This is a genomic window from Micromonospora sp. NPDC049044 (genome assembly GCF_040649215.1).
GTDB lineage: Bacteria > Actinomycetota > Actinomycetes > Mycobacteriales > Micromonosporaceae > Micromonospora.
In genome coordinates, this window is record NZ_JBEZFA010000009.1 from 1 (window position 1) to 115033 (window position 115033).

Below are 115033 nucleotides of genomic sequence, written 5' to 3' on the forward strand. Positions count from 1 at the left end.
CCACCAGCCGGATACCTCATGCCTCCGGCCTACCGAAACCATCGACGCAGATCACGCAGACACGCCGACGACCGTCAGCCTTTCAACCTCTGTAGTCGGGACGCGACCAAACCTTTATAGAGCGATGATGTGTCGCGTATGGCAGAATTCCAAAGCCCGAGGAGTGGTGGGTCTACTGCATCCGGATACACATCTTACCGGGCCCAGAGACGGTCTTCTACGGGAAGCCTCGTACCGTCGTCTTCGTGTACATGCCGGATTTATCAACGCCGCAAACTGGGCGTTCGCGGACGCCACTCGTAGCACCGAATTTGGTTTGCACATTTATGGCAGCCGCGGGCCGGTCAAATTCCGGCACCTGAGTCGTCTGTATGCCGCCTCCGTACTGGCGGCCTCTCTGGAGCACGGCGGGGAAGGGGACGTGCCGTCACAGCGCCATCGGGGCAGGTGGGATAATCGGCCGCACCGCGCGCGGGTTATAGAGGTGAGCGAGGAGGTTTTAGCGTGGTGGCGACGGTTGCACGGGGGAAATGTTGAGCTGCAACTTCTGCAGACGCCGTTGCTCCAACCCGTGACCGTCGACGAGGAAAGTGCGATCTTCGCGCTCGCTAATTTTCAGCGCCGGTTGGTCGCTGGTTCGTGCAATATCAGCGGCGGGTACAACGAAGCTAACGCCAAGAGGGATGGTGTGCTGAGTTGGCGGCAGTCTGTACCGCAGCGCGCTTCCGAAATCGTTCTACAGGGTCCTCACTTTGGAATAGCAACACCCTTCGCTAAGGAACCCCGCGTGCCTTGCCGCGCCCGAAGCGATTGGGACCTGCTCGACCTGCGATCTCTACCTGCTTCATACCTTCCCAGAACAAATTATGCGCTTAGTGAAAGTGAGTCACGAAGCCGGAGCCTCCAGGACTCATGGAACGGGAAGAAGTACACTGACTATTACAGGATCGCTTGGCGACGGATGATTGCCTTCGATATCGAGCGCTCCTTGTTTGCGGCCCTCATTCCTCCAGGTCCGGCCCACGTCCATGCCGTTCACACGCTAGCGCTTGCCAACGACCGCCTCACTGCTCTTCAGGCTGGCTTCTGGGCATCGTTGCCCCTTGATTACCTTCTTCGGATATCGGGACGCGCTGATCTTGGTGGCATGGACGTTTCAATGATGCCGGCAGCGGAAGAAGCTCACCCTTTAGTAGCCCCTCTGCTCGTACGGATCTTGCGCCTGAATTGCCAAACTGATTCCTACGCTTCGCTTTGGTCGGGACTATTCGAGGTTGGTTGGGGTGATGAGCGTTGGGCCGTAGATTGGCCGAATCAGGCTCCGTTGGAGGGTGTCGGACCTAAATGGGTGTCTGAAATAACGCCGCTGCGTAGCGAATTCGAGCGACGGGCGGCTCTCGTAGAGATAGATGCTCTAGTTGCCGTATGGCTCAATCTTGGGATCGAGCAGCTGATAGCCATGCTGCGTGCGCGGTATCCAATACTAACCGAGCGCGAGGATTCCATATGGTTTGATGCACTTGGGCGGAAAATTGCAGCTGACCCTTACACTTTTGGTGTTGGGCAGGTCAAGGGGCAGTATGAGCGGCTGATGAAGCATTTGAGCGCTCCTGGTCAGACGGCAGTGCCCGATGGGTATGCTGCACCATTTTATAAGGCGGATCGGGAGAGCGAGTATCGGCAGGCGCATGCTGTTTTCAGCAAGCGGCTTAAGGATGCCATTGACGCGGGCTGGCAGCCGTCCTAGCCCACTTATCCCTCGTCCATCCCCGAGAACAAATTGCTCCGAGTAACAACCGGAAGCACCAGGCTGGATGGCATCTCGCGGTGGCTGACGCCCTGTTGCGCGGCCGTTCGGCGAGCCTGCACGGCGCGCAGACTTTCGTGACGATCGACGGCAGGTCGCCGCGCAGGGCGGCTGGTGATCGCGGACATCGACAAGATGACTGCGACGCCGGTCGGCCTCTACGTCCTCGTGGACGTGACCGACGGACGCCGGGACTTCTACGTCGTGCCTGGAGACTACCTGAGTGCCGGGGTGCACGAGCGGCACGAGGAGTTCATGGCGAGCGTCGGCGGGGTTTATCTGCGCAACCCGGACAGCTGGCATACAACGATCTACTCAGCGAACGTAGAGGCATGGCGGAACTCGTGGTCGTTGTTCGAGGACGTGACCCAGCCCGCGACTGGGGACGCGGGCTCCTGACTGACTGCGCGACGGGGGCGTCCGGCAGGTCCGCCGGCTGCGCTCCCGTCTGATGCGCGGCTCAATGCCCAGACTTGGTAACCCGGATGAAGCTGGTCCAGGCGGCAGGGGAGAAGGTGAGGGCTGGTCCCGCCGGGTCCTTGCTGTCGCGTACGGCGACGAGGCCGGGCAGGTTGTCGGCGACCTCCACGCAGTTGCCGTTGTTGTCGCCGCTACGGGTGCTCTTCCGCCACTTTGCACCGAGTAGTTCGTCAGCCATGGTGGGCCTCTTCCTTGATTTTGCCGATCATCCTTCTTGATTGTTCCTCATCAAGTGCGAGGTCGAGGAGGCTCGCCCAGACCTTCTCGTAGACCGCGAACTCGTCGGGCCTGTCGAGGTAAAGGGCCCCGGTCACCGACTCGCTGTAGACAACGGACTGATCTGGGACGACTCGGTTGACGAGCGGGAAATCGAGCATGACGAAGGCTCCCGCCAGTGCGCCGTAGTGGGCACCAGCGGACAGCGGCAGGACGCGGATCGACACGTTGGGTAGCTCGGCTCGCTCAAGAAGACGGTCCAGTTGCTCGGCCATGACCGAAGGGCCGCCGACGCGTCGAAGTAGGACGGCCTCTGACAGGACCCACTCCAGCCTCGGTGCCTTTGGGAGCCGGCGGATAAGGATCTCCTGTCGACGCCGGCGAACCTCCAGAACCTCTTCCAACTCGTCAGCCGGCATGTTTGGGCGGTTCTGGTAGACACCGCGCGTGTAGCCCGGGGTTTGTAGCAGCCCAGGGACCAGGGTGTCATCGTGCTCCCGGAGCCGCGATGCGGCGGATTCCAGGCCGACGTACAACTCGAACCAGTCGGGGACGGCGTCGCCGTACGAGTGCCACCAGCCCTTGGCCTTGGTCTCGGTGGCCAGGGCGGTGAGTGCGCCGGTCAGCTCGGGGGTCGCCCCGTACAGCTCGCACATGGCTTTGGCGTCCACGGAGCGGACCGGGCCAAGGCCGGTCTCGATGCGCCACAGCTTCTGCCGGCTGAACTGCATCGCCTCGGATGCGCCGTCCAGCGTCATCCGCGCTTCGGTGCGTAGGTCGCGCAGCGCTCGCCCGAGCTGCCGTCGTGGCACCGTCGATCCCATGTCGTCGGTCATCGGCTCCCGCCCTCTCCGTGTTGCATTTTGTTACATCCGGACGCCATCGCTGAAACGCGCAACTGTTGCCCCGAGAATCAACACCATTAGGCGCTGGCGTGCAGATCCAGTACGCCTCTGACCATACAAGACACCCCCGACAGGAGCCACGAATGTGCAATTCCCACGCGCTGTTTGTCGGTGTACTGTCGGGGGTGGATTGGTTTTGGGATAGGTTTTAGATTTCGTGGCGGATGCGGGCCCGGCCGGTTCCTCAATCGCGGCCCTACACGACCCGGACGACCAAGACCGTGCCATCCCGGCCGAACGAGTACACGCCGCCGTCGGCCGGCGGCTCAGCTCGTTGGCGGAAGAAGCTCGGTGCATCCCTCAGGTAGGCGCCGACCTGGCCCTCGGCCAGCTCGCGGTAGAGGCGGCTCTCCACGCCTCGGAACACCTCCAACACCCTGCCCCGTCCCAGGGGCGCGCGGTGCCGAGTGCCCTCCGCGGAGAGCCCGTTGGGTAGGGAGAACGTCGCGGCGCTGCTCGTTGCCCACGCCGGGTCCAGGGTGAACAGCGCAGGCTGGAGGGCGGGGTCCTCCATTCCGCGCTGACGCGGCGTGGCATAGCCACTGGCGGCGGCGTTGTTTCCGGCGAAGAGCAGGGCGGTGGCCGCCACGGCGCGGGTCAGGATCTGGGTGAACCAACCACGCTGCTGCTCGGGTATGTCGAAGACCTGAGGCGCTCCGGGCGGCAGTTCGTCGGGCAGGTCCGGCTCGGCAACGGCCTCATCGGCGGGGGAGAGCGCACCGGGAGGCCTCTGTCTCGCCTCGGGCTCTGGAGGGGTGGCAGTCCGTGAGCGCCAGAACTGGTCCTCGGGGGTGGTGCTCAACAGGCCGTCCAACTCGTCGTCATCACCGGACCACAACTCGTCATCCCCGGGAGGGTCGAGCACGTACGCGGTGATCCCGGCCTGAGTGAGGTGCGAGGCGACCATCAGCGACGGGGGGTGGCTTCCGCCCACCGTCAACGCCTCCACCTGCACGGCGGCCCGAGCGAGCTGTCCGTGGATGAAGTTCGGCGGCCCGTGGGTGCCCTTGCACTCCAGGATCACAATCTTCATCCGCCGGCGGGTCTTCGTGGCATGGTGGCCGAGCAGGATGTAGTCCGGCCGCTTCTTGGTGCGCGAGACGGACTCCACCGCGCCGCCGCCGTCCACGAAACCCGCCTTCAGCGCCACCTCCGCGTCGACCGCGTGGAACGTCCAACCCCGATACTGCCGGCGAAGCAGGTTTTTCGCGACGACAAGGGCCAGGCCGACGCCCAACTGCTCGGACTGGGTCACCTTGTGGTGGTAGACGACCTCGTTGGCATCTGGCGTCAGAGCGAGACGTCCCCCGTTTTTGGTAAGCGTGGCGCAGTAGCGGACGGCGGCCCAGTGTCGAGCCACCTGCGACAGCGGGGAGGCGGTGAGGAGGGTGGTGGCCACCCCCAGCTCGTGCAGCACCTGCGCGGGAGTGGTCCGCATCCCGCCCTTGCCGACGTCCACCGGGGTTAACTTCTTGTGGTGCCAGTACGCCTCGCGGGTCTTGGCGTGCGTCTCGGCGTAGCGGAGCACATCGTCGACGAGCTGATCGGAGGAGTTGAGCGCCAGCAGCGACTGGTAGCTCAGGGACCGCACGAGCGATTCAATCTCCACGCCCACCCCCGGTGCTGATGCACTGCGCGAGCCGAGCACTTAGCGTGATTGATTGACCCCATTGTGTCAATGCGAGGGAGGCTCGCTCTTATTCGGTGCCACCCGGCGTTGAAGCCGCGATGCGCTCCCGGATTGCGGCAGCGCGAGCGTCGTCGAAACCGGCCAGCAGGGAATGAGCTTCCCGCCACTGCTGTCCGGCCTCCTCGGGGCGGCCCGCCGCCGTCAGCGCGGCGGCCAAATGGTCCAGTGTCAGGGCGAGTTGCCAATCGTCGCCGAGCTGCCGGTGGACCGCCGCCGCCCGCAGGTGGAAGGCGATCGCCTCGTCCGCCTGCCCCAGCTCCCGGTACGCCTCACCGGCGCCATCGAGGGCCATCGCCTCGCGACTGCGGTCACCCAACTGGCGTTGGATTGTGGCCGCCCGGTGCACGGCCTCCAGCGCCTCCGCCTGCCGACCACAGGCGCGCAGCACCCGCGCGTACTCCACCAACCAGTGCCCCAGCCACAGCTGGCTCGCGCCCTCGGCGATGGCGATGGCTGACTCGATCGCGGTGCGCGCCTCTTCGACGCGGCCGAGTTCCCGCAGGGCCATGCTCAGGAAGAAGAGCGAGTTGCCCTCCTGCCCCCGGTCGTCAATCTCCCGCTGCACCACGAGTGCCTGCTCCAGCAGGGCTACCGCCTCGGTCAGCTCGCCCAGCTCGTAGTGAGTCTCGGCGAGGTTGCTGAGCAGTAGTGCCTGCCACCGCGGGTTGCCGAGCCGCTCGAAAATCGCCAGGCTCTCGCCGAAGCGGGTGAGTGATTCAGTGAGGTGACGGTGGCGCAGGCCCAGTAATCCGAGCGCATTGATCGACACTGCGGTGCCGTACTCGTCGCCGATTTTCTGCCGGATGGCCAACGCGGCCCGATGGTGTTCGGCGGCCTCGCCGAGCTGGCGGGCCTGGAAGTGGGCCTTGCCCAAGCTTTCCAGCGCTTCCGCCTCTCCGCGTCGGTCGCCGAGCGTGCGGGCCGCCGCCAGCCCGATCCGAGCCGTGGCGAACCAGCCTTCGAAGGCGTTCTGATGCATGAAGACGCTGCGCAGCAGCACCGCCAGCTGACAGGCGGTCCGCGGTAGGCCGGCGTCTTCCGCCACTCGTGTGGCGGAGACCAGGTTGTCCCGTTCGGTGTCGAACCAGGCGTCCGCCTCGGCGTTGGTCGCGAAGGCGAGCGGCGTGACGTCGGTCGGCCGATCCAACGGTACGGTCCGATAGAAGGGCAAAGTGCGGGCCAGTGCGGCGTCGGCGGTGTGCAGATACCAGTCCAGCCCACGGCGCAGTGCCATCTTCCGATCCTCTGCGCTTTCCAGGTGCCGGACCTGGTCGACCGCGTAGGCGCGCAGGAGGTCGTGGAGTTGGTAGCGCCCCGGAGCGCTCTGCTCCAGCAGGTGCGCGCCGACCAGAGCGTCGAGCGGCTGCCGTACCCGGGACACCGGCATGCCGGTCAACGCTGCGGCTGCTGGGGCGCTGAGGTCGGGGCCAGGGTGCAGCCCGATCAGCCGGAACAGTCGGGCGGCGTCCGTGTTCAGGGCGCGGTAGGACCAGGCGAACACCGCGCGTACCGCATCGGACTCCTCGTCTTCCTCGGCGGTGAGCGCGTCCCACAGGGCCGACTCGTCCCGTAGATCCTCGATGAGCTCGCCGAGGGGCATGAAAGGTCGGCTCGCTGCCCGTTCGGCGGCGATGCGCAGTGCGAGAGGCAGCCGAGCGCAGAGGCGGGCCAGCTCGCTCAGCTCCGTGGGGTCGTCGCCGCTGCGGTACGGCGAGGTGATGCCGCGCAGCAGGGAGATGGCGTCGTCCTCGGACAGCATGCGCAGAGTCAGCCGTCGACCGCCGTCGCGGGTGGCCAGCCCGGAGAGCATGTTCCGGCTGGTGACCACGACCAGGCAGTGGTCCGTGCCGGGCAGCAGCGGGCGCACCTGACGCGCGGTGGCGGCATTGTCCAACATCACCAGTACGCGCCGGCCGGCCAGGCGCGAACGGTACAGCGCCGCCCGTTCGTCCAGATCTATCGGCACCGCCGAGGGCGGAACGCCGAGGGCCCGCAGGAAGCGGTCGAGGATCTGATCCGGCTGCGCCGGCTCGCCCGGATCGTATCCGCGCAGGTTGGCGTAGAGCTGCCCGTCCGGAAACCTGCTCCGGACGCTGTGCGCCCAGCGCAGTGCGACAGAGGTCTTGCCGACGCCGGCCGTCCCGGTGATCACCGAGAGACTGACATCGACTCTCCGGTCCCCGTCGCCCAGCAGGCGGTTGAGCGCTTGTAGCTCCTCCACCCTGTTGACGAAACCGCGCACATCACCCGGAAGCTGTTGTGGCCGCTCCTGGGAATGTGCCTCGCCGTGGAAGTGCACACCGCCGTACACGTCGCGGGCTTGGACCAGTTCCGCCGGGCCGGACAGCGCGGACCGGTTCACCTGGGCGGGCCGCTGCCCGGCTTCGTCCGACCCGGCGCCTTCCATCTCTCACCCCTGGCGGGGAGGTCCCAAGGGCGCCACCACACGGGCGAAGAACTCGTCGAGCGGCTCACCGCCCTGGTAGAGCGACTCGATGAAGGATTGGCAGCTTGACACCACGTCAGGGTCGCGCCAGCGGCGGGCGGACGCCAGCACACCGTCGGCGTCGTAGACGGCCTCGTACATCACCTCGGTGCCGAGGGTGTAGATCTCGGGCACCTGGCCGCTCGACTCTGCTGCCGCCACCGCGTCCGCGCCGACCACACGAGTCAGACCGCCGTACTCGTGTCGTAGCCGAAGCACGTGTAGTTCCCACTGAAGGTAAGGCGTGAGGGGCTCTTCGACCACTCGTACCCGACGGGTGGCGAACCCGTTCTCGGTGATCCGCCGGTAGTAGCTCTGGAACTCGGGGCGGCGCGCGTCGAGGATCCGCAGTGAATCCTCCCACCGCCCGTCGGCGAACGCCTGCCAACCCTCGTCCCCGGGCTCCTTGAAGGTTTGCTGGCGTTCCAGCTTCCAGAAGCCCGAGTCGCCGGTCTGCCAGAATCGATCCTCAAAGTCCGCCCAGTAGTCTTCCAGGCTGAGTCGCTCGCCGGGATCCCCGCGGAACAGTTCATGCATCAGGTATGTCCACCTTCGCCGCGATCATTGTCGATCGGGGAATGATGATAAGCCGCTCACCCGGATCCACCGAGACACCAGCCGGAAGTCGTTCCTGGTACGTCTCGGTGAGGTCCTGCCCGATCACCGCGATGTCGCCGTTGCTCAACTCCCAGACGTCGGGGCAGCTGCCGTCGCCTGAGGTGTTGCCCAGCTCGTGCGAGGACTTACCCCAACGGCGGGTGAGTTCGGCGGTGGGGTCCGCTTCCCAGCGCTGTCCGCTCATGATGACCTCCGAGCCTTGGTGTTCGTGTGAGCACTCACGGTAACATCGGCTTGGCTGGATGGCTGTCGTCCGTTCCGTCTCCAGGAGCCGGGCGCAACGGGTGAGAGGCGGACGCATGACGGACCCGATCATGGTCACCGCGGCGACGACGCTGGTCGCGTGGGCGACCACCGAGTTGGCACAGAGCGGGCGGGCGGCGGTGTCCTCCCTGATCGGATTTCTACGCACCCGGTTTCAGCACGAGCCGGCGTCGCGTGCCGTCATCGAAGGTGCTCTGGAGCAGTCGACACCGGAGGCCGTGGGTCGCCTCGCCGAGCTGCTCGAAAGTGAGTCGCGTCGCGATGGGGCCTTCGGTGCCGAGCTCCGTGCGCGGTGGTCGCAGGTAGAGGTCACACTTGCCGAAGGTGCCGGCGGTGTCGAAAACTCGGTCTCCGGCGATGTGCACGGTTCGGTGGTGCAGGCGCGCGACGTCCACGGCGGCATCCATCTCGGCGACGGGTCAGCCCGACACTGAGCTCAGGAACACTTTGGCATCCCGCCGGACGCGGTCTACTTCGGGCGGGTCGAGGGCCGGGGGTCGACGACCCTCGGCCGGTCGCCATGGTCAATCCTCCGGACAAGGACGAGAGATTCGGCTGAATCCTGACCGGTGACACCGAGTTCGCCGACGAAGCCCTCGCGACTGGTGACGGACTAACGGGTGGTGACTCGCCGCTGGATCCGATCGACGATCGACGCCGTGCGGTAACCGGACAACTCGACCCGCAACACCTGTGCGAACTCCTGTCGCAACGCCGCGAGGTCAATCGGCCGCCCGGCGAGCTCCGCGCACAAATCGGCCAGCGGCCACGCGGCGTAATGTCCGTAGCGGACGGTGTAGACAGCCACCGAGCGCAAAGCGAAGGCGTCGGAGTAGTCCAGCAGCACGTATCCCAACAACTGATCGATATCGGCTCTCGTCAGCCCGGCGGCACGGCTGCCGTCCGGCCGGGCCCTTCCTTGGGTGGCCTTGAAGTCGACGAGCACGCCGCCGACGATGAGATCGGCGTCAGCGTTGAGGTCGATGCTGCCCTCGAACGTCGACCCAGTGCCAACGGGCCCGGACGGCAACCCTGGTAGGAGTTTCGTCGCTGCCAGGTCACGCATCGCGATCAGGTCGGCGACCTCGTCGGCGTTCGCCAGGGCCAGCAGGTCGGACGCCCGACTGTTCGGACCGAGCTGCATCAGACGCGATCCGTCTACCCGAGCCGCCCGGTACAGCTCGACCAGGAGAGCGAGCGCGTAGGACGTCCGTGCCCACCACTCGTCAGAGCGCTCTCTGAATCGGGCCGGGTGGATCGGCCCGGCGTGATTGCCGTCGTCATCGACCGCACCCAGGTCGTGCAGCAGTTCCAAACCAGCCGGTCCGCACGGCGCGCGCCCCGAACGCAGCCCGGCCACTGCGAACCTGACCGAAGGGGCCGGGTCGATCAGGAACCGCAACCACCAGTCGATAGCGGCGCCCTGCGTCCCGAGCGCAACCGTCGGGGACGGCAGCACCCGGGCCAGACCAACGGCCTCCCGGTAATCGGCCTGTACGTCGTGGTGGTGCGGGAACGTCGCGCGGAGCCAACGGGATACCGGGCTCTTGGCGTTCTTTACCTCATTGGTTAGCGCGGGCACGGCTACCACCTCGATTGCTGCGAAGGCAGGTCGACATATCGGAGAAGACGTCTGGCCTTTCGCTAGACAGTGAGGGTTTCGTCCTCCTCTTGCTCGGATAGATGGGTCTGCTCGTAGAACCACTGCAGGTGCTCTACGAGTACTGCGGCGGCGGCGCTGTCGGCGAGGACGGTCAGGGCGAAGCTGGGGCGCAGGTTGAGCTTCGCGGCGGCGATGCTCACGCCGGGAAGCTGGTTTAGTCGTTGCCGGAATTGCTCACGCAGCGTCACGTCGTCGAACGGCAAACGGCTGGCCAGGTGTTGGAAGACCACCTCGACTTTTCCGCTGGGGTAGAGCGTCAGGGGCCAGATGTCGCCGTCGCGGTGGCCACGCTCGCGGGCCATCAGGAAGCAGGACGTCTCCGCTCCACCGCCGTAGAGGAGCGTGCCGCCCATCTCGGTCCATCTGTCGAGCAGGGTCAGGGCGGCTCCGGCGACGACGACCTCCTGCAACACTCCGAGCTGCTCGGCGAAGCGGTCGGCACGGGACTGCCCGTCACCAGGTCGCGGCCGAGGCAGCCGTCGGGGCAGTTCGTCGGGGGCTAAGCCGCTCAGTTGCGCCAGCTCATCGAGGTCGATGCGCTGGGTCGGGTCCGCCCGACCCTGCTGGTCGAACAAGACCCCTTCGGCTTGTAGCGCCGCGATCGGGTCGTCCGTTCGTCCGTCGGGCCAACGGAATCCACCGGCCTTCGTTCCCTCGGCCTGCAACACCCGATGAGCATTAGTCACCGGGACGGCGCGCAGCCGGTTGCCGACTGGCTGGGGCGCGGTGCCGATCAAGGCGGCGAGGTCCCCGTAGGTTGTCCAGGATCCGGCCGGCATCGCGGCGAGCGCCGTTTCCATGAGGTCCCAGCGCACCTCAGACTGATCCGCCGTCGACCCAGCAGGACCCGGCCAAAGGTTGATGATCCGCTCGGCGAGGGCATCAGCGCGGGCATGAATCTGCGGCCGTCCCCAGCGTTCGCAGGTGATGATGTCCTGGGTGAGGCGGACACCGCTCTTGGCGAGGTCAACCCGCTTGACCGCGAACGGGCTGTTGCCCAACTCGGCGTTGTAACCGGTCAGGGTGAGGTTGCCCAAAGTATGTTTCAGGGCACCGTGTACCTCGACGACGTTCTCGTGGGGTTCGAGGTCCGCAGCGAGCATGCGCTGCCACTCTGGACCCATGCTTTGCGGCAGGACGTGCTCGATGGTCAGCTTCGCCGGGGAGACCGGCTCCTTGCTGTCGTACGACTCCTCCAGCCAGCGCAGCACCAGCGAACGCTGCGACGCCCGCCCGTTGGTGTAGAACGGTAGCGACCGGACCGCGTGACGTACGTCGGCGTCCGTCGCGTAGTACTTGCGCCCGTCTGACAGGTAGGCGTGTACAGCCTGGTCGACCGGCAGATCCTTGTTCATCTCGGTGACGATGGATACCAGGTTGCGGTTGATGTTGGCCGTGGCGCGGCCAATGAGCAGCCGCCGGACGAGGAAGCTCTCTACGTACCGCATCGCGGAGGCGACCTCTGCGCTGGTCGCGGTGCCCAGGCTGCGCCGTTCCAGCAGATGCAGCAGCAGCGGGTTGACGGTGCTGCTGCCCCAGAGGTGCAAACGTTCCAGCCGGAGACGTACGCCCGGGTCCTGCTCCTTGCTGGGATGCAGGATGATCTCCAGCAGCGTTCCCAGGTGACCAAATCGACGCACTTCGGCCTCGACGTCGTCCTCCGTGCTGAGCCGGTCGAGCCGCGCCTGCTGCCGCGCGTACGTGTCACCTTGCGTGATCCGCGGATCGCGCTGCACCAGATCTAGCCAGAACAAGTTCTCTAACTCGGTCGAGTTGAACCGCTTCTGTAACGGCAGCCAGTGCGCGTCGTAGACGGTCTTGCTGCGGTTCGACAGGCGCATGAACAGGTAGTTGCGCAGCAGATCGGCCTGGGTCAGCTTGAGGCCCGTGTTGTTCAGCGACTCGAAGATCCGGTAGACGTTGTCGTCGGCATGTGCAATGACCGAGACCAGCGCCAATCCGAAGATCACTGCCTTCTCGACCTGGTGCACCTGCGCCGCGACTGCCGGCTCCGCTAGCCGGGTTCGGAAGAACTCGTACGCGGCACCGACCGCGCCTCCACCAGCCTGCGCTGAGGAGTCCACGCAGGCCAGATACCCGTCGAGGTCGGCCTGTGTGGGGACGAGCTTCAACCGCCGCAAGGGCTCGTACTTGTTGATCAGATACTGGTCGTTGAGTCGGTCACGGTGCTCGTCCCCGTCGGTGGTCACGAGGTGATCCCGGATGGCGCAAAGCAGAATCGAGAGCGTCGTCAACCGCTGTTGGCCGTCGACCACCAGGAACTCGACGACACCGGCGGGACCGTTGTTGGGGCTGGGAGCCAGTACCAGCGAGCCAATGAAATGGGTCGTCTTCGGGTGTTCAGCGCGATCTTCGGTGAGCCGGAGAATGTCGTCCCACAGGCGTTCCAGATGGTGGTCCTGCCAGGAGTACGTTCGTTGATAGAGGGGCACCTGGTATTGCTTCGTACCTTCGAGCAGGCCTTGCAGAGTCGTTTGTGCCGCTGCAACCATCGGGAAGCCGTCACCTCATCCGTTCCGGACCCATTCCGGCCCGTGATCATAAGGCGGATCACAAAGAGCCGTACACCCTGACGTTGCTGTGCCCTTAAGTGGTAAGGGCCCTTGATCGCAACGTAAGTCGTGGTGGAAGCGGTGCTCGACGTCTGATCTGGCGGGGTGGCTGTCGCGAATCTGACTCTGCCTCCCGGGAGGCTGTCGAGCAGGTCAACCCCGGTAAGGGGTGCAGTAGCATGCGGCGGTGATCCGCTCATGAGGCCGACCATCGCCGCCGACACCCTGCGTCGGACCCTCACCCAGTACCTGACCACCACCTTTGGCTTGACCGAGGACGGCGTACGCCATGGCTTGGAGGCCTTCCTCTCTCATCCAGAGCAGGGCATCTTCCGCGGCCCGTACCTGCGGATCCGCACTCCCTTCCGCTCGGCGGAGGGCGACTGGCGGGCGGACCTCGACTGGGCTCCGGCGGATTTCACCCCTTACCTGCACCAGGCGAACGCGTTCGCCCGGCTGTCGACGAAGGGCAAATCGGCCGAGCCGACCCTGATCACCACCGGCACGGGTTCGGGTAAGACGGAGTCGTTCCTGATCCCGGTCCTCGACCACTGCCGCCGACAGAAGCAGCAGGGCAGGGCCGGGGTCAAGGCGATCCTGCTCTACCCGATGAACGCCCTCGCAACGGACCAGACGCAGCGCATCAACGAGTTGCTCTCCGATCCGGCACTCAGCCAGGTCACGGCCGGCCTCTATATCGGCGATGTCGCGGCCATCGAGTACGCGCACGTCTTCACCAAGCGGTCGGAGATGCGCCGCACGCCACCGGACATCCTGATCACCAACTACAAGATGCTGGATCTGCTGCTCCAGCGTGCCGACGACCTGCCGCTCTGGGAGGGCGCCGAGCCGGCGTACGTGGTGTTGGACGAGTTCCACACCTACGACGGCGCGCAGGGCACCGACGTGGCGATGCTGCTGCGCCGGCTCGCCGCGGCGCTGGACCTCGACGAGCCGGACCGGCCGCTCGGGCCGATCTGCCCGGTGGCCACCTCCGCTACGCTCGGTGAGGGCGGCGGCCGGGACGGTCGTACCGCGATCCGCGAGGTCGCCGAGCAGGTGTTCGGCATTGCCTTCGACACCGGGTCGCTGGTGGGGGAGGACCGCTACGAGGCTGGCGAGTTCGTCGCGAGCCAGGACTTCAGCCTGCCGCTGCCCAGCCCGGAGCAGTTGGCTGCCGTCGACGACCGTGATCCCGAGCTGATGATGGCCGAGGTCGCCGAGTTGGTCGTCGGTGAGCGCTGTCTCGACAACCCGACGAGACTCGGTGAACTGCTCCGCCAGCATCCGTTGACGAAGGCGGTGCTCGACTCGCTCCAGGCACGGCCCTGCACGCTCGACGAGATCATCGACGTGCTGCCCCGCAAGAACGCCACCGGCTGGGGCAGCGTGATGAAGACCCCGTCGGAGATCACCGCGAAGGCTCTCGCCCGGTTCGTCGGGCTGCTGTCCGTCGCGCAGAACCCGGAAGCTCCCGGCCGTCCGCTGCTCAACATCGAGACCCACCTCTGGGTGCGCGCCGTTTCCCGCCTGCTGCGTGGCACCTCCCACCAGGTTTCCTTCGGCTGGTACGGCGAAGCGCCGCGCGAGCTGGACCCGTACTCCACCGACGCCGACGTGGTCGTGGCGGACAACCGCTACCCACGGTTGCCGTCCATCTACTGCCGGCACTGCGGTCGCTCGGGCTGGATGGCGCTGTCGCCGGAGAAGGACCCGCAAGAGCTGGAGATCGACCCGGACAAGATCTACCGGGCCAGCGTCGGCCGGGACAAGCGCCGCGTCCGCGCGCTGATCGCCGCAACCGAGGACGAGGTACGCCAGCGCTCCCGTGGCCTGCTGGTCCTGGAGTACGGCCGTCGGGTCCGCCCGTTCGACGAGCAGCGCGACCGCACGCCCACCGACGACGCGATGGTCGTGCTCGGCGACGTGCTCGACATCGACGGCGCAGAGAAGGACCGCTGCCCGTCCTGCGAGCTGGACCACGGCATCCGCTTCCTCGGCGCGGGCCTGGCCACCCTCGCCTCGGTGGCGATCACGCAACTCTTCACCGGTGGGGAGCTCGACGCGGCGGAGAAGAAGACGCTGCTCTTCAACGACTCGGTCCAGGACGCCGCACACCGCGCCGGTTTCGTCGCCAACCGGTCCTACTCGTTCTCGCTGCGCTCCCTGCTCGCCGGTCGACTCACGGCCGGGGAGTCGATCGGGCTCGACGACCTCTTCATCAGGATGATCGAAGAGGCGGCCAAGCCGGAGATCCTCTCCACTGTCGTGCCGCCGGACCTGCACGACCAGCCCGGTGTCGACAGCCTGCTCGCCGGCGAGCACAACGGCAGCCGGGAAACCTGGGAGCTGATCAGCGAGCGACTCGTCTTCGCCACGGTGATGGAGACCGGCCTGCGTTCCCGCCAGGGCCGCACCCTGGAGTTGACACGTAGCGTCGCCGTCGAGGTGGCCCTCGACGATCCGGCGGGAGCCGCCGCGATCTGCCGGGACGTCCACCTCACCGGCCCCGCTCACCTCGCCGTAGCACCGCCGGACGACGCCCGCTACCTCGCCTTCCTCCGCGGCCTGTTGGAACGGCTGCGTGTCCGCGGCGCGGTGTTCCACGAGTGGCTGGTGCCGTACCTGAAGCGCGGTGGCACCCGGTGGCAGATCTGGGGTGGCCGGCCCGCCGGGATGCCCGCGTTCCCGAAGGGTCTGTCCGCGCCTGCATTCCTGCTCGCGACGCCGAAGTCCCGCTCGGAGTTCGACGTGATCACCGCGCGGGGCAACTGGTACCAGGACTGGACGTCACGCTGCCTCGGCCTCGACCCCGGTGACGCCGCCGGCTTCCTCAGCCGGCTGCTGCCGGCCCTCGCCGCCGCCGACGTGGTCGCCGTTGGCCAGACGGAGGACGGGAACACGGTGTACGGGCTGATGCCCGGCCACCTGCGGGTGACCCGGCTCGACGACGCGTCCGCCGTGACGGCCGGGGTCGGCTGCGACACCTGCCACTGGCAGCAGACCGAGCACCCCGACCGGGTTGCCGACTGGATCGGGCAGCCGTGCCGGCAGTACCGCTGCCGGGGCCGGCTCGAAGCCGCCCACGATGACACGGCTCCCGACGACTACTACCGGCGGCTCTACCTGGACAGCCCCGTGTTCCGGGTCGTCACCGGCGAACACACCGGGATGCTCACCCGTTTTCAGCGGGAGACGGTGGAGAAGGAGTTCCGCGACGGCGTGCGTTACACCGACCCGAACGTGCTCTCCTGCACGCCCACCTTGGAGATGGGTATCGACATCGGCGCCCTCTCCGCGGTGGTGCTGGCGTCGCTTCCGCACGGCCCGGCGAACTACGTCCAGCGAGCGGGCCGCGCCGGCCGCAAGAGCGGTAACGCACTGGTGTTGACTTTGGTCGGGAGGACCGAGCGGGATCGTTACTACCTGGCTGATCCGCGCGACATGATCGCTGGCCAGATCGTGCCACCAGGCTGCTTCCTCTCCGCGGTGGAGATCCTGCGTCGCCAGTACCTTGCCCACCTGATCGACCTGGCCGCCCGTGGTCGCCTCGCCGGGGTGCTGCCGATGCCGCGGCGGGCGCACGTGCTGTTCGGGCCGACCGGCTGGCTGACCGGTCTCGCCGAAGCTGGTCGCCGCGAAGCCGGTCGGCTGGTAGAGGACTTCCTGGTGTTGTTCGGGGACAAGGTCCTTCGCGCCGCCGCCGATCAACTGCGGGAGTTCGCAGCGGATGGCATCGTCCACCGGGTCAAGGAGGCCGAGGAGGTCTGGGACTCCCGATTGGCCGACCTGCGTCGCCGGATGCAGGAACTCGCCACCGCCCGAGGCACGCTGGTGCCCAGCGACCCGGACCACGCACGCGAGATCAAGATGTTGAAGGCGGAGGAAGGTGCGGTTCGTCGCCGGCTGCGTGAGGTCAGCGCGGCGGCAGCCCACGGCACCATGGTCGAGTTCGGTCTGCTGCCGAACTACGCGCTCATCGACAGCCGGACCGACCTCGAAGCCACCCTGACCTGGGAGGACAACGTAGACGGCGACCGCCGGTTCCACAGCGAGCTGCGCGAGTACGCCCGCCCCGCCCGCCAGGCGCTTGTCGAGATAGCTCCGGGCAACAGTTACTACGTGCGGGGCTACAAGCACGAGATCTCGGGGCTCGACGTCGGTCCGGCGGACCGGCCGGCGTACGAGCAGTGGCGGATCTGCGCCCAGTGCGGCTATGTCCGCACCCACCTCGCCAAGGAGGACACCAGCGCCTGCCCGCGCTGCGCGGACCAGGGCATCGCCGACCACGGCCGGCTGTTCCAGGTCCTCCAACCCACTCGGGTGCTCAGCCGCGACAAGCGCGACGACGCCCGCATCCGCGACGACAGCGACGACCGGGACCGGCGTTTCTACGCCACCAGCATCGCCGTCGACGTGGACCCGGCCAAGGTCGATTCATCCTGGCGGCACGCTCACGACACATTCGGTGTCGACTACAGCCGGCACGCGATGATCCGTCACTTCAACCTCGGCGCGCAACGCTACGACCGGGCGGCGGAACTCTTCGCGGGCGAAGAGGTGCGAATCAACCGGTTCCACACCTGCACCTCCTGCGGCGGGACCACGGTTGACGGCGTCCCCGCAGTGGCGCAGCAACTCGCCGCGGAGGCATCCGGGTCGACAGTCATGAAGGGCGCCGAGCACCACCGGCCCTGGTGCCCGTACCGGCGTTCACCGGCCGCCCCGGACACCCATGTCGATCTGATCCTCGCCCATGAGCTGGAGACCGAGGCGCTGCGCATTCTGATCCCGGCCGCGACGGCTGTGGTGCAGGAGCGCATCGCGTCGTTCGCCGCCGCGATCCGCCTCGGCATCGCCGCACAGTATGGCGGCGACCCCGCGCACCTGCAGGCCGTGTCGGCCACGATGCCGGACGGGCAGAGCGACGGCACGCGCAACTTCGTGGTCGTCTTCGACACCCAGCCGCAAGGCACTGGCTATCTGCACCGCCTCGCCAAGCCGGAAGAGTTCCGCGCAGTCTTGGAGTTGGCGCGGCAGCGGATTGCCGAGTGTGTCTGTCGGAACGAAGGCAGGGAGGTGTGTCACCGTTGCCTCCTGCGCCATGCGCGTAACGAGCACTTCGCCCTGATGCGCCGCGACGAGGCGCTGGGGATGCTGCACAAGCTCCTCGACAACTGGGATGTCGAAGAGGGCACCCGCACCGATGAGATCTCGCTGATCCACCAGGTGGAGAGCGAGTTGGAGATGCGGTTCCTCACCAAGCTGCTGGCGCTTGGCGAAACACCCGACTCGGGCCTGCGGATCGACCCGCGTACCGATCACGACGGTGCCCGCATCGCCGACCTCCGCTTCGTCCGGGACAATGGCCAGAGCGTCACCCACTGGCAGATGAAGCTGCAGAACACCGTTCGCGGCACCCGCCCCGACGTCCACTTCAAACGCCTCGACGCTCCGTCGCCGGAGGTGGCTGTCTACCTCGACGGCTTCAAATACCACGCCTCGTCCCAGTACAACCGGCTCGCGGACGACGCGGAGAAACGGGCTCGGCTGCGCGCCCACGGTTATTTGGTCTTCGCCGCCACCTGGGACGACGTGAAGACCTGGGGGGACACGGACGGGCAAGGGCAGTGGATGCCGTACGGCGGGGTCAGCAAGCAGACCGCCAGGGAGAAGTTCCGCGGCCTGCTTCCTGGAGCGGACCCTGCGGAACTCGAGGACACGATCTGGGTCAATCCCATCGATCAGCTCATGCGCTTCCTCGCAGATCCTGACCTCACGCGTTGGCAGCGGCGGGCGGAAGCAGGGCTGTGGGGCATGCTCAAACAGGCCCGAGACAAGAGCGCCACCGATTCCGCTGGCGTCGGAGGAAGATTGACGGCCGCTCTGCGTGGAGGATCCCTGCCCGCCTCGACCGCAGGGCGCATCATGGTCGCCCGAGCTCAGGACAACGCGGGATGCCCGGTGACGGTCGTTCTCGACACGCGTAGCAAACCGACGCCAACGATGTCGGCTCTGGTCGTCATCGACGATCTGCCTGCCGCGGTCGTAGGTGAGGGCCACAAGGACCGTTGGGCGGCATGGCTCGCCTGGGGCAACGTCATTCAGTTCCTCGGCAATGGTGGCGGCGACGCCGGTCAGCTCGCCGTGTCCACCCTTGACACCTTCGAACCGGCCTCGATGGCGGTCACCGAGGGCACCGGCCTGGTGCTGGCCCACCGTGCGCTGCCGCTCGACGAGGAGACGGCGACGTGGCTCGGCGTCGTGGCGCAGCCAGTGGCCGCCGAGCCCGAAACCCTCGACCAGGCGTCGCCGTGGCGCGACGTCCTGCACTACCTCGATTCGAACGAGAAAACCCTCGACCAACTCGTCCAGCAGCTCGCGCGACAGGACCTGCCGGCCCCGGTCGTCGGCTTCGAGCTGGGTGACCAGGGCTGGCTGGCTGAACTGGCCTGGCCCGACCGGCGAATCGCCATCGTGCTCAGCGGGACGTCCGGCGACCCGGAGACCGAAGACCGCGATCGGGCGTACGCGGACGCGGGCTGGCACGCCCGCACCGCGGGTGAATGGTCGGTAGACGAGTTGGCTGCCGAGATCAAGGCGACGAGCGGGGGAGAACGTCGATGAGTGCCGGAGGAACGACTCTGCGGATGCTGGACCGCGCCGACAAGGAGGTCATGAAGCTCACCCGCGCCGACATCGGAGCGGTCTACGAGTTCATGCACAAGTTCCGGCACAACCCGGAGAACCCCGGGCTCAACCTGAAGGCGCTCAACAGCGAATCCCGGCTGATGTCCGCCCGTGTCAACAAGGACTACCGGGCGCTGCTGCTGCACATCGCCGCGGGCGACTACCTGCTCGTCGCGGTCAAGCACCGCGGTGAGGTGTACGACGACCTCAGCCGGTACGCGTACCGCATCAACCGGATCACCGGGGGCATTGAGGTCGTCGACATGGCACCCGTCGGTGACAGCATCATCGGCCGGGTCGTGCCGCCGGATGTCGAACCGGAGCCCGCGCAGAAACCGATCTTCGACACCTACACCGACACCCAACTGTTGGAACTCGGCGTCTCCGAGCCGTTGCTGCCGCAGATCCGGGAGCTGACCACCGAGGCGCAACTCCTGGAACTGCTCGACCGGGCGCCGCAGCTCACCACCGACGTGCTGTTCGCGCTCTTCGACGGCACCCCCTACGACGATGTACTTCAGCAGGTCACCGAACCGGTCCGGGCCGACGAGCCGGTCGACCCCGACGACTTCGAAGCGGCTGTGGAGCGGCCGGCCACCCAGGTGACCTCCGATGACGAGGCCCTGCAGGCGATGCTGGGTGAGGCGTTCGAACGGTGGCAGATCTTCCTGCACCCGACGCAGCGGAAGCTGGTCGAGCGCCTCTACAGCGGCCCCGCACGGGTCGGCGGTGGCCCCGGAACCGGCAAGACCATCGTCGCCCTGCACCGGGTGGCGCACCTCGCGCGGCAACTGCCGCCCGGGGTGGACAAGCCGATCCTGCTCACCACCTTCAACCGAAACCTCGCCGCCGACCTGCGGACTCGTCTGATGGCTCTGGGCGGGCAGGAGTTGGTGTCACGCGTCGACATCGTCAACATCGACCGGTTGGCCAGCCGGGTGGTGACCGAAGCCAAGGCAGGTGGCAGCCGCCGCGTGGTGGACGACAATCGCGTCCTCGAACTGTGGGACGAGTTCCTCGTGGAGACCGGGGAGACCGGCTGGGAGGCGGAGTTCCTGGCCGCCGAGTGGACCCAGGTGATCCTGGGTCAGGTGCTCAACTCGCGGACGGACTACTTCAAGGCCCGCCGCCCCAACCGGGGCCGCAGTCTCACGCGGGCCGAGCGGGACCAGATCTGGCAGCTGACCGAGCGCTTCGTCACCTGGCTGGACAACCGTGGTGTCTGGACCTGGCGTCAGGTGGCACAACGGGCTGCCCGCCTGGAAATGGATCGTGCGGCCCAGAACATCAGCGTCGCCGGCGAGTCGTCCGGCGGGTTCTACCGGCCGCGCTACCGGCACGTCGTTGTCGACGAGGCGCAGGACCTCAGCGCCGCGCACTGGAAGATGCTGCGCGCCATGGTCGCGCCAGGTCCGGACGACATGTTCCTCACCGGCGACACCCACCAACGCATCTACGACAACCACGTCACGTTGGGCAGCCTCGGCGTCAACATCCGCGGCCGGTCGTCCCGGCTCACGCTGAGCTACCGCACCACCCGGCAGATCCTCTCCGACGCCCTGCAGATCATGACCGGGGAGGTGTACGACGACCTCGACGGCGGTGAGGAGAACCTGGCTGGCTACCGGTCGTTGCTGCGCGGCGGCCGGCCGGTCTTCCGCGGCGCCGCTACGTGGGCGCAGGAACGGGACCTGATCGTCGGGCAGCTGCGCGATTGGGGCAACCCGGCGGATGGCTCGGTTGCCATCTGCGTACCGACGAAGGATCTGGCGGCGGACGTCATCAGCCGGCTGGAGGCTAACGGCCTCGCGGTGGTGGAGATCGGTCCGGACGGCCCGAAGCGCCCCGACGGCGTGCACATCGGCACGATGCACCGGTTCAAGGGCCTCGAGTACCAACGCATGATCATTGCTGGGGTGAGTGACGGACTGGTGCCTCGGCAGATGATCAGCAGGTACCGGGACACCGACCCGAAGCGCTACCAGCGCGAACGCCAACGCGACCGGTCGCTGCTCTTCGTCGCCGCCACCCGTGCCCGGGACGAGCTCGCCGTGTTCTGGCACGGCACACCCAGCCCGTTCCTGACCGGGCGACTCGTACAACGACAGCTAGCCTGACGATCGGCACCCGCTCAGGCGGGGTCGATGTGCGATTCGTGGAGGTTGTGGGTGCAGGCGGGGGAACGTATCGCTGACCGGTACGAGTTGACGTATCCGGTCGGTCGCGGAGGTATGGGGCAGGTCTGGGCGGGCTTCGACGAGCGACTCGACCGGCCGGTGGCGATCAAGTTTCTCCGGCAGTTGGACGTGCCGGAGGAGGAGCGTGAGACGGCGGGCAAGCGGTTCAGGCGGGAGGCCAGAGCAACCGCCCGACTCGACCACCCCGGCGTGCCGGCTGTACACGACCTAGGTGTTCACGGTGAGGACCTTTACCTTGTCATGCAACTCGTGCCCGGGATCGTGCTCGCCGACCACATCGCCGAGCAGGAACGCCTGCCCGTGGGTGAGGCAGCTTCCGTTGCCGTGCAGGTCTGTTCGGTGCTCATGGCTGCTCACGCGGCCTCCCTCGTGCACCGTGACCTGAAGCCGCAGAACATCATGATCACGCCGTCTGGGGTGGTCAAAGTGCTCGACTTCGGTGTTGCGGCGCTACTCGGGCCGGCCGAGGCGTCACGCCTCACCGCTACCGGTCGAACGCTCGGCACCCCCGCCTACATCGCACCCGAGCAGGCCCAGGGAGGCCCGGTCGGGCCTGCTGCCGATCTCTACGCCTTGGGGTGCATCTTTTTCGAGATGCTCGGCGGAAACCCTCCCTATGAGGCGGCGAACGCCCCCGACCTGATGCGCCGTCACATCGATTCACCCATTCCGATCATCACTGAATATCGATCGGACGTTCCCGAGGATCTGGCGCACCTCATTTATTGTCTTCTGGCCAAGGATCCAGCCGAAAGGCCAGGGTCAGCTGGCGAGGTTCGTCAGCTCGTTGCGCCTTTTCTCGACGGCGACTCTCCAGTGCCAGCGGCAGCCCGAACGGACCATAGATCTGCCAGCGCCTCACCACTCATCGCTCCGTTCTCGGTGCCGCCGCAGCAATCCCAGCAGAACGTGGGGCAGTTGCGAGCGCAGGCAAGGGAACTTGCCGAGAACGAACGTTTCGTGCAGGCTGCCGAGGTGTTGGAGCGGGCCCTCCGCCTGGTACCGCACGGCAGGGGCGAGCTGCTTTCTACCGAGGTCATGGCGCTGAGAGTGGATCTCGCGAGCCTCTTGATGCTCGCAGGTGACTTCCGGCAGGCGCGTCACGCCTTCCAGTCTCTGGCCAGCGACCTTGCCCAGTCAGATGGGAAACAGGATCTCGCCGAGGAATGCCGACAGCAGGCAATCGCCTGCCAGTTTGAGTTGGGCGAGTCTATTGATGCCACCGGGGCGGTCTCGATCCGCTGATCGTTCAGCCTCCACCCCCCTGAGGCTGGCATCATCCGCTCCTGCGCAGGATCGATTGGATGTCCAGGGCAGCTCCACCATCTGTGACTCCATCACGCAACATACATACGCCGCCTTTGCAACTCCCATGGGTTCCAGGCAAGAAGTCAACGCACAGCGGCCGAATTGCTGCCTGGAACATTGCGCCTCCAATGCAGCCGTTGCAGGGTGATCACAGCACGGCGGCCGGCCGGTCCCCCCGAACGGCCGCCGTGCATCCCCGAACACCCCTCGCCCCTCCGCAGCAGGAAGGCAGGCAGACATGAACGCCAGCAACCAGCGACCGGAGCCGTCGAGTGGTGCGACGTATCGCTCCGGCGCGTACACAGGTCTGCTGCCGTGGCAGGTGCGTGAGCGCCGCTTCGCGCCCGTCGGGCTCGGGTGTCGCGGTCTGAACCCCGACGACGTGTACGCCTTCCTCGACCGGGTGGCCGGCGACATGGCCGCCGTCTACGCGGCTCTCGCGGAGAGCCGCCGCGAGACGGCCCGGATCAAGGCCGGCCTGCGCCGCTGGCAGACCGAGCAGGCCCATGCCCGCAACGAGCGGGGCCAGGCCCGATGAGCGAGCGGTACGTCATCCACCTGCCCGTCGTCGCGACCGACTTACCTGCGGCGCAACGCCTGGCCCGGGTCATCGGTCGCTGGATGCTGGTGCTGCCGATGACGGACCCGGGGGAGACCACCGTCTCCGCGGAGGATCAGCAGTTTCTGCGTCACCGGGTCTTCTGCGACCTGCGACTGCCCAGCGGGCGACGCTGCCTCCTGCGCGACGGCCACGACGGCGACTGCTCCCGCCGTCTGCGTCGCTGACACAACCGGACGATCCGGCATCTGAACTGCCCGTTGCGCCGAGTGCGGTGATGATCATCAGGTCACTAACGTGCGCGGCACGGGAGGTGGCGGTGATGGCCGTTCGACGTTGGGACGCCAGGTTCGAGGAGGAGCACCTTGTCCTCCGGCGGTGGCGTTTGTTGCCGTGGCCGAAGGCTTTCGTCAGGCGGATACCGCTGTCCTCGATCCTCGATATCGGGTCATTCAGCGCAACTGACCAGGCGAAGCGGCACGCCCAACTCTCCGTTCAGGACCCGTCGGGACCGGACCTGAGCGAGGTCATTCCGATCGGTTTCACCCGGGAGCAGTGGACGTTCGTCGGCTGGTTCATGGAGGAATGGCGAGCGGCGAAACGACGAGCCGCCCCGGCCGGACGGCCGCGACTCCCTCCGAGGGCACCGGCGGACCAGGTGGCCCTGTCCAGCCCGGCGGCGGACGTTGCGGCCCTGTCCCGCCCGGCGGCCGACGTTGCGGCTCTGGCGCAGCGACGAGCGCAGCTGGCGGCTGCCCTACGCGCCCACCTCGCGTCCAGGCAGGCCTCGACCACGCCGAGCACCAACCTGCGCACCACGCCGAACACCCACCTGCGCACCACGGCAAGCGCTACGCTGAGCGCCCGGTCGACAACACCGGTGATGCGACCCGGCGATGGCCGGAGGCCGGTGTGGTTGTGGCTGGAGAATGGGGAGATCCACGGATCCCTCGTCCCGGCCGGCGACGCCTCGCCACGCAATCTGACCCCGGCTGACGTCGCCCATCTCCTGCTCGCTGACCCGTCCCGCGCGATGCCGGCGATTCGTGCGCTCACCGGCATCGCCGACCGCCAGCGCGCTGTGACCCACCTGCGGAGCTGGCAGCGGCCGGACCGGGCCGTCGTCAAGCTGGCCGCCTCCGACCTCGCCGGGCGACGGGTCACGGAGGCTCAACAGAAGCCGGGCCGGAGCAACCCGGACGGCACCGTGCGGACTGTGTCCGGTGGCCTTCCGAGTCTGAACAAGCGCCGACGTTGACCAGTCACGGAGACGCCGGCTCGCGCCGGGCGACGCCGGCGTCTCCGTGACTCCTCAAGCGGCGGGTGAGCCCAGGTCGACGCCGTCGAGCAGGTTGATGAGCGCGTCGTCGCGGGTCACCTCGTAGCCGCGTGCGCGCAGTTCGGCGACCAGTTCGCCCTCGCTGGCGACCGCGATCTCCAGGTAGTCGCCGTCGTGCACGGTGACCTGGCGCTTGCCGTACCGGTCCTGCAGGTCCTGCGGCAGCACGGTGAACGCCCGCTTGGTGACCATGGGCGGCCAGGTTCCGTCCTCGACCGCACCTACCGTGGTGATGTCGAAGGGCTTGTCGTCGGCGTACCCGTCCTCCGGCTCGTGGTATTCCGGGCCTGCGGGGTTCGACAGGTGGGTCATCTGAACATGCCGGGCCTCGCCCCACGTTTGCGCGGCGACGAGCGCCCGGATCTCCGCGGCCGCCGCGGTCGCGGTGGCGGCGTCGGCGAAGGCGAGGCAGTTGTGTGCCGTGGCGTGGCCGTAGACCAGGGGCTGGTGTTGCGTTGTCATGGCGCACATCCTGCCTCAGACGTACGCCTTCCAAGATCGTCTTACCGGCGCGGTCCGTTCCGCCGGTCGGTTGACCGCTAGGCTGGCCATCCCTGGTCTCGTCACCTGGAGAAACGCCCATGTCCGACAGCGTCTTCGCGCAGTTCACCGCCGACGACGACCAGCTCGAAGTCGGGCTGCTCGTGCAGCCGGCGATCAACGCCGCCCTGGTGCACAACCGGGTGCCGCTGGTGCGTCACCTCACCCTGGTCAACCGGGGTCCGGTGCCGGTGACCGACGTGACGTTGACGTTGGAGCTGCGCGGCCCGGACGGCGCGCTGGCCGAGCCGTGGACGCGTACCCTCACCGCGCCGTTGCGGTCCGGAGCGAGCACCAGCTGGGACGACTTCCGCGACTTCACGCCCGACCGCAAGCTGCTGTACCGCACCGACGAGGCGTTCCCTGTCGACTACCACCTCACCGTCGAGACAACCGATAACACTCTGGCGCTGGTCGCGCCATCACGAGTGTTGGCGCACAACGAGTGGTTCAACAGCCCTGCCCTGTACGACAGCCTGGCGGCCTTCGTGCAGCCGAACACCCGGGCGGTGGAGGCGGTGCTGCGGGCCGCCGCCCAGCTCCTGCTGGCGCAGACGGGCTCCGGCTCGTTGCAGGGCTACCAGGAGGGTTCGGAGCGGGCGGCGTTGATCGCCGGTGCCGTGTACGAGGCGTTGCGCCAGTTGGAGATCACCTACCAGACGCTGCCGGCGTCGTTCGAGAACACCGGCCAGAAGGTACGCACGACGGCCGCCGTCCTGGACGGACGACTGGGCAACTGCCTCGACCTGTCCGTCGCGTACGCCGCGTGCCTGGAGGCGGCGGGCCTGCACCCGCTCATCTTCGTCAGCGCGGGGCACGCCTTCGGTGGTTTCCTGCTGGAGGAGGAGCGGCTCGGCTCGGCGGCGGTGACCGAGACCAACCTGCTGATCTCGATGGTGGACTCCGGGCGGGCCGTGCCGGTGGAGCTGACCCGGATCGGGCCGGGCGCGCAGTCGGCGACGTTCACCGAGGCGGTACGGGTCGGGCTCGGCCACTTCCGCGGGGAGAGCCACCGCTTGCAGGGCGTCGTCGACGTCCATCTCGCCCACCGCTCCGGGATCAAGCCGTTGCCCTCAACCGACGAGCTGGCCGTGCCGGTCGTCGCCGAGACGACCACCGAGATCAACGCGGCGTCCCTCGACCTTCCGCCGGGCGTGGCCGCCGCGAAGGTCCGTCAGCTCGCCGACGACGGCGACGAGGTGGCGCAGCAATCCGACGGGTCACCGGCGCGGATCCAGCAGTGGAAGAAGTCGTTGCTCGACCTGAGCCTGCGTAACCCGCTGCTCAACCTGCCCAAGCGGGGCCGTGGCCTGGACCTGCACGTGCCGGCGGGGGCGTTGGCGCTGCTCGACGACCTGATCCACGACGGCAAACAGGTGCAGGTCATCCCGCAGGACGACATCAGCCAGGTCCACGAGCTGGCCGGTACGCGCCGGGCGCAGGACCTCGACGCGGAGATCCTGACCCGGGAGCTGCGTACCGACCGCCGGGTCTACGGCGCGGTCACCGAAGCCCGGTACAAGACCGCGATGCGGGCGCTGCAACGCGAGGCGCGCACGATGGAGCAGGAGACCGGCAGCAATTACCTCTACCTGACCATCGGCACCCTGGTGCACACCAAGGCGACCGGGGGAGAGGCGTACGCGCCGCTGTTCCTTCTGCCGGTGCGCATCGAGGGCGGCACTGGCCGTCGCCCGTACGCGATGGTCATCGACGGTACGGAGGCCGCCAGCCCGAACTACTGCCTGGTCGAGTGGTTGCGGGTCAAGCACGGCGTGCGGATCCCGGAGCTGGAACGGCCGGTCCTCGACGAGCACGGCATCGACATCGCCAAGACCCTCGCCGCGATCAACGCCGGGTTGCTCGACAACCGGCTCAACTACCGCATCGACGAGACCGCCAGCCTCCGCCTGGTGCAGTTCTCCACCTTCCAGATGTGGCGGGACCTCACCGACCACTGGCCCCGGTTCATGGAGAACCCGGTCGTCCGGCACCTGGTGGAGTCGTCCGGGGCCACCTTCGACGACCCGGCCCGCCCCGACGACGCCGACATTCTGGTCGACGAGGCGGACCTGCACCTGCCGATCCCCGCCGACGGGTCGCAGATGCAGGCCATTGTGCGTGCCGAGCGGGGCCACTCGTTCGTCCTCGAAGGCCCGCCCGGCACCGGCAAGTCCCAGACCATCACCAACATGATCGCCCGGGCGGTCGGCACCGGCCGGTCGGTGCTCTTCGTCGCCGAGAAGCAGGCCGCCCTGGAGGTGGTGAAGCGCCGCCTCAAGCAGGTCGGCCTCGGGCCGTTCGCGCTTGACCTGCACGGGCGCAAGCAGTCCCTCAACGCGATCCGCCAACAGTTGCGTGACGCCCTCGACCAGTACGACCAGGGTGGCGACGGCACCTGGACGGCGGTCGAGACGGCCTACCGGACGCGGCTCGCCCCGCTTGCCGAGTACCCGGCGCAGGTGCACACCACCAACCCCGTCGGGATGTCGCTCTGGTCGGCCTACGAGCAGACCCTGGCGTACGGAGACGGCCCGGTCGCCCCGATCCCGGTGGCCTATCTGCACGCACCGGCCGAGGCACGCGCGCAGGTCGAGACGACACTGCGGGAGTTCCCGGCGGCGGCCCGCTCGGCCCGACTCCGGGCCGCGCACCCGTGGGCGCTCAGCGGCTGCCGCACCCTGGACGGGTTGCACGGCGCGGCGGTCACCGAGATCGCCGGTGAGCTGGAACGGCTCCGCGCCGACCTGGCCGGGCACCCGCGTCTTGTCGAGTTGCTGCGGACACTGCCCGCCCCGGAGTCCGTGGGCGAGTTGCAGGCGGGTGCCTGGCTCGCCGTACGCGGAATGCTGCCGGACCGGGCGACCACAGTGCACGCCAGCGATCGACGGTGGGACGAGGCGATGGCCCGGTTCCAGGCGGACCTGGCCGCCTTCCGGCAGGGTTTCGCCGGTGAGCTGGCGACCTTCCGGCCGGACCTGTTCGCCCGACCGGAGCTGACCGTCTGGCACGGCGAGGCCCAGGAGGCGGCGAAACGCCTGTTCGGCAAGCGCAAGCGCCGTCAGGCCATCGCGGACCGGTTGGCAGTGCACGCGGTCGCCGGCGCGACGCTCGACGTGGACCAGGTGGAGGTGCTCACCGGTCGGCTGGTCGCCGCCCAGGCGCAGGCCGCCGCGCTGCACCACCATCTGCTGGGGCTCGGTGGGTTGCTGCTGGCGCAGTGGCTGCCCACGGACCCGACCGCGCAGGAGCGGCTGGCCGAGGCCATCGAGGCGACCCGGGTCGGGCGGACGCTGTTGAGCCAGCACCCGCAGGCCTGGGAGCTGTTCCAGAGCGGGTGCACCGACGTCGACGCGGCGCTGCTCGACCGGTTCGCCTCGCGGTGGCGGGCCTGGCGTGGGGTGTTGCGCTCCGGCGAGCCGGAGCTGACCCGGTGGGCCGCCGGTTCGCACTGGATGGACGCCTGGCAGCGCGACGGCGCGACCTGGCGTGACGAGCTGCGGAGCGAGGAGTTGTTCCCGCTGCGCCGATGGGCGACCGTCCTCACCCACGCCGACGTGCTCGCCTCGGCCGGTCTCACCGACTACCGGGACCAGCTGCTGTGCGCCGAGGTGCCCGCGCAGGTCGCCGAGGAGGTCTACCGGCGGGGAGTCGCGACGGCGTCGCTCGCCGAGCGGCTACGCGCCGGTGGCCTGCAGTACTTCGACCCGGAGCTGCACGACGACGAGATCAGCCAGTTCGAGGCCGCCGCCGGTGAGCTGCGGTCCGCGCTACCGACCCAGCTGCCGTCGGTGCTGGTCCGTCGCCGCCCGTTCAGCCCGACCGACCGGCGGGGGCGCTTCGCCGACTTCGCGGCGGAGCTGCGCCGCAAGCGGGGCGGGCGGTCCTTCCGGGAGCTGTTCGAGCAGTACCCGGACGCGGTGCTGGCGTTGACCCCGTGCGTGCTGGTCAGCCCCGCGTCGGCGGCGAACTTCCTGGCACCGGGCAGCCAACGCTTCGACCTGGTCATCTTCGACGAGGCGTCGCAGATCCGGGTGGCGGAGGCGATCGGCGCGATGGGTCGGGGCAGCGCCGTGGTGGTGGTCGGCGACTCCCGGCAGATGCCGCCGAGCAGCATCATGCAGGCCAACCACACGGTGGACGAGGTCGACGACGGCAACGGCCCGGTGCCGGAGGACCTGGAGAGCATCCTCAGCGAGGCCGTCGAGTCGGGGTTGCCGCAACGGTGGCTCTCCTGGCACTACCGCAGTCACGACGAGTCACTCATCGCCTTCTCCAACCGCTACTACTACGACAACAAGCTCTCCAGCCTCCCGTCGCCCGGTGCCGCCAGCTCGGCGGGCGTCAGCTGGCGGCGGGTCGACGGCCAGTACGACAGGGGCGGCTCCCGCACCAACGAGGTCGAGGCGCGGGCGATCCTGGCCGAGATCACCCGGCGGCTGCACGAGCCGGCGACCGCCAACCACTCCATCGGCGTGGTCACCTTCAACATCCAGCAGCGGGACCTGATCCTCAACCTGCTGGAGGAGAGCACCGACCCGATCATCCGGGAGCAGCTCTCCGGCGCGGTCGCGGAGCCGATCTTCGTGAAGAACCTGGAGAACGTGCAGGGCGACGAGCGGGACGTCGTCCTGTTCTCGCTGGCCTTCTCCACCAACCCGGAGACCGGTCAACTCCCACTGAACTTCGGCCCGCTCAGCCAGGCCGGCGGCGAGCGGCGACTCAACGTCGCCATCACCCGAGCCCGCCGACAGGTCGTCCTCTACTCGTCGTTCGACCCGTCCGACATCGACCTCGCCCGTACCTCCGCGCTGGGCACCCAGCACCTGCGGGCGTACTGCGAGCTGGCCGCCGCCGGCACCGAGCGCCTGGGCGACCTGGCGACCGACCGCACCGAGCGGCGCAGCCGGATCCGCACGGAGGTGGCAACGGCGCTACGCGAGCGCGGTCACGAGGTGCGCACCTCGCACGGTCTCTCCGACTTCACAGTGGACATCGCGGTCCGCAGCCCGGGTTCAACCCGGTGGCAGGTGGCCGTCATGCTCGACGGCCCGGACTGGAGCGCCCGCCCCACTGTGGCCGACCGGGACTCGGCACCGGCGCTGCTCCGCTCGATCATGGGTTGGCCGGAGGTCGTGCGGTTCTGGCTGCCGGCGTGGATCCACGACCGGTCGGCGTTGCTGGACCGGGTCGACGAGGCGGTCACCCGGGCCGACGCCGCCACGACCGCCGAACCGGAGCCCGACCCGTTGGCCGGGGCCGTCGCGCTGCCGCAGCCGCGTTCCGTGACGGATGCCGAGCCGGCAGGTCCACCGCCGGCCGCCGAGCTGCCGCAGCCGCGCCCCGCGCTGGACGAGGATCCGCTCCTGGGCGGCGCGGCGCCGCCGGTCACCGCACTCGCCGCCGCGACGATCGCCTCGCCGGCCACGGCTGGGGACACCATCACCGTGCGCCCGTTCGTCGCGTACGTGCCGACGTCGCTCGGCGACCAGGCCGAGGTCGACCTGCTGAGCACCGACCGGCGGGTACGGGAGCTGATGCGCAACGCGCTGCACGAGATCATCGAAGCGGAGGGGCCGATCGAGCAGCACCGGCTCGCCCGCCTCGCCCTGGCCCGGTTCGGGTTCCTGCGCACCCGGGAGGACCGGCGCGTCGCCGTGCTCTCCCTGGTCGACCCCGGCCGCCTGCACCCGCACCCGAACGTGAGCCGATACGCGTGGCCAGCTGACGCAGACCCGCAGACGTACCGCGCGTACCGGGTCACCCAGGCGAGCAACGACCGCGCGTTCGAGGAGGTGCCGCCCGAGGAGGTGGCCAACGCGCTGGTGCACGTACTCCAGGGCGTGCCGAGCCTGGACGAGGACCGGTTGCTGCGCGCCGGCCTGGAGCGGCTCGGTTACCGCCGCCGGACCGAAAAGATCGACAAGCTGCTCCGGTACGGGCTGCACGTCGCCGTGACAAGCGGTCGCCTGCGCGTCGACCAGGACGGCCGCCTCACCCGCGGTTGACGACAGCAGACCTCGTATCGGAAACCGGACCGGGGCTCAGCTTGCGAACAGCATCCTCATCGGGAACTCGCCGCTGGATCGCCAAGCCCTCACGACTTTTGCCGTGATCGCACCGGCGGCCGCATTGAATTCACCATCCTCGACGTGGGCGTCGAGGGTGCACGGGTCGATGACCAGGATCCGGTCGAACGTGTCATCCAACCCGAACTCGTACCGAACCTCGCCCGCGACTGCCTCGACACGCCGCGCAGTCACCATCATCCCCATGTCACCGGCCTCCAAGGTTCGGTGGTCGACAGTGTCCACCCGACCCGGCGAGACCACCGTCTCCAGACGAGACGACAAGCGCCTCTTCCGCGGATCTGCCGCATCTCGCGAGAAGCTACCCGACTCGGTGAATTATTTGGTCGGCCCGGAGCGTGACCAGGGCGACGGTGCGGCCATCGGTGTCGGTGAACTCCACTTCGTAGAGAGGCGGGGACCCGTCAAAGACATCGACGACAGCTCCCACCGCTCCGGCCGGCAAATCTCCCGGCATGGCCTCTCGGAGCTGAACCACGTCGTACAGCTCCAGCACGTCATCCTCCTCAGGGGGAACGAGATGGTCACTATCCGAGGTGCAGGTGCCTCATTGTTCCTGCCCACGGGCGAACGCCAAGGCCCCTGCGCCAGGTGTGGCCCCGGGTCGCCTCGTCGATCATGGAGTTGTGGTGGGTGACAAAGCGCTTTCGCGGTGCCAAAGCGGGCACCACAACTCCATGATCGGCCGAGGCGGGGCGCGATCTTGGGACGGATACCTGCGCCGTGCGGTCGTGGTCTGGTCACCGAGGAGGATGAGTAATCCGGACCACGCGACGATCCGGTAAACGAAGATTGTCCCCGTGACGAGCGACAGCCCGCTTCGGGGATGGACCAGCCGGACCGCCTGGGAGGGGCGGTTCAACGCTCCGCTGCGCGCGTTCCTGCGCACCGAGACCGGCGGTGCGCGGGTGGTGCTTGTCGCCGCCGTGGTGGCGCTCGGCTGGGCCAACCTGCACCTGTCGTCGTACGAGTCGGTGTGGAGCACGTCGTTCTCGGTCCGGCTCGGCGACTGGGCCCTGTCACACGACCTGCGTACCTGGGTGAACAGCGGCCTCATGACCTTCTTCTTCCTGGTGGCCGGGTTGGAGTTGCGCCGGGAGTTCGACATCGGCGAGCTGCGGGAGCGGCGTCGGCTGGCGTTGCCGATGATCGCCGGGTTCGGCGGCATGCTCCTGCCGATCGCGGTCTATCTCGTGATCAACGCCGGGCGCCCCACCGCGGCGGGCTGGGGTGCGGTGATGGCCACTGACACGGCGCTCGCGCTCGGTGCGCTCGCCGTCTTCGGGCCGCGCTTCTCGGATCGGCTGCGGGGTTTCCTGCTTACCGTTGCCGTCGTCGACGACGTTGTCGCGATCGCGGTGCTGGCCATCGCGTACCCGCATCACCCCTCGCTGTCGGCGTTGCTCGTCGCGGTGGTGATCTTCGGTGTGGTGCTGCTGGTCCGGGCCGTGGGGGTGCGGTTCGGGCCGGTCTACGCGCTGTTGGGGGTGGCCGCCTGGGTGGCGGTCTCGGAGTCCGGTGTCGACCCGGTCGTGGTGGGTCTGGTGATGGGACTGCTCAGCTACGCCTACGCTCCCGGTCGCGGTGACCTGCAACGGGCGAGCGACCAGTTCCGCCTCTTCCGGGAGCAGCCCACCCCGCAACTCGCCCGGATGGCGCAGGCCGGGCTCATCGCGGCGCTGTCACCGAACGAGCGGCTCGAGAGCATCTACCACCCGTGGGCGAGCTACCTCGTCGTGCCGCTGTTCGCGCTGGCCAACGCGGGGATCGCGATCGACGGCGACCTGCTGGCCCGGGCCGTGGTCTCGCCGGTGACCCTCGGCGTCGTGGTCGCGTACCTCGTCGGTAAGCCGGCCGGGATCGTGGGCGCCTCGTGGTTGGTGGCCCGGGCGACAGGCAACCGGTTCCGGCCACCCGTCGGCTGGTTCGCCGTCCTGGGGGTGGGCACGGTCTCCGGCATCGGGTTCACCGTCGCGTTGCTCATCGCCACCCACGCCCTGAGCGGGCCGGCGCTCGACGAGGCGAAGCTCGGCATCCTCGTCGCGACGGTTGGTGCGTCCCTCGTCACCTGGCTGGTGTTCCGCGCGGTCGGGCGGCTGTCGCCGGCACGTCGTTCGCGGGCGTTGCTGGGCGTCACCGAGGGGATCGTCGACCTGATACGGCCTGTCGACCCGGAACGCGACCACATGCGCGGGCCGGTCGACGCGCCGGTGACGGTGGTGGAGTACGGCGACTTCGAGTGCCCGTACTGCGGGCAGGCCGAGCCGGTGGTCCGGGAGCTGCTCGCCGACTTCGCCAACATCAGGTACGTCTGGCGGCACCTGCCGCTCACCGACGTCCACCCGCACGCCCAGCTCGCCGCCGAGGCCGCGGAGGCGGCGGGGGAGCAGGGCGCATTCTGGGAGATGCACGATCTGCTCCTCGCGCACCAGGACGCCCTGAACCCTCCCGAGGTGCTCGGATACGCCGAACAGCTCGGCCTGGACCCCGACCGGTTCCGGGAGCACATGGCGGGCCGGATGGGCGTCGACCGGGTCGCCGAGGACGTCGACTCCGCCGACCTCAGCGGTGTCACCGGCACCCCCACCTTCTTCATCAATGGCCGTCGCCACCACGGCGCGTACGACCTGACGGCGCTCTCGGCGGCGGTGCGAGGGGCGTTCGCCAGCGCGAAGCTCCGCCCCGAGTACCACCCCCGGCCTCCCGGACGGCGTGCGGACGGGCCGGCGAGCTGACCGTAGCGACGGCGTGCCCCGCCGACCACCCGGAGGTCTTGCGTTCGCACAGTGGATCCGAGTGAGGTGGGCTCATGACCTTCACCACCCGGCCCACCCTGCGGGGCACCTTCGGCATGGTCTCCTCGACGCACTGGCTCGCCAGCCAGTCGGCGATGGGCATCCTGGAACGCGGCGGCAACGCCTTCGACGCGGCGGTCGCCGCCGGGTTCGTGCTGCACGTTGTCGAACCGCACCTCAACGGGCCGGGCGGCGAGGTGCCGGCCATCGTGGCCACCGCCCGGGACCCCAGGCCGATGGTGCTGTGCGGGCAGGGCCCGGCGCCGGCCGGTGCCACCATCGCGCACTTCCGGTCCCTCGGGATGGACCTCGTCCCGGGCGCCGGGCCGCTCGCGGCAGCCGTACCCGGCGCCGTCGACGCCTGGCTCCTGCTGCTGCGGGAGCACGGCACGCGCACCCTCGCCGAGGTGCTGGAGCCGGCCATCGGCTACGCCGCCGCCGGACATCCGCTGGTGGGTCGGGTCGGTGCCACGGTGGCGGCCGTCCGGTCACTGTTCGAGGAGCACTGGCCCACCTCCGCCGCGCTCTGGCTGCGAGGCGGCCGGCCACCGGCCGAGGGGGAACTGGTCACCAACCCGGCGTACGCGGACACCCTGCGCCGGCTGGTGGCGGCGGGACAGGCTGCCGGCGCGGACCGGGAGGCGCAGATCGAGGCCGCGCGCCGGGCCTGGAGCACGGGTTTCGTCGCCGAGGCGATCGACAGGTTCAGCCGTCGGCCGTTCCAGGACTCCAGTGGACGCCCGCACGCCGGGCTGGTCACCGGCGACGACCTGGCCGCGTACTCGGCGACCTGGGAGGCACCGGTCACCCTCGACTGGCACGGCTACTCGGTGGCGAAGACCGGGTTCTGGGGCCAGGGTCCGGTGTTGCTGCAGACGCTCGCCACCCTGGACGCGCTCGACGATCCGGGCGCGTTCGACACGGCGACCGCGGCGGGTGTGCACGCCCAGGTCGAGGCGCTCAAGCTCGCCTTCGCCGACCGGGAGGCCTGGTACGGCGACGGCGTCGACGTGCCCGGCACGGCGCTGCTCTCCCGGCGGTACGCGGGCGAGCGGGCGGCCCTGATCGGTGCGCACGCGTCGACGCAGCTGCGGCCGGGGCACCCCGACGGGGCCCGGCCCCGCCTGCCGGCCCACGTCCGACCCGATGCCGCGCGGCCGGCACCCGCGACGGATCCCACGACGGGGGAGCCGACCGTACGGGCCGACGGGGTGACCCGTGGCGACACCTGCCACATCGACGTGGTCGACAGCTGGGGCAACATGATCTCCGCGACGCCCAGTGGTGGCTGGTTGCAGAGTTCGCCGACGATTCCGGAACTCGGCTTCCCGCTGGGCAGCCGGTTGCAGATGTGCTGGTTGGAGGAGGGGCTCGCGTCCTCGTTGGCGCCGGGCCGACGACCGCGTACGACGTTGAGCCCGACGATGGTGCACCGCGACGGCGAGCCGGTGCTGGCCTGCGGCACGCCCGGCGGTGACCAGCAGGACCAGTGGCAGGTGCCGTTCCTGCTGCGGCACCTCGTCGCCGGCCAGTCCCTTCAGGAGGCCATCGACGCGCCGGCGTGGCACACGCTCAGCCTGCCGGAGTCGTTCTATCCGCGCGGGATGGAGCCCGGTGTCCTGGTGGTCGAGGACCGGCTCGACGCGGGTGTGCGGGCAGCCCTGCGCGCGTACGGGCACGAGGTGCGGGTCACCGACGGGTGGAGCCTGGGTCGGCTCTGCGCGGTGGCCCGCGATCCGGCGACGGGTGTGCTGTCCGCCGCCGCGAACCCCCGGGGGATGCAGGGCTACGCGTGCGGCCGTTAGGCCGGGCCGTCAGACGCCACGGGCGAACAGGGCCAGGCGGACCCGGTTGGGACTGCCCGTCTTGGTCATCAGGCTGGTGATGTGGGTCTTGACCGTGGTGACACCGATGTGCAGCCGGTCGGCGATCTCGGTGTTGGACAGCCCTTCGGCGACCAGCTCCAGCACGTCGCGTTCGCGGGCGGTCAGACCCGACACCGGCCGGGGTGTCTCGGGCCGGGCCAGCACCGCGCGCTGCACCAGACGCTGCAGCACCTCCGGGCTGAACGGGCTGTCACCGGAGGCGGCCCGGCGGATGCCGTCGAGCAGTTCGGTCGGGGGCGCGTCCTTGAGCAGGAACCCGCAGGCCCCGGCGGTCAGGGCGGGGTAGAGGTGGTCGTCGTCGCCGAACGTGGTCAGCACCAGGATGCGGGTGCGGGGGTGCTCGGCGAGGATCCGGGTGGTCGCGGTGATTCCGTCGACACCGGGCATCCGTAGGTCCATGACGACGACGTCGGGCCGGAGCCTCCCGGCCAGCGGGATTGCCTCGCGGCCGTTGTCCGCCTCACCGACGACGTCGATGTCGGGTTGGGCGTCGCAGAGCATGCGCAGCCCGGCGCGGATCAGGTGCTGGTCGTCGACCAGCAGCACCCGGATCACGCCGGCTCCGGCGTGCGGGACGCGGCCGGAGCCGTACGCTCGCGGGGCACCGCCCCGGTCGCCCCGGCCGGGAGGACGGTACGTACCCGCCACCCGGTGTCGGTCGGGCCCGCCTCCAGCCGCCCGCCGAGGACCTCGACGCGTTCGCGCATTCCGGTGATGCCGTGCCCGCCGCCGGCCGGCACACCTGCCGGCACCCCGCCCCGCCCGGTGTCGGCGACCTCCCAGTGCACAGCGCCATCGCGAACGGCGACGACGAGTCGCGCCACCGCTGACGTCCCTGCGTGTTTGGCCACGTTTGTCAACGCCTCCTGGGTGAGCCGCAGCACCGCCATGCCGCGGACCGCGTCGAGCGAACCGATCGCCGGGTCGAGATCGGCCTCCACTGTGATGCCCGCCTGTCGGGCCCGGTCGATGGAGGCGCCGATCGCCGCCGGCAGCGCGGCGGGCTCGATGGCGGTAAGCGCCGCGTCGCCGCGTACCCCGTCGGGGTTGCGCAGCACCGCGACCAGCCGGCGCAACTCCGCCAGGGCCGCGGTGCCGGTGCCGTGCACGTCGTCGAACACCTCGCCGACCCGGGGGTCCGGGTCGGTGAGCACGTGCCGGGCCACGCCGACCCGCAGCACCATCGACGCCACGTGGTGCGCGACCACATCGTGCAGCTCGCGGGCGATGGCACTGCGTTCGTCGGCGCGGGCCGCGCGGCTCTCCGACTCGTGCTGGCGTTGCTCGGCCAGGGCCCGCTCCAGCGCCTGCCGACCCAGTTCCCGGTTGGCGCGGATGACGAGGCCGAGCAGCACCGGCACGCCGACCTCCACGGCGAGCCCGACGACCCCGGAGGCGAATCGGCGTGGCGGGTCGCCGATCGAGTCGGTCAGGTCGACGACCACCAGCAGCGCCGCGGCCAGCCAGATGGCCCGGGGGCCGCGCGCCCGCATGGTCATCTCGAACAACGCCCAACTGGCGCCGACCTGGTTGATAGTGAAGTCGTCGATCAGGCTGATGGCGACGGCCAGCAGGGCGGACTGCACCACCATGTTGACGACCGGTCGGCGGTGCGCCGCCAGCGCCACCGCGAACGCCGGCACCGCGAGGATCCACTGTGTCGTCGTGGGTGTGCTGGTGGAGTGTGGGACGACGAGCAGGTAGCACAGCCCGGTCAGGTCGAGCAGCACCATCCGCACGAGTGTGTCCCGCAGGTCGAACAGTCGCCCCAGCCAGCTCACGACGGTCAGCCTAGGCGCTGCGGGCCGGTTGCGGCGGTCGGCGGCCGCCGCCACCGGGTCCGGACCGCGAGGTACGCGGCCAGGCCGAGCGGTCCGAGCAGGATGGTCAGCAGCAGCACCGGAGCCATCACCAGCGCCGGTACCCCCCGTTGCCTGCTGTCCAACCACGCCCAGCGCCCGACGAACAGGTCGAACGCGATCATGTGCGCCCAGCCCGCCGCCGCCCCGGCGGAGGTGCCGAGCAGGTCACGCACCCCGGCCAGGGTCGGCGACGTCACGGCCGGCAGCACGTCGCCGAACGCCGGGAGCACCAGCAGCGCGTAGATCACCACGACCGGCAGCACGATCAGCGGCGAGGCGATGATCCGGGCGGTCCACGACCAGCGCGGCAGCAGGATCATCAGCGCCCAGAACGGCGCGGCCACCGCGAAGGTCAGGGAGAACAGCGTAGTGGTCATGCCGCCAACGCCAGCTCCGTGCGGCGTCGCCGGGCCAGCACCAGCCCGCTGGCGGTCGCGGTCGCCACCAGCAGGGCCGCGACCGCGACGAGCGTGCCGGCGTCCGGGCGCAGCAACGGCTGTCCGCGCAGCGCCTGCCAGGTCAACAGCATCGTGAGTACGCCGTACGCGCTGCCCGCGACGACAAGCAGCCGGACCCGGGTGCGCTGGTCCAGCCGGGTCGCGAACCGGCTCAGCAGGATCGCCAGGATCGGTAGCGCCTGGAGGGCGTGCAGCCCCACGAAGTGCCCGATCCGCAGGTCACCGCCCGTGGTGCTCCAGCCCACCACGGGCAGCCCCGGCCCGCCGTCGGTGACGCCCACGCTGTGCGCTCCGGAGACCCCGTCGATCCCCGGTTCCTGCATGGGCAGCACCATCGGCACCGCCGCGAGCATTCCCAGCAGCGACAGGCCGAGCCCCCACCCGACGGCCGTCGAAGCGGCCCGGTCCGGGATCCGCCGGATCAGCACCACGATGCCGATGACGAGGTGCGCGACGAAGAGCACCATGATCGCTGCGCCCATCACCGTGAACAGCGCGCTGTTCAGCGCGGAGGTGCCGTTGAAGTGGCTGGTCTGCCCGCGTACCACCTGACCGACGATCACCATCATCTCGATCACCGACATCGCGACGATGACAGTGACGGCCCACTCGGCGGCCCTGCTGCGGCGCGGCAGCAGCGAGAGCATCCAGGCGAGGGTCGCGCCGTAGAGCACGAAGGACACGCTGAACTTGAACGGCTTGAGCCAGATGGGCGCCCCGGTGAGGACGCGCGAGTCGACGAGGATGCCGACCGCGGCGACGACGGCGAGGACCGCCATCGCGCAGACGAAGACCATCAGGGGGCGATTCCAGTGCGTCGCCCGGCGCAGCAGGGTTGTCATGCCTGTAGATGTTCGTGGCCGCGCCCGCCGGTCGCGTCCGACCCCGAGCCTCGGTTGCGGCCGGTGGTCGGAGCCGGCCTCCTCCCTGGGTAGGAGAGGAAACCGTCGATTCCGTTCGGCGGTGCTGGCACAATGGCCGGCCTGCCGACCGGACGGGGAGCGTTCATGGCGATCGATGCACGCCGGGTTCAGCCGAACGAGACGACGGTGCCGCTGCTGCCCTGCCCGGCCCCGCAGGAGACCCTGGCGTTCTGGCGGGCGCTCGGCTTCGAGGTGACCTACGAGCAGCTCAAGCCGTATGTCTACCTGGTCGTCACCTGGAGTGGGTTCCAGCTGCACTACGGGCCGACGCCGAAGGACCTGGTCCCGGCGCGGGAGGCGTCCGGTGGCTGTCTGGTGATGGTCGACGCGGTCGCGGCGTACCACGCCGCGTTCGCCGAGGCGATGCGCCGCAGCTACGGCAAGGTGCTGGTCAAGGGCCTGCCCCGGATGACCCGCTACCGCGCCGGGGCGTCCCGGTTCAGCGTCGTCGACCCGTCGGGCAACACCGTCATCTTCATTCAGCGCGACGAGCCGATGGAGGTCGAGTACGGCGGGTCGAAGGAGCTTGACGGGCTGGCGCGGGTGCTCGACAACGCCCGGATCCTGCGCGAGTTCAAGATGGACGACCGGGCGGCGTACCGGGCGCTCGACTCGGGAATGCGCCGCCGCGCCGAGGACGCTCCGGTCGTCGAGCAGGCGATGGCGTTGGCCGCCCTTATCGAGTTGTCGATCGCGCTCGACAAGACCGACCGGGTGCCCGAGTGGGGTGCCCAACTCCAGGCGCTGCCCCTGCCGCCGGCGCAGCGGACGCGGGTGGCCGGCTATGTCGCCGACCCGGCCCTGCTCGAACCGTGGTGGCCCGACCCGCGCTGACCGCGGACCTCCTCGCGCCCCGCCCCGGGGTTCGCGAAGCGGCGGCGATGTCGTCGCCATCCGAACCCGTCAGGGCCGCAGTCTGCTGTCGTTGTCGAGCACAGCTCTTGCCAGCCGCTCGGGGAACATGCGGCGCACGCTCGCGGAGTATGCGCTTCCGTCGCCGGGCTGCGTGACGCGTACGCCGTCCACTCGCACCGGCACGGAGATGCTCCAGACGCCCGCGGGCCCCGGGGCCGCGTCGCAGTGTGCCCAGGCGAACGAGGAGGAGTTGTCGCGCCCGAGCAGTCGGACCCGGCAGGTGCCTGCTCGGCCCAGCAATTCGCCGGGGAGGAGCGTCGCGAGCCGCTCCTCCTCAGCCTGAACGTCAGCCGCGTTCCGGTCCGGCAGCGGGTACGGCGCCTCGGCGCAGCCGGCGAGCAACCCGATCGTCAGCCCGAGCAAGACGGCGTGTCGGCGAGTCACACGTGCAGCATCCCATTCGGCGGTGATGCGAGGCCACCCCCTCAGGCGGTGGGCCGGACGCCGTCCCCCGCCACCGCACTGCTCAGCCTGACTGTGCGGTTTCTGCCCTGGCGGCCCGGAAGGTCCCCTTCGCCCCTAGGCCACCGCTGCCGATACGTCTGGTCGTTCCACATGTCGGCACGAAATTACCGCTTTAGGGTAACTACTGCCAAGCCTCCTATCTCCTCCGATAGTTTTCGAAGGAGAGGAAAACTCGTATTCCTCCCTTCGTGTGCGTAAAGGAGTCAGAGATGAAGCGCAGTGTTGCGCTCGCGGCAGCCCTCCTGGCGGGCCTGACAAGCGTCGGATCGGCCCCCGGAACCGCTCTCGCCGACGGTGGCGGCCCTGGACACCACGACGACCGCAAGGGAGGTGAACACCACCACGGCGACGACGGCGCGCTCTTCGTCCAGACCAACAAGGCCGAAGGCAACACCATTAAGGTCTACGACCGTGACGAGGACGGCCGGCTCACCAAGGCGGGTGAGTACGAGACCGGTGGGCTGGGCGGCTTCACCATCGGTGCCCCGCTCGACGCGCTGGCCTCGCAGGGGTCCCTGACCTACCACAAGGGGCTGCTCTTCGCCGTCAACGCCGGCAGCAACACCGTCACCGTCTTCGGGGTCGAGGGCACCAAGCTGCACAAGCTTCAGGTCATCTGGTCCGGGGGCCTGCTGCCGGTGAGCATCGCGGCCCGTGGCGACCTCGTCTACGTCCTCAACGCCGGCGGCGAGGGTTCGGTGCAGGGCTTCGAGCTGCACAAGGGCCGCCTGTCGCGGATCGAGGACGCCAACCGCTCGCTCGGGCTGCACAACGGCAACCCGCCCGCGTTCGGCACCGCACCGGCGCAGGTCAAGATCGACCCGGACAGCGAGTTCGTCCTGGTGTCGACGAAGGCCGCCAACGTCATGTTCAGCTACGAGATCGGCCGACACGGCGAGCTGGCCTCGAACCCCGTCATCAGCGACGCGGGCAACACCCCGTTCGGCTTCACCTTCGACACCGAGGACTCGCTGCTTGTCACCGAGTCCGGTGCGAACGCGGTGAGCCGGTTCGAGTTGGACGACGACGGCGCACTCGACCAGGTCGGACCGTCGGTGCCCAACGGGCAGCAGGCGACGTGCTGGATCCAGCGCGTCGGCGACTACTTCTTCGTCGCCAACGCCGGCACCTCCACCATCAGCTCCTACCGGGTGAACGACGACGGCAAGCTCGAACTCGTCAAGGCCGTCGCCGCCGACACCGGCGGCGGGTCGATCGACATGACCACGAGCGACGGCTTCCTGTACGTCCAGAACGCGACCGCCGGCAACGTGCAGGGCTACGAGGTGAACGAGGACGGCTCGCTGAAGCTCGTCACCACAGTGGAGGGCCTGCCGAAGTTCGAGAACGGCATCGGGATGGAAGGCATCGCCGCCTCCTGAGAACGCGTCACCAGCTGGTCCCGGTCGCTCATCGGCCGGGACCAGCGTCTTAAGGCTGGTGATCACCTGAGTGCACCGACGGTGCGGAGGCGCGCACCCTGCCGACGCGCTGACCCGTACGCGCGACCACGGTGGACGACTAATCGGCCGCCGAAGGGGCACCTCCTCCGGGACACCCTGCTGAGTCGGGTTCAGAATGAACCGATCGGTCATGTTTTCCGTGATGACGGTCAGGGTCACCCACCAGAGTCGCGGAGGCACGATGTCAACGGTTCGAACTGGTCCGGTCATCGGACTGCTCGTGCAGATCGTCCTGCTGGCGGTGCTGGCGGAGACAGTCGGTCTGGGCGCTGCGGGCTGGGTGGCGGGGCTGGCGTACGGGATGGTCCTGTGCGCCCTGCTCAGCCGGGGGTTGTCCCGCTCGGGCGCGGATGCGCTGACGCCTGCCGACCGGGTGACCCTGAGCCGGGCGATCCTCGTCGGCGGCGTGACGGCCCTGGCCGCCGACTCGATCGGCCGGTCCGCGCCGGTCACCCTGATGGTCGTCCTCACCAGCGTGGCGTTGGCCCTCGACGCCGTGGACGGGTACACCGCCCGCCGCACCGGGACGACCAGCGAACTCGGCGCGCGCTTCGACATGGAGATCGACTCCGTCCTGGTCCTGGTGCTCTGCCTGCACGTGGCCCCCACGGTGGGTGCCTGGGTGCTCGTGATCGGCGCGATGCGCTACCTCTTCGGCGCCGCGACCTGGGCGTTGGGGTGGATGCGGGGCTCCGCGCCGCCGCGTTACTGGAACAAGGTCGTCGCCGCGATCCAGGGCGTGGTGCTGACGGTGGCGATGGCCGACGTGCTGCCTGCTCCGCTGACGACCGTCGTGCTGGTGGCGTCAGTGGCGCTGCTGCTGGAGTCGTTCGGGCGTGACGTCGGCTGGCTCTGGACGACCCGGCACCTTCGCCGCAGCGTCATCCACGGCGCTCCGGGTGCGGTGGTCCAGCCGGCCAGTTCGGCGAGCCACAGTGCCCCAACCGTCGGAGCCGGGCTGGCCGAGCTGACCCCGGCTAGAACCGATGGGCTGCCCTGGTCGGAACGCCGGACGGTCGCCGTGGCCCGACACGGAACCGCCCGCGTCTGAGCCACAGTGGATGCCGCACCCATAAGTGATCATGGAAGGATGCCCGGGTTGTCGCTCTTGACGCGCGTACGTCAGCTGCCGAGCCAGGGACGGAGGCCGACGAGGGGCGAAGCCTCGGACGGCACCGACGACGGCACCGACATCGAGGACCAGCCGAAACGTTCCGTCGGGGCCCGGCTGACGACCGTCCTGGCCGCGCTGCTCGTGCTGCTCGTCCTCACCGTGCCGTACGACTACGGCCGGCTCAGCCCGGCGGGTTTCGCGCGGATCCCCCTGGAGGCGCTGCTGGTGGTGGCCCTCCTGCTCGCCCTGCCGTCTCGTGGCAGCCGACCGGTCGCGACGCTGGCCGGCGTGACCCTCGGTCTGCTCGGCCTCCTGAAGCTGCTCGACCTGGGGTTCTCCGCCTCGCTGGGCCGGGCCTTCGACCCGGTGCTCGACTGGGCGCTCCTCGACGAGGGGTTCGCCTTCCTCAGCGAGTCGTACGGTCGGCCCGCCGCCATCGGTGCCGTCGTCACCCTGGGGATAGTGGTCGTGGGCCTGCCCACACTTGTCACGTTGTCGATGCGGCGACTGCGGCGGCTGGTGGTCCGGCACCGCACCGGCACCACCCGGATCGTGGCCGCGCTGGTGGTCGTCTGGGTGGCCTGCGCCGCGTTCGACGTGCGGGTCGCCGAGGGCGTGCCGGTCGCCGACACCTCCGCGACCACCCTGGCCAACGGCCACGGCTTCCAGGTGCGCCTGCGCCTCGACGACCGCGAGACGTTCGGCGCCCTGATCGAGGCCGACAGGTTCGCCGACACCCCGGGCGACCAGCTACTGACCGCGCTGCGCGGCAAGAACGTGGTGGTCGCCTTCGTGGAGAGCTACGGCCGGGACGCCGTCGAGGACCCGGAGTTCGCCCCGCAGGTCGGCGCGGTCCTCGACCGCGGTGCCGGCGAGCTGAGCGCTGCGGGTTTCGCCGCGCAGAGCGGCTTCCTCACCTCGCCGACCTTCGGTGGCGGCAGTTGGCTCGCACACGACACGCTGCTCTCCGGCCTCTGGATCGACAACGACCAACGGCACCGCACCCTGCTGGCCAGCGACCGGATGACCCTCAACGGCGCCTTCCGACGGGCGAACTGGCAGACCGTGGGAGTGATGCCCGCCGTCACCAGGCCGTGGCCGGAGGGCTCCTTCTTCGGCTACGACCGGTTCTACGACGCCAGGACGCTCGCGTACCGTGGCCCGAAGTTCAGCTTCGGCACCCCGCCAGACCAGTACACGCTGGCCAGCTGGCAGCGTCTGGAGCAGGCGAAGCGCGACGGCAACGTGATGACCGAGCTGGCGATGGTGTCGAGTCACGCGCCCTGGACGCCCGTCCCGCCGCTGCTCGACTGGGCCGACGTCGGCGACGGCGCGGCCTACCGCGGGACCGGCGGTGGCGAGTCCGACGACCGGCGCCGGAGCACCACCCAGATCCGGGCGGACTACCGGAAGTCCATCGAGTACACCCTGGGTGCGCTCATCTCCTACGTGCGGACCTACGGGGACGACGACCTCGTGTTCATCGTCCTCGGTGACCACCAACCCGCCGCGGTCGTCACCGGCGACAACGCCAGCCACGACGTCCCGATCTCGATCATCACCCGGGACCGGGCCGTGCTGAACCGGATCTCCGGATGGGGCTGGCAGGACGGGCTGAAGCCCGGGCCGCAGGCGCCGGTCTGGCGGATGGACGCCTTCCGGGACCGGTTCCTGACCGCGTTCGGACCGTAACCCCGGCCACCTCTCACTAACTGGAGCCAGACAGATGACGGCTGCCACCGACACCAGGATCGCCGCGCTCCGCACCGACCCGGCCCTGTCCCTGCTGCACAGGTCGCTGGACGTCTACTACGGCGATCCCGAACGGGACGCAAGGATGGACGCCTTCTACTCCCGCTTCGTCAGCAGCGGGGACCTCGTCTTCGACATCGGCTCCCACGTGGGCGACCACATCGGCAGCTTCCGTCGCCTCGGCGCCCGGGTCGTCGCGGTGGAACCGCAGCCGCTGTGTCTGCGCGCCCTGCGGGCGATCTACGCCCACGACGACCAGGTGACAGTGGTCGACGCCGCGTGCGGCGCGCTACCCGGGCACACCCGGTTGCACGTCAACTCCACCAACCCCACCGTGTCAACCGCCTCACCGGACTTCGTCCGGGCGGCAAAGGACGCGGACGGGTGGGCGGGCCAGGTGTGGGATGCCGACATCGAGGTCCCGGTGGTCACCGTCGACGCGCTGATCGAGACGTACGGGGTGCCGACCTTCACCAAGATCGACGTGGAGGGTTTCGAGGACGAGGTGCTGGCCGGCCTGAGTCGGCCGCTGCCCGCCCTCTCGTTCGAGTTCACCACGATCGCGCGCCCGGTTGCCCACCGGGGTCTCGACCGCCTGACCGCGCTCGGCTTCCACGGCTTCGACATCGCGCTGGGCGACGACAAGTCGCTGACCTTCGAGCGGTGGCGAGCCGCGAGCGACGTGGCAGCGTACCTCGACGATCTGCCGCACTCGACGAACTCCGGCGATGTGTACTGCGTGTCCTAGCGAGGGCGGCGGGTTGCGACAACCCACGAAGTCCGGCATGGACCGGCGTCGCGGCGGCCACGGTCAGGACTTGCGGCGAGTGCGTGGGGGCGCCAGGGCCAGACCGGCAACCAGGAGTACGCCGAGGGCAGCGGCAGAGGCCCCCACCTTGGTGAGGACTGTCAGACGGCCACCCGTGACCGGCATGGGCGGAACCGGCCCAGCGAGGGCCACTGTCGAGGAGCAGTTGGGTGTGCAGTCCGGGTCGGTGACGCCGGCCGGTGGGGTGAGGGTGGCGGTGTTGGTGAGGTCCCCGGTGGTGCCGGAGGGCACAGTTCCGCTGATGGTGTAGGTCAGGGTCCCGCCGGCCAGGACGGTGATGGTGTCGTCGACGTTGCCGGTGCCCGAGGCGGTGCAGGTGCTACCGGTAGATGCCTCGCAGGTCCAGGTGAACGCGGCCAGTGGTGCGGGCAGCGGGTCGGTCAGGGTGGCCCCGACGGCGTCGGACGGGCCGCCGTTGGTGACGGTCACCGTGTAGGTCAGGGGTGTGCCCGGCACGTAGCGGTTCGGTGTTGCCGTCTTGGCCACCGTCAGATCCACGACTGGTCCGGCCGGGGTTACGACCGTCGATGAGCAGTTGGGTGTGCAGTCCGGGTCGGTTGCGCCGGCCGGTGGGGTGAGGGTGGCGGTGTTGGTGAGGTCGCCGGTGGTGCCCGAAGGCACCGTCCCGCTGATCGTGTAGGTCAGGGTCCCGCCAGCGAGGATGGTGGTGGTGTCGTTGATGGTGCCGGTGCCGGACGTGGTGCAGGGGCTGCCGGGGGAAGCTTCACAGGTCCAGCTAAACCCGGCCAGCGGCTCAGGCAGGGGGTCGGTCAGTGTCGCGCCGACGGCGTCGGACGGGCCGCCGTTGGTGACGGTCACCGTGTAGGAGAAGGGTGCGCCCGGCACGTAAGGATTGAGGGCTGCGGTCTTCACCACCGCAAGGGCCACTGTAGGCGCGGCCGGAGTCACGACCGTTGAGGAGCAGTTGGGTGTGCAGTCTGGGTCGGTTGCGCCGGCCGGTGGGGTGAGGGTAGCGGTGTTGGTCAGGTCGCCGGTGGTGCCCGAGGGCGCGGTCCCGCTGATCGTGTAGGTCAGGGTTCCGCCGGCGAGGACGGTGATGGTGTCGTTGATGGTGCCGGTGCCCGAGGCGGTGCAGGTGCTGCCGGCGGATGCTGCACAGGTCCAGGTGAACCCGGCCAGTGGTGCGGGCAGCGGGTCGGTCAGGGTCGCGCCGACGGCGTCGGAGGGCCCGCCGTTGGTGACGGTCACCGTGTAGGTCAGGGGCGTGCCTGGCACGTAGGGGTTCGGGGCTGCGGTCTTCACCACCGCAAGGTCCAGGGCGGGGGAGGCGGGGGTGACCACAGTTGAGGAGCAGGTCGGTGTGCAGTCGGGGTCAGTCGCCCCGGCCGGTGGGGTGAGGGTGGCCGTGTTGGTCAGATCGCCGGTGGTGCCCGAGGGCGCGGTCCCGCTGATCGTGTAGGTCAGGGTTCCGCCGGCGAGGACGGTGATGGTGTCGTTGATGGTGCCGGTGCCCGAGGCGGTGCAGGCACTGCCCGCGGATGCCTCACAGGTCCAGGTGAACCCGGCCAGTGGTGCGGGCAGCGGGTCGGTCAGGGTGGCCCCGACGGCGTCGGAGGGCCCGCCGTTGGTGACGGTCACCGTGTAGGTCAGGGGCGTGCCCGGCACGTAGGGGCTCGGTGTCGCGGTCTTGACCACCGCCAGGTCCACCGTGAGGGCAGCCGGAGTCACGACCGTTGACGAGCAGTTGGGTGTGCAGTCCGGGTCGGTTGTCCCGTCCGGTGGGGTGAGGGTGGCGGTGTTGGTGAGGTCCCCGGTGGTGCCCGAGGGCACGGTTCCGCTGATCGTGTAGGTGACGGTCCCGCCAGCCAGGACGGTGACGGTGTCGTCGACGTTGCCGGTGCCCGACGCGGTGCAGGTGCTACCGGTAGATGCCTCGCAGGTCCAGGTGAACCCCGCCAGTGATGCGGGCAGCGGATCGGTCAGAGTCGCGCCGACGGCGTCGGACGGCCCGCCGTTGGTGACGGTCACCGTGTAGGAGAAGGGCGCCCCCGGCACGTAAGGATTTGAGGATGCGGTCTTCACCACCGCAAGGTCCACTGTAAGCGCCGCCGGAGTCACGACCGTCGAGGAGCAGTTGGGTGTGCAGTCCGGGTCGGTGACGCCGTCCGGTGGGGTGAGGGTGGCCGTGTTGGTCAGGTCGCCCGTGGTGCCCGAGGGCACGGTCCCGCTGATGGTGTAGGTGACGGTTCCGCTGGCGAGGATGGTGATGGTGTCGTTGATGGTGCCGGTGCCCGAGGCGGTGCAGGCACTGCCGGGGGATGCTTCACAGGTCCAGGTGAATCCGGCCAGTGGTGCGGGCAGCGGGTCGGTCAGCGTCGCGCCGACGGCATCGGACGGGCCTCCGTTGGTGACCGTCACCGTGTAGGAGAAGGGCGCCCCCGGCACGTAGGGGTTCGGGGATGCGGTCTTGGTCACGGCCAGGTCTACGACTGGTCCGGCCGGGGTCACCACTGTTGAGGAGCAGTTGGGTGTGCAGTCCGGGTCGGTTGCGCCGACTGGTGGGGTGAGGGTGGCGGTGTTGGTCAGATCGCCCGTGGTGCCGGAGGGCACGGTTCCGCTGATGGTGTAGGTCAGGGTCCCGCCGGCCAGGATGGTGATGGTGTCGTTGATGGTGCCGGTGCCCGACGCGGTGCAGGTGCTGCCGGCGGATGCTTCGCAGGTCCAGGTGAATCCGGCCAGTGGTGCGGGCAGCGGGTCGGTCAGGGTCGCGCCGACGGCGTCGGACGGCCCGCCGTTGGTGACGGTCACCGTGTAGGTCAGGGGTGTGCCCGGCACGTAAGGGCTTGGTGTTGCCGTCTTGGTCACCGCCAAGTCCACGACTGGTCCGGCCGGAGTCACGACCGTTGACGAGCAGTTGGGTGTGCAGTCCGGGTCGGTTGCGCCGGCCGGTGGGCTGAGGGTGGCGGTGTTGGTCAGGTCCCCGGTGGTGCCCGAAGGCACCGTCCCACTGATCGTGTAGGTGACGGTCCCGCCAGCCAGGACGGTGACGGAGTCGTTGATGGTGCCGGCGCCCGACGCGGTGCAGGCACTGCCCGCGGATGCTTCACAGGTCCAGGTGAACCCGGCCAGCGGTGCGGGCAGCGGGTCGGTCAGCGTCGCCCCGACGGCATCGGACGGGCCGCCGTTGGTGACCGTCACCGTGTAGGAGAAGGGCGCCCCCGGCACGTATGGATTTGGGGATGCGGTCTTGGTCACCGCCAGATCCACTGTAAGCGCGGCCGGAGTCACCACCGTCGACGAGCAGTTGGGCGTGCAGTCGGGATCCGAGACGCCGTCCGGTGGGGTGAGGGTGGCCGTGTTGGTCAGATCGCCGGTGGTGCCCGAGGGCACGGTCCCGCTGATCGTGTAGGTGACGGTTCCGCCGGCCAGGACGGTGATGGTGTCGTTGATGGTGCCGGTGCCCGAGGCGGTGCAGGTGCTGCCGGCGGATGCTGCACAGGTCCAGGTGAACCCGGCCAGTGGTGCGGGCAGCGGGTCGGTCAGGGTCGCCCCGACGGCGTCGGAGGGCCCGCCGTTGGTCACAGTCACCGTGTACGAGAGGGGTGCTCCCGGCACGTAGGGGCTCGGCGTCGCGGTCTTCACGACCGCGAGATCCACGGTGGGGATGACGGTGAGAGTGGTCGAGCCAGGCGGGTTGATCCCCACGATGGTAGGGAAGTTGCTCTCACAGCCAGGGATCGTTGAGCCGTCCGGTGCGACGCATCCGCTGTTGGTGTACGAGCCGACCACGGTGCTTGTCACCTGGACAGAGATTGTGCAGGAGGCGACATTCAGGTCTATGTTGCCGGCGAAGTCGACAGACGTTGCGCCAGCGGGAGCGGTCACTGTGGCTCCCGAGCACGTGGTGCTGTTGACCCCGGTGGCTGTCACATTGGCGGGAAGGTTGTCGGTGAAACTCATCCCGTTCTTGGCTTGCAGATCGTCGGTGTTGGTGATGGTGAACGTCAGCGTGGACGTCTGCCCCTGCCCGATGGTCGTCGGGCTGAAAGCCTTGTCGAGCTGCGGGGTCACGTCGACGATCTGCGGAAGGTCGAACGCGACGTCGTTCCCGATGCCCGACGCTGTCGCGTTGTAGAGGCGTACGCCCAATGTCGGTGTGTCGGCCAACGACAATTGCAGCGCTGTCGACTGCAGCTTGGCTATCCAGGTGGCGTTGATGATCACGGCGCCGGGATCCGTACACGGGCTCAGGTTCTGTGCGAGCACCGTCGGGACGTCGTTGAGAAGCAGCTCGAACCTAAGTCGCGCCCGCTGGGCGGAGGGAACGGTGCAGTTCCTCTCAGCGAAGATCGCCGAAACCGAGTAGAAATGGCCACCGGTCGCCGGAATTGTGTTGTTGTCGGTCTCCAGTTGGTATCCGGGAAGCTGCGCGCCTGTCACGCTGTTGGTGTACTCGGTAAGTACCTGGTTCGTGGCGGCGACTTCGGGGCTCTGCCCCTGGAACAGCCCCATGTCACGGGCCATTTCCTGCAGCCGGCTCCACGCGCCTGAACGACCGCACTGGTCGTTGTTGGTGACCGGCGGGCTACCACCGTTGGGCGGCAGCGGTGACGTCTGGCGCATGATCCAGCCGTTGCACGCGCTCGCGCCGGGGCTCCACGCGGGGTCCGCCGTATAGGTCTCGCCGTCCGCGCCGCTGCCCCCTGGTCCCGGCACGTAGACGGAGCCCGGCGAGCCAGTGTAGGAGCCAATGCGAATCGGTGCCGCAACCGCGCTCTCGTTGGAGAAATCCTCAGTGAACACCGGGGTGCCGGGCTGGGGGTTTCCGGGCAGGCCTGGGACGGTCGCCAATGCGGGTTGGCTTGGCGCCACAACCATCAACGTTGACGACACCACCAGCGCGCCAACCGCCCCCAGCGCCGATGTGAACCATCGACGTTCTCTGCGAACCATATTCATTTCCCCCGTATTGCAGGTTGCAGTAGTTGCAGTAGTGGCGCGCTGGCCGAGCCTGACGATCTCAAATCGCGAACGCCAGGCAGAATCACCCGATACAGGGTCACCCAATCGGGTGAACGGATCCCGGCTTAATCCAACGGCAGGGACGGGACGACCGGGGGGCTTGAGCAAAAGCGCCAGCGCACTTCTTCAACCCTGATTCTCGGTGCGGTGACGGCCGCCGTCACTTCCGGACATGCCGTACGGCATACCTCCGGGGACGCCGGCCAGAAAAAACGCATTGATCCCGCTGCTCAGCACAGGGGAATTCGAGGATCTTTTCGGGGTGGGTCGGCAAGGGTGACGGTGCGGTCGGTGCCACTGCCGCACCGTCGATGAGTACGTCGGTCGCTCAACATCGGTGCGACGGGCAACCGCCCGTCGTGCCCACGACTACCGGATGCGCCGGCTGCGCGAGGCTGCCGAGCCGTTGTGGTGCCACAAAATACGTGGACGGTCACTGTGTGCGGGAAGCAGGGCTCGTACGGACCGGGCCGCTCCACAGCCGGCGCAGCTCCCGCACCGTGCGCCGGATCGCGTACCCTCCGCGGATGGACCTCGATGATCTTCCGCTCGCCGAGTTCGCGTTTCCCGGGCCACTGCGGGACAAGTTGGTGGGCGCGATCCTTTCCGGGGCGAAGACCTCGACGACCGGCCTGCTGATCGGTTACGAGCGTGCTGACGAGCCGCTGCCCGAGGTGGGCCAACTGTCCGCCGTTGTGGACTCCGCGGGCCGGCGGTTGGCCGCCATCGAACTGACCGACGTACGGGTTGTCCGGCTCGCCGACGTCGACCTGGCACACGCCCTGGCCGAGGGGGAGGGCGACGAGTCGGTGGCGCAGTGGCGCGCCGGGCATGAGACGTTCTGGCACAGCGCCGAGGTGCGCGCCGAGCTGGGCGACCCCGATTTCACAGTGGACGACGACACCCTGGTGGTGACCGAGCGCTTCCGGCTGGTGCACACCGTCTGAGCGGTCGGAGCCGCTGCGCACCGATCCGCGACGGGCCACGCCCTTGTGCAAGGTCACCTATGCTCGGCGCGTGATCACCCCAGCACTGGAGATTCGCGGCTTGGTGAAGACCTTCGGGACGCATCGCGCGGTGAACGACATCGACCTGACGGTCCACCGCGGCACGTTCCACGGCATCGTCGGCCCCAACGGTGCGGGCAAGTCCACCACCATCGGGATGGCCGTCGGACTCGTCACCCCGGACGCCGGTGAGATCCGGATCCTCGGGCACGACGCGCTGCGCGACCGTGGTCTGACCCGCGCGCTGACCGGGGTGCTGCCCGACGGTCTTGACTTCCCGGAACGCCTCACCGGTGCCGAACTGCTGCGCTACAGCGCCGGCCTGCGGGGGCTGAACCGGGTCGCGGCCACCGAACGCGCCGCCGAGCTGATCGAGGTGCTCGGCCTGGCCAGGGGCGCCGGCACACCGCTTGCCGACTGCTCCACCGGCACCCGCAAGAAGCTCGGCCTCGCCCAGGCGCTGCTGCACGCGCCCCGGCTGCTCGTGCTCGACGAACCGTTCGAGGCGGTCGACCCGGTCTCCGCGGCCACCATCCGCCGGGTACTGCGCCGGTTCGTGGCCGGCGGCGGCACCTGTGTGCTGTCCACCCACTCGATGTTGCTCGTCGAGCAGATGTGCGACGAGGTCACCGTGATCCACCAGGGCCGGGTCGCCGCCGCCGGGTCGGTCGCCGAGGTCGCCGCCGGCAGCAGCCTGGAGGAACGGTTCGTCGAGTTGGTCGGTGCCGACGCCGCCGGCAGCGCCGGCCTGGACTGGCTTACCGAGGCACGATGAGCACCCGACCTGACGCCGCGCTGGCCGGCACCCTGCACACGATCGCGGTTCCGGCCCGGATGCGCGCGGCCATGCTGCGCCGCTCGCTGCGCGAGCACCCGGGACCCACGGTGGCCGGCCTGGCCGGTCTGCTCGCCGCCGGCTGGCTGATCCGGTACGCGCTGCGCGGTGACCAGCACACCCTCGCCCTGCTCGTCGGGGCGTGGGTGCTCGGCTGGATCGTGCTGCCGCTACTGCTCGGCGGCGGGCGCGGCCGGGTCCGCCCGGCCCACCTGCGGTTGGAGCCGATCGGCGGCCTCCCGGCCGCGACCGGTCTGCTCGCCGCGTCGGCGGTCGGGATCGGCCCGGCCGTCTCGCTTGTGGCGCTCGCCGCGCTGCCGGTGCACGCCGCTCGGCACGGCGCCGGCGCGGTCCTCGTCGCCGCCGTCGGCGCGGTGCTGCTCTGGCTGCTCGGGCTGATCGGCTCGGCCATCGCCCTGGAACTCGTCGGCCACGCCGGAGGTCCGGCCGGAGCACTGCTCACCGGCATCCTCACCGGCACGGCGATGGGGGTGGCCGGGTCGCTCTGGGCGGTCTTCCCCTGGGTGTCGATCCTGCTCATCGGGGCGCCGGACGAGGTCGTCCGGGCCATGCGGTACGTGCCGAGCGCCTGGCCGGTCTCCGCCGCGTCCGGACCCACCGGGCACGGCGTACGCCTGCTGGCGACCCTGGTGGGCATCGTGGCGCTCTGCGCCGCCGCGTACCTCATGCTGGTGCGAAGGGTGATCACCACGGGCATGCCGTTCCGGCCGCGCGCGACCACCGCGCTCCCGGTCGGAAGGGGCGGCGGCGACCAGCCGGACGCGCGGCGCGCAAGCAGTGCGGCGTCACCGGCCGGCGACAGGCGCGAGCCGGGCCGCCGGCGGGCGTGGGTGCCGGCCCCGACGCGAGCGGTCGCGGGACGGGAGCTGCGGGCCTGGGCGCGGCATCCGCTGCGGTTGCAGTACCTGGCGTTCGCTGTGGTCTACGGCGCACTGCTCGCCGGGCTGCCGCTGCTGTCCGACGTCGACCTGCTGGTGCCCTGGGCCGGGTCGTTCGCCGTGCTCGGCGCGGCGGCGATGTCGGCCGGGCTGGTCGGACTGGACGGCACCGCGCTGTGGCTGCCGCTCACCACGCCGGGCGGCGAACGGGCCGAGGTGCGGGGGCGGGCCCTGGCCTGGCTGGTGCTTGTCACCCCGATCGGGGTGCTGCTCGCCGTCGTCGGCGTCCTCGTCGCGCCCGACGTCGATCCGCTGGCCGCGCTCGCCACCCTGCCGGCACTGCTCGGCGCGGGCGCGTCGGTGCCGGTGTGGGTGTCGTTGCTGCGGGTACGACCGGCAGCCGACCCACGGCACCCCACCTCGGCCGACAACCCCACCGACATCGTCAGCGTGCTGGTCGCCACCGGGGCGGGGCTGGTGGCCGCCGCGCCGGTGCTCGCGCTGGTGATCTGGGGTCCGCCGGAGGTGGCGCCGCTGCTGCCACCGGTCGGGCTGCTCAGCGGCGTCGCGGCCTGGTGGGGTGGCATCTGGTTGGCCGACGAACGACTGACCCGGCGCGCGACAGACGTGCTCGCCGCGGCCGGCCAGCGCACTCGGCCCCCGGAGACAGTGCTCCCGCTGACCTGGGACGCCGACTGGTACCGGGAGAACAAGACGACCGCGTGGGCACTCGGACTGCTCACCGTGGGGTGGATCCCGGTGATCCCCCAGGGCGTGCTGCCGTTGGCGTTCGGGATCGACAGCGGGTGGATCGTGGCCGGTCACCTGAGCGGGAGCGCACACACGGCGGTGGCGTTGGCCATGGTCGGGGTGGGCGTCGCGATGCTGCTCGCCGGCCTGGTGCTGTGGGACCGCCGACCACAGCAGGCCGGCCCTGCCCAACCCGCTCCCGGACAGCACAAGTAGACGGCCGACCGCGGAGAGCCGCGTCTCCGCGGAGGCGTTACAGCATCGCCAGTGGAGCCAGGGGTGTGCCGTCGACGCCGTCGAGCTTCATCAGCTCGGACACGCCAGATCCCTCTCTGGTCAGGGGCATCTCGAAGCGCCACGACTCGTACGTCAGCTGCGGTTGGAGTTGGCTGGCCAGGTCGCCCTTGCCCTGGCACCGCTTACGCAGGCGCTCGTATGCGGCGTCGCGGTCCTCGAAGGTGACCGACTTCGCCGTCGGCAGTGCCCGGACGGCCTTCTCCACGGCGGCTCGTTGTTCGCCGGTCGCCGACGGTTTCAGCCGGACGATGACCCCGATCCGGGATGGCAGCGGCTCGACATCCGCGATCCTGAGCACCACGTCGTCCACGCCGTCGACCTCAGCCAGCACCAGTTCGATCGCCTCGGCGATCGAGGCGTCGGTGACGGTGGCGCGGAAGAGCTCGGGCATGTGTTCCGGCTTGAGCGACGCCAACAGGTCGGGCCGGTCCTGCAGATCCGCCTTCTGCCGCTCGTAGGTCTGCTCGCGGGACTCGAAGGACACCTCGGTGACGCTTGGCATCGAGGTGAGCCGCTGCCGCACGGTGTCCTTCTGGGCCACCGTCACGTCGTTGTCGAGGAAGACGGCCACGGCGACCGCCGCGGTCTCCTCGGGCTTCGAGGTGCAGGCGGAGAGGGCCAGGAGGGCTGCGAGGGCCAGTGCCGGTGCGGTGCGACGCATGATCGGAGATCGTAGCTACCATTCCCAGCCTTCGCGGCCCGTGCCGGAGCCGTCAGGCCGAGCTGACCATCGCCATCCCACCTGCCTCTCCCGGCCCGCACGATCACGCCGGGGGAGGCATGACTGTTGGTGATCCCGCTGCGACCGGACCGGCACCTCATCTAACGTCAGAGTGTTCATATTTGGTGTGCTTGGTCGGGAAGGTGCGGCAATGGGGGTGCGTAGCTGGATCGAGGGCTGGCCGGTCTACCGCCAGCTCACCGGCACCGACCCGTTGGGCCGGGGCGCGGCGGCGAAGTCCGACGGATCCCGCGCGCTCACCGCCCGCACCGACACCGCCGACAGCGTGGCCCGGTCCGTCTGCCCGTACTGCGCCGTCGGCTGTGGTCAGCGGGTGTACGTCAAGGATGGCCGGGTCAGTCAGATCGAGGGTGACCCGGACAGCCCGATCTCGCGGGGTCGGCTTTGCCCGAAGGGTTCGGCGAGCAAGAGCCTGGTGACCAGTCCGCTGCGGCAGACGACGGTCCGCTACCGCCGTCCCTATTCGACGCAGTGGGAGGATCTGGACCTCGACACCGCGCTCGACATGATCGCCGACCGGATGCTCGCGGCCCGCGAGCAGACCTGGGAGGACGTCGACACGCAGGGCCGGCCGCTCAACCGGACGCTGGGTTTCTCCAGCCTGGGTGGGGCGACGCTTGACAACGAGGAGAACTACCTCATCAAGAAGTTGTTCACCGCGATGGGGGCGCTCCAGATCGAGAACCAGGCCCGTATTTGACACTCCGCCACCGTCCCCGGTCTGGGGGCCAGCTTCGGTCGTGGCGGTGCGACGGATTTCCAGCAGGACATCGCCAACGCTGACGTGATCGTCATCCAGGGTTCGAACATGGCTGAGGCGCACCCGGTGGGTTTCCAGTGGGTGATGGAGGCCAAGCGTCGGGGCGCGAAGGTGTTCCACGTCGACCCCCGGTTCACCCGGACCAGCGCGGTTGCCGACGCGTACCTGCCGATCCGGGCCGGCACCGACATCGCCCTGCTGGGTGGCGTGGTGCGCTACATCCTCGACAACGAGCTGGACTTCCGCGAGTACGTGCTGTCGTACACCAACGCGGCGACGATCGTCAGCGAGGATTTCGTCGACACCGAGGACGGCGACGGGTTCTTCTCCGGGTTCGATCCGGAGACCGGCAGCTACGTGCAGGACAGCTGGCAGTACGCGGGGCACGAGGGTTCGTCCGGCAGTGGGCACACCGCCCAGGAGCGGGACAGCGCCGCCGGGTTGACGCACGAGTCGCACGGCGCGCAGGTGGGTGGGCAGACCGAGCGGGACGAGACGTTGCAGCACCCGCGCTGCGTCTACCAGATCCTCAAGCGGCACTTCTCCCGTTACACCCCGGAGATGGTGGAACGGGTCTGCGGGATTCCGCGGGAGCAGTTCCTCGAGTTGGCCGAGGCGTGGACCCGCAACTCCGGTCGGGAGCGGACCGGCATGCTGATCTACTCGGTGGGCTGGACGCAGCACAGCGTCGGCGTGCAGTACATCCGTACCGGCGCGATCATCCAACTGCTGCTGGGCAACATGGGTCGCCCGGGTGGCGGTGTGATGGCGCTGCGCGGGCACGCGAGCATCCAGGGCTCCACCGACATCCCGACGCTGTTCAACCTGCTGCCCGGCTACCTGCCGATGCCCCACCATGCCGAGCACCCGAGCTTCGACGAGTGGGTGGAGAGCATCCGGCACCCGGGTCAGAAGGGGTTCTGGGGCAACGCGCGGTCGTTCGCGGCCAGCCTGCTCAAGGCGTACTGGGGTGACGCGGCGACACCGGAGAACGACTTCTGTTACGGCTACCTGCCCCGGTTGACCGGTGATCACGGCACCTACCAGCAGGTGCTCAACATGATCGACGGGAAGGTCAAGGGGTACTTCCTGCTCGGGCAGAACCCGGCGGTCGGCTCGGCGCACGGCCGCGCGCAGCGCCTCGGCATGGCCAACCTGGACTGGCTGGTGGTCCGGGACCTGTTCATGATCGAGAGCGCCACGTTCTGGCAGAGCGGCCCCGAGGTGGCCACCGGGGAGATCGTGCCCGAGGAGTGTCGGACCGAGGTGTTCTTCCTGCCGGCCGCCTCGCACGTGGAGAAGGAGGGCACGTTCACCCAGACGCAGCGGCTGTTGCAGTGGCGGGAAAAGGCCGTCGAGCCACCGGGCGACGCCCGCTCCGAGCTGTGGTTCTTCTACCACCTCGGGCGCCGGCTGCGGGAGAAGCTGGCCGACTCGCCGCTGCCGCGCGACCGGGCGTTGCTCGACCTCACCTGGGACTACCCCACGCACGGTCCGCACGCGGAGCCGAGCGCCGAGGCGGTGCTGCGCGAGATCAACGGGTACGACGTGACGACCGGCCGTCCGCTGTCCAGCTTCGCCGAGGCCCGCGACGACGGCTCCACAGCGATCGGCTGCTGGATCTACACCGGGGTGTACGCCGACGGCGTCAACCAGGCGGCGCGGCGCAGGTCCCGACACGAGCAGGACTGGGTAGCCGCCGAGTGGGGCTGGGCGTGGCCGGCGAACCGGCGCATCCTCTACAACCGTGCCTCCGCCGACCCGGACGGTAACCCGTGGAGCGAGCGCAAGAAGTACGTCTGGTGGGACCCGGACAAGGGCGAGTGGACCGGCTACGACGTGCCGGACTTCGAGAAGACCAAACCGCCGTCGTACCGGCCGCCGCCCGGCGCGTCCGGGACCGAGGGCATCGCCGGTGACGACCCGTTCGTCATGCAGGGTGACGGCAAGGGTTGGCTGTACGCGCCCAGCGGCGTGCTGGACGGGCCGCTGCCCACCCACTACGAGCCGGTGGAGTCGCCGGTGCGCAACCCGCTGTACCGGCAGCAGGCCAACCCGACGCGCAAGATGTACGCGCACCCGGTGAACTCGGTGAACCCGAGCCCGCCGCAGGAGCACGCGCAGGTGTTCCCGTACGTGTTCACTGTCAGTCGGCTGACCGAGCACCACACCGCCGGGGCGATGAGTCGGATGGTGCGGACGCTTGCCGAGTTGCAGCCGGAGATGTTCGTCGAGGTGTCGCCGGAGTTGGCGGTCGAGCGTGGGCTGGCACATCTGGGGTGGGCGCACCTGGTGACGGCGCGGGCGGCCATCGAGGCGAAGGTGTTGGTGACCGATCGGCTCACCCCGTTGCGGGTGGATGGTCGGGTCATTCATCAGGTGTGGTTGCCGTACCACTTCGGGTTCGAGGGCCTGGTCACCGGCGATTCGGCGAACGACCTGTTCGGTATCAGCCTGGACCCGAACGTCCTGATCCAGGAGAGCAAGGTCGGCACCTGCGACATCCAGCCGGGCCGGCGGCCCACCGGGCCGGCTCTGCTCGACCTGGTGGCTGACTACCAGCGGCGGGCCGGGATCCTGCCCGGCCAGCACGCTCCGGCCGTCACCACCGACAGTGTGGCGGAGGAGCGCGGTGATTCCTGACCCGAACAGCCTGTACGGCCCGTTGGATCCGGCGCCCGAGGCCGGTTACCAGAACGCGCCGCCCCGGATGGGGTTCTTCACCGACACCAGCGTCTGCATCGGCTGTAAAGCGTGCGAGGTGGCCTGCAAGGAGTGGAACGGTGTCCCGGAGAGCGGGCTCGACCTGCTCGGCATGTCGTACGACAACACCGGCGCGTTGACCGCGAACTCGTGGCGGCACGTCGCGTTCATCGAGCAGCCCCGGCCGGCCGGGCACCGCGCGCCGCCGTTCGCGGGGACGCCGACCGATGGCTCGGTGAGCGCGGCGTCGGCGGCCGTGGCGGCGGGTACGACCGAGCGCACCGGCACGGACCCGGGGCTGCCGACCGGCACGCCGTCCGCCGCCGCCCGGATGACCGGGGGCGGGCCGATCGATGTCCTCGGCGCCCCGATCGCCGACTCTCCGACCGGTCCGATCGCCACGGGCCGGGCTGGCGGGGGTCCGCAGTTCCTGGGGATGCCGGGGGCGCAGCCGCCGGGGCGGGGTACCGGTGCCGAGGGGCGTTCGGATTTCCGCTGGTTGATGATGTCGGACGTCTGCAAGCACTGCACGCACGCGGCGTGTCTGGACGTGTGTCCGACGGGGTCGTTGTTCCGGACGGAGTTCGGGACTGTGGTGGTGCAGGAGGACATCTGCAACGGGTGTGGGTACTGCATTTCGGCGTGTCCGTACGGGGTGATCGATCAGCGTAAGGACGACGGTCGGGCGTGGAAGTGCACGCTGTGCTACGACCGGTTGGGTGCGGGGATGACCCCGGCGTGTGCGCAGGCGTGTCCGACCGAGTCGATCCAGTACGGCCCGCTCGACGAGTTGCGGGAGCGGGCCGCGGCACGGGTCGAGACACTGCACGAGCGGGGCGTGCCGGAGGCCCGCCTGTACGGGCACGACCCGAACGACGGGGTGGGTGGCGACGGCGCGTTCTTCCTGCTGTTGGACGAGCCGGAGGTGTACGGGTTGCCACCGGATCCGGTGGTGACCACCCGGGACCTGCCGGCCATGTGGAAACGCGCCGGCTTCGCCGCCCTCGCCATGGCGGCGGCGACCGTCGCCGCGTTCGTCGGAGGTTCCTCGTGAGCGCGCACCGCCCCGAAACGGGTGACCGCTTCCGCCGCTTCCGTGACCGGCTCGCCGCCGACCCCTCGGATGGTTCGCGGGTGCGGCACGCGGCGGCGAGCCCCGACTCCGGAACGGACCTGACCTCCGGGCGGTCGCGGGCCGCCGAACGCTCCGGTCGCCGGAGCGGGCGTCGCGGCGGTGGCGAGGAAGTGCGGGTGCCGGCGGCCGAGTTCACGTCGTACTACGGTCGCCCCATCCTCAAGGCGCCGGTCTGGAAGTGGGACATCGCGGCGTACCTGTTCACCGGTGGGCTGGCCGCCGGCTCGTCGCTGCTCGCCGCGGGTGGGCAGCTCACCGGCCGGCCGGCGTTGCGTCGCGCCGGTCGGGTGACCGCGCTGGCCGCCGTCAGCGCCAGCGCCGTCTTCCTGATCCGGGACCTGGGCCGGCCGGCGCGGTTCCACCACATGCTCCGGGTGGCCAAACCGACCTCGCCGATGTCGATGGGCACCTGGATCCTCACCGCGTACGGGCCGGCCGCGGGCGTCGCCGCCATTGCCGAGGTCGCCGGTCGGCTGCCCCGCCACGGGCCGCTCGGGCTGGCCGGTCGGGCGTTGCCGTCGCTGGGGCACGCCGCCGGGCTGCTCGCCGCCGGGACCGCGCCCGCGCTGGCCACGTACACCGGGGTGCTGCTCGCCGACACGGCGGTGCCGTCGTGGCACGAGGCGTACCCCGAGTTGCCTGTCATCTTCGCCGGCAGCGCCCTGGCCAGCGGCGCCGGCGTGGGTCTGCTCGCCGCGCCGCCGGAGCAGGCCGGGCCGGCCCGGCGGATGGCGGTGGCCGGCGCGGCCCTGGAACTGTACGGCGCGCACCGGGTGGAGACCCGCCTCGGTCTGCTCAGCGAGCCCTACCGGCAGGGCCGCCCCGGGCGGCTGCTGCGCGCCGGGCGGCTGCTCACCGCCGGTGGGGTCGGCGGTGCGCTGCTCGGCCGGCGCAGCCGGTCGGTGAGCGCGCTGTCCGGTGCCGCGCTGCTGGCCGCCTCGGTGCTCACCCGGTTCGGCATCTTCTACGGCGGCGTCGCCTCCGCCCGCGATCCCCGGTACACGGTGGTGCCGCAGCGCGAACGGGCCGACGCCCGGCGAACCAGCATGGATCTTCCAGCTGGTCGCGCGGCCCCGCCCGGGGTGTGATCGAATGTCCGGTGGAGGCGTTCAGGTGGCTGGTGCCCCTCCCGGTCTTCAAAACCGGAGTGGTCCGGGACCCGGGCCAGGCGGGTTCGATTCCCGTCCGTCTCCGCCAAACCGCAGCGGGGGATGACGCGATGGGCGACGGGCCGGTGGACCCGCGACGCCGCGTGCCTCGCACCGACACGCTCCTGGCCGACCCGCTGCTGGCCGCGGCCAGCACGACGCTGGGCCGGGACCGGGTGAAGGCGGTGGTCGTCCGCGCCCAGGAGCAGGCCCGCCGCGGCGAGATCAATCCCGACGAGGTACGCGACGCCGCGGTCGCCGCGTTGCCCGCCGTCGGCCCCCGGGCGGTGCTCAACGCCACGGGCGTCGTGCTGCACACCAACCTGGGCCGGGCGGCGCTGTCGCCCGCCGCGGTCGCCGCGGTGGTGGCCGCCGCCGGGCACACCGACGTGGAGTTGGACCTGAGCACCGGCCGACGGGCCCGCCGTGGCCGCGACGCGCTCGACGCCCTGGCCGCCGCCGTGCCCGACGCGGGTGCCGTGCACGTGGTCAACAACGGCGCCGCCGCGCTGGTGCTGGCCGCCACCGCGCTGGCCGCCGGCCGGGAGATCGTGGTCAGCCGGGGCGAACTCGTCGAGATCGGCGACGGTTTCCGCCTGCCCGACCTGCTGGAGAGCACCGGCGCCCGGTTGCGGGAGGTGGGCACCACCAACCGCACCACACTCGCGGACTACGCCGCCGTGCTCGGCCCGCAGACCGGCTTCGTGCTCAAGGTGCACCCGTCGAACTTCCAGGTCACCGGCTTCACCTCGGCGACCCCGGTACGCCAACTGGCCACCCTCGGGGTGCCGGTGGTCGCCGACATCGGCTCCGGCCTGCTCACCGCGGATGCGCTGCTGCCCGACGAACCGGACGCGGCGAGCACCCTGCGCGCGGGTGCCGCGCTGGTCACGGCCAGCGGTGACAAGCTGCTCGGCGGCCCGCAGGCGGGCCTGCTGCTCGGTGACGTCGACCTGGTCGAGAGGCTGCGCCGGCACCCGCTGGCCCGGGCGCTGCGGGTGGACAAGCTCACCCTGGCCGCGCTGGCCGCCACAGTGCACCGACCGGTCACCCCGACCCGGGCCGCCCTGCACGCCGACCCGGCCGCCCTGCGAGAGCGGGTGGAGCGGCTGCGTGACCGGCTCGGCGCGGACGGCCGCAAGGCCGAGGTGGTGCCGGCCGTCGCGGTGGTCGGCGGTGGCGGAGCACCGGGGGTCGAGCTGGACTCGTGGGCGCTGAGCCTGCCCGAACGGTACGCGGGTCCGCTGCGCACCAGCGAGCAGCCGGTGCTCGGCCGGGTGGTCCGGGGTCGGCTCCTGCTCGACCTGCGCTGTGTCCCCGAAGAGGCCGACGACGCCGTCCGGGCGGCCGTGCTGCGCGTACCCGGGGACGACTGAGCGTGTTCGTCGTCGCCACCGCCGGGCACGTCGACCACGGCAAGTCGACACTGGTCCGGGCGCTGACCGGGATGGAACCCGACAGGTGGGCCGAGGAACGCCGCCGGGGCATGACCATCGACCTGGGCTTCGCTTGGACGACGCTGCCCTCCGGCGGCACCGTCGCCTTCGTCGACGTACCCGGGCACGAGCGGTTCGTGCCGAACATGCTCGCCGGGGTCGGCCCGGTGCCGGCGGCGCTGATCGTGGTCGCGGCCGACGAGGGGTGGATGCCGCAGTCCGCCGAGCACCTGGCCGCGCTCGACGCGCTCGGCGTCGGGTACGGCCTGCTGGCGGTGACCCGCGCGGACCTGGCCGACCCCGGGCCGGCCACCGCCCACGCCCGCGCCGAGATCGCGGCGACCAGCCTCGGCGCGGTGCCGGCGGTCGCGGTCAGTGGCCTGACCGGCGCGGGTCTGCCGGAGCTGCGGGCCGCCCTGGACCGGCTGGCCGCCCGGGTGCCCGCACCCCTGCTCGACGACCCGGTGCGCCTCTGGGTCGACCGCAGCTTCACCGTGCGGGGCAGCGGCACAGTGGTCACCGGCACCCTCGGTGGCGGACGGTTGCGGGTGGGCGACGAGTTGGAGTTGGCCGGGGCCGACGACCCGGTCCGGGTTCGCGGCCTGCATGCCTTGGGCGAGGCCCGACCGGAGGTGACGGCGGTGGCCCGGGTGGCGGTCAACCTGCGGGGTACGCCGCGCGACCGGCTCGGCCGTGGCGACGCGCTGCTCACCCCGGGCCGGTTTCACAGCACCGACCTGGTCGACGTGCGGCTGACCGGCGATCCGGCAGCCGACCTGCCGGCCACCCTCACCCTGCACGTCGGGTCGGCGGCGGTGCCGGTACGGGTGCGCCCGCTCGGTGTGGACACCGCCCGGCTGCGCCTGTCCCGTCCGTTGCCGTTGCTGGTGGGTGACCGGGCGTTGCTGCGCGACCCGGGCCGTCACCACGTCAGCGGCGGGGTGCGGGTGCTGGATGTGGTGCCGCCACCGCTGGCCCGCCGGGGCGCCGCAGCCGCCCGTGCGGAGGTCCTGGACGAGCTGGACGGTCGTCCCGACCTGGCCGGGGAGCTGCGCCGCCGTCGGCTGGTCCGGGCCGGCGCGTTGATCAGGATGGGGGTGCCGGTGCACACCGCGCCGGTGGCCGGTGACTGGTTGGCCGATCCGGCGCACTGGCGGCGGCTCGGCGCGCAGGTGACCGAGGAGGTCACCCGTTACGCGCGGGAGCACCCGTTGGAGCCCGGGATGCCGGTGGACGCGCTGCGTCAGCGCCTCGCCCTGCCCGACCGGGTGCTTGTCGAGGCGTTGGTCCGGCCGCCGCTGCGGATCCGCGCCGGGCGGGTCGGCGCGGCGGACGTCGACGCGCTGCCGGAGCCGGTGGCCCGGGCCGTGCGGCGGGTCCGCGCCGAGTACGGCGACCGGCCGTTCCGGGCCCCCGAGGCGGACCGTCTCGTCGACCTTGGTCTGGGTCCACGGGAGATCGGCGCGGCGGTGCGGGCCGGTGCGTTGCTGCGGTTGGCCGACAACGTGGTGCTGTTGCCCGACGCGCTCGACGGCGCGGTCCGGGTGTTGGCCGGGCTGCCGCAGCCGTTCACGCTCTCCGCGGCCCGGCAGGCGTTGGACACCACCCGCCGGGTGGCGGTGCCCCTGCTGGAGTTGCTGGACCGGCGCGGCGCGACCCGCCGACTGCCCGACGACGCCCGGGTCGTCGTCACCTCCAGCGCCGCGCGGTGACCTGGCCAACCACTGTCAGTCCAGGTCGGACATGTCCAGCACGAAGCGGTAGCGGACGTCGTTTCGCCGCAGGCGGTCGAGTGCCGTGCCCACCTGCGCCGACGGAAGTACCTCGATGTCGGCGGTGATGCTGTGCTCGGCGCAGAACCGGAGCATCTCAGCTGTCGAGCGGCGGCCACCGCTCCCGGCCGAGCTGAGCTTCTTGCGGCCGACAAGCAGGTCGGTGGTCTCGACGGTCACCGGACCCAGGTATCCGAGCAGGCTGAGGGTGCCGTCCATCGCCACCAGACGCAGATACGGGGCAAGGTCGTGCGGTGCGGAGATGGTGTCGATGACGAGGTCGAAGGTGTCGCGTGCGGCAGCCGTCTGCTGAGGGTCGGTGGAGTCGACGAACCCGTGTGCGCCGAGCCGGCGGGCGTCGTCCCGCTTGTCCTGGCCGCGGCTGATCACGGTCGTGGTGGCGCCCAGTGCCACGGCCATCTTGACCGCGAGGTGGCCCAGGCCGCCGAGCCCGGCCACCGCGACGCGACTGTCCGGGCCGACGCGATGGGAGCGCAGGGGCTCCCAGACCGTGACGCCGGCGCACAGCAGCGGGGCGGCCGCGGCCGGGTCGAGGCCGGCGGGGAGCCGGTAGGCGAAGGTGTGCCGCACGACGTATTCGCGGGAGAAGCCGCCGAGGGTCGTCGACCCGTCGCGCCGGTCTCTGCCGCCGTAGGTGAGCGTCGGGAAGGAGTGGCAGAAGTTCTCCTGACCGGCCGTGCACATGGCGCAGTCGCCGCAGGAGTCGACGATGTTGCCCACCGCGACGCTGTCGCCGATCGAGAAGCTGGTCACCTCGGCGCCGGTGCCGATCACCACACCTGTGAACTCGTGCCCCGGCACCAGGGGTGCGTTGGTCCGCTGGTCGTAGTCGTGCAGGGCGTGCAGGTCGCTGTGGCAGACCCCGCAGTAGTCGACCCGTACCGCGATGTCGTCCGGGCGTAGGTCACGGCGTTCGATCGGGGTACGCCGCAGCGACGTGGGGCCGGTCGCTCGCCATCCGGTGGTCCTTCGCATGATCGACTCCCTTAAACAGACTGTTCGGTCTGTTGAAGCGTAGGTCGGACGGCGAGCCAAAGCAAACCAACCGTTCTGTTTTGCTACTGTGGGTGCATGCCGGAGCAGCCCCTGACCTCGCGAGGCGCCGCGACGTACCAGCGCATCCTGGACGCCGCCACCGAGGAGTTCGCCCAACACGGCATCGCCGGGGCACGCGTCGAACGCATAGTGACGGCGGCCCGCACCAACAAGGCGCAGCTCTACGCCTACTTCGGGGACAAGGAACGACTGTTCGACGCGATCTTCCTCAGCTCCCTGGAGCGCATCACCAACGTCGTGCCCATCGACGCCGACGATCTCGCGGACTGGGCCGTTCGCCTCTACGACGAATACCTGCGCCGACCCGACCTCATCCGGCTCGCGACCTGGACGCGGCTGGAGCGCCGGCCCGCTGGGCACCTCGTCGAGACCCACCAGCACTACGACGATCCCAAGCTCACTGCCATCGCCGAGGCCCAGGCCGCCGGGCGGATCCGTGGCGGTGACCCGTTCGACATCATGGCCCTGGTCATCGCGATGTCGATGGCCTGGTCACCGGTGAGCAACGTCTACGCGGCCAGCAGCCAGGAACCCGACGACGTGCATTCCCGACGTCGTGCCCTGCTTCGCGACTGCGTCCGACGGGCCACCGTGCCGACGGACCAGGATCAACCTGACCGCTGACCGCCGCTACCGAAGCGGGGCTGACACGTTTGCGCCGGGATGCGACGGTGGGCTGATGGTCGAGGTGTCCCGGTCCCGGTCGCGACCGTTCGGTGGTCGCGACGTCGTCTCGGTGGCGCTGGGCTGGGGCCTGCCGGTGCTGTGGGTGCTGTGGGCCGGCCTGGCGTGGTGGGTGGAGCCCCGCGAGTCGACCGAAGCGCAGCTCGACCGGGATCTCGCGGCTGGCCGGGTGGTGACCTATCAACGGGCGGACGGCTGGGCCGACGACGATGCGTACTGGGGTAGCCGCCCTGCTCTGCGGGCCGCAGAGCAGGGTTGGATGATCGCGTGGACGCTGCCCAACGGCCAGACCCGGTACGCCCCCGTCCCACCGCCCGACCCGCAGTCCCACCCCGCCCGGCCGGACCGGTCGGCGCAGACCGGTCCGGATGCGCGGCTCGCCGCCGTGGCCGACCCGTGGCACGCCGGCGAGGCGGCGCACCTGATCGCGAACACCGCGGGTCTGCTCGCCGGTGTGGTGACCCTGCTCTGGCTGGGTCGGTTGATCGGCGGGGCGCCACCGCTGGCCGGTACCCGATGGTTCTGGTTCTGGATCGGGCTGCTGCCGTTCGGCACGGGTGTGCTCGCCTGGACACACCGGGAGCTCTGGCGGCCACCGTCGGCGCCGGTCGCCGACCGGGGCTCGGGCTGGCGGGGCCTCGGCTGGTTGATCCTCGCCGCGGTTGGGATCGCCCTGCTGGTGTCCGTCGCGCGGGCCATTGTCGGAACGACCGTGGTGCCCGGCTAACCGGCCCCCGAGCCCGCGGTGGTCACCTACGGTGACGCCATGGACCCTTCCGCTGTCTGGCGGGACCGCCAGCACCAGTGGCGGATCGAGGCGTACCGCGCGCCGGACCTGCGCTTCGCCATCTACGCCACAAACGGGCCCACCGAGTCGGTGCCGCTGTGGTTGTTCGGGATGTCGGCGTTGGCCCGGTGGCTGATGACCCACTCCATCTCGCTCGACGACCTGGAGGTCGACTGAGCGGGGGCGCGGTGCTGAACCGGGCCCGGAGCCGGCCGTGCTGCGGTTGAGTGACAGCAGGTGGCGGACGGGGGTACGCGATGGGTGGTCAACTCGGGCAGTTGGCACTGGTGGCCGTCCTCGTGCTGGTCAACGCCGCGTTGTCCGGCAGTGAGATGGCGCTTGTGACGTTGCGCGAGGGGCAGTTACGGCGGCTGGGTCGGCGCAGCCGATCCGGGGACCGGTTGGTGCGGCTGTCCCGTGACCCGAACCGCTACCTGGCCACCATCCAACTCGGCATCACCCTGGCGGGATTCCTGGCGTCGGCGGCGGCCGCGGTGTCGCTGGCCGAGCCGCTGGTGGGCCCGTTGGGTTTCCTCGGCGGTGCGGCTCGCCCCGCGGCGGTGCTGCTGGTGACGGTGCTGTTGACGTTCGTCACGCTGGTGTTCGGCGAGTTGGCCCCGAAGCGGCTGGCCATGCAGCGGGCGGAGCGGTGGGCGCTGCTCAGCGCCGGCCCGCTGGATCTGCTCGCCCGGGTGTCCCGACCGGCGGTGTGGCTGCTCAGTCGGGCCACCGACACTGTCGTCCGGCTCGCCGGGGGTGACCCGCGGGCCAACCGGGAGGAGATGACCGAGGAGGAGTTGCGGGAGATGCTGGCCAGCCAGCGCGGGCTCTCCGCCCAGCAGCGGGAGATCCTGACCGGCGCGTTCGACATCGCCGGTCGCACCCTGCGCGAGATCCTGGTGGCCCGGCGGGAGGTGACGACGCTGCCGGCCGGCCTCCGCGCCGACGAGGGGGTGCGCCGGCTCGCCTCCGCCGGGCGGTCCCGCGCCCCGGTCACCGGCCCCGGCGGGTTGGACGAGGTGCTCGGTGTGGTGCACATCCGCGACCTGGTGCAGGCCGGCGCCGCCCCGGTGGGCGAGCGGGTCCGGCCGCCGCTGCTGCTGCCGGTCACCCTGCCGGTCGCCGACGCGATGCGGCAGCTGCGCCAGCAACACCAGCAACTGGCACTGGTGGTCGACGAGCACGGCGGCATCGACGGCATGGTCACCATGGAGGACCTGCTGGCCGAGGTGGTCGGTGAGTTGTACGACGAGACCGACCGGGACGTGCGCGGTGTCGTCCGGGAGTCGGACGGGTCCCTGCTGGTGCCCGGTGACTTCCCGCTGCACGACCTGCCCGATCTGGGGGTGCGGTTGAGTTTCCCGCTGTCGCGCGACTACACGACGGTGGCGGGGTTGGTGCTGGCCCGGTTGCGGCACCTGCCCGGTGAGCCGGGGGAGACGGTGCGCCTGCCCGGGTTGACCCTGGAGGTCGTGGAGGTCGCCGACCGGGCCGTGCGTCGGGTGCGGTTGCGCGGGTTCGTCAGCGACAGGTGACAGTCACCCGAGATGGCGACAAATTCCACGAATACCGCACAAAGCCCAGCGGGTCCGTTTAGCGTGCGATACGTGAAGGACCGAGGGTTGCGTACGTTCGTCACGGTGCTGGCCGGCCTCGCGGTGATCTACTTCGGTAGCGCCGGCCGCAGCCCCGAGGAGGGCCGCGGCATCTCCGGCGGGGTGGTGGTCCTGGCGCTGCTCGCCGCCCTGCTGGTGTGGCACCTGACCCGGCCGGGAGACAAGACGGTGAAGTGAGCCCTCAGCGGGCGGCCACGCGGGCGATCTCGCCCGCCGACTCCTCGCCGAGCGCCACCCGTACCAGCGCCGAGGCGAGCCGCCCGAAGTCCGGTTCGTCGACCAGCCCGGCCAACCGGTCCGGGGAAACCGGCAGACCCAGCCGCTCAGCCCCGGACAGGGCCCGACGGTCGGCGTACGGGCGCAGGTCCGACCAGACCGTCTGCGCCTCGCGCAGGTAGATGTCCGCGCCGGTGGGGCCGATGCCGGGGAACTCGGTGAGGCGTCGACGCAGCCCGGTGGGGTCGCCCGTGGCCTCGCGGTGCAGTCGGCGCAGGTCACCGTGCCAACGGTCCAGGCACAGCCGGGCACCGGTGCCGAGCATGGTGGCGGTCCGCTCGTCGTAGCGGCGGTAGTGGCCCCGGCCCAGCGCGTCCACGCGCTCCTGCCAGCTGGCCGCCTCCATCGCCTGGGGCGTACGGTAGCCCGCCGCGAACAGCTCCCGCGCGGCGTCCACCGCCACGCACGCCCGGATCCGGGTGCTCAGCAGGGTGGCCAGCACCAGCAGTTGGTACAGCGGCCCGGGCCGGTCGGCGAGCCGGATGCCGGCCTCCTCCGCGTAGGTGCGGCCCCGCCGGTCCAGGAGGACCCGCACCACAGTTCGATAGTTGCCCACACCAACGGGTACCCGATCCGGGCGCGGCTAGCCGTCGTGCCGACGAGCGGGGTCCGGAATGCCATCGGAGCGGACGGGTATGCCGACGGTCGGGGTGGTCGATGCCGCCCGCCGTACCCGGAGGGAGACACCAGTGGTCAACCCGCAGCAGGAAGAGTTCCGGCGTAACGCCAAGGGCGCCACCAGCCAGGACAGCAAGGGGCCCCAGCCGAGCGGGCACCCGCTCAACCGTGGCTCGTCGCGCGGCGACGAGGGCCGGCCGGTGCCCAGGGGGCAGGTGTCGCCGTACGGCCCGGCCGGTGAACCGGTGGCCGAGGACGACAGCGACACCCGCTGACGGCCCCTAGCGACCGCGATCTGACGGCCGCCGCAACCTGTTCCAGGTGGCGGCGGCCGTCAGCCCGTAGGCCAGGTGCGGGATGATGTCGGAGATCCAGTCGGAGCGCCGCCAGGTGCGCGGATCGCTGATCCCGAGCGCGGTGATCGACCCGTCGGTCATGGTCATCACTCCGGCGCCGAGCAGGCCGGTGGCCAGCGGCAGTGGTTGGCGCCGACCACCGGCGTAGAGCGCGAACGCGACGCCCGCGGCGATGCCCAGCCCGTAGCCGATAAGCGGGCCCAGGCCCGAGCGGCGGTTCGCCGCCCGGGCCCCGGACCCCAGGTTGACGTGCGCGATCCCGGCCAACCGGTCGACGGTCTCCTGCGGGACGTCGCTCTCCGGCCGTCCCCGCAGGGCCACGTCGAGGAAGCTGACCACGTTCAGCGCGGTGCTGCCGACGGCGCCCGCGATGGCGCCGTCGGCCACGTCGACCCTCCTCACTTCGGGTCGCCCGGTTCGCGCTCGCTCTTGGGGCCGTAGGTGCGCTCACCGCGCACCACGCCGCGCTGGCCACGGTCCTCCTGGAGAATCCGGTTGGCGACCTGATTGGCCTTGCCGTCGGGCACCCGACGTCCGGCGTCGTCGATCGCGTTGCGCAGCCGCGCCCGCTGCTTGTCGTAGGCGTTGCTGCCCGGCCGTGGTCCTGGCATCTGGTGCCTCCTTCGTCGGCGGTCTGGGCGTACGGCGACCGTCTACCCGTCTGGCTGCCGGTGAACCTCCGCGCTAGTGGGGGGCACGGACCACGGCGACCGGGCACTGCGCGTGGTGCAGCATCGACTGGCTCACCGACCCCAGCAGCAACCCGCTCACCTCGCCGCGCCCCTGCCCGCCCACCACCGCCAGTTGCGCGGCGCCGGACGCCTCGGCAAGCACGGCGCCGGGGCGACCGCGGACCGCGCGGCAGGTCAACCGCAGCTTCCGGTGCTGCCCGGTCAGGCCGGTCAACCACTCGGCGAGCATCCGTTCCTGCTCACCGTGCAGCTTCGCCTCGTCGTACACGAGGGGTTGCATGTCGCCCGGACCGCTGCTGCCCGGGTGCCGGTAGGCGTGCACCGCCACCAGCGGCACGCCGCGCGACACGGCGGTCTCGGCCGCGAAGTCGGCCGCCAGCCGGGCGGCCGGCGAGCCGTCCACCGCGACCAGCACCGGCTCGTCGGGTCGGTGCTCGCCGCGGACCACCAGCACCGGGCAGTCGGCGTACGCGGCGACCTGCACCGCGACCGAGCCGACCACGAGTGCCGAGAAACCGCCCAGTCCCCGGTCGCCGAGCACGATGAGCGCGGCGGTGGGGGACTCACCGACCAGCACCGCTGCCGCCTCACCGTCGATGATCTCTCCGGAGATCGGCAGTCCCGGGACTGTCGCCTCGGCCTCGGCCACCGCGGCCTGGACGAGCTCCTCGGCCCGGTGGCGCAGCCCACCCCCGGGCGGCGCGTCCGGGGCGGGGGAGACCGGCACGTGCAGCAGCGGCCAGATGAACCCGTGCACGATGCGCAGGGGCCGGTGTCGACGCGCCGCCTCGGTGGCGGCGAGGCGGACGGCGCGCAGGGACGGTTGTGAGCCGTCCACGCCGACCACCACCGCCGCGCTGTTCGCCGAGTTCACCGCGTACCTCCCGCTCGGGGCCAGTATCGCGGGCGGGACGTCTCCGCGTCGCGATACCGCTGAGCACGTCGGGGTCGGTACGCTGGCGGCGACCGGTCCGGAGGGAGGATTGTCGATGGGTGAACCGGACCAGCCGAGCACCGGCCGCATGATCGACTTTTGGCTCGGTGGGGAGCACCACTTCCCGGTCGACGTGGCCGCCGCCAGCGCGTTCGAGCAGGCGTACGGGCCGTGCGCGCCGGTGTTCCGGGAGCTGCGGGCGTTCCTGGGCCGGGCGGTGCGGGCCATGGTCGCCCACGGCGTGGACGGTTTCCTGGTGTTCGGCGCCGGGGTGCCGACGATGGGCAACGTGCACGAGGTCGCGGTGGACGCGACTGTGCTCTACACCGACGTCGACCCGGTGACCATCCGGATGGGGCAGAGCATCCTCGCCGGCAGTGACCGGGCCGGCTACGGCTTCGGTGACGCGACAGACATCGGTACGATCGACCCGGCCCAGCTGCACCGTTTCGTGCCGGGCTGGGGCCGCCGACCGGTCGGGGTGGTCTTTCTCGGGCTCGCGGCGTTCCTCGACGACGCCACGGTGACCCACACGCTCGACGAGCTGTATTCGGGCGCGGCGCCGGGCAGCCTGCTGGTGGTGGACTTCGACACCGAGGAGTTGGCGGGTCACCCGCAGGCGCTGGCGATGATGGGGCCACAGTTCCGGATGCGCCAGCCGGCGGCGTTCGCGCCGCTGTTGGGCCGTTGGGCGCCGACGGCGGACGGGATCGTGCCGGTCGCGCACTGGCGGCCGGAGGGTCCGCCGGCGCGGGTGCCCGACGCGTTCCACGGCGTGCTCGCGACCCGTGGTGACGACTGACCGCGGAGCGTCGCGGTCCCGGGGTGTCCGTATGATGCTTGCCCTATAGCAAGCTTCTGGAGAGGACGACCATGGTGGACCCGCCGGACGTGGTGTCGCGTGCGCTGCGTGAGGCCCCGCCCGACCAGTTGGCCGAGGCGGCGGACCAGGCCATCCGCGCGACGCTTGGCGCGTTACGCACCGACGTCTTCGTCGCCGACTACCGGATCAGCGGACTCTGGCCGGTGCTGGATCCGGACCTGCCGGCAGCCGGGTTCCTGGCCTGTCACACAGTGGCGCAGCGGTGCTTCAGCAGCCAGCAACCGGTACGCGACGCCGCCGACGAGGGCCCCTGCCGGCTCTACCTGCCGCTGACGCTGTGGGGGGAGCGGCTGGGCGTGCTGATGATCGAGCTGCCGGCCGTACCGAATCCGAGCGTCACCGGCCATGCGACGGACATCGCCGGGGCGCTCGCGGTGGCGATGCGCGCGGCGGATCGGGGGACCGACAGGTACCGGCGGGCCCGTCGCCGGGAGCGACTGACGATGGCCGCCGAGATGCAGTGGGACCTGTTGCCCGGTCGCAGCGTGGCGCACCACGCGTTCCAGCTGGCCGGGCAGTTGGAGCCGGCGTACACAGTGGGCGGGGACCACTTCGACTGGTCGCTGGACGGCGACCGGCTCACCGTGACGGTGCTCAACGGCGAGGGCAGTGGGCTGGCCGCGTCGATGCTCACCGCCGTCACTGTCAACGCGATGCGCAACGCGCGTCGCTCCGGTGGCGGCCTTGTGGAGCAGGCCGAGCTGGCCTCGGACACGGTCTTCTATCAGCACCGGGGCGGCCGGTACGTGGCCACCCTGCTGCTCGATGTCGACACCCGCACCGGTGCGGTCCGGGCGGTCGACGCGGGTTCCCCGCACCTGCTGCGGATGCGCGGGCCCACGGTGGAGCCGCTGAAGTTGGATCAGCAGTTGCCGTTGGGGATGTTCGCGGAGACCCGCTACGAGGTGCAGGAGTTGCACCTGGAGCCGGGTGACCGCCTCTTCGTGGTCAGCGACGGGGTGTGGGCCGCGAAGCCGCCGGGGCAGGAACCGTACGGGGATCGGGTGATGGCGCGTTCGCTGCGCGCCACGCGGTTGCAGCCGGCAGCCGAGGCGGTTGGTACGGTAATGCGCGAACTGCGCGCCTACCACGCGGATTCCGACCTCCGCGACGACGCCGTCGTGGTGTGTCTGGACTGGCACGGTCCGCGTGGACGGGGTAGCGGGTGAGGGTGGCCGCCGCTTCGTCCGGCGGGCACCAGCGCGACGACGGCAGGGGACATCGGGTGGAGCGACCTGGGGATCTCGCCACGGCGATCACCGCGGCTGCCGGGACACTGATCGCCGTGCTCGACTCGTCCGCGGCGGGGCATCAGGTGCCGCCCACCCAGTTGCGGGTGTTGGCGCTGATCAGCAGCCGATCGGAGACGAACGTCAACGGGTTGGCGGAGCTGCTGGACGTGGTGCCGTCGTCGGCTAGTCGCCTCTGTGACCGGCTGGAGGCGACCGGGCTGTTGCGCCGGGTGGCCGATCCCCGCGACCGGCGTGAGGTGCGGTTGGTGCCCACCCCGGCGGCGTTGACGCTGCTGGGGGAGTTGGCCGAGCGGCGGCGTCGGGCGGTGCAGTCGGTGCTGGACCGGATGCCGGCGCGGACGCAGCACGATCTGTTGCTGGCGCTTGTCGCGTTCGGCCGGGCAGCGACCCAGTCGGTGCCGGAGCAACAGGTCGATCCGGCGGTGCAGACGGCCTGAGCGCCGCCACACCCACTAGTATCCTAGGACGCTCTACGCGTGGTGATCCACGCCACAGTGCGGCACAGCCGCACCGAGTCGGCCACGGCGGCACCCGGCCAGCCGGGGCAGGCCCGATATAGTGACAGCGCACTTACCCGGCCCGTGATCTTCGAGATCGCGGGCCGGCTCAGGGATGAGGCCCCATCCGGGGCCGCAGGGGGGAGCCGGCGCAGGCCGGCCCGACAGCGCGTACGACCCTCCGCCGCGCCAGACGTCGGCCGGGGGTCCGTGCCGTGGAGGAGGATCGGTGTCGCGTCCGGCTCGGGCAGAGCAACCGCGGGACACCGGTGACCAGGCTCCCGGCAACCAGGTGCTCACCCTGCCCAACCTGATCAGCTTCGTGCGGCTGCTGGGCGTACCCCTCTTCCTCTACCTGTTCCTGGTCGAGCGGGCCGACGTGGCGGCGATCGTGGTGCTGGCCATCGGCGGCACCACGGACTGGGTGGACGGCTGGATCGCCCGCCGCCTGCACCAGGTGAGCCGACTCGGGGAGTTGCTCGATCCGTTCGCCGACCGGCTCTACATCCTCGCCACCCTGGTCGCCTTCACCGTTCGGGAGGTGGTGCCGTGGCAGTTCACCGTGGCGCTGTTGGCCCGCGAGGTGCTGCTGCTCGGCTCGCTAGCAGTGCTGCGCCGCTACGGGTACGGGCCGCCGCCGGTGCACTACGTGGGTAAGACGGCCACGTTCCTGCTGCTGGCGGCGTTCCCGGTGCTGCTGTTGGCGAGCGAGTGGAGCGCGGCGGCGACGGCGACGGCCGCGATCGGCTGGGCGTTGGCCTGGTGGGGGTTGGTGCTCTACTGGGTGGCCGGCGGGATGTACGTGGTGCAGGCGGCCCGGCTGGTGCGCGCGGCGCGCGGTCCGGGATCGGCGGCATGAGCGCGCCGCAGCCGGGCAAGCCCCGTCCGGATCGGGTGTACGCGCCGGATTTCCTCACCGAGCTGTTCCGTAACCCGCTCGATCCGGGTTACGCGGATGCTGCTGCTGCCCGTCGGCGCTCGGCGAGCCCCGGGTCGGCCCGGGGGTGGCGGGCCTGGCCGGCGCGGTCGGTCAGTGTGGTCGTGGTGGTGCTGCTCGGGTTCCTGTTCGCTGTCGCGTACCGGCAGACGATGGCCGACGAGCCGGGGCGGGCCCAGGCCCGTTCCGGTCTGGTGGCGCAGATCAAGGAGCGGGAGGCTCAGACCGACCGGATGTCCACCCGCGCCGACCAGCTGCGCGAGGAGGTCAGTCGGCAGCGGGACGCGGCGTTGAGCGGGTCGGCCGCGGCGCGGCTGCGGGACCAGGAGGCGAGCACCGGCCTGGGTCGGGTGCGCGGTGACGGCGTGGTGGTGCGGTTGGCGGACGGGCCGGGTAACGCGGATGCGGTGACGGGTGCTGGCGCGGGGCCGTCGCGGGTGTTGTACAGCGATCTGCAGGGCGTGGCGAACGCGTTGTGGAGTGCCGGTGCGGAGGCGATCGCGATCAATGGGCAGCGGTTGACCTCGACGTCGACGATCCGGACGGCGGGTGACGCGATCCTTGTGGATTTCCGGCCGGTGATGGGGCCGTACGAGGTGTCGGCAGTGGGGCCGGGTTCGATGCGGCGTCGGTACGAGGACAGCCGGAACGCGGATGTGATGCGGGAGGTCGCGCAGAAGACGGGGTTGTCGTTCGCTGTGCGGCAGTCTGATGACCTCACCTTGCCGGCGGCTCCGGAGCCGCAGCTACGCTACGCCAAGCCGTTGGTCAGTCCGAGCCCTTCCGCGTCGGGTGTCCGGTCCGGCAGTCCTGGGTCGTCCGGTCCGACGACGACCGTTAGCCCTTCCGGAGGTGGCCGATGATCGCGGTGCTGGCGTTGCTTGCCGGTGTGGTGCTGGGTGTGTGGCTTGATCCCACGGTGCCGGCGGCGTTGCAGCCGTACCTGCCGATCGCGGTGGTGGCCGCGTTGGACGCGGTGTTCGGTGGGGTGCGGGCCCGGTTGGACCGCATCTTCGACGACAAGCAGTTCGTGGTGTCGTTCATCTCGAACGTGCTGGTCGCTGGTCTGATCGTGTATCTGGGTGACCAGCTCGGGGTGGGTGGGCAGTTGTCCACGGGGGTGGTCGTCGTGTTGGGTGTCCGCATCTTCGGCAATGTGGCGGCGATCCGTCGGCACCTGTTCCGGGCGTAGGTTTGACAGCGATGAGTGACGAGCAGAGCGACACGGGGACCGGGTGGCCGCAGCCGGGTGGGCCGACGCGCCCGGGTGGGCCGGCGGGTGAGCCGGATCCGCGGCCGGACGCGCCGGATCCGGACGAGCTGAGCCCGTTGGCGTCGCCGGAGCCGGCGCCGCCGCAGCGGCCGGACGACGCGGACGAGCCAGTGGTGGAGCCGGTCGACGATGGTGCGACGGTGGACCTGAACGCGGTGTCGCGGTCGGGGGAGCCGGTGGCGGGTTCCGACGGGTTGGCCGAGCCGGCCGGGGAGTCGGTGCTGCGGCAGGTGGTGACGGGTCGGTTCCGGTGGAGTACGGCCGGTGTGATGATCGTGGCGTTGTTGGTGTTGCTTGGTTTCACGTTGGTCGTGCAGTTGAAGACGACGTCGACGGATCCGACGTTGGGGGCGACGCGCCAGGAGGACCTGGTGCGGATCCTGTCGGATCTGGATGCTCGGGAGAGTCGTCTTCAGCAGGACATTCGTGCCCTGGAGGACAGTCAGCGGCAGTTGCACTCGGGTGAGCAGGGTCGTCAGGCGGCGTTGGACGAGGCGACGCGGCGGGCGGACGAGTTGGGCATCCTGGCGGGGACGTTGCCGGCGGTGGGGCCGGGGTTGACTGTGCAGTTCGAGGCGGACGTCAAGCCGATCACGGCGACCCGGGTGTTGGACGCGGTGCAGGAGTTGCGGGGTGCGGGCGCGGAGGCGATGCAGATCGCCGGTGGTGATCGGGCGACGGTGCGGATCATCGCGTCGACGTACTTCCTCGATGGGGACAACGGGTCGTTGATGGTGGAGGGGCGTCGGTTGACGGGGCCGTACACGATCACGGTGATCGGTGATCCGGCGACGATGCGTACGGCGTTGAACATTCCTGGTGGGGTGGTGGCGTCGGTCCGGGGTGTCGGCGGTAACGTGACGTTTGGGGAGCGTGAGGTTGCCGAGGTTTCGGCGCTGCACGAGCCGATCAAGTTGGAACACGCCCGTCCGGTCTCCTGACCGGCGCGGCCGCGCCGGGCCCGGGTGGTCCGGGGCACCGATGGATGAAGGACGCGTCTGGTGATTCCTGAGGATTTGCGATACACCGCCGAGCATGAGTGGGTGGCGGGTGACGGCACGGGTGTGATCCGGGTCGGTATCACGCAGTTCGCGCAGGACGCGCTGGGTGACATCGTGTATGTGCAGCTGCCCGAGGCGGGTGCTGTGGTCGCGGCTGGTGATTCGTTGGGCGAGATCGAGTCGACGAAGAGTGTGTCGGAGATCTACGCGCCGGTCGCCGGTACGGTGGTGGCGTCCAACGAGGCGTTGGGTGACACGCCGGAGCTGATCAACACTGATCCGTACGGTGCGGGTTGGTTGGTGGAGATCACGCCGAACGATCCGACGGCGACGGATGGGTTGCTGACGGCGGCCGCTTATCAGAAGATCACCGAAGGCTGAGTGTGCGTGATCCGGTGCGTGGGCTGTGTGCGCGCGTCCGGTTGCCCTGCATTTCGGCGCTGGCTAGGCTCGCCCAGTCGACCGAGAACCCAAATAGTTGAGCGTTGCGGAATTGCCTTCCCGGGCACGGGGAGCCAGCCGCCGGGTGTTCAAGTGCCCGGCGGCCAGACCCGCCATTACCCGACGCCGACCGAACAGATCCGTGAGGTGGTCCCATGACGCGGCCAGACGACGAGTTCCCCCCGCTCGACGTCACTTCGACGCTCAATCTCGGTTCGCTCGACGAAGTGCTGGAAGGGCCGGATACCGATGTGGTGCCGAGCCGGATGTCCGGCTCGTTGCCGCCGGGTATGGCGCTGCTGGTGGTTCGTCGAGGCCCGAATGCGGGTGCCCGGTTCCTGTTGGACCACGATGTGACGACGAGTGGCCGGCATCCGGACAGTGACATCTTCCTCGATGACGTGACGGTGTCGCGTCGGCACGCGGAGTTCCACCGGGACGGTGGGACGTTCACGGTGCGGGACGTGGGTAGCCTGAATGGCACGTACGTCAATCGTGAGCGGGTTGAGGCGGCCACGTTGAGCAATGGTGACGAGGTTCAGATCGGTAAGTTCCGGGTGGTGTTCATCGCCGGTCCGCGCCCGGAGGAGGAGGCCGGCCGGGGGTGAACGAGCCTGCGGCCTCCACGTCACCCGGAGCGGCTCGGTCTGAGCCGCTGATGAGCATCGGTGAGGTGCTTGGGCAGTTGCGGGTGGATTTTCCGGACACCACGATTTCGAAGCTGCGGTTTCTTGAGGCTGAGGGCCTGGTCGAGCCGCAGCGGACGGCGGCGGGTTACCGGAAGTACAGCTGGGACGATGTGGCGCGGTTGCGGTTCGTGTTGACCGCGCAGCGGGACAAGTACCTGCCGTTGCGGGTGATCCGTGAGCAGTTGGCCCAGTGGGATTCGTCTGGTGAGCAGCCGGGGCGGTCGCGGCCGGCGTTGGTGGCGGTTGGTCCCGATGGTGCGGTGCCGGGTCGTGAGTCGGTGGAGCCGGCCGAGTCGTCGCAGGTGCGGCTCGGCCGGGCGGATCTGGTGGCGCGCAGTGGGATCGACGAGTCGACGCTTGTGGAGTTGGAGCGGCTCGGTGTGCTGGTGTCGGATCCGCCGGGGTGGTATGACGCGGATGCGTTGATCATCGCTTCGGCGGTGGCGGGGTTGGCGTCGTACGGGTTGGAGCCGCGGCATCTGCGGGGTTACCGGACGGCGGCGGATCGCGAGGTTGGTTTGTTCGCCCAGTTGGTGGCGCCGTTGGCGCGGCAGAGTGATCCGGGGGCGCGGGCTCGGGCGGCGGAGACGGCGCGTGAGTTGGTGGCGTTGTCGGAGCAGTTGCACGCGGCGTTGGTGCGGGTGGGTCTGCGTTCGACGTTGGGTCGGTGAGGGTGCCCGGCGGGTGGTGGCTGAGCGGAAAGATCTCTTCCGGGAAGCGTGCCGTAGGCTTGCCGGGGTAACCCCTTTCTGGCGCGGGCGTGGTGCGGTAGCGCACGGGACGACCGTGTCGCGGTCCGTGTACCGTGCAGGGAAGGGCGCGGTGCGGCGTAGGTGACAACGACACGGAGGCGGCGGTGCGCGAGCTGAGCGTGGTCGGAGTTCGGGTGGAGTTGCCTAGCAACCAGCCGATCGTCCTGCTCAGGGAGGTCGAGGGGGACCGCTATCTGCCGATCTGGATCGGCGCGGTCGAGGCCACGGCTATCGCTTATGAGCAGCAGGGGGTCAAGCCGGCCCGGCCGTTGACGCATGATCTTCTGCGGGATGTGTTGGCGGCGTTGAAGGCGCCCTTGCAGGCGGTGGAGATCACCGAGCTCAAGGAGAACGTGTTCTACGCGGATCTGTTGATCGGTGATGGGGTGCGGGTGTCGGCGCGTCCGAGCGATTCGATCGCGTTGGCGTTGCGTGTCGGTGCGCCGATTCGTTGTGCTGAGCAGGTCCTCAGTGAGGCGGGGATCGTCATTCCTGATGAGCAGGAGGACGAGGTGGAGAAGTTCCGGGAGTTCCTGGATCAGGTGCGTCCGGAGGATTTCGCGGGCTGAGGTGGCCGTGGGCTGTGCTCCCGGGTGTCGGGGTGGGTGATTCCCGGTCCGGTTGATGATCTTTCTCGGTGGCTGCGCGGCGTGTCGTGTCGGTTCCTCCGTGGTAACCCCTGAAGGTGGCTATAGGGTTGCCGTGTCGAGGGGTGCGCGTCGGAGGAAACGGCGTGTTGCCGCACTGACGGGGGAGGTTGTCCGGATGCACGAGCCGCGGGATCCCGAGCCAGGTGGGGAGTTCGACGAGTCGGGTGCCTCGTCGCCAGGAGTGGCGATTGAGGGTGACGGTTCGGTCGGCTACCGGGGTGTGACGGCCTGCCACGCGGTGGGCATCAGTTACCGGCAGTTGGATTACTGGGCGCGGACGGCGCTTGTGGTGCCGAGTGTGCGGGACGCCTCTGGTTCGGGGACGCAGCGGTTGTATTCGTTCCGGGATCTGGTGGTGTTGAAGGTCGTGAAGCGGTTGTTGGATGCGGGGGTGTCCCTGCAGAACATCCGTAAGGCGATCGAGGCGCTGCGGTCGCGTGGTGTGGAGGATCTGGCCGGGATCACGTTGATCTCTGATGGGACGACGGTGTATGAGTGCCGTTCCCCGGAGGAGGTGGTCGACCTGTTGCAGGGTGGTCAGGGTGTCTTCGGGATCGCGATCGGTGGGGCGTTCAAGGAGATCCAGGGGTCGTTGTCGCATCTGCCGGCGGAGCCGGCGATGAGCGCTCCGGCGGAGCCGGCGGTGGCGTCGGGGTCGGATCCGGTGGGTGACGAGTTGGCGGCGCGGCGGGCGCGGCGGCGGGCCGGCTGAGCGCGGCGCGTTCCGGGTTTTTCGGTTGATTTTTTGGCAACAATTCGTGACGTTGAGTGACGTCGGTGGATGGGTTGGCTCCACTGTGGACACACTGGGTGTCGTTCCCGTTGCCGATTGTGGATCTACCCGTGGGTAGTGGTGACGCTGCGTTCCGAGTCATTGTCGGGAAGGCAATCGGGAGGCAATGACCGCCGCCGATTGACACGCTATGGTCCGTCACGGTTATCGACCCTTCCCCCGGAGGAACGACCGTGACGGTTACCGAAGAGGCTGCCCCGAAGTCGCACTACGACCGCATTGGTGGTGCCAGCTCGGTCAAGGCGGCTGTGGAGCTGTTCTACGACAAGGTGTTGGCCGACCCGGCCTTGGCGGGCTATTTCGCCGAGGTGGAGATGGTCGGTCAGCGGCGGCACCTGACGTTGATGTTGGCCACCGTGCTTGGTGGTCCGAACGAGTACACCGGTCGTGGGTTGGCCGAGGCGCATCAGCCGTTGGACATTCCGGTGGAGCACTACGCGAAGGTGGGCGAGCACCTCCTGGCGACGCTCACCGAGCTGGGTGTGCCGGCGGACATCCTGGCCGATGTGCGCACGGTGTTGGGTCAGGTGCAGGACCAGGTGGTGGCCTCCGGAGACCGGTCGGGCGCCTGAGCGTGGACGCGGCCCAACTCAAGCAGAGCTGGTCGGTGGTCGCCGAGCACGGTGATCAGGTGCCGCTCTATTTCTACTCGTCGTTGTTCCTCGCTCATCCTGAGACGCGGCAGATGTTCCCGACGAACATGGCCGGGCAGCGGGACCGTCTGGTGACCGCGTTGGGGCACATCGTGTCCAACGTGGACCAGGTGGACCGGCTTGTGGGTTTTCTGCAGGATCTCGGTGCGGACCACCGCAAGTTCGCGGTACGCGCGGAGCACTACCCGGCCGTCGGTGAGGCGCTGTTGGCGACGTTGCAGCATTTCCTCGCCGCGCGGTGGACCGACGAGTTGGCCGCGGACTGGGCGGCCGCGTACGGGTTGGTGGCGCAGGTGATGACCGAGGCCGCGCAGGCCGCCGAGGCGGTGAACCCGCCGTGGTGGGTGGCGGAGATCGTGGCGCACGAGCGGCGGGCGTTCGACGTGGCGGTGTTGACGGTGCGCCCGCAGTATCTGTTGCCGTTCACCGCGGGTCAGTCGATCGGGGTGTCGCATCCGTCGGTGCGTTCGTGGCGGTACTACTCGCCGGCGAACGCGCCGCGTGCGGACGGCACGCTTGAGTTTCATGTGCGGGCGGCGCCGGGTGGTGCGGTGTCGTCGCGGCTGGTCTACGGGTCGGCGGTGGGGGATCGGATCCACCTGGCGGCGCCGGTCGGGGAGCGGCTGGGGTTGTGGTCGGCGGGTTCCAGTGATCTGTTGCTGCTTGTCGCGGGGACCGGTTGGGCGCCGGTGAAGGCGCTTGTGGAGCAGGTGGCGGCGGAGGGGTCCCGCCGGCGGGTGGATCTGTACGTGGGGGCCCGTTCCCGTAGTGAGCTGTACGACAGCGATGCGATCGACAAGTTGGCGTCGTCGTATCCGTGGTTGACGGTGACCTATGTGGTGGGTGCCGATGTGAACCGGCCGGGGGAGTTCGCGCACGCTGTGGATCGGGCGTTGGCCGACGGTGACTGGCGGTCCCGGCACGTGTTCGTGTGTGGGTCGGACGAGATGGTGTCGTACGCGGTGCGGGCGTTGCTGCAGGCGGGTTTCCACGCGGGTCAGGTGCACCACGAGGGTCTGGGTGAGCAGTGGTATGGCCCGGCGTGGCGGATGGCGGTGCAGCAGTCGCCTGTCGGTGACGTTTCGGGAGGTGGGCACAGGTGAGCGCGACCCCGATCAGCCGGTACGACGGGATGCAGGCGTCCGGCGCGGTGCAGGTGCGGATGACCGCGGACCGGGTTCGGCGGTGGCAGTTCGGGGCGGCGTCGTTCGCGCGGCGCGGCTACGACAACGCCGACGTGGACCGGTTCCGGATGCAGATCGCTGACGAGTTGGATGTGTTGGCGACGCAACTCGCGACGTTGCGGGCGGAGAACGAGCGGCTGACCGACCGGGTGGAGCTGCACCGGCACGGGGTGATCCCGAGCACGGGGGCGGCGGGTAAGGCTCCGGCGGCGCGGGAGGTGAATCTGCTGTCCGCGGCGCAGCGGGAGGCGGAGCAGATCATCGCGCAGGCGCATGACTACGCGCGGCGGGTCGCCGAGTACGCCCGGGTGCAGTACGAGAGTTACCTGCGGGCGGCGGAGGCGGAGGCGAAGCAGGAGGCGGAGCGGGCCGTGGCGGAGTACCGCAGCGCGGCGGGGTCGAGCTTCGACGACACGGTCGCCACCCGGGAGGCGTTGCGGATCTTCGGGGAGATGATGGTGTCGCACATGCAGGCGGCGGCGCGGCATCTCGATGATGGCAGCGAGCAGTTGGCCCGGACGATGGATCGGATCGCGGCGGAGACGCCGGGGGCGCCGTTCGTCGGCGGTGTGGTGGGTCAGCCGGCGTTGTCGCGCCACCAGCAGCGGTGAGCCACCCGGGTGGGGCGGGTTCCCCGTCCGGGGTGTTCAGCTGAGGTGTTGTTCGAGGTGGAGGCTCACCTGGTCGCCGCGTTGCTCTTGCCGATGGTCGTGCGCAGGGGGGCGCGGATGGGCAGCCAGTGGGGGGGCGGGTCAGGTCGTGACGGCGTGGACGGCGTCGTCGATCGGGGTGGGCCCGCCGACGAGTTCCAGGGTCGCGCCGGCGGTGCCGGGTTCGTCGAGTAGGGCGACGAGGACGTGGGCGACGTCGGCGCGGCTGATCGCGCCCCGGTCGGCGTGGCGGGTGAGGGTGACCCGGCCGGTTGGCGCATCGTCGGTGAGCCGCCCGGGGCGTAGCACCGTCCAGGCCAGGTCGCGGCCGCGCAGGTCGTCCTCGGCGGCCTTCTTCGCCCGCAGGTACGCCGCCCACACGTCGTCGGTGCCGGCGGAGGGTGGGGCGTCCACGCCCATCGAGGAGACCAGCAGGTAGCGGTGGACACCGGCGAGGGTGGCGGCGTCGGCGAGCAGGGCGGCGGCGCCCCGGTCGACCGTGTCCTTGCGGGCGGTGCCGCTGCCGGGGCCGGCACCCGCGGCGAAGACCACGGCGTCGGCGTCGGTGAGGTGCGCGGCGAGCGCCGTGGCGTCGGCGTGTTCCAGGTCGCAGACGACGGGGGTGGCGCCGGCGGCGCGTAGCGCGGCGGCCTGCGCGGGGTTGCGGATCAGCCCGACGGCGGTGTCACCGCGTCCGGCGAGGTGGCGTTGCAGCAGTAGGGCGATCTTGCCGTGGCCTCCGGCGATGACGACACGCATGGGCCCAACCTACCGGCGGTGCGGGTGGTGGCGGGGACAGCAGCGGGCTTGACCTTGACCTTCGGGGAAGGCCCAGCCTGGTGTGTGCCGGTCACGGTGACCGGCGCGAGGAGGATGTCGACGTGGAGTTGCTGACCATCGGGGCGTTCGCGCAGGCGGCGAGGCTGACGCCGAAGGCGCTGCGGCTGTACGACCAGGTGGGGCTCCTGCTGCCGGCGGCGGTCGATCCCGAGTCCGGTTACCGGCTCTACGACCCTGACCAGTTGCCGTTGGCGCGGCTGGTCGCCCACCTGCGGCGCATCGGCATGCCGCTGGCGACGATCCGCGTCGTCTGTGGCTTGGAGCCGGCGGAGGCGGCGGAGGCGATCGCCGCGTACTGGCAGCAGGTCACCGCCGACACCGCGGCTCGGGCGCGGCTCGCCACCCTCCTCGTGGACCACCTGTCGGAAGGGGGCATCACCATGTCTGAGGCGAAACCCACACTCACCGTCCGCTACGCCGTTGGTTGTGAGACCGGGTCCGTGCGCGACAGCAACGAGGATGCCGCGTACGCCAGCGGGCGGCTGTTGGCGGTCGCGGACGGTATGCGCGGCCCCGGCGGCGCTGCCGCCAGCGCTGCCGTGATCGAGGCGCTGCGGCCGTTGGAACTGGTCGACGTCCCGGCCGCTGAGTTGCTGACGATGCTCGCCGGTGCGGTCGCCGACGCCGAGCGTGCGGTGCGGGGGTTGGAGACCGATGAGGACCAGCCGGTCACCACGCTGACCGCGTTGCTGTTCAGTGGTTCCCACCTGGCCGTGGTGCATGTCGGTGACACCCGGGCGTATCTGCTGCGCGGTGGCGAGTTGTCGCTGCTCACCCAGGATCACACCTGGGTGCAGGCCCAGGTGGAGCAGGGCCGGCTCGACCGGGACGAGGCCGCCGCGCATCCGCAGCGCGCTGTGCTGGTACGCGCTCTCGGTGGCGGCCAGCCGGTCGAGGCCGATCTCGCGCTGCGTACCGCCCGGCCCGGTGATCGGTACCTGCTGTGCTCCGACGGACTGTCCGCCGTCGTCGACAGTGCCGATGTGCGGTCGACGCTGGGCGCGGCAACCGATCCCGGGCAGGCGGTGCGGGCGTTGATCGGTCTGGCGGAGGCCGCGGGAGCGCCGGACAACATCGCCTGCGTCGTCGCCGACACCGTCGGCGCGTAACGCGCGACACCCGAGGCCGTCGGCGCGCAGGGCGTGACGCGCAGCGGCCGTCGGCGGGCAGCGCGTGACACCCCGACCCGACGCCGAACCCCCGACCGGCGGGCGCGAAGAGCTGCGGGTGGCCGGGGGTTCGGCGTCGGCGGGTGGGTTGAGGCAGCATGGATGGGTGACGGAGAGCCTCGACGCGTTGACCGCACTGCTGGCCGGGGGTGGGGTGGTGGTGCTCAGCGGTGCCGGCCTGTCCACCGAGTCGGGCATCCCGGATTACCGGGGGCCCAGCGGGGTGGCGCGGCGGCACACCCCGATGACGTTCCAGGCGTTCACCCGGGATCCCTTCGCGCGGCGGCGCTACTGGGCGCGTAGTCACCTGGGGTGGCGGTTGATCGCGGGGGCGGCGCCGAACGCCGGGCACCGGGCGGTGGCGGAGTTGCAGCACGCCGGTCTGGTCGACACGGTGATCACCCAGAACGTCGACGGTCTGCACGGTGCGGCCGGCAGCACGTCGGTGATCGAGTTGCATGGTCGCCTCGACGAGGTGACCTGCCTGGACTGCGGCAACCTGACCTCCCGGGAGGAGTTGGACCGGCGACTACGCGAGGCCAACCCGGACTTCGTGGCGCAGGTCGCCGCGGTGAACCCGGACGGTGATGTCGATCTCCCCGACGAGCAGGTGGCGGCGTTCCGGACTGTGGATTGTGCGATCTGCGGCACCGGGATGCTGAAACCGGACGTGGTGTTCTTCGGGGAGACGGTGCCGCCGCAACGGGTGCAGCGCTGCTTCGCGGCCGTGCAGCAGGCCCGGTCGTTGCTGGTGCTCGGGTCGTCGTTGACGGTGATGTCCGGGCGCCGTTTCGTGATTCGGGCCGCGAAACTGGGCATTCCGGTCGCCATTGTCAACCAGGGGTTGACCCGAGGTGACGGCTACGCCACCGTCTGCGTCGACGCTCCGCTGGGCGCGTTGTTGCCCGAGCTGGCCGCGCGGGTCGCCGGTCACGCGGCGACGGCGCTGCGCGTGTGACGGCGCCGGCACGCAGCGCGGCGGTCACGGGCCCGGGGTAGGACATCTGCGGGAAACACCGGCGCTGGTAGCGTTGACCATGCCGGTAACACCCACGTGGGAGAGACCGCCCGCCGGCACGGCAGGGCGGCGCCGAAGGGGCAAATCCTCCCCGGAACCTCTCAGGCAAAAGGACCTCGTGGGCAGGCACTGTGAAGCATCCCCCGGTGGGGGTGCGACAGAGGGGGAGGCCGACACGTCGACCTCGCCCCGGGAGTGCCCCCATGACCGTAGAGCAGTTCGCCACCCGTCACATCGGTCCCGGCCCCGACGATGAGCGTCGGATGTTGGAGGTCGTCGGGCACGGCTCGATCGACGAGCTGATGGACGCCGCGATCCCCGAGGTGATCCGCTGGCACGGCACCCTCGACCTGCCGGAGGCGGCCACCGAGGCCGAGGCGATCGCCGAGTTGCGGGCCCTGGCGGCCCGCAACACCGTCGCCGTCTCCATGATCGGGTTGGGGTATCACGGCACGCACACCCCGGCGGTGATCCGCCGTAACGTCCTGGAGGACCCGGCCTGGTACACGGCGTACACGCCGTACCAGCCGGAGATCAGCCAGGGCCGCCTGGAGGCGTTGCTGAACTTCCAGACCATGGTCACCGACCTGACCGGCCTGGCCACCGCGAACGCCTCGATGCTCGACGAGGGCACCGCCGCGGCCGAGGCGATGACCCTCGCGCGGCGCGCGTCCAGGAGCAAGAGCCGGGTGTACGTGGTCGACGCCGACGCCCTGCCGCAGACCATCGCCGTGATCACCAGCCGGGCGGTGCCGCTCGGTATCGACGTGCGGGTCGTCGACGTCGAGCGCGACGAGTTGCCGGCGGAGTTCTTCGGCCTGCACCTGCAGTACCCGGGGGCGTCCGGCGCGGTCCGTGACCACACGGGCCTCGTCGAGGCCGCGCACACCGTCGGGGCGCTCGTCACTGTCGCGGCGGACCTGTTGGCGTTGACGCTGCTGCGGGCGCCGGGGGAGATCGGCGCGGACATCGCCGCCGGCACCACCCAGCGCTTCGGCGTACCCATGGGCTTCGGTGGTCCGCACGCCGGTTACCTGGCGGTGCGCGCGGGCCTGGAGCGAATGCTGCCCGGTCGCCTCGTCGGGGTGTCGCGCGACGCCGACGGCAACCCCGCCTACCGGTTGGCGTTGCAGACCCGCGAGCAGCACATCCGGCGGGAGAAGGCGACAAGCAACATCTGCACCGCGCAGGTGCTGCTCGCGGTGATGGCCGGCATGTACGCCGTGTACCACGGGCCGGACGGGCTGCGGGACATCGCGGCGCGTACCCATGCCATGGCGGCGCGGCTCGCGGCCGGGTTGCGCGCCGGCGGCGTGGACGTCGCGGACGTCGCGTTCTTCGACACCCTGACCGCGAGCGTGCCTGGCCGGGCCGCGCAGGTCGTCGTGGCGGCCGCCGCCGACGGGGTGAACCTGCGACTTGTCGACGCCGACCGGGTCGGTGTGTCCTGCGACGAGACGACCACCGACGCGCACCTGGCGCGGGTGTGGGCGGCGTTCGGGGTGCCCGCGTTCGACGGCGACGCCGACGCGGCACTGCCGGTCGACCTGGCCCGTCACAGCGACTTCCTCACCCACCCGGTGTTCCGCAGCCACCACTCGGAGACGGCGATGCTGCGCTACCTGCGGCGGCTGTCGGACTTCGACTACGCCCTGGACCGGGGCATGATCCCGCTCGGGTCGTGCACGATGAAGCTGAACGCGACCACCGAGATGGAGCCGGTCAGCTGGGCGGAGTTCGCCAACATCCACCCGTTCGCGCCGGACGACCAGACCGTCGGGTACCGGGAGATGATCGGGCAGTTGGAGTCGTGGCTGGCCGAGGTGACCGGCTACGACGCGGTGAGCGTGCAACCCAACGCCGGGTCGCAGGGGGAGTTGGCCGGGTTGCTGGCGATCCGCTCGTACCACGCGTCGCGGGGTGAGACGCACCGCGACGTGTGCCTGATCCCGTCGTCGGCGCACGGCACCAACGCGGCGTCGGCGGTGATGGCCGGCATGCGGGTCGTCGTGGTGGCCTGCGACGACGACGGCAACGTCGACCTCGTCGACCTGGACGCGAAGATCGACAAGCACCGGGACGCGCTCGCCGCGATCATGGTCACGTACCCGTCGACACACGGCGTGTACGAGACCGGCATCGCGTCGCTGTGCGCGAAGGTCCACGACGCCGGCGGTCAGGTGTACGTCGACGGGGCGAACCTCAACGCCCTGGTCGGGTTCGCCAAGCCCGGCAAGTTCGGCGCGGACGTGTCGCACCTGAACCTGCACAAGACGTTCTGCATCCCGCACGGCGGCGGTGGCCCCGGTGTGGGCCCGGTCGCGGTCCGCGCGCACCTGGCGCCGTTCCTGCCCGGTGACCCGCTCGGCGCGCACGTCGACGCGACCCCGGCGATCTCGGCGGCCAAGTACGGGTCGGCGGGCATCCTGCCGATCCCGTGGGCGTACCTGCGGATGATGGGCGCCGAGGGGCTGACCCGGGCGACCGGCGTCGCGGTCCTCGCGGCGAACTACGTCGCGGCGCGCCTGCGGGGGCACTTCCCGGTGCTGTACGCCGGCAACAAGGGCCTGGTGGCGCACGAGTGCATCCTCGACCTGCGGCCGTTGACGAAGGCGACAGGGGTGAGCGTCGACGACGTGGCGAAGCGGCTTATCGACTACGGCTTCCACGCGCCGACGATGTCGTTCCCCGTCGCCGGGACGCTGATGGTGGAGCCGACCGAGAGCGAGGACCTGGCCGAGCTGGACCGGTTCTGCGACGCGATGATCGCGATCCGCGCGGAGATCGAGCAGGTCGCCTCGGGGCAGTGGCCGGCAGGGGACAACCCCCTGGCGAACGCCCCGCACACCGCGGCGATGGTCAGCGGCGACGAGTGGCCGCACCCGTACCCGCGGTCGGTGGGCGCGTACCCGGCCGGGGTGGACCGGGCCGGGAAGTACTGGCCGCCGGTGCGGCGTATCGACGGCGCGTACGGCGACCGGAACCTGGTCTGCTCGTGCCCGTCGCCGGAGGCGTTCGAAGACTGACGACGGGCGAGCCGGGGCGGGCGGTACGGGCCGCCCCGGCAGCCGCTGCAGCCTGGACGAGGACGTCCCCGACCGGGGGACTACCCTGGCCGATGGCGGCTATTCGGTGACGCTGGGTGGTCGATCAGGCCACGAGGGCGTGGCGGGCGGGGCCGCGGTGCGGTGCGATGCTGCTGCCGTCGGGAAGCAACTCGCCGGTGTCCTCGAAGACGATCACACCGTTGCAGAGCAGGCTCCAGCCCTGCTCACGGAAGCAGGCGAGGACGCGCGCGGCTTCCCGGTCGGTGGCTTCAGCGGAGGGGCAGGTCGGTTGGTGCTGGCACATCAGGGTCTCCGGACTGTGGGGGCACTGTGTCATGGTTCACATGACCAGTGACGCACAGTACCAAGCGAAAGTGTCCAGCATCGACCAGGAGCCGGCCCGGCGTACGGGAAATCCACTGAACGGATGAGGAAGGTCGGACCATACGGCGTGGAAACGCTCCCACAGGTGTGCGTCGCGGATAGCGACCCGGCGACATTTGTCGATGCGCCCGCGGCACCGGCCGCCTGCCGAGACACCCTCACCGAACGCGCCCGCCTGCAATGGCACCGCCGCGACGGCGGCGACCCCGCCGCCCTCGCCGAGGAGTTCCTCGCCGCACACGGCCTGCCACTGCACGACCTGACCCGACCCACCCCCACCCACCCCGACACCGGGGCCTGCGGCGCCGCGCTCTACCTGTCCGCAGCCGCCGGCGCGCACCTGGCCGGCGCACCCACCACCACCGCCGAACCCGCGCCCACCCTGCCCGACCTCACCGTCGTCGTCTACCACCACGGCCCCACCCGAAACACCCCACCCGCCGGCCCACCCACCCCCTGGTGGCTCGGCCCCTGGACCGAAAGCTGGACCCCCCGCCAACACGCCGACGCCGTCGCCGAAGTCCGCGCCGCCATCGGCCGCGGCGACGTCTACCAGACCAACCTCGTCGGACACGCCGCCGCCCCATACACCGGCGACCCCCGGCCCGCCCTGAGCCGCCTCAGCGCGCTCCCCGGCGCCCGCTACGGCGGCGTCCTCACCGGCGACGGCTGGGCCATCGGCTGCGCCTCCCCGGAAACCCTCATCGAGGTCACCGACGGGCACCTCATCACCCGACCCATCAAAGGCACCCGCCCCGCCACCGCCGCCGGCCGCGCCGAACTGCTCACCAGCGCCAAGGAACGCGCCGAACACATCATGATCGTCGACCTGGAACGCAACGACCTCGCCCGCATCGCCCGCACCGGCAGCGTCACCGTCGACGACCTGTTCACCGTCCGCCGCTGGTGCGACCTGTGGCAGGCCGAGTCGACAGTGCGCGCCACCGCCGCCGACGGACTCGGCCTCGCCGACCTGCTGCGCGCCACCTGCCCCGGCGGCTCCGTCACCGGCGCACCCAAACACGCCGCCCTCACCCAGATCACCACCCTCGAACCCGTCGGCCGCGGCGCCAGCATGGGCGCACTCGGCTGGGTCACCCCCGGCCGCGTCGACCTCGGCCTGACCATCCGCACCGCCGCCGCGGACACCGACCTGCTGCACACCTGGGCCGGCGGCGGCATCACCTGGGACAGCGACCCCGCCGCCGAGGTCGCCGAAGCCGCAGCGAAAACCGCCCCGATCCGCGCCACCCTGGCCGGACACCGCACCCACCGCGACCGGCGATAAACTGCCGACCATGACCATGCGGCCCATCCGGATCATCGGCGACCCCGTCCTGCGCACCGAATGTGAGCCGGTCACCACCTTCGACACCGAGCTGCGGGCCCTCGTCACCGACCTGATGGACACCCTGCTCGGCGCCCCCGGCCGCGCCGGGGTCGCCGCACCACAGATCGGCGTCAGCGCCCAGGTGTTCGTCTACGACGCCGACGGGCACCGCGGCCACCTCATCAACCCCACCCTCGAACTCTCCGACGAACTCCAGGACGACGACGAGGGTTGCCTGTCCATCCCCGGGTTGTACTTCCCCACCCAACGGGCCCTGCACGCCACCGCCCACGGCGTCGACCAGCACGGCGAACCGTTGACGATCTCCGGCAGCGGATTCCTCGCCCGCGCCCTGCAACACGAAACCGACCACCTGCGCGGCACCCTCTACGTCGACACGCTGCGCGGCGACACCCGCCGCCGCGCCCTGCGCGAGATCCGCGCCGGCCGCTTCGACTCACCCAGCCGCCGCCGCTGACGCCGTCACCATCCACTCGTCGTAATCGGCGACCCGGGTGAAACCGACCCGCTCGTACAGGCGCACCGCAGCCACGTTGTCCGCCTTCACGTTGAGCGTGACGTGCGCGACGCTCTCCCGCAGCCGCGCACACAACGCCGCCACCACCGACGCGCCCAGCCCCCGCCCCCGCCAGAGCGGATGCGTCGTGACGTTGCCCAGGGCCGCCACCCCGTACGCCGGCGAGAACACATGCACCCCGGCCACCGCCACCAACGCATCCCCGTCGCGCACCCCCAGATACTGCCCCGTCTGCACCATCCGCTCGTCGAACCAGTTACCGGGGTACGCCCGCGCGTACAACTCCCGCACCTGCGGCAGGTCCGCCGCCCCGAGCACCACCCCCACCGGCGCCACCGCGCCCAGCCGCGCCGGATCGGTCAGCGCCATCCGGTGATGCCGGCCACCGGCAACCAACCGGAACGCCCCGGACAGCGCACCGGTCAGACCGGGGGACAGGTGCGCGTACAGCCGCGCCGGCAGCACCGGCGCCAACTCCGCAAGCAACACCGACAGCGCCACCGTGTCCGCCGGCGCGGCGAACGCCAACAACGTCGGCAGGTCCGTGCCGTGGTACAGCAACGCAACCTGCTCACCCCGACGAAACCACGACGTGTACGGCCAGAAGAAATCGTCCAGGTCACCCAACTGGTAGGCGTGCAGCACCGGATCCCGCCCCAACAACCGCGCCAACACCGCACGGTCGTGCTCGGCCCGCACCGCCATCAGCGCGCCACCCACTGGTCATGGCCGAGCTTCGCGACCAACGCCACCACGACCACCAGCAGCACCACCCGCACGAAACCCGAACCCCGACGCAACGCCATCCGCGCCCCCAACACCGCCCCGGCGATATTGCACACCGCCATCCCCGCACCCAACAACCACCACACATGCCCGGTCACCCCGAACACCACAAGCGCACCCAGGTTCGTCCCCGCGTTGACCACCTTCGCCATCGCCGAACCGTGCACGAAGTCCGCACCCACCAACGCCGTGAACGCCAACACCAGGAACGTCCCAGTACCCGGACCGATCAACCCGTCATACAGGGCGATCCCCACACCGGCCACCGCGACCACCACGCCCACCCGCACCGGCGTCCGCCTCGCCGGCACCGCCAACACCCCCATCCGGGGCCGCAGCAACACGAACACCGCCACCAGAACCAGCACCACCAACACCACCGGCCGGTACGCCGACGCCGGCACCGCCCCGGCCAACGCCGCACCCACACCCGCGCTCACCACCGCCAACCCCGCCGCCGGCCCCGCCACCCGCCAGTCAACAGTCGTCCTGCGGGCATAAGTCGCCGCCGCCGTGGCGGTACCGAAGATCGCGGCCAACTTGTTAGTGCCCAACGCGGTGGCCACCGGCAACCCCGGCGCGGCCACCAGCAACGCCGGCAGCAACAACAACCCACCACCGCCGACCACGGCATCGACCCACCCCGCCATCGCGGCAGCGGCCAGCAGAGTACTCAGCGATACGGCGTCCACGGGCGGCAATTCTCCCCACCACAACCGCCCCCAAGACCACCCGAGTGGCCAGCCTCACCCCCTCACCGACGCCGAGAACGCCGCAACCGCACCCCCAACGCGCCAACAGCCACGAACACCAACGCGGAACACAGCAACACCTTCAGCACCCGGCAACCATGCCACGGGGACGTATGGTGCAGAAGTGCGCCTGGCCACCTTCAACCTGCTGCACGGACGATCCCTGACCGACGGGCTCGTCGACTCCGACCGCCTCACCACCGCCATCAGCGCCCTCGACGCCGACGTGCTCGCCCTCCAGGAAGTCGACCGCGACCAACACCGCAGCGGCAAACTCGACCTCACCACCATCGCCGCCCACGCACTGGACGCACCCCACCACCGCTTCGCCGCCGCCGTCGTCGGCACCCCCGGCGAACACTTCCGCCCACTGCGCCACGACGACGACGGACACGGCGAACCCTGCTACGGCATCGGCCTGATCAGCCGCCACCCCGTCCGCAGCTGGCACATCACCCGCCTCAAACCCGCCCCCGTCCGCTCACCGGTCTACGTACCCGGCCCCCGCGGCGGCCTCATCCTGCTGCACGACGAACCCCGCGTCGTACTCGCCGCCGTCCTGGACACCCCCCACGGCCCCCTCACCGTCGCCGCGACCCACCTGTCCTTCGTGCCCGGCTGGAACGCCCGCCAACTCCGCCAAACCGTCCGCGCCCTCCGCGCGCTACCCGGCCCCCGCATCCTGCTCGGCGACCTCAACCTGCCCGCCGGCCCCGCCCGACTCGTCTCCGGCTGGCAGCCCCTGGGCCGCCGCCCCACCTACCCCTCCGGACAACCCCGCGTCCAACTCGACCACATCCTCGCCGACCGGCACGCCCTCAACCAGCTCCCACCGGTACGCGCCGTCACCACGCCAGCGTCCACTATCTCCGACCACCGCCCCCTGCTCGTCGACCTCGGCTGAACCCGCCGGCCACCCGGCCCAGAACGCGTGGGTGGGAAACCACCACCGCCGTGCCCACCCACCCTCCAACACGCCAACGCCGACGCGCGCTCAATCCCGGCCCACCACCAGCGACGCCAACACCCGGTTGGTGCGGTTGGCCCGCACCGCGTCGCGCTGCTGCCCGGCCGTCACCTCGATGTACGTCTGCGACGACGCCAACGACGCGTGCCCCAACAGCCGCATGATCTCCGCGGCGCTCGCCCCGTCCTCGGCCAACCGGGTCGCGAACGTGTGCCGCAGCGCGTGCAACCGCGCCCCCCGCGGCACCCGGTCCCCGATACCAGCCCGCCGGTAACACGACTCCACCAGATACTGCAGCCCACCCCGACGCAGCGGCTCACCGTGGCGATCCACCAGCAACGCCGAGTCGGGGCGCACCGACCGCGCCCCGAAGCGCCGACGCCGACTGTCCAGGTAGTCGGCCACCACCCGGTCCAGATCAGCCTCGATCGGCACCACCCGGGGCCGCCCACCCTTGCCGGCCACCTCGACGCGCCGCTCACCCGGCCGACCCGCCAGCGAGCCGACCCGCAACGCCAGCAGCTCCGACAGCCGCAGCCCCGCACACAACGCCACCGCCAACACCGCCACGTCCCGCTCCGGCCACGGGTCACGCTGCCTGCCGTCGTCCCGCGCCACGGACGCGAGCAGCACCTCGGGGGTGTCCGTGCCGCGCAGCGGCTTCGGCTGGGGGAGTAGCGCCCGGGGCCGGTCGACCGCCGGCATCGGGTTGCCCGCCAGCACCCCCTCCGCCACCAGGAACGTGAAGAAACTGTTCCAGGTGGACCAGGCGCGGTGCACCGAAGCGGGCGCCCGGGGCGCGGCGAAGCGGGCGAACGCCGCCCGCATCACCCGGGGGGAGAGGTCGGTGATCGACAGCTCGTCCAGGGGCAGGGGAGTGGCGGCGGCTTCGGCGATCAGGTCGCCCACCGTGCGCAGGTCCCGCCGGTACGCGGCAAGGGTGTGCGGGGAGGGCTTGCGGGTGGCTCGGGCGGTCAGGAACTCCTCGATCAGCATCCCGAGCGATTCGTCCTGTTTGTCATGCATAAGGGATATTATGCAGCATTTTCGGGTTTCCGGGAAGGGCGGAGGAGGGGGAGCGGCCCACACCACACCAGGCTGCTCGGTCACCGCGGCGATACCACCCGTCAGCCAGAACGAGGGGCGTGGTGTGGTGTGGCATCTCGCTACCATGACCGGGTGGCCGTCATCTCTCGCCGGAAGCTGGTGTGGGGTGGGGTTCTCTTCCTCCTGCTGGCCTACGTCGTGCTGCTGACCACGACGACCCTCGGCACGGTCTGGGCAGCCTGGTGGTCCGGCAAATCCACAACCGACATGCGGCTGTGGTGGTGGCCGATGCTGTTCTGGAGTCGCCTGGGCAAAGGCATTCAGCTGCTGGCCGGGCTCGTCGTGATACTCGACGTGATCGATCTGGATCGGCTGCGCCGATCTGCTGTCACGCTCGACAGTAGAGGACGCGCCCTTCACCTTCTGGCGCCAATCGAAAGGCACCGCGCGAAGGTGTACGGAGTCCGTGAAGAGCTCACCCGGTGCCTCGTGGACATGAAATACCTGGCGGCCCGAGGAGGCGTGACCCTCGACATCTCGTCTCTGCGAGCCGAGCCCAGCCTCGCCGTCTCGGAGGAGACGGCGAACCTGCTCGGCGCGGTGGATGTCGCCGAAACCCTGCGCAGGATGCACGCCGAGGCGGCCAAGCAGGGGTGGCGCGGCGCGGAGCTGACGCGGCGCGTCCACGAACGCATCGACACCTTCCTTGCCGACCAGTTTGGTCCAGGTGAGCGGGGATGGTCGGGCACTGTCGCCCACCAGTTTCAGGCGCGCACCACCTTCTTCGGGATCATCGGCCTGATGGTGGCGCTGGCCGTCACCACAACCGTGACCATGGTCCTGATCTCCACGACGCTCAGTGAATGGATAACCGCATCCATCGCGATCGTCGTCTTTCTCGTGAGCGTCCCCATCGGCGTGTTGCCCATGGAGGACTGGCGTCTCGGCGGGTCCCTGCTGGCGGCCTGGCGCTCCGGCTGCGCCCGGATCTTGAGCTTCTTCGCCGAGATGATCGGCACCGCCCGGCCGGGCCACGTGTTCCGTTGGATGGCACTCTGGCTTTTCCTCGCCGGGATGCACTTCGACCTGTTGGCCTCCTGAAGCGACCTGCTGCGGTGGCCGGTTCGTGGCCCCGCCACCCGCTGTGCCGGCAGAGTTTCCAGGGGGGGACCCCCAACCCTGGTTACTTTACATAATGTGCATTATCGAATCTCAGCCACGCGTGCCCGGAGCAGCCAGTCCTGGGTCAGCGCTCGCAGCAACGCGGGCTGTTCGAACGGCAGGTAGTGTCCGGCCCCGTCGAGCACGCTGTAGGTGCCGCGCGGGTACCGGCGCATGGCGCGGAACTGGTCGGCGTACCCGATGATCCCGTCCTGTCGCCCGGTGATGACGCTTACCGGTCCGTCGAAGACGACATCGACGTTCTCGTCGGGCAACGCGTAGCCCGGACCGGTCTGCAGCTCCTCCTGAAACGTCGCATCGCCGGGGCCGCCGGAGTCGAGGGCGGCCAGCACCGTCGCGACGACACCCGGGGTGCGGTGGCCCACGGCGGCGTCGAGGTGCGCGCGCAGCGCCTCGGGCGCGGCGTCGAGCCAACCGGTGGGCGCGTCGGGCTGCGGGGCGTCGGGCAACTCCCTGCTGTCGCGGGCGATGGTGATCCCTGGGCAGACGAGCAGCAGGCCGCGGACGAGTTCCGGTCGTTGGCGTGCGATGCCGGCGGCCAGGTACGCGCCGTAGGAGGCACCCGCGAGCAGGACCGGTGCTTGCGCGTGCTTGTCGAGCCATCCGCACACGCTCTCCAGCACCGCCTGGGAGGTGGCGGGGTCGGTCCCGGGGCTGTCGCCGTGACCGGGCAGGTCCAGGTAGGTCTGGCGCAGGTCGGTGCCGGCGAGGGCCGGGCCGAAGGCGGCGGCCGTGGCGGCCCGGGTCATGCCGAACATGGGCAGGCAGACCACCTCGGGTCCGGTTTGCGCCGATCGGTCGAATGCCAGGCTCATCGTTTGTTCCTCCCGGGGTGATGGTGGTGGCACAGGAGGACAACCTTTCACGGGCGGTCGACCTCGCGGGGACCGGTGCAGCGGTGGAGCGGTGCGTTCCGGGGCGTACTCCCCTCGCTGTCGCCGACCTCACGTGCGCCGCTCGTCGGGGAATGCCCGGGGCGGGTCGCGCGGTTCTCCGTTCGGAAGATCAGGATCATGATCGAATTGGAAGTGCCATGCACATGCGCTCAGATGCGGTGGTGCTGTTCGGTGTCACCGGTGACCTCGTGTCGAAGAAGCTGTTCCCGGCGCTGTACGAGTTGACCCGGCGTGATCGCCTCGATGTTCCGGTGATCGGTGTGGCCCGCTCCCCCTGGGATGATCAGCAGTTGGTCACCATGGCCCGTAAGTCGGTGGCCGAGGCGAACGACGAGGTCGACGACGAGGTCTTCGACCGGTTGGCGGGCAACCTCGCGATGATCTCCGGGAACTACGCGGACCGGGCCACCTACGAGCGGCTGGCCGAGCGGCTGCGGGGTGCGCAGCGGCCGATCTTCTACCTGGCGATTCCTCCGGCGGTGTTCGGTTCCGTCATCGAGGGGCTCGCGGCCGTGGGCCTGGCCGACCGGGGTCGGGTGATCGTGGAGAAGCCGTTCGGGCGTGATCTGGCGTCGTCGCGGGAGTTGGACCGCACGCTGCGGGCGGCGTTCGCGCCGGAGCGGGTGTTCCGCATCGACCACTATCTCGGCAAGGAGGCGGTGGAGGGTCTGTACGCCTTCCGGTTCGCCAACCGGTTGTTCGAGCCGCTGTGGAACAACGAGCACATCGACAACATTCAGGTGACCCTGGCGGAGGGTTTCGGCACGCAGGGTCGTGCCGGCTTCTACGACACGGTGGGCGCCACCCGGGACGTGTTGCAGAACCACATCCTGCAGATCGTCGCGCTCATCGCGATGGAGGCGCCGGCCAGCGAGGACACCGCGGCGTTCCAGGAGGCGGAGGTGTCGGTGCTGCGGCAGATCGCGCCGCTGTCGCCGGAGTCGACGGTGCGGGGGCAGTACGCGGGCTATCGGGACGAGCCGGGTGTCGCGTCGGGTTCGAACACGGAGACGTTCGTCGCGACCCGGTTGACTGTCGACTCGCCGCGTTGGGCGGGGGTGCCGTTCTATCTGCGTACGGGTAAGTCGCTGCCGGGGACGGCGACGGAGGTGGTGGTCGAGTTCAAGCAGCCGCAGCGGTCGCTGATTCCGGCGGAGCGGGGCACGGTGACCGCCGCGAACCTGCTGCGGTTCCGGCTCGGGCGCGGTGACGGCATCACGATGTCGATCCAGGCGAAGAGCCCGGGGGCTGAGGTGGCGAGCCGTCCGGTGGATCTGTCCGTCGACTTCGGTGCGGCGCTGGGGCGGCGTCAGGAGGCGTACGAGCGGTTGCTGGACGACGCGATGGATGGGCAGCATCTGCGGTTCGCCCGGGAGAAGACGATCGAGCAGGAGTGGCGCGTCGTCGAGCCGATCCTGGATCTGGCAGACCCGGTGCGGTCGTACGAGAAGGGCACCTGGGGTCCGGCGGAGGCGGACGCCCTCGCCGGTGGTTGGCACGCCCCGGACCTGCGATAGTGGCGCTGCTCACGGTGTCGGCGGCGCCGACGCGGTGGGCGGCGCGCACCGTGGCAGGCTCTGCCGAATGGCACCTGATGAGACGGTACGCGCGCTCGCCGAACTGGCGGAGGCCGAGTTCATGTTCCGGTACGAGTCGGGTGCGCCGGCCGACGTCCGGGACGCGCTCGGGATCCGGACCGCCAGGATGGGCGGCGGGGTGGTGCTGTCGATGCGGCACGACCCGACCGGCTACTGGTCCAAGGCGCTCGGGTTCGGCTTCGACGAGCCGGTGACCGGCGAGTTGATCGCCCAGGTGTGCGACTTCTACCGCGCCGAGGGCACGCCGAAGGCCGTCATCCAGATCGCGCCGGACCGGTTGCCGGCGGAGTGGGACGAGATCTGCGCGCGGGAGAACATCACGGCCGGCGGTGTGTGGGTGAAGCTCGCCGGTGAGATCGGTGCCCTGCGTCCCGGTGACACGCGCCTGCGGGTGGGTCCGGTCGCGGACGGGTCGGTGCGCGAGTGGGCGTCGGTGGTCCTGCGGTGCTTCGGGATGCCCGAGGAGCACCTCGCGCCGATGCTTGTCGCGAGTGTCCGCGACCCGGGGTTTCGTCCGTTCGCGGCCTGGGACGGTGCGCGGATGGTGGCCGCCGCGAACCTGTTCGTGCATGGCGAGGTGGGTTCGCTCAACACCGGTGCCACGGTGCCGACCCATCGGGGTCGGGGCGGGCAGTCGGGCTTGTTGGCGGCCCGGGTGGCAGCCGCCGCGGAGGCTGGTTGCCGGTGGGTCACGGCGGAGACGGGCCGGCCCGCGCCGGGTTCGTCGAATCCGTCGCTTGACAACATGCTGCGGCTGGGGATGAGCCCGCTGTACGAGCGGCGCAACTGGCTCTGGCAGGCGGCTGAGTGACCGCTCAGCTCACGGTTTCGACCGTCGGGCGACGTCGAGGTTTGCGGCCTCCGTGTGCGGGGGGCACGTTGTGGGGACGTCTCTGTCCTCACCGGAGAGGAAGCAGCGCATGCTTTCCGCACTCGATCGTCGGCACACCGTCGCGCCGCCCGGCTACAGCCGGTGGCTGATCCCCCCGGCGGCGTTGGCCATCCACCTCTGCATCGGTCAGGTCTATGCGACAAGCGTCTACAAGAACTCGCTGATCGCGCACTTCGACACCAGTCAGACCGCGATCGGGGTGATCTTCAGTATCGCGATCGTGATGCTGGGGTTGTCCGCGGCGGTCGCCGGGACCTGGGTGGAGGCGAACGGGCCGCGTAAGGCCATGTTCGTCTCGGCCTGTTTCTGGGCGGCGGGTTTCCTGGTGGGGTCGCTGGGCATCGCCACGAAACAGCTGTGGTTGTTGTATCTGGGCTACGGGTTGCTCGGCGGCATCGGGCTGGGCATCGGTTACATCTCCCCCGTCTCCACGTTGATCAAGTGGTTCCCGGACCGGCCGGGGCTGGCCACCGGGTTGGCGATCATGGGGTTCGGTGGTGGGGCGATGGTCGCCTCTCCCCTGTCCCGGCAGCTGTTGTCGTTCTACGACGCCGGCTACGACCCGGCGAACGCGGGGTCGACGGCGTCGGGCAGCGCCCTGGTGTGGTTGTTCGTGACGCTTGGCCTGGGCTACTTCGTGATCATGATGTTCGGGGTGGCGAACGTGCGGGTGCCGGCCGAGGGCTGGCGGCCGGCCGGGTTCGACCCCGCGAGTGTGGCGGCGAAGCCGCTCGTCACCACGGCGAACGTGTCGGCGGCGAACGCGGTGAAGACCCGGTCGTTCTGGCTGCTGTGGGTGGTGCTGTTCTGCAACGTGACAGCCGGCATCGGCATCCTGGAGCAGGCCAGCCCGATGATCCAGGACTTCTTCCGGGACAACGGCACGTCGGCGGTGACAGTCGCGGCGGCCGGTGGGTTCGTGGGTCTGCTGTCGCTGTTCAACATGGCGGGCCGGTTCGTGTGGTCGTCCACCTCGGACGTCATCGGCCGCAAGCCGATCTACCTGGTGTACCTGGGGGTCGGCATGGTGCTGTACGCGCTGTTGGCCCTGGTCGGGCAGAGCGCGACAGCCCTGTTCGTGTTGTTGGCCTGCGTGATCCTGTCGTTCTACGGAGGTGGGTTCGCGACGGTGCCGGCGTACCTGCGGGACCTGTTCGGCACGTTCCAGGTCGGTGCGATCCACGGCCGGTTGCTGACCGCGTGGTCGGCGGCGGGGATCGCGGGTCCGCTGATCGTCAACGGGTTCCTCGACGCGCAGGGCAAGCCGGGCACGTTGACGGCGGCGGCGTACCGGCCGGCGTTGTTCACGATGGTGGGCGTGCTCGCGGTGGGTTTCGTGGCGAACCTGCTGGTGCGGCCGGTGCCGCAGCGCTACCACGAACCAGCGGCGGAGCAGGGTGCGACTGAGGACATGGGGGCGGAGAGGAGTGCCACGCGATGAGTGACGACAGCCGATCCGGGCAGCAGGCCCGGTTGTGGATCTCCTGGTTGGTGGTGGCTGTGCTGCTCGGCTACGGGGTGGTGCAGACCGTGATCACGGCGGCGAAACTGTTCACGCACTGAGCGGTGAGCCGGGGCGCCGCGCGCCCCGGCTCACAGTCCGCCGGAGACCCGCAGGACCGTCCCGGTGGTGTACGAGGCGTCCGGGCTGAGCAGCCAGGCGATCGCGGCGGCGATCTCGTCGGGTTCGCCGGCGCGGCCCAGCGGGATGCGACCGGCGGCGGTGTCGGCGCGGTCGGGTACGCCGGAGGCGGCGTGGATGTCGGTGCGCACGAGGCCGGGTGCGACGGCGTTGACGCGGATGCCCCGCGGGGCGAGTTCCTTGGCCAGGCCGACGGTGAGGGTGTCGGTGGCGGCCTTCACCGCGGCGTAGTGCACGTACTCCCCCGGGCTGCCGAGGGTCGCGGCGGCCGACGAGACGTTGACGATCGCGCCGCCGTCGGTGAGTCGGCGGGCGGCCTGCTGGGCGCAGAGGACGTAGCCGACGAGGTTGACGTCGACGACCCGGCGCAGGTCCTCGACGCGCAGGTCGGTGAAGGGTCCGATGAGGCTGGTGACGCCGGCGTTGTTGACCAGGCCGGTGAGTGGGCCGAGCTGGGCGGCCGCGTCGAACAGTTCGTTCACCTGGTCGGGGTCGGTGGTGTCGGCGCGTACCGCGATGGCCTGGGCCCCGGCGGCGCGCAGGTCGGCCAGGACGGCGGCGGCGGCGGTGTCGTCGCGGCGGTAGCACAGCGCGAGGTGGTGACCGGCCTGGGCGAGGCGGCGGGCGGTGGCCGCGCCGATGCCACGGCCGCCGCCGGTGATGACGGTGACAGGTGCCACGGTGTCTCCAGGGCTGTCGGAGCAGGACGCGCCGACGCTACCGTGACCGGCGCGGTCCGGTCGTGGAGAGGAGGGTCACATGCAGCGCGCGTTGGTGCTCGGTGGTGGCGGGGTGACCGGTGTGGCCTGGGAGTTGGGGCTGCTGGCGGGGCTGGTCGAGCGGGGTGTGCCGGTCACCGGGGCGGATCTGGTGGTCGGCACGTCGGCGGGCTCGGTGGTCGGCGCGCAGGTGTGCTCCGGGTTGCCGGTGCAGCGGTTCTACGAGGATCAGTTGGCCCCGCCGAGGGGTGGGTCGGCGGCCCGGTTGGGTGTGGTGGCGTTGGCGCGGCTGGTGTGGGCCGGTGGTCGTACCCGCGACGCGGTGCGCGCACGGGCCCGGATCGGGGCGATGGCGCTGGCGGCGCGTACCCAGTCGGAGGCGTCGCGGCGGGCGGTGATCGAGGCTCTTCTCGTGGCCCGGGAGTGGCCGGCGCGGCGGTTGCTGGTCACGGCGGTGGACGCGGCCTCCGGCGAGTTCGTGGTGTTCGACAGCGACAGCGGGGTGTCGCTGGTGGACGCGGTGGGTGCGAGTTGCGCGGTGCCCGGGGTGTGGCCGCCGGTGACGATCGGCGCGCGCCGGTTCGTCGACGGTGGGATGCGCTCGACGGTGAACGCGGACCTCGCGGCGGGCGCGCAGCGGGTGCTGGTGCTCGCGCCGACGTCGGGGGCGTTCGGGCCGATGCCGCGGGTGTCGGCGCAGGTGGACGGTTTGCGTTCCGCCGGGTCGAGGGTGGTGGTGGTGACGCCGGACGCGGCGGCGCGCTCGGCGATCGGCCGTAACGTGCTGGATCCGGCGCGGCGCGCGGGTGCGGCGCGGGCCGGGCGGGCCCAGGCCGACGTGGTGGCCGACGAGGTGGCGGCGCTCTGGGCGTGATCGCTTACGCTCACCGCGCGTTCGGTCGATTGGACAACGGAGGTGCGCGGTGGCGGGTGTGGGTGTCGGTGACGTGGTGCAGGACTTCGAGCTGCCGGATGAGACGGGCACGCCGCGGCGGCTGTCGGAGTTCCTGGCGACCGGGCCGGTGGTGCTGTTCTTCTACCCGGCGGCGATGACGCGGGGGTGCACGGCGGAGAGTTGTCACTTCCGGGACCTCGCGGCGGAGTTCACGGCGGTGGGCGCGTCGCGGGTGGGCATCAGCCGTGACCCGGTGGCGAAGCAGGCGGAGTTCTCGAAGCTGCACGGGTTCGACTATCCGCTGCTGTCCGACCAGGACGGCACCGTGGCGCAGCAGTTCGGGGTGAAGCGGCGGGTGCCGTTGGGGCCGCTGAGCATGAAGCGGATGACGTTCGTGATCGGCACTGACCGGCGGGTCGTCGAGGTGATCCACAGCGAGGTCAGCATGAACGACCACGCGGACCGGGCGCTGCGGGCGTTGGGTGGCTGAGTGGGCGTGGGCCCTGTGCGGCGGGTGTCGCAGTGGGCTGGTATCAAGACAGCAATCAAACAGGTGTACGGAAGAGGGTTGTGATGGATGCCGGCCAGGGTTTGTCCACTGACGAGGTGCAGAGCATCCGGGAGGCGTTGGCGGCCGGGCGTAAGCCGCGGGTGGTGTTCACCGCGTCGGCGGGGCAGATCGCCGGCCAGGTCGGTCAGGTGGTCGAGCTGACCGACCCGGAGGTGTCCGACGAGTTCGTGGTGGTGCGTTTCGGTCGCGACGAGTTGCCGTTCTCCCCCGCCGACCTGGCGGTGGCGCCCAAGGGCGCGGGTCGGCGGGTGGTGGAGCCGAAACCGGAGCCCGAGCCGGAGCCGGAGCCGGTGGCGGCGCCGGAGTTCGTGTTGGACACGCCGCGGGTGCCCGCGCAGCGACAGGAGGAACCGAAGGTGGAGCAGACCGAGAAGCCGCCGGCGCGGCGGGCGGTCAAGGCCGTCAAGCCGAAGGGCCCGGCGGGGCTGACGGTGACCTTGGCGTACGCCGACGGTGAGTGGACGGTGGCCGCGCAGCAGGGCAGTAAGGCGCTCGCGAAGCCGTACGTGGTGAAGCCGGCCGAGGCGTTGAAGATGGTGGCCCTGGTCGACGTGCCCGGTGTGCAGGAGGCGGTGGAGCAGATCCTCGGCACCGAGCGGGCCGAGGCGGAGCAGCAGGCGGAGAAGCTGCGCGCGGAGTTGGCGGAGATCGAGGCGCGGTTGGCGGAGCTGCGCGAGGCCCGCTGAGCTGGTCGCGGCGGGTCTGCCCGGGGTTGGGTGGGTCCGCCGTGGCGGTGTCGGCGTCAGTGGCCGCCGTGGTGCTCGAGCAGGCGGGTGAGCAGGCGGGTCAGTTGGTCGCGTTCGGCGCTCGACAGGGGTGCGAGCAGGTCGTCCTGCACGCGGGCGACGGTGTCGGCCATCCGGTGGGCTTCGGCGGTGCCGGCCTCGGTGAGGCTGATGACGTTGCGGCGGCGGTCGGCCGGGTCGGGGGCGCGTACGACGAGTCCCCGACCGGTCAGGTCGTTGACGGCGGCCACGACGTCGCTGCGGTCGATGGCGCAGCGACGTCCCAGGTCGGCTTGGCTCGCGGGTCCGCTCTCGGCAAGTGCGGCGAGCAGCCGGTAGTGGTAGCCGCGCAGGCCGTGCGCGGCGAAGCCGGCGCTGATGAGTCGTCCGGCGTGGGTGGCGGCCTGGTTGAGCAGCCAACTCGGGGTGGTCCGCAGCCCGGCGGGTGACTGCGGGGCGGTGGCGTCCATGGCGGCAGCCTAACAGTAATCGTTGGTGCGACCCACAAACCGTGTTACGTTGGCTCCACCAACGTTGGCAACGCCAACGTTTTTGAAGGAGGCATCGTGTCCACTCTCAACGGTCAGGTCATCGGTCAGGCCCATTTCGCCACCCGTGCCCTGCTCGAACGCGCCGTCGCGCCCCTGGGCGTCGACTTCGGCCAGGTTCTCGCGCTCAACGCCCTCGCCGCCGGTCCCGTCGCCCGCACGCGTCTGGTGCACCGCATCACCAGCACCCGCAAGGTCGACGAGCCGGCCGTGCACGAGATGATCGCCGGCCTCGTCGCCGCCAACCTGGCGCGGCTCGACGACACCGCAGAACCGCAGGTAGGGCTCACCGACGCCGGCCACGCCACCCAGGCCCACATCGCCGACGCCGTCGGGGGCATCACCGCCCGGCTGTACGGAGACATCCCGCCCGCCGATGCCGACGCTGCCGCCCGCGTTCTGACGCTCATCACCGAGCGGGCCAACGACGAACTGGCGGGCGTCGCCTGAACCGCGTTGCCAGGTGGCGTAGCCGACCACGTCGCCGTCGTCCTCGACGAGGGTGAGCCCGTCGCCGGGCAGGGCGCCGTGTCGGCGGAGCCGCGCAAGGCCCGCTGAGGCGGGTCCGGGCCGGCTGCGGTGTGCCGGCAGGCGGCCGGCCCCGGCGGGTTGGGGCCGACCGCCTGGATGCCTACTGGCGCGGGTGCTGTCCGAGCTGGGCCACCACTGCCCGTTGCAGCACCGCGGTGGTGCCCAGCACCGTCCCGGCCGGCCCGTCGGCGGTGTCCGCCACGAGATAGCTGCGCTCTCCGAGGTAGTCGAACGTCGCCTCATCGAAGATCCACTCGTCGCGGCGGCTGTGTTCGGTGTGCGCGACGGCTATCCCCCGCCGCCCGGTCGCGTCGGTGACTCCGCGCACCACCTCGACGCCGGGGATCTTCGCCGCGGCCCGGTAGAGTGCGGCGCTCGTACGCGGCGGCACCAACGACTCGCGCAGGATGTCACCGATCGCGGTGAACGCCGCGCTGTCGGGGCTGCTGCCCGGACCTCGCTGCTCGCGTTCCCGGTACAGCTTCGCCAGCAGGGCGTCGGGGTCGTCGGGCAGGTCCACAAGCGCGGCGTTCGGTGTCACGTCCGTGAGCGTTTCGCGTTGCGGGATGGTGCCGACGATCGGCGCGTGGAACAACGGTTGCCTCAGCAGGCCGTCGCCCCGCTCGTCGCGGGGAATCCAGATCTCCCGCTCCTGTACCGGTCGCAGCCGGGCCGGGCCGTCACCGAGCTCGGCGACGGCACCCCGGCTCCTGATGTAGACGTAGCCGCCCGCGCCGGGCGGTGGCCCCGGCTTGTCGGCGGTGGCCACGGCCATCCGGTTGAGGAGCAGCGCCGCACCGACGCGTTCGCCCTGCCCGACCGGGACGACGAGCGGCGCGCTGTCCGGCGCCCACGGCTGGGCGACCATCCCGGCCGCGACCGCGACGGCCAGCACTCCCGCCACCGGCGCGAGCACACGCAGCCGTACTGGCCGCCGTGACGGCCGCCGGACCTCGGTCAGGAGATGCTGCCGCAGTGCCTGTCGGCGCGGCTGCGGCAGCGTCGGCACGGGCGGGGCGGAGGGCTCTGTCATCGGTACTCTCCCTGCTCGGCGGGGACCATCCGGGTGCCGGCCAACTCCTGCTGAGCCAGCGTTCGCAGCCGGGCGCGGGCCCGCGACAGCCGGGAGCGCACGGTGCCGACGGGTACGCCCAGCGCCTCGGCCGCCGCCGCGTAGTCCAGGTGCGACCACACGCAGAGCAGGAACACCTCCCGGTCCGCGCGGCGCAGCGCCCGCAACGCCGCCAGGGCGGCGGTCACCTGGTCGGCGTCGTACATCCGGTCGATGACCTCGTCGGCGAAGTCCGGGACGGTGTCGCGGACCGGCAGCCGCCGTAACGCCTCCCGGTGCCGGCGGGCCGCCCGTCGGCGGTTGCGCAGCACGTTCGTCGCGATGCCGAGCAGCCACGGGCGCAGGCTGTCCCCGTCCGGGCGCAGGGATCCGCGGATCCGCCACGCCTCGAGGAAAGTCAGCGACACCACATCCTCGGCGTACGCCGGGTCGCCTTCGCTCCACAGCGCATGTCGATGAACCGCGTCGGCGTGCTCGTCGAAGAGCTCACCCAACGCCTCGGAGTCTCCGGCCCGGATCCGGGCCCGCATCTCGGCTGTCACACCTGTATCTGTCCGCTGCCGCCGGTGAGTTCCCCTTTCCGGTGCGGGAGTTCACCGGCACCGGGCGGACGGCGGTCAGAAGTAGTCGAGCAGCTGCGCCGGACCGCCGGCGCCCAACAGGTCGAGTGCGCCCGGGTCGACGCCCGGGCTGTGGTGCAGCAGTCCGGCCTGCGCCACCGACCGGGCACCGGCCGCCCCGGCGTAGAGCAGAGCGAAGCCGCGTACGTCCAGTCGCAGGTCGGCTTCGCCGCCGATGCGGGTGAGCTCGGCGTCGCCGTCGGCGACGGTCAGCCGCCAGGTGCCGGTGTTCCATTCGGCGAGTGCGTCGGTGAGTGCGAAGTCGACGACGCCGCGGGCGTGGGCGGGCCACCCGCGGGTGTGCACCGCGCGGGCGACGTCGACCGGTCGGTGCAGCCACAGGTCCCGCGCGTGGTCGCGGGCCGCCTCCAGCGGCAGGTGGGCGCTGACTGCGTCGCCGTCGAGCGGGCACAGCCGCAGCGTCGGCGTTACGCTGGCCCAGCTGCCGAGCACCCCGACGAGTTCCCGGGCGGCGTCGGCGGTGACGGCCAGCGCCTCGTCGACGGTAAGCACCGAGTCGGCGCCGTAGCCTTGACCGCGTTGCCAGGTGGCGTAGCCGACCAGGTCACCGTCGGCCTCGACGACTGTGACACCGTCGCCGGGCAGGTCACCCTTGGCGTTGAAGTAGTCGTACAGCTTCCCCCGGCGCGTCAGCATGCCGTTGCGGTGGCGGGTGACCCGCTCGTACAGGTCGGTGACGGCGGCCAGGTCGGCGGGCGTGCCGGCCCGTACGCTCAGGTGCGGGGCGGGCCGGTGTCGGGGCAGCGCGGCGGTGGCGAGGTTGACGGTGCGCAGCACCCCCGCGGCCTCCCAACCGCAGGCCCGGTAGGGGGCGGCGACGGTCGGGTACAGGGCGCTGACCGCCGCGCCGCGTTCGTGGGCGCCGGCCAACAGGGCGGTGAGCAGGGCCCGGGCCACGCCCCGGCCCCGGGCCTCGGGGGCGACCGCCACCCCGGCGACGTCGGCCGCCGGTACGGCCCGTCCGGACCACCACTGGTCGTGGTGCAGGTCGACGGCCTTGCCGACGAGGCGACCGGTGTCGTCGAACGCGCCGTAGCGGGTCATGCCGGGCACCTCGACGCGGGTGCTGGCGTGGCGTTCCTGGGTGCCGCCGAACGCTAACCGGCCCAACTCCCAGGCGGCGTCGAGGTCGTCGGTGGTGAGTTCGCGAACGTGCGCAGTGGCGGACATCGGAACAACCTAGCGGCACGGGCTCCGCGCCGACCGCCAATTCCCCGGCCCGACCACCCCACCCCACCCCACCTCACCTGCGGCCGTCGATCATGGAGTTGTGGTGGGTGACAAATCTGTCCTCATTTGCCCAAACTGGGCACCACAACTCCATGATCGACGCGCGCGGCGGGGTGGGGGCAGCCCGGTCAGTGTTGCGGGATGTTGGCTACGCCGATGCGCTTGCGGAACACCCAGTAGGTCCAGCCCTGGTAGGCCAGCACGACCGGTGTGAAGATCACCGCCACCCAGGTCATGATCTTCAGGGTGTACGGGGTGGAGGCGGCGTTGGTGGCCGTCAACGTGCCCGCCGCGTCCAGGGTGGAGGGCAGCACGTTCGGGAACAACGCCGCGAACAGGGTCGCCACGGCCAGGCCGATCGCCACGGCGGTGCCGGTGAACGCCCAGCCCTCCCGGCGTACCCGGGCGGCGGCCAGACCACCGAGCAGGGCGAGGGCCGCGCCGACGGCGAGCACGACGGCCGCCGCGCTGGAACGGATGCTCAGCGTCCAGGTCAGGAACGCGACCGCGAGCACGGCGGCGCCGACGCCCAGGCGCACCGCCAGGGCGCCCGCGCGTTCGCGGATGTCGCCGGTGGTCTTCAGGGCGAGGAACACCGCGCCGTGGGTGAGGAACAGCGCGAGGGTGGTCGCGCCACCGAGCAGGGCGTACGGGTTGAGCAGGTCGATCAGGCCGCCGACGTACTCGTGGTCGGCGTCCAGCGGCACCCCGCGCAGGATGTTGGCGAAGGCGACGCCCCACAGGATCGCCGGCAGCAGTGAGCCGACCACGATCGCGGTGTCCCAGCGGCGCTTCCAGGACGCCTCGGGGCGCTTGTGCCGGTACTCGAAGGCCACGCCCCGGGCGATCAGGGCCAGCAGGATCAGCAGCAGCGGCAGGTAGAAGCCGGAGAACAGGGTGGCGTACCACTCGGGGAACGCGGCGAACATGGCGCCGCCGGCGGTGATCAGCCAGACCTCGTTGCCGTCCCAGACCGGGCCGATGGTGTTGATCAGGACGCGGCGCTCGCGGTCGTCGCGGCCCAGCACGGGCAGCAGCATGCCGACGCCGAAGTCGAAGCCCTCCAGGATGAAGTACCCGGTGAACAGCACGGCGACGAGGAGAAACCAGATGGTGGTCAGGTCCACGATGGGCTCCGGGATCAGTAGGCGAAGGCGAGCGGGCGCTCGGCGTCGTCGTGGGTGTCGTCGATGGGGTGCTCTTCGCTGACGTCGGGCACACCGGCCTTGGCGTAGCGCAGCAGCAACTTGACCTCGATCACGGCGAGGGTGGCGTAGATCAGCGTGAACGCGGTGAAGGAGGTGAGCACCTCGGTCAGCGAGACGCTGCGGGAGACGCCGTTGCGGGTGAGCATCTCGCCGAAGACGATCCACGGCTGCCGACCCATCTCGGTGAAGATCCAGCCGAAGGAGTTGGCCAGCAACGGCAGCACCGGCATGGCCAGGCCGGCGCGCAGCAACCACCTGCTGCTCGGGGTGCGGCCCTTGCGCTGGCTCCACAGGACCAGCAGGGCGATCGCGGCGGCGGCCATCCCGAAGGCGATCATGAAGCGGAAGCTCCAGTAGGTGACCGGGATGATCGGGGTGTAGCTGCCCGCGCCGTACTGGGTGGCGTACTGGGCCTGCAGGTCGTTGATGCCGTGCACGGTGCCGTTGGGGTCGCCGGTGCCCAGGTACGACAGCAGGTACGGGATCTTCAGGGCGAACACCTCGCGGCTGCCGTCGAGGCTGCCGATGGTCAGGACGGAGAACGAGGCGGGGCTCTCGGTGGTGTAGAGGCCTTCGGCGGCGGCCATCTTCATCGGCTGCACGTCCGTCATGATCTTGCCTTGGATGTCGCCGGTGAACAGCACGGCCGCCGAGGCGACAAGGACCACCCAGGAGCCGAACTTGGTGGCGAAGCGGTACGCGCCGGTGTCGGCGGAGTCGCGGTTGCGGATCACGTGCCACAGGCCGACCGCGACGATCAGCGACCCGGCGACCAGGAATGAGCCAGCCAGGGTGTGCGGGAAGGTGATCAGGGCGACCTTGTTGGTCAGCACGGCCGGGAAGTCGGTCAGTTCGGCGCGTCCGCTGTCCGGGTTGATCCGGTAGCCGACCGGGTTCTGCATGAACGAGTTCGCCGCGAGGATGAAGTACGCGGACAGGTTGGTGCCGATCGCGGCGGCCCAGATGCTGGCCAGGTGCGCTCGCTTGGGCAGCCGGTCCCAACCGAAGATCCACAGGCCGATGAAGGTGGATTCGAGGAAGAACGCGACGAGCGCCTCGATGGCCAGCGGTGCGCCGAAGATGTCGCCGACGAAGCGGGAGTAGTCGCTCCAGTTCATCCCGAACTGGAACTCCTGCACGATGCCGGTGACCACACCCATCGCGAAGTTGATCAGGAACAGCTTGCCGTAGAACTTGGTGAGTTTCAGGTACCGCTCGTTGCCGGTGCGGTGCCACATCGTCTGCAGGATGGCCACCAGCACGGACAGGCCGATGGTCAGCGGAACGAAGAGAAAGTGGTAGACGGTGGTGACACCGAACTGCCAGCGGGCGACGTCCAACGCGTCCACCTGAAACCCCCAGCCACTCATACTACGAGACGTAGTAAATACTACTGCCCGTCGTAGAGAAACCGGCAGGGTCGGGCGGCCCGAAACGACCCGGGACCAATGACCCTGATCACCCGACCCGCCCTCGCGAGTGCACCGGCGCATGCGACGATGGCGCGCTGATGGACACCGCACCCTCCCCCTGGCAGCCGCCGCTGATCTGGCGGGGCGCCCTACTGTTGGCCCGCGCGCTGGTCGGCCTGCTCGCCCGTCTCGACGTCACCGGCGAGATTCCGGCACACCTACGCCGTGGCCCACTGGTGCTGACCGCCAACCACATCAGCCCGTTCGACCCGCTGGTGATGGCCGCCGCCTGCCAGACCCGCGGCATCGCCCCCCGGATCATGGCCACGGCCGGGCTGTTCCGCGTGCCGGTGCTCGGCGCCGCCATGCGTCACGCCGGCCACATCCGGGTCGACCGGGGCACCAGCGCCGTGCACCGGGCCCTCGACGACGCCGCCAGCGCCGTCGCCAGCGGATCGGTGATCCTCATCTACCCCGAGGGGCGCATCGGCCTGGACCCCGGCATGTGGCCCGAACGCGGCAAGACCGGCGCCGCGCGACTCGCCCTGGCCTGCGGTGCTCCGGTCGTGCCGGTCGCCCAGTGGGGCGCCCACGAGGTGCTGCCCTACCGGGCGCCGCGCGGAATGCTGCGCGGCGTCGCCCGCGCGCTGTGGCGCCGCCCGGTGATCCGGGTGCACTTCGGCCCACCCGTCGACCTCGGCGAGTCGAGCGCCGCCACCCCCGGTGCCGCCCGCCGCGCCACCGACCGGATCATCGACGCGCTCACCGACACCCTCGCCCCGCTGCGCCCCGACGAACCGGACCTGCCCCGCCACGTCGACCCCGGCCGGCCCAGCGACCTCAGCCGCGCCCACCGCCGTCGCTGAGCCCACCGCGCCGCCGGTGCGGCGATCAACGCGGTCTGCCGGACGGCGGAGGGGCATTTGACGAGATCGCCGCTCCCCCAGCCGGCCGACCTGGGGGAAATCCCCCAGCCGAAGACGGCTGTCAGCCGGCTCCTGCCGGGACCACCGCGCGCCTAGCGTGATCTTCCGTAGCCACCGACGACGGAAGGAGACCGGGTGATCGAGGCCCGCAACCTCACCAGGCGATACGGACCGATGGTCGCGGTCGACGCCCTCAGCTTCGACGTACGGCCGGGCAGCGTCACCGGCTTCCTGGGCCCGAACGGCTCGGGCAAGTCGACCACGATGCGGCTGATCCTCGGGCTGGACCGGTGCGACGCCGGCCAGGTACGAATCAGCGGTCGCCGCTACCGCGAGTTGCGCTGGCCGCTGCGGGAGGTCGGCGCGCTCCTCGGCGTCGTACATGCCGATCCTGATCGTGGAGAACTCGCTGAGCACGACCAGGCCGGTGACCTGCGGCACGGACGCCGCGGCCTGCCCGGACTTCCTGTCCGCGTGGGCCGGGCTCGGTGTGCTGTGCCTGTACGCCGCTGTCGCACTCGCCGTCGGCGGTTGGCTGCTGGCCAAGCGGGACGCGTGAGCGGGAGCCGGGGTCGGCGGGGAGGAGGATGACGGGCATGGGCCTTCCGGCGCGCACGCCGGCCGCGGACCCGTCGTCGGGCGACAGGCGGCGGGGCAGGCGCTCGTGGCGCAGCGCGCCCCCGTTGACCAGGCGGGCCGCCCGCGAGGTGGTGTTCTGCCTCGCCGGGCTGCCGTTCATCGTGTTCAACCCGGTGGCGTTCTTCGTCGTCGCGGTGGACCTGAGCTGGTGGATCAGCCGGGGCGCTCGGGGCAATCCCACCGCGACCGACGTGGCCGTGGCGGTGATCAGCGTGGGCGTGCTGCTCGTGCTGCTGGTGTCGACGACGGCGGCCCGCCGGCTCGGCACACTGCACCGCAGGCTCGCGGCCCGACTGCTCGGAGTCCGGGTCGCGCCGCCGCCGGTGCCCGCGGGCCCGACCTGGTCCGGCTTGCGCGACGGCGCCGGTTGGCGGGTCGTCGGGTACCTGCTGGCCAAGCTGCCGGTCAGCCTGATCGCGCTGTACGCCCTGTTCTTCTGGGTCGGCGGGCTACTCAACCTGAGCTACCCGCTGCTGTGGGGGGCGTTTCGCAACCACCCGCCGGGGGTGCGGCTGGACCCGGTGCCGGTGTTCACGCCGTTCGGCTTGTTCGGCGACGGCACCTTCCGCGTCGCCACCCTCGGCGGCACCTTCGCCGCCGCCGCGGCCGGGGCGGCGATGCTGCTGGCCGCGCCGTGGGTGACCAGAGCCGTCGCGTCCACCGACGGCTGGCTGATCCGCGGTCTGCTCGGGCCGGGCCGGCTGGCCCGGCGGGTCCACGACCTGGAGCTGAGCCGGGCGTCCGCCGTGGACGACGCCGCCGCCCTGCTGCGACGGCTCGAACGTGACCTGCACGACGGTGCGCAGATCCGGCTGGCCACGCTGGCCATGAACCTGGGCATGGCCCGGCGCAAGCTCGGTGACGGCGACGAGGTCGCCGACGCCGCCGCCGTCCGCGAGTTGGTCGACGCCGCGCTGCGCGGCGCCAAGGACGCCCTCGCCGACCTGCGCAGTCTGACCCGCGGCATCCACCCGCCGGTGCTCGACAACGGGCTGGCCGACGCCCTCGCCTCGCTGGCCGCCGACAGCGCGATTCCGGTCCGGTTGGACACCGGCATCCCGGTCCGGCCCACCCCCGCGATCGAGACCATCGCGTACTTCTGCGCCGCCGAACTGCTTGCCAACGCCGCCAAGCACAGCTTCGCGACCACCATCACCGTCCGGGTCGCCGGAAAGCGGGCAAAGCTGTGGCTCAGCGTCGCCGACGACGGCACCGGTGGTGCCGACCCGAGCCGCGGCACCGGCCTGTCCGGGCTGGCGCAACGGGTCGCCGTGGTCGACGGCACGCTGCGCATCGCGAGCCCGCCCGGTGGCCCGACGACGGTCACTGTCGAGCTTCCGCTGCGCGCATGAGCGTGCGCGTGGTGATCGCCGAGGACGCGGCCCTGTTCCGGGCCGGGCTGACCCGCCTGATCGAGGAGGACGGCCACCAGGTGTGCGCCGCCGTGGGCGACGGTGACCTGCTGTTGGCCGCGGTGCGCGAGCATCAGCCCGACGTCGTGGTGGCCGACATCCGGATGCCGCCGACGCACACCGACGAAGGGCTGCGCGCCGCCCTCGAGATCCGCCGCCGGCACCCCGGCACGGGAGTGCTGGTGCTGTCGCAGTACATCGAGACCAGGTACACGGCCCGGCTGCTGCAAGGCAACGCGGCGGGCGTCGGGTACCTGCTGAAGGAACGGGTGGCCGACGTCGCGGAGTTCGCCGACGCGCTGAAGCGGGTCGCCACCGGCGGTACGGCGCTCGACCCGGAGGTCGTCGGTCAACTACTGCGGGTCAGCCGCCGCGCCGACGGCGTGGCGGCGCTTACCCCACGCGAACGTCACGTCCTCGCGCTGATGGCCGAGGGCCGATCGAACGCCGGTGTCGCCGACGCGCTCGTGGTGACCGGCGGAACGGTGGAGAAGCACGTCGCGAGCATCTTCGACAAGCTGGGGTTGCCGCCGGACGAAGCGGACAACCGCCGGGTCCTGGCGGTCCTGCGCTACCTGAGTTCGTAGGGCTGGGGGCTACCCCCCACGCCGGTTCTGGGGTTTTCCGGTTGGTGCCGACATCGAGGCTCTTCGTACCGTTTGGACACAGTTGTTGTCCCGAAGGGAGCTTTGAGGTGAGCGTGGTTTTCGCAGTACGAAAGGCGGTGCGGTGGCGGAGCGTCGTCGCGACCGCGACCGTGGCGGTAGTGCTGGCCACCACCGTCGGCCCGGCCGCCGGATCGGTCGCGCCGTCCACCGCGGATCACCGGTCCACGGCCACTGTGCTCCAGCACGGGCTCGACGACCTGCACGGCCTGGGCGTGTCCGGGACGCAGGGCCTGGTCCGCGACGGGGGGCAGGTGACAGTGGCGCGCAGCGGCGTGGCCGACCTGGACACCGGCGCGCCGGTGCCGCCCGACGGTTTCTTCCGCATCGGCAGCACCACGAAGACGTTCGTGTCGGTGGTGCTGCTCCAACTCGTCGGCGAGGGCCGGATCCGGCTGGACGACCCGCTCGAACGCTGGCTGCCCGGCGTCGTCACCGGCAACGGCAACGACGGCCGGCAGGTAAGCGTTCGCCACCTGCTGCAACACACAAGTGGCCTCTACGACGCCACCGGCGACCTCGCCGCCCTGCGATCGGCCGACGAGTTCCTGGCGCACCGCTTCGACCACTACACCGAGGCGCAGCAGGTGGCGACAGCGATGGGGCACCCGCCGCTGTTCGCCCCCGGCACCGGCTGGAGCTACTCGAACACCAACTACCTGCTGGCCGGGATGCTCATCGAACGCGTCACCGGGCACCTGT

At 70.4% G+C, this 115033-nt stretch carries 101 protein-coding genes, 1 tRNA gene, 2 pseudogenes and 1 riboswitch (1 of these 105 cut by a window edge); of the genes and pseudogenes, 68 read left to right on the forward strand and 36 right to left on the reverse strand.

The window, feature by feature from the left end:
* The first annotated feature begins 961 nt into the window (after positions 1–961).
* On the forward strand, positions 962–1747 hold the full coding sequence (locus AB0B85_RS09335) for a hypothetical protein (protein WP_357405312.1): 786 nt from the start codon (positions 962–964) through the stop codon (positions 1745–1747).
* A gap of 174 nt (positions 1748–1921) precedes the next feature.
* The gene (locus tag AB0B85_RS09340) at positions 1922–2206 is read left to right on the forward strand and encodes a hypothetical protein (protein WP_357405314.1); all 285 of its coding nucleotides are present in this window, start codon (positions 1922–1924) and stop codon (positions 2204–2206) included.
* A 61-nt stretch (positions 2207–2267) separates the two neighbouring features.
* On the opposite strand, the gene AB0B85_RS09345 is transcribed toward AB0B85_RS09340, so the two are convergent.
* The 6 genes from AB0B85_RS09345 to AB0B85_RS09370 all read right to left on the reverse strand — a co-directional run bounded on the left by AB0B85_RS09345 (position 2268) and on the right by AB0B85_RS09370 (position 8385).
* Entirely contained in the window at positions 2268–2465 is a 198-nt protein-coding gene (locus AB0B85_RS09345) for a DUF397 domain-containing protein (RefSeq protein WP_357405316.1), read from the reverse strand.
* A complete protein-coding gene (locus AB0B85_RS09350) occupies positions 2458–3339 on the reverse strand; it encodes a helix-turn-helix transcriptional regulator (RefSeq protein ID WP_357405318.1) in 882 nt (293 codons plus the stop codon). The genes AB0B85_RS09345 and AB0B85_RS09350 overlap by 8 nt, the downstream gene beginning before the upstream one ends.
* Before the next feature lie 265 nt (positions 3340–3604).
* Positions 3605–5017: a hypothetical protein gene (locus AB0B85_RS09355; RefSeq protein WP_357405320.1), complete on the reverse strand. Its 1413-nt coding sequence runs from the start codon at positions 5015–5017 to the stop codon at positions 3605–3607.
* 88 nt (positions 5018–5105) lie between these two features.
* Positions 5106–7505 (reverse strand): tetratricopeptide repeat protein, encoded by a 2400-nt coding sequence (locus tag AB0B85_RS09360; protein WP_357405322.1) that lies wholly within the window; start codon positions 7503–7505, stop codon positions 5106–5108.
* Positions 7506–7508: 3 nt separating this feature from the next.
* Entirely contained in the window at positions 7509–8120 is a 612-nt protein-coding gene (locus AB0B85_RS09365) for a DUF6879 family protein (protein WP_357405324.1), read from the reverse strand.
* Positions 8113–8385 carry a hypothetical protein gene (locus tag AB0B85_RS09370; protein WP_088948721.1) on the reverse strand — a complete coding sequence of 91 codons (273 nt, stop codon included), beginning with the start codon at positions 8383–8385 and terminating at the stop codon, positions 8113–8115. Before AB0B85_RS09370 ends, AB0B85_RS09365 begins: the two co-directional genes overlap by 8 nt.
* A 130-nt stretch (positions 8386–8515) precedes the next feature.
* Here AB0B85_RS09370 and AB0B85_RS09375 point away from each other — a divergent pair, with 130 nt between their 5' ends.
* A complete protein-coding gene (locus tag AB0B85_RS09375) occupies positions 8516–8899 on the forward strand; it encodes a hypothetical protein (protein WP_357405327.1) in 384 nt (127 codons plus the stop codon).
* 179 nt (positions 8900–9078) lie between these two features.
* Here AB0B85_RS09375 and AB0B85_RS09380 read toward each other — a convergent pair whose 3' ends face one another.
* Together AB0B85_RS09380 and AB0B85_RS09385 are read right to left on the reverse strand one after the other, a co-directional pair.
* Positions 9079–9867 carry a hypothetical protein gene (locus AB0B85_RS09380; RefSeq protein ID WP_357405329.1) on the reverse strand — a complete coding sequence of 263 codons (789 nt, stop codon included), beginning with the start codon at positions 9865–9867 and terminating at the stop codon, positions 9079–9081.
* A gap of 242 nt (positions 9868–10109) precedes the next feature.
* A complete protein-coding gene (locus tag AB0B85_RS09385; protein ID WP_357405331.1) occupies positions 10110–12641 on the reverse strand; it encodes a DUF262 domain-containing protein in 2532 nt (843 codons plus the stop codon).
* Positions 12642–12899: 258 nt separating this feature from the next.
* Here AB0B85_RS09385 and AB0B85_RS09390 point away from each other — a divergent pair, with 258 nt between their 5' ends.
* The 6 genes from AB0B85_RS09390 (at position 12900) to AB0B85_RS09415 (ending at position 24714) form a co-directional block, all read left to right on the forward strand.
* Positions 12900–19328: a DEAD/DEAH box helicase gene (locus AB0B85_RS09390; protein ID WP_357405333.1), complete on the forward strand. Its 6429-nt coding sequence runs from the start codon at positions 12900–12902 to the stop codon at positions 19326–19328.
* Positions 19325–21508, forward strand: a complete 2184-nt coding sequence (locus AB0B85_RS09395; RefSeq protein WP_357405335.1) for a UvrD-helicase domain-containing protein — start codon at positions 19325–19327, stop codon at positions 21506–21508. Before AB0B85_RS09390 ends, AB0B85_RS09395 begins: the two co-directional genes overlap by 4 nt.
* Positions 21509–21559: 51 nt before the next feature.
* Positions 21560–22834: a protein kinase gene (locus AB0B85_RS09400; protein WP_357405337.1), complete on the forward strand. Its 1275-nt coding sequence runs from the start codon at positions 21560–21562 to the stop codon at positions 22832–22834.
* A gap of 301 nt (positions 22835–23135) precedes the next feature.
* Complete coding sequence (locus tag AB0B85_RS09405; protein WP_357405339.1) at positions 23136–23435, forward strand: DivIVA domain-containing protein; 300 nt, start codon at positions 23136–23138, stop codon at positions 23433–23435.
* Positions 23432–23683, forward strand: coding sequence for a hypothetical protein (locus tag AB0B85_RS09410; protein WP_357405341.1), 252 nt, complete (start codon positions 23432–23434; stop codon positions 23681–23683). Before AB0B85_RS09405 ends, AB0B85_RS09410 begins: the two co-directional genes overlap by 4 nt.
* Positions 23684–23778: 95 nt before the next feature.
* Positions 23779–24714, forward strand: a complete 936-nt coding sequence (locus AB0B85_RS09415) for a hypothetical protein (RefSeq protein WP_357405343.1) — start codon at positions 23779–23781, stop codon at positions 24712–24714.
* Between the two features lie 54 nt (positions 24715–24768).
* Here AB0B85_RS09415 and AB0B85_RS09420 read toward each other — a convergent pair whose 3' ends face one another.
* Entirely contained in the window at positions 24769–25257 is a 489-nt protein-coding gene (locus AB0B85_RS09420; RefSeq protein ID WP_357405345.1) for a hypothetical protein, read from the reverse strand.
* 119 nt (positions 25258–25376) lie between these two features.
* On the opposite strand from AB0B85_RS09420, the gene AB0B85_RS09425 reads away from it, so the two are divergent.
* Positions 25377–31343 carry a DUF4011 domain-containing protein gene (locus AB0B85_RS09425; RefSeq protein WP_357405347.1) on the forward strand — a complete coding sequence of 1989 codons (5967 nt, stop codon included), beginning with the start codon at positions 25377–25379 and terminating at the stop codon, positions 31341–31343.
* A gap of 36 nt (positions 31344–31379) precedes the next feature.
* Here the strand turns inward: AB0B85_RS09425 and AB0B85_RS09430 are convergent, their stop codons facing one another.
* Complete coding sequence (locus AB0B85_RS09430; protein WP_357405349.1) at positions 31380–31649, reverse strand: hypothetical protein; 270 nt, start codon at positions 31647–31649, stop codon at positions 31380–31382.
* Positions 31650–31725: 76 nt separating this feature from the next.
* A complete protein-coding gene (locus AB0B85_RS09435; RefSeq protein ID WP_357405351.1) occupies positions 31726–31920 on the reverse strand; it encodes a DUF4926 domain-containing protein in 195 nt (64 codons plus the stop codon).
* Between the two features lie 304 nt (positions 31921–32224).
* On the opposite strand from AB0B85_RS09435, the gene nhaA reads away from it, so the two are divergent.
* On the forward strand, positions 32225–34159 hold the full coding sequence (nhaA, locus tag AB0B85_RS09440; RefSeq protein WP_357405353.1) for a Na+/H+ antiporter NhaA: 1935 nt from the start codon (positions 32225–32227) through the stop codon (positions 34157–34159).
* 74 nt (positions 34160–34233) lie between these two features.
* Entirely contained in the window at positions 34234–36024 is a 1791-nt protein-coding gene (locus AB0B85_RS09445; protein ID WP_357405355.1) for a gamma-glutamyltransferase family protein, read from the forward strand.
* Positions 36025–36033: 9 nt separating this feature from the next.
* On the opposite strand, the gene AB0B85_RS09450 is transcribed toward AB0B85_RS09445, so the two are convergent.
* The 4 genes from AB0B85_RS09450 to AB0B85_RS09465 are packed head-to-tail and all read right to left on the reverse strand — an operon-like array spanning position 36034 to position 39267.
* Positions 36034–36660, reverse strand: a complete 627-nt coding sequence (locus tag AB0B85_RS09450) for a response regulator transcription factor (protein ID WP_357405357.1) — start codon at positions 36658–36660, stop codon at positions 36034–36036.
* Complete coding sequence (locus AB0B85_RS09455; RefSeq protein WP_357405359.1) at positions 36657–37886, reverse strand: histidine kinase; 1230 nt, start codon at positions 37884–37886, stop codon at positions 36657–36659. The genes AB0B85_RS09450 and AB0B85_RS09455 overlap by 4 nt, the downstream gene beginning before the upstream one ends.
* A gap of 5 nt (positions 37887–37891) precedes the next feature.
* The gene (locus AB0B85_RS09460) at positions 37892–38344 is read right to left on the reverse strand and encodes an ABA4-like family protein (protein WP_357405361.1); all 453 of its coding nucleotides are present in this window, start codon (positions 38342–38344) and stop codon (positions 37892–37894) included.
* Positions 38341–39267: a hypothetical protein gene (locus AB0B85_RS09465; protein ID WP_357405363.1), complete on the reverse strand. Its 927-nt coding sequence runs from the start codon at positions 39265–39267 to the stop codon at positions 38341–38343. Before AB0B85_RS09465 ends, AB0B85_RS09460 begins: the two co-directional genes overlap by 4 nt.
* A gap of 165 nt (positions 39268–39432) precedes the next feature.
* Here AB0B85_RS09465 and AB0B85_RS09470 point away from each other — a divergent pair, with 165 nt between their 5' ends.
* Positions 39433–40182 carry a glyoxalase gene (locus tag AB0B85_RS09470; RefSeq protein WP_357405365.1) on the forward strand — a complete coding sequence of 250 codons (750 nt, stop codon included), beginning with the start codon at positions 39433–39435 and terminating at the stop codon, positions 40180–40182.
* Positions 40183–40251: 69 nt separating this feature from the next.
* Here the strand turns inward: AB0B85_RS09470 and AB0B85_RS09475 are convergent, their stop codons facing one another.
* A complete protein-coding gene (locus AB0B85_RS09475; RefSeq protein ID WP_357405367.1) occupies positions 40252–40647 on the reverse strand; it encodes a hypothetical protein in 396 nt (131 codons plus the stop codon).
* 290 nt (positions 40648–40937) lie between these two features.
* Between AB0B85_RS09475 and AB0B85_RS09480 the strand changes: the two genes are divergently transcribed.
* The 4 genes and pseudogenes from AB0B85_RS09480 to AB0B85_RS09495 all read left to right on the forward strand — a co-directional run bounded on the left by AB0B85_RS09480 (position 40938) and on the right by AB0B85_RS09495 (position 45805).
* Positions 40938–42110, forward strand: a complete 1173-nt coding sequence (locus AB0B85_RS09480; RefSeq protein WP_357405369.1) for a beta-propeller fold lactonase family protein — start codon at positions 40938–40940, stop codon at positions 42108–42110.
* Positions 42111–42372: 262 nt separating this feature from the next.
* A pseudogene (locus AB0B85_RS09485) lies at positions 42373–43047 on the forward strand (CDP-alcohol phosphatidyltransferase family protein); the annotation flags it as partial.
* A 243-nt stretch (positions 43048–43290) separates the two neighbouring features.
* Positions 43291–44997 carry a sulfatase-like hydrolase/transferase gene (locus AB0B85_RS09490; protein ID WP_357405371.1) on the forward strand — a complete coding sequence of 569 codons (1707 nt, stop codon included), beginning with the start codon at positions 43291–43293 and terminating at the stop codon, positions 44995–44997.
* 34 nt (positions 44998–45031) lie between these two features.
* On the forward strand, positions 45032–45805 hold the full coding sequence (locus tag AB0B85_RS09495) for an FkbM family methyltransferase (protein WP_357405374.1): 774 nt from the start codon (positions 45032–45034) through the stop codon (positions 45803–45805).
* Between the two features lie 63 nt (positions 45806–45868).
* On the opposite strand, the gene AB0B85_RS09500 is transcribed toward AB0B85_RS09495, so the two are convergent.
* A complete protein-coding gene (locus AB0B85_RS09500) occupies positions 45869–50806 on the reverse strand; it encodes a DUF11 domain-containing protein (protein ID WP_357405376.1) in 4938 nt (1645 codons plus the stop codon).
* A gap of 590 nt (positions 50807–51396) precedes the next feature.
* On the opposite strand from AB0B85_RS09500, the gene AB0B85_RS09505 reads away from it, so the two are divergent.
* The 3 genes from AB0B85_RS09505 to AB0B85_RS09515 all read left to right on the forward strand — a co-directional run bounded on the left by AB0B85_RS09505 (position 51397) and on the right by AB0B85_RS09515 (position 54576).
* Positions 51397–51816, forward strand: a complete 420-nt coding sequence (locus tag AB0B85_RS09505; RefSeq protein WP_357405378.1) for an ASCH domain-containing protein — start codon at positions 51397–51399, stop codon at positions 51814–51816.
* 70 nt (positions 51817–51886) lie between these two features.
* Positions 51887–52651 (forward strand): ABC transporter ATP-binding protein, encoded by a 765-nt coding sequence (locus AB0B85_RS09510; RefSeq protein ID WP_357405380.1) that lies wholly within the window; start codon positions 51887–51889, stop codon positions 52649–52651.
* Complete coding sequence (locus tag AB0B85_RS09515; protein WP_357405382.1) at positions 52648–54576, forward strand: hypothetical protein; 1929 nt, start codon at positions 52648–52650, stop codon at positions 54574–54576. The genes AB0B85_RS09510 and AB0B85_RS09515 overlap by 4 nt, the downstream gene beginning before the upstream one ends.
* Before the next feature lie 37 nt (positions 54577–54613).
* Here the strand turns inward: AB0B85_RS09515 and AB0B85_RS09520 are convergent, their stop codons facing one another.
* Positions 54614–55318, reverse strand: a complete 705-nt coding sequence (locus AB0B85_RS09520) for a permease-like cell division protein FtsX (protein WP_357405384.1) — start codon at positions 55316–55318, stop codon at positions 54614–54616.
* 211 nt (positions 55319–55529) lie between these two features.
* On the opposite strand from AB0B85_RS09520, the gene fdh reads away from it, so the two are divergent.
* The 6 genes from fdh to selB all read left to right on the forward strand — a co-directional run bounded on the left by fdh (position 55530) and on the right by selB (position 64293).
* Positions 55530–58802, forward strand: coding sequence for a formate dehydrogenase (gene fdh, locus AB0B85_RS09525; protein WP_357405386.1), 3273 nt, complete (start codon positions 55530–55532; stop codon positions 58800–58802).
* Positions 58795–59916, forward strand: coding sequence for a 4Fe-4S dicluster domain-containing protein (locus AB0B85_RS09530; protein WP_357405672.1), 1122 nt, complete (start codon positions 58795–58797; stop codon positions 59914–59916). The genes fdh and AB0B85_RS09530 overlap by 8 nt, the downstream gene beginning before the upstream one ends.
* A complete protein-coding gene (nrfD, locus tag AB0B85_RS09535) occupies positions 59913–61085 on the forward strand; it encodes an NrfD/PsrC family molybdoenzyme membrane anchor subunit (RefSeq protein WP_357405388.1) in 1173 nt (390 codons plus the stop codon). The genes AB0B85_RS09530 and nrfD overlap by 4 nt, the downstream gene beginning before the upstream one ends.
* A 13-nt stretch (positions 61086–61098) precedes the next feature.
* Positions 61099–61194: transfer RNA gene (locus AB0B85_RS09540), tRNA-Sec, on the forward strand.
* Between the two features lie 22 nt (positions 61195–61216).
* Entirely contained in the window at positions 61217–62521 is a 1305-nt protein-coding gene (gene selA / locus AB0B85_RS09545) for an L-seryl-tRNA(Sec) selenium transferase (RefSeq protein WP_357405390.1), read from the forward strand.
* 2 nt (positions 62522–62523) lie between these two features.
* Positions 62524–64293, forward strand: a complete 1770-nt coding sequence (gene selB / locus AB0B85_RS09550) for a selenocysteine-specific translation elongation factor (protein WP_357405392.1) — start codon at positions 62524–62526, stop codon at positions 64291–64293.
* Between the two features lie 15 nt (positions 64294–64308).
* Here selB and AB0B85_RS09555 read toward each other — a convergent pair whose 3' ends face one another.
* Positions 64309–65349 (reverse strand): NAD(P)-dependent alcohol dehydrogenase, encoded by a 1041-nt coding sequence (locus AB0B85_RS09555; protein ID WP_357405394.1) that lies wholly within the window; start codon positions 65347–65349, stop codon positions 64309–64311.
* 96 nt (positions 65350–65445) lie between these two features.
* On the opposite strand from AB0B85_RS09555, the gene AB0B85_RS09560 reads away from it, so the two are divergent.
* From AB0B85_RS09560 to AB0B85_RS09580, 5 genes are all read left to right on the forward strand, one after another.
* Complete coding sequence (locus tag AB0B85_RS09560) at positions 65446–66054, forward strand: TetR family transcriptional regulator (RefSeq protein WP_357405396.1); 609 nt, start codon at positions 65446–65448, stop codon at positions 66052–66054.
* Between the two features lie 55 nt (positions 66055–66109).
* Positions 66110–66841, forward strand: coding sequence for a hypothetical protein (locus tag AB0B85_RS09565; protein ID WP_357405398.1), 732 nt, complete (start codon positions 66110–66112; stop codon positions 66839–66841).
* Between the two features lie 39 nt (positions 66842–66880).
* Complete coding sequence (locus AB0B85_RS09570) at positions 66881–67078, forward strand: hypothetical protein (RefSeq protein WP_088989536.1); 198 nt, start codon at positions 66881–66883, stop codon at positions 67076–67078.
* A gap of 80 nt (positions 67079–67158) precedes the next feature.
* On the forward strand, positions 67159–68436 hold the full coding sequence (locus AB0B85_RS09575; protein ID WP_357405400.1) for a hemolysin family protein: 1278 nt from the start codon (positions 67159–67161) through the stop codon (positions 68434–68436).
* Positions 68437–68508: 72 nt separating this feature from the next.
* A complete protein-coding gene (locus tag AB0B85_RS09580) occupies positions 68509–68694 on the forward strand; it encodes a hypothetical protein (RefSeq protein ID WP_036410487.1) in 186 nt (61 codons plus the stop codon).
* Positions 68695–68698: 4 nt separating this feature from the next.
* On the opposite strand, the gene AB0B85_RS09585 is transcribed toward AB0B85_RS09580, so the two are convergent.
* Positions 68699–69349 carry a hypothetical protein gene (locus AB0B85_RS09585; protein WP_357405402.1) on the reverse strand — a complete coding sequence of 217 codons (651 nt, stop codon included), beginning with the start codon at positions 69347–69349 and terminating at the stop codon, positions 68699–68701.
* A 133-nt stretch (positions 69350–69482) separates the two neighbouring features.
* Here AB0B85_RS09585 and AB0B85_RS09590 point away from each other — a divergent pair, with 133 nt between their 5' ends.
* On the forward strand, positions 69483–69686 hold the full coding sequence (locus AB0B85_RS09590; RefSeq protein ID WP_357405404.1) for a hypothetical protein: 204 nt from the start codon (positions 69483–69485) through the stop codon (positions 69684–69686).
* Between the two features lie 6 nt (positions 69687–69692).
* On the opposite strand, the gene AB0B85_RS09595 is transcribed toward AB0B85_RS09590, so the two are convergent.
* From AB0B85_RS09595 to AB0B85_RS09605, 3 genes are all read right to left on the reverse strand, one after another.
* Entirely contained in the window at positions 69693–70169 is a 477-nt protein-coding gene (locus AB0B85_RS09595) for a hypothetical protein (protein ID WP_357405406.1), read from the reverse strand.
* A complete protein-coding gene (locus AB0B85_RS09600) occupies positions 70166–70378 on the reverse strand; it encodes a phosphatidylethanolamine-binding protein (RefSeq protein WP_130401038.1) in 213 nt (70 codons plus the stop codon). Before AB0B85_RS09600 ends, AB0B85_RS09595 begins: the two co-directional genes overlap by 4 nt.
* Positions 70379–70451: 73 nt before the next feature.
* Positions 70452–71333: a universal stress protein gene (locus AB0B85_RS09605; protein ID WP_357405409.1), complete on the reverse strand. Its 882-nt coding sequence runs from the start codon at positions 71331–71333 to the stop codon at positions 70452–70454.
* A gap of 115 nt (positions 71334–71448) precedes the next feature.
* Here AB0B85_RS09605 and AB0B85_RS09610 point away from each other — a divergent pair, with 115 nt between their 5' ends.
* From AB0B85_RS09610 to AB0B85_RS09680, 15 genes are all read left to right on the forward strand, one after another.
* Positions 71449–72195, forward strand: coding sequence for an SAM-dependent methyltransferase (locus tag AB0B85_RS09610; RefSeq protein ID WP_357405411.1), 747 nt, complete (start codon positions 71449–71451; stop codon positions 72193–72195).
* Between the two features lie 71 nt (positions 72196–72266).
* On the forward strand, positions 72267–73445 hold the full coding sequence (locus AB0B85_RS09615; protein ID WP_357405413.1) for a PP2C family protein-serine/threonine phosphatase: 1179 nt from the start codon (positions 72267–72269) through the stop codon (positions 73443–73445).
* Between the two features lie 56 nt (positions 73446–73501).
* Positions 73502–73966, forward strand: coding sequence for a MarR family transcriptional regulator (locus tag AB0B85_RS09620; RefSeq protein ID WP_357405415.1), 465 nt, complete (start codon positions 73502–73504; stop codon positions 73964–73966).
* Between the two features lie 289 nt (positions 73967–74255).
* Positions 74256–74885: a CDP-alcohol phosphatidyltransferase family protein gene (locus AB0B85_RS09625; protein WP_357405417.1), complete on the forward strand. Its 630-nt coding sequence runs from the start codon at positions 74256–74258 to the stop codon at positions 74883–74885.
* Positions 74882–75826, forward strand: coding sequence for a DUF881 domain-containing protein (locus AB0B85_RS09630; RefSeq protein ID WP_357405419.1), 945 nt, complete (start codon positions 74882–74884; stop codon positions 75824–75826). Before AB0B85_RS09625 ends, AB0B85_RS09630 begins: the two co-directional genes overlap by 4 nt.
* Positions 75823–76155: a small basic family protein gene (locus AB0B85_RS09635; protein WP_030327710.1), complete on the forward strand. Its 333-nt coding sequence runs from the start codon at positions 75823–75825 to the stop codon at positions 76153–76155. The genes AB0B85_RS09630 and AB0B85_RS09635 overlap by 4 nt, the downstream gene beginning before the upstream one ends.
* 11 nt (positions 76156–76166) lie before the next feature.
* On the forward strand, positions 76167–77177 hold the full coding sequence (locus tag AB0B85_RS09640; protein WP_357405421.1) for a DUF881 domain-containing protein: 1011 nt from the start codon (positions 76167–76169) through the stop codon (positions 77175–77177).
* Positions 77178–77237: 60 nt separating this feature from the next.
* Positions 77238–77618 (forward strand): glycine cleavage system protein GcvH, encoded by a 381-nt coding sequence (gene gcvH / locus AB0B85_RS09645; protein WP_357405423.1) that lies wholly within the window; start codon positions 77238–77240, stop codon positions 77616–77618.
* Between the two features lie 215 nt (positions 77619–77833).
* Entirely contained in the window at positions 77834–78286 is a 453-nt protein-coding gene (locus AB0B85_RS09650) for an FHA domain-containing protein (protein ID WP_007071101.1), read from the forward strand.
* 50 nt (positions 78287–78336) lie between these two features.
* Positions 78337–79038 (forward strand): MerR family transcriptional regulator, encoded by a 702-nt coding sequence (locus AB0B85_RS09655; RefSeq protein WP_357405425.1) that lies wholly within the window; start codon positions 78337–78339, stop codon positions 79036–79038.
* A 185-nt stretch (positions 79039–79223) separates the two neighbouring features.
* Positions 79224–79688: a bifunctional nuclease family protein gene (locus AB0B85_RS09660; RefSeq protein ID WP_030492026.1), complete on the forward strand. Its 465-nt coding sequence runs from the start codon at positions 79224–79226 to the stop codon at positions 79686–79688.
* 196 nt (positions 79689–79884) lie between these two features.
* Positions 79885–80481 carry a MerR family transcriptional regulator gene (locus tag AB0B85_RS09665; protein ID WP_357405428.1) on the forward strand — a complete coding sequence of 199 codons (597 nt, stop codon included), beginning with the start codon at positions 79885–79887 and terminating at the stop codon, positions 80479–80481.
* A 254-nt stretch (positions 80482–80735) separates the two neighbouring features.
* Positions 80736–81134 carry a group 1 truncated hemoglobin gene (locus AB0B85_RS09670; RefSeq protein ID WP_357405430.1) on the forward strand — a complete coding sequence of 133 codons (399 nt, stop codon included), beginning with the start codon at positions 80736–80738 and terminating at the stop codon, positions 81132–81134.
* Between the two features lie 2 nt (positions 81135–81136).
* On the forward strand, positions 81137–82318 hold the full coding sequence (locus tag AB0B85_RS09675) for a globin domain-containing protein (RefSeq protein ID WP_357405432.1): 1182 nt from the start codon (positions 81137–81139) through the stop codon (positions 82316–82318).
* Positions 82315–83010 (forward strand): cell division protein DivIVA, encoded by a 696-nt coding sequence (locus AB0B85_RS09680; protein ID WP_357405434.1) that lies wholly within the window; start codon positions 82315–82317, stop codon positions 83008–83010. Before AB0B85_RS09675 ends, AB0B85_RS09680 begins: the two co-directional genes overlap by 4 nt.
* Positions 83011–83151: 141 nt before the next feature.
* On the opposite strand, the gene AB0B85_RS09685 is transcribed toward AB0B85_RS09680, so the two are convergent.
* On the reverse strand, positions 83152–83808 hold the full coding sequence (locus AB0B85_RS09685; protein WP_357405436.1) for an NAD(P)H-binding protein: 657 nt from the start codon (positions 83806–83808) through the stop codon (positions 83152–83154).
* A gap of 122 nt (positions 83809–83930) precedes the next feature.
* Between AB0B85_RS09685 and AB0B85_RS09690 the strand changes: the two genes are divergently transcribed.
* The 3 genes from AB0B85_RS09690 to gcvP all read left to right on the forward strand — a co-directional run bounded on the left by AB0B85_RS09690 (position 83931) and on the right by gcvP (position 89102).
* Positions 83931–84998, forward strand: a complete 1068-nt coding sequence (locus AB0B85_RS09690) for a MerR family transcriptional regulator (RefSeq protein WP_357405438.1) — start codon at positions 83931–83933, stop codon at positions 84996–84998.
* 166 nt (positions 84999–85164) lie between these two features.
* Positions 85165–86016, forward strand: a complete 852-nt coding sequence (locus AB0B85_RS09695) for an NAD-dependent protein deacetylase (RefSeq protein ID WP_357405440.1) — start codon at positions 85165–85167, stop codon at positions 86014–86016.
* 87 nt (positions 86017–86103) lie between these two features.
* Positions 86104–86203, forward strand: a riboswitch (glycine riboswitch).
* 76 nt (positions 86204–86279) lie between these two features.
* Complete coding sequence (gene gcvP, locus AB0B85_RS09700; protein WP_357405442.1) at positions 86280–89102, forward strand: aminomethyl-transferring glycine dehydrogenase; 2823 nt, start codon at positions 86280–86282, stop codon at positions 89100–89102.
* A 124-nt stretch (positions 89103–89226) separates the two neighbouring features.
* On the opposite strand, the gene AB0B85_RS09705 is transcribed toward gcvP, so the two are convergent.
* Positions 89227–89427: a DUF5999 family protein gene (locus AB0B85_RS09705; protein ID WP_007460326.1), complete on the reverse strand. Its 201-nt coding sequence runs from the start codon at positions 89425–89427 to the stop codon at positions 89227–89229.
* 123 nt (positions 89428–89550) lie between these two features.
* Here AB0B85_RS09705 and AB0B85_RS09710 point away from each other — a divergent pair, with 123 nt between their 5' ends.
* Positions 89551–90795 (forward strand): chorismate-binding protein, encoded by a 1245-nt coding sequence (locus tag AB0B85_RS09710; protein WP_357405444.1) that lies wholly within the window; start codon positions 89551–89553, stop codon positions 90793–90795.
* 10 nt (positions 90796–90805) lie between these two features.
* Positions 90806–91315, forward strand: a complete 510-nt coding sequence (gene def, locus AB0B85_RS09715; RefSeq protein ID WP_357405446.1) for a peptide deformylase — start codon at positions 90806–90808, stop codon at positions 91313–91315.
* Here the strand turns inward: def and AB0B85_RS09720 are convergent.
* Together AB0B85_RS09720 and AB0B85_RS09725 are read right to left on the reverse strand one after the other, a co-directional pair.
* On the reverse strand, positions 91295–92080 hold the full coding sequence (locus tag AB0B85_RS09720; protein ID WP_357405448.1) for a GNAT family N-acetyltransferase: 786 nt from the start codon (positions 92078–92080) through the stop codon (positions 91295–91297). The two genes, def and AB0B85_RS09720, sit on opposite strands and share 21 nt — an antisense overlap.
* A complete protein-coding gene (locus tag AB0B85_RS09725) occupies positions 92080–92853 on the reverse strand; it encodes a TSUP family transporter (protein WP_357405450.1) in 774 nt (257 codons plus the stop codon). The genes AB0B85_RS09720 and AB0B85_RS09725 overlap by 1 nt, the downstream gene beginning before the upstream one ends.
* A gap of 184 nt (positions 92854–93037) precedes the next feature.
* Between AB0B85_RS09725 and AB0B85_RS09730 the strand changes: the two genes are divergently transcribed.
* A complete protein-coding gene (locus tag AB0B85_RS09730) occupies positions 93038–93817 on the forward strand; it encodes an endonuclease/exonuclease/phosphatase family protein (protein WP_357405452.1) in 780 nt (259 codons plus the stop codon).
* 90 nt (positions 93818–93907) lie between these two features.
* Here AB0B85_RS09730 and AB0B85_RS09735 read toward each other — a convergent pair whose 3' ends face one another.
* A complete protein-coding gene (locus AB0B85_RS09735) occupies positions 93908–94906 on the reverse strand; it encodes a tyrosine-type recombinase/integrase (RefSeq protein ID WP_357405454.1) in 999 nt (332 codons plus the stop codon).
* Between the two features lie 153 nt (positions 94907–95059).
* On the opposite strand from AB0B85_RS09735, the gene AB0B85_RS09740 reads away from it, so the two are divergent.
* Positions 95060–96028 (forward strand): hypothetical protein, encoded by a 969-nt coding sequence (locus AB0B85_RS09740; protein WP_357405456.1) that lies wholly within the window; start codon positions 95060–95062, stop codon positions 96026–96028.
* 101 nt (positions 96029–96129) lie between these two features.
* On the opposite strand, the gene AB0B85_RS09745 is transcribed toward AB0B85_RS09740, so the two are convergent.
* Positions 96130–96924 (reverse strand): alpha/beta hydrolase, encoded by a 795-nt coding sequence (locus AB0B85_RS09745; RefSeq protein WP_357405458.1) that lies wholly within the window; start codon positions 96922–96924, stop codon positions 96130–96132.
* Positions 96925–97148: 224 nt separating this feature from the next.
* Between AB0B85_RS09745 and zwf the strand changes: the two genes are divergently transcribed.
* From zwf to AB0B85_RS09765, 4 genes are all read left to right on the forward strand, one after another.
* Positions 97149–98522, forward strand: a complete 1374-nt coding sequence (gene zwf, locus AB0B85_RS09750) for a glucose-6-phosphate dehydrogenase (protein ID WP_357405460.1) — start codon at positions 97149–97151, stop codon at positions 98520–98522.
* Positions 98523–98589: 67 nt separating this feature from the next.
* Complete coding sequence (locus tag AB0B85_RS09755) at positions 98590–99414, forward strand: hypothetical protein (protein ID WP_357405462.1); 825 nt, start codon at positions 98590–98592, stop codon at positions 99412–99414.
* A 109-nt stretch (positions 99415–99523) separates the two neighbouring features.
* Positions 99524–100936 carry an OFA family MFS transporter gene (locus tag AB0B85_RS09760; RefSeq protein WP_357405464.1) on the forward strand — a complete coding sequence of 471 codons (1413 nt, stop codon included), beginning with the start codon at positions 99524–99526 and terminating at the stop codon, positions 100934–100936.
* Entirely contained in the window at positions 100933–101058 is a 126-nt protein-coding gene (locus tag AB0B85_RS09765) for a hypothetical protein (RefSeq protein ID WP_357405466.1), read from the forward strand. Before AB0B85_RS09760 ends, AB0B85_RS09765 begins: the two co-directional genes overlap by 4 nt.
* A 30-nt stretch (positions 101059–101088) precedes the next feature.
* On the opposite strand, the gene AB0B85_RS09770 is transcribed toward AB0B85_RS09765, so the two are convergent.
* Entirely contained in the window at positions 101089–101817 is a 729-nt protein-coding gene (locus tag AB0B85_RS09770; RefSeq protein ID WP_357405468.1) for an SDR family oxidoreductase, read from the reverse strand.
* Between the two features lie 79 nt (positions 101818–101896).
* Between AB0B85_RS09770 and AB0B85_RS09775 the strand changes: the two genes are divergently transcribed.
* The 3 genes from AB0B85_RS09775 (at position 101897) to AB0B85_RS09785 (ending at position 104008) form a co-directional block, all read left to right on the forward strand.
* Positions 101897–102730, forward strand: a complete 834-nt coding sequence (locus tag AB0B85_RS09775) for a patatin-like phospholipase family protein (RefSeq protein WP_357405471.1) — start codon at positions 101897–101899, stop codon at positions 102728–102730.
* Between the two features lie 49 nt (positions 102731–102779).
* Positions 102780–103241, forward strand: coding sequence for a peroxiredoxin (locus tag AB0B85_RS09780; protein WP_357405473.1), 462 nt, complete (start codon positions 102780–102782; stop codon positions 103239–103241).
* Between the two features lie 83 nt (positions 103242–103324).
* Positions 103325–104008: a hypothetical protein gene (locus tag AB0B85_RS09785; protein WP_357405475.1), complete on the forward strand. Its 684-nt coding sequence runs from the start codon at positions 103325–103327 to the stop codon at positions 104006–104008.
* Positions 104009–104064: 56 nt separating this feature from the next.
* Here the strand turns inward: AB0B85_RS09785 and AB0B85_RS09790 are convergent, their stop codons facing one another.
* The gene (locus AB0B85_RS09790; protein WP_357405478.1) at positions 104065–104517 is read right to left on the reverse strand and encodes a MarR family winged helix-turn-helix transcriptional regulator; all 453 of its coding nucleotides are present in this window, start codon (positions 104515–104517) and stop codon (positions 104065–104067) included.
* 96 nt (positions 104518–104613) lie between these two features.
* Between AB0B85_RS09790 and AB0B85_RS09795 the strand changes: the two genes are divergently transcribed.
* Complete coding sequence (locus tag AB0B85_RS09795; RefSeq protein ID WP_357405480.1) at positions 104614–105045, forward strand: hypothetical protein; 432 nt, start codon at positions 104614–104616, stop codon at positions 105043–105045.
* Positions 105046–105226: 181 nt separating this feature from the next.
* Here the strand turns inward: AB0B85_RS09795 and AB0B85_RS09800 are convergent, their stop codons facing one another.
* The 5 genes from AB0B85_RS09800 to AB0B85_RS09820 all read right to left on the reverse strand — a co-directional run bounded on the left by AB0B85_RS09800 (position 105227) and on the right by AB0B85_RS09820 (position 110626).
* Positions 105227–106159 carry a CU044_5270 family protein gene (locus AB0B85_RS09800; protein ID WP_357405482.1) on the reverse strand — a complete coding sequence of 311 codons (933 nt, stop codon included), beginning with the start codon at positions 106157–106159 and terminating at the stop codon, positions 105227–105229.
* On the reverse strand, positions 106156–106740 hold the full coding sequence (locus tag AB0B85_RS09805; protein WP_357405484.1) for an RNA polymerase sigma factor: 585 nt from the start codon (positions 106738–106740) through the stop codon (positions 106156–106158). The genes AB0B85_RS09800 and AB0B85_RS09805 overlap by 4 nt, the downstream gene beginning before the upstream one ends.
* A 75-nt stretch (positions 106741–106815) precedes the next feature.
* Positions 106816–108009 (reverse strand): GNAT family N-acetyltransferase, encoded by a 1194-nt coding sequence (locus AB0B85_RS09810; protein WP_357405486.1) that lies wholly within the window; start codon positions 108007–108009, stop codon positions 106816–106818.
* Between the two features lie 188 nt (positions 108010–108197).
* A complete protein-coding gene (gene cydB / locus AB0B85_RS09815; protein WP_357405488.1) occupies positions 108198–109196 on the reverse strand; it encodes a cytochrome d ubiquinol oxidase subunit II in 999 nt (332 codons plus the stop codon).
* 14 nt (positions 109197–109210) lie between these two features.
* Positions 109211–110626 (reverse strand): cytochrome ubiquinol oxidase subunit I, encoded by a 1416-nt coding sequence (locus tag AB0B85_RS09820; RefSeq protein WP_357405490.1) that lies wholly within the window; start codon positions 110624–110626, stop codon positions 109211–109213.
* Between the two features lie 161 nt (positions 110627–110787).
* On the opposite strand from AB0B85_RS09820, the gene AB0B85_RS09825 reads away from it, so the two are divergent.
* From AB0B85_RS09825 to AB0B85_RS09850, 6 genes and pseudogenes are all read left to right on the forward strand, one after another.
* The gene (locus tag AB0B85_RS09825; protein ID WP_357405492.1) at positions 110788–111555 is read left to right on the forward strand and encodes a lysophospholipid acyltransferase family protein; all 768 of its coding nucleotides are present in this window, start codon (positions 110788–110790) and stop codon (positions 111553–111555) included.
* A gap of 195 nt (positions 111556–111750) precedes the next feature.
* Positions 111751–111987, forward strand: a pseudogene (locus AB0B85_RS09830) (ATP-binding cassette domain-containing protein); the annotation flags it as partial.
* A 10-nt stretch (positions 111988–111997) separates the two neighbouring features.
* Positions 111998–112174: a hypothetical protein gene (locus AB0B85_RS09835; RefSeq protein ID WP_357405688.1), complete on the forward strand. Its 177-nt coding sequence runs from the start codon at positions 111998–112000 to the stop codon at positions 112172–112174.
* A gap of 37 nt (positions 112175–112211) precedes the next feature.
* Positions 112212–113606 (forward strand): sensor domain-containing protein, encoded by a 1395-nt coding sequence (locus AB0B85_RS09840; protein WP_357405494.1) that lies wholly within the window; start codon positions 112212–112214, stop codon positions 113604–113606.
* Positions 113607–113608: 2 nt separating this feature from the next.
* A complete protein-coding gene (locus tag AB0B85_RS09845; RefSeq protein ID WP_357405674.1) occupies positions 113609–114253 on the forward strand; it encodes a response regulator transcription factor in 645 nt (214 codons plus the stop codon).
* Between the two features lie 107 nt (positions 114254–114360).
* Positions 114361–115033, forward strand: the 5' portion of a protein-coding gene (locus AB0B85_RS09850) for a serine hydrolase domain-containing protein (RefSeq protein WP_357405496.1). It continues 530 nt past the right edge of the window; only the first 673 of its 1203 coding nucleotides appear in the window; the start codon lies at positions 114361–114363; its stop codon lies beyond the right edge, outside the window.

What these genes read in the sequence shown, in the direction of transcription:
- AB0B85_RS09760 (WP_357405464.1), top strand. Translation starts at nt 99,524, where the DNA reads ATGCTTTCCGCACTCGATCGTCGGCACACCGTCGCGCCGCCCGGCTAC.
- AB0B85_RS09470 (WP_357405365.1), top strand. Translation starts at nt 39,433, where the DNA reads ATGGCGATCGATGCACGCCGGGTTCAGCCGAACGAGACGACGGTGCCG.
- AB0B85_RS09390 (WP_357405333.1), top strand. Translation starts at nt 12,900, where the DNA reads ATGAGGCCGACCATCGCCGCCGACACCCTGCGTCGGACCCTCACCCAG.
- AB0B85_RS09665 (WP_357405428.1), top strand. Translation starts at nt 79,885, where the DNA reads ATGCACGAGCCGCGGGATCCCGAGCCAGGTGGGGAGTTCGACGAGTCG.
- AB0B85_RS09500 (WP_357405376.1), bottom strand. Translation starts at nt 50,806, where the DNA reads ATGAATATGGTTCGCAGAGAACGTCGATGGTTCACATCGGCGCTGGGG.
- AB0B85_RS09720 (WP_357405448.1), bottom strand. Translation starts at nt 92,080, where the DNA reads ATGGCGGTGCGGGCCGAGCACGACCGTGCGGTGTTGGCGCGGTTGTTG.
- AB0B85_RS09515 (WP_357405382.1), top strand. Translation starts at nt 52,648, where the DNA reads ATGAGCACCCGACCTGACGCCGCGCTGGCCGGCACCCTGCACACGATC.
- selA (WP_357405390.1), top strand. Translation starts at nt 61,217, where the DNA reads ATGGGCGACGGGCCGGTGGACCCGCGACGCCGCGTGCCTCGCACCGAC.
- AB0B85_RS09810 (WP_357405486.1), bottom strand. Translation starts at nt 108,009, where the DNA reads ATGTCCGCCACTGCGCACGTTCGCGAACTCACCACCGACGACCTCGAC.
- AB0B85_RS09405 (WP_357405339.1), top strand. Translation starts at nt 23,136, where the DNA reads ATGAACGCCAGCAACCAGCGACCGGAGCCGTCGAGTGGTGCGACGTAT.
- AB0B85_RS09410 (WP_357405341.1), top strand. Translation starts at nt 23,432, where the DNA reads ATGAGCGAGCGGTACGTCATCCACCTGCCCGTCGTCGCGACCGACTTA.
- AB0B85_RS09360 (WP_357405322.1), bottom strand. Translation starts at nt 7,505, where the DNA reads ATGGAAGGCGCCGGGTCGGACGAAGCCGGGCAGCGGCCCGCCCAGGTG.
- AB0B85_RS09650 (WP_007071101.1), top strand. Translation starts at nt 77,834, where the DNA reads ATGACGCGGCCAGACGACGAGTTCCCCCCGCTCGACGTCACTTCGACG.
- AB0B85_RS09495 (WP_357405374.1), top strand. Translation starts at nt 45,032, where the DNA reads ATGACGGCTGCCACCGACACCAGGATCGCCGCGCTCCGCACCGACCCG.
- AB0B85_RS09560 (WP_357405396.1), top strand. Translation starts at nt 65,446, where the DNA reads ATGCCGGAGCAGCCCCTGACCTCGCGAGGCGCCGCGACGTACCAGCGC.
- AB0B85_RS09570 (WP_088989536.1), top strand. Translation starts at nt 66,881, where the DNA reads ATGGACCCTTCCGCTGTCTGGCGGGACCGCCAGCACCAGTGGCGGATC.
- AB0B85_RS09385 (WP_357405331.1), bottom strand. Translation starts at nt 12,641, where the DNA reads ATGGTTGCAGCGGCACAAACGACTCTGCAAGGCCTGCTCGAAGGTACG.
- AB0B85_RS09480 (WP_357405369.1), top strand. Translation starts at nt 40,938, where the DNA reads ATGAAGCGCAGTGTTGCGCTCGCGGCAGCCCTCCTGGCGGGCCTGACA.
- AB0B85_RS09745 (WP_357405458.1), bottom strand. Translation starts at nt 96,924, where the DNA reads ATGAGCCTGGCATTCGACCGATCGGCGCAAACCGGACCCGAGGTGGTC.
- AB0B85_RS09705 (WP_007460326.1), bottom strand. Translation starts at nt 89,427, where the DNA reads ATGTGCCAGCACCAACCGACCTGCCCCTCCGCTGAAGCCACCGACCGG.
- AB0B85_RS09460 (WP_357405361.1), bottom strand. Translation starts at nt 38,344, where the DNA reads ATGACCACTACGCTGTTCTCCCTGACCTTCGCGGTGGCCGCGCCGTTC.
- def (WP_357405446.1), top strand. Translation starts at nt 90,806, where the DNA reads ATGACCATGCGGCCCATCCGGATCATCGGCGACCCCGTCCTGCGCACC.
- AB0B85_RS09415 (WP_357405343.1), top strand. Translation starts at nt 23,779, where the DNA reads ATGGCCGTTCGACGTTGGGACGCCAGGTTCGAGGAGGAGCACCTTGTC.
- AB0B85_RS09755 (WP_357405462.1), top strand. Translation starts at nt 98,590, where the DNA reads ATGGCACCTGATGAGACGGTACGCGCGCTCGCCGAACTGGCGGAGGCC.
- AB0B85_RS09505 (WP_357405378.1), top strand. Translation starts at nt 51,397, where the DNA reads ATGGACCTCGATGATCTTCCGCTCGCCGAGTTCGCGTTTCCCGGGCCA.
- AB0B85_RS09775 (WP_357405471.1), top strand. Translation starts at nt 101,897, where the DNA reads ATGCAGCGCGCGTTGGTGCTCGGTGGTGGCGGGGTGACCGGTGTGGCC.
- AB0B85_RS09555 (WP_357405394.1), bottom strand. Translation starts at nt 65,349, where the DNA reads ATGCGAAGGACCACCGGATGGCGAGCGACCGGCCCCACGTCGCTGCGG.
- AB0B85_RS09350 (WP_357405318.1), bottom strand. Translation starts at nt 3,339, where the DNA reads ATGACCGACGACATGGGATCGACGGTGCCACGACGGCAGCTCGGGCGA.
- AB0B85_RS09655 (WP_357405425.1), top strand. Translation starts at nt 78,337, where the DNA reads ATGAGCATCGGTGAGGTGCTTGGGCAGTTGCGGGTGGATTTTCCGGAC.
- AB0B85_RS09335 (WP_357405312.1), top strand. Translation starts at nt 962, where the DNA reads ATGATTGCCTTCGATATCGAGCGCTCCTTGTTTGCGGCCCTCATTCCT.
- AB0B85_RS09365 (WP_357405324.1), bottom strand. Translation starts at nt 8,120, where the DNA reads ATGCATGAACTGTTCCGCGGGGATCCCGGCGAGCGACTCAGCCTGGAA.
- AB0B85_RS09765 (WP_357405466.1), top strand. Translation starts at nt 100,933, where the DNA reads ATGAGTGACGACAGCCGATCCGGGCAGCAGGCCCGGTTGTGGATCTCC.
- AB0B85_RS09520 (WP_357405384.1), bottom strand. Translation starts at nt 55,318, where the DNA reads ATGCGTCGCACCGCACCGGCACTGGCCCTCGCAGCCCTCCTGGCCCTC.
- AB0B85_RS09345 (WP_357405316.1), bottom strand. Translation starts at nt 2,465, where the DNA reads ATGGCTGACGAACTACTCGGTGCAAAGTGGCGGAAGAGCACCCGTAGC.
- AB0B85_RS09565 (WP_357405398.1), top strand. Translation starts at nt 66,110, where the DNA reads ATGGTCGAGGTGTCCCGGTCCCGGTCGCGACCGTTCGGTGGTCGCGAC.
- AB0B85_RS09395 (WP_357405335.1), top strand. Translation starts at nt 19,325, where the DNA reads ATGAGTGCCGGAGGAACGACTCTGCGGATGCTGGACCGCGCCGACAAG.
- AB0B85_RS09420 (WP_357405345.1), bottom strand. Translation starts at nt 25,257, where the DNA reads ATGACAACGCAACACCAGCCCCTGGTCTACGGCCACGCCACGGCACAC.
- AB0B85_RS09685 (WP_357405436.1), bottom strand. Translation starts at nt 83,808, where the DNA reads ATGCGTGTCGTCATCGCCGGAGGCCACGGCAAGATCGCCCTACTGCTG.
- zwf (WP_357405460.1), top strand. Translation starts at nt 97,149, where the DNA reads ATGCGCTCAGATGCGGTGGTGCTGTTCGGTGTCACCGGTGACCTCGTG.
- AB0B85_RS09615 (WP_357405413.1), top strand. Translation starts at nt 72,267, where the DNA reads ATGGTGGACCCGCCGGACGTGGTGTCGCGTGCGCTGCGTGAGGCCCCG.
- AB0B85_RS09370 (WP_088948721.1), bottom strand. Translation starts at nt 8,385, where the DNA reads ATGAGCGGACAGCGCTGGGAAGCGGACCCCACCGCCGAACTCACCCGC.
- AB0B85_RS09640 (WP_357405421.1), top strand. Translation starts at nt 76,167, where the DNA reads ATGAGTGACGAGCAGAGCGACACGGGGACCGGGTGGCCGCAGCCGGGT.
- AB0B85_RS09800 (WP_357405482.1), bottom strand. Translation starts at nt 106,159, where the DNA reads ATGACAGAGCCCTCCGCCCCGCCCGTGCCGACGCTGCCGCAGCCGCGC.
- AB0B85_RS09835 (WP_357405688.1), top strand. Translation starts at nt 111,998, where the DNA reads ATGCCGATCCTGATCGTGGAGAACTCGCTGAGCACGACCAGGCCGGTG.
- AB0B85_RS09735 (WP_357405454.1), bottom strand. Translation starts at nt 94,906, where the DNA reads ATGCATGACAAACAGGACGAATCGCTCGGGATGCTGATCGAGGAGTTC.
- AB0B85_RS09635 (WP_030327710.1), top strand. Translation starts at nt 75,823, where the DNA reads ATGATCGCGGTGCTGGCGTTGCTTGCCGGTGTGGTGCTGGGTGTGTGG.
- AB0B85_RS09840 (WP_357405494.1), top strand. Translation starts at nt 112,212, where the DNA reads ATGGGCCTTCCGGCGCGCACGCCGGCCGCGGACCCGTCGTCGGGCGAC.
- gcvP (WP_357405442.1), top strand. Translation starts at nt 86,280, where the DNA reads ATGACCGTAGAGCAGTTCGCCACCCGTCACATCGGTCCCGGCCCCGAC.
- AB0B85_RS09630 (WP_357405419.1), top strand. Translation starts at nt 74,882, where the DNA reads ATGAGCGCGCCGCAGCCGGGCAAGCCCCGTCCGGATCGGGTGTACGCG.
- AB0B85_RS09465 (WP_357405363.1), bottom strand. Translation starts at nt 39,267, where the DNA reads ATGACAACCCTGCTGCGCCGGGCGACGCACTGGAATCGCCCCCTGATG.
- AB0B85_RS09785 (WP_357405475.1), top strand. Translation starts at nt 103,325, where the DNA reads ATGGATGCCGGCCAGGGTTTGTCCACTGACGAGGTGCAGAGCATCCGG.
- AB0B85_RS09575 (WP_357405400.1), top strand. Translation starts at nt 67,159, where the DNA reads ATGGGTGGTCAACTCGGGCAGTTGGCACTGGTGGCCGTCCTCGTGCTG.
- AB0B85_RS09710 (WP_357405444.1), top strand. Translation starts at nt 89,551, where the DNA reads ATGAGGAAGGTCGGACCATACGGCGTGGAAACGCTCCCACAGGTGTGC.
- AB0B85_RS09445 (WP_357405355.1), top strand. Translation starts at nt 34,234, where the DNA reads ATGACCTTCACCACCCGGCCCACCCTGCGGGGCACCTTCGGCATGGTC.
- AB0B85_RS09610 (WP_357405411.1), top strand. Translation starts at nt 71,449, where the DNA reads ATGGGTGAACCGGACCAGCCGAGCACCGGCCGCATGATCGACTTTTGG.
- AB0B85_RS09375 (WP_357405327.1), top strand. Translation starts at nt 8,516, where the DNA reads ATGGTCACCGCGGCGACGACGCTGGTCGCGTGGGCGACCACCGAGTTG.
- AB0B85_RS09425 (WP_357405347.1), top strand. Translation starts at nt 25,377, where the DNA reads ATGTCCGACAGCGTCTTCGCGCAGTTCACCGCCGACGACGACCAGCTC.
- AB0B85_RS09600 (WP_130401038.1), bottom strand. Translation starts at nt 70,378, where the DNA reads ATGCCAGGACCACGGCCGGGCAGCAACGCCTACGACAAGCAGCGGGCG.
- AB0B85_RS09790 (WP_357405478.1), bottom strand. Translation starts at nt 104,517, where the DNA reads ATGGACGCCACCGCCCCGCAGTCACCCGCCGGGCTGCGGACCACCCCG.
- AB0B85_RS09825 (WP_357405492.1), top strand. Translation starts at nt 110,788, where the DNA reads ATGGACACCGCACCCTCCCCCTGGCAGCCGCCGCTGATCTGGCGGGGC.